Origin of the sequence: Methylobacterium tardum, from assembly GCF_023546765.1 — a bacterium.
Classification (GTDB): domain Bacteria; phylum Pseudomonadota; class Alphaproteobacteria; order Rhizobiales; family Beijerinckiaceae; genus Methylobacterium; species Methylobacterium tardum.
In genome coordinates this window covers 1,939,290-2,052,159 of sequence record NZ_CP097484.1, presented here as the reverse complement: position 1 = coordinate 2,052,159, position 112,870 = coordinate 1,939,290, and the positions used below count along the sequence as shown (strand labels likewise).

At 71.7% G+C, this 112,870-nt stretch carries 89 protein-coding genes, 1 tRNA gene and 13 pseudogenes (1 of these 103 running past the window's edge); 39 read left to right on the top strand and 64 right to left on the bottom strand.

All coding sequences use genetic code 11. From position 1 onward, the window contains the following. Positions 1-657 carry the 3' portion of an invasion associated locus B family protein gene (locus M6G65_RS09630; RefSeq protein ID WP_238195669.1) on the top strand. 126 nt of this gene lie to the left of the window's left edge, so 657 of the gene's 783 nt are visible here — the last part of the coding sequence; its start codon lies beyond the left edge, outside the window; it ends in the stop codon at positions 655-657. Positions 658-790: 133 nt separating this feature from the next. On the opposite strand, the gene M6G65_RS09625 is transcribed toward M6G65_RS09630, so the two are convergent. From M6G65_RS09625 to M6G65_RS09610, 4 genes are all read right to left on the bottom strand, one after another. Next, positions 791-937, bottom strand: a complete 147-nt coding sequence (locus tag M6G65_RS09625) for a hypothetical protein (RefSeq protein WP_238195670.1) — start codon at positions 935-937, stop codon at positions 791-793. An 83-nt stretch (positions 938-1,020) separates the two neighbouring features. Continuing rightward, on the bottom strand, positions 1,021-1,359 hold the full coding sequence (hspQ, locus tag M6G65_RS09620; protein ID WP_238195671.1) for a heat shock protein HspQ: 339 nt from the start codon (positions 1,357-1,359) through the stop codon (positions 1,021-1,023). A gap of 3 nt (positions 1,360-1,362) precedes the next feature. After that, the gene (locus M6G65_RS09615) at positions 1,363-1,806 is read right to left on the bottom strand and encodes a nuclear transport factor 2 family protein (protein ID WP_238195672.1); all 444 of its coding nucleotides are present in this window, start codon (positions 1,804-1,806) and stop codon (positions 1,363-1,365) included. A gap of 10 nt (positions 1,807-1,816) precedes the next feature. Continuing rightward, a complete protein-coding gene (locus tag M6G65_RS09610) occupies positions 1,817-2,539 on the bottom strand; it encodes a DJ-1/PfpI family protein (RefSeq protein WP_238195673.1) in 723 nt (240 codons plus the stop codon). Between the two features lie 53 nt (positions 2,540-2,592). Here M6G65_RS09610 and M6G65_RS09605 point away from each other — a divergent pair. Next, positions 2,593-3,573 (top strand): annotated as a pseudogene (locus M6G65_RS09605) (GlxA family transcriptional regulator); the annotation flags it as partial. Positions 3,574-3,866: 293 nt separating this feature from the next. Here the strand turns inward: M6G65_RS09605 and M6G65_RS09600 are convergent. From M6G65_RS09600 to M6G65_RS09575, 6 genes and pseudogenes are all read right to left on the bottom strand, one after another. After that, positions 3,867-4,916: an HpcH/HpaI aldolase/citrate lyase family protein gene (locus M6G65_RS09600; protein ID WP_238195675.1), complete on the bottom strand. Its 1,050-nt coding sequence runs from the start codon at positions 4,914-4,916 to the stop codon at positions 3,867-3,869. Between the two features lie 109 nt (positions 4,917-5,025). Then, complete coding sequence (locus M6G65_RS09595; RefSeq protein WP_238195676.1) at positions 5,026-6,369, bottom strand: tlde1 domain-containing protein; 1,344 nt, start codon at positions 6,367-6,369, stop codon at positions 5,026-5,028. Positions 6,370-6,558: 189 nt separating this feature from the next. Next, positions 6,559-7,884: pseudogene (locus tag M6G65_RS09590) on the bottom strand (AmpG family muropeptide MFS transporter). A 144-nt stretch (positions 7,885-8,028) separates the two neighbouring features. After that, a complete protein-coding gene (mfd, locus tag M6G65_RS09585; protein ID WP_238195678.1) occupies positions 8,029-11,625 on the bottom strand; it encodes a transcription-repair coupling factor in 3,597 nt (1,198 codons plus the stop codon). Positions 11,626-12,062: 437 nt separating this feature from the next. Next, positions 12,063-12,293, bottom strand: coding sequence for a hypothetical protein (locus M6G65_RS09580; RefSeq protein WP_020093287.1), 231 nt, complete (start codon positions 12,291-12,293; stop codon positions 12,063-12,065). Between the two features lie 25 nt (positions 12,294-12,318). Beyond that, positions 12,319-12,615 carry an FAD assembly factor SdhE gene (locus M6G65_RS09575; RefSeq protein WP_012318628.1) on the bottom strand — a complete coding sequence of 99 codons (297 nt, stop codon included), beginning with the start codon at positions 12,613-12,615 and terminating at the stop codon, positions 12,319-12,321. A 191-nt stretch (positions 12,616-12,806) separates the two neighbouring features. Between M6G65_RS09575 and M6G65_RS09570 the strand changes: the two genes are divergently transcribed. The 3 genes from M6G65_RS09570 (at position 12,807) to M6G65_RS09560 (ending at position 14,722) form a co-directional block, all read left to right on the top strand. Then, the gene (locus M6G65_RS09570) at positions 12,807-13,784 is read left to right on the top strand and encodes a quinone oxidoreductase family protein (protein WP_250103863.1); all 978 of its coding nucleotides are present in this window, start codon (positions 12,807-12,809) and stop codon (positions 13,782-13,784) included. A gap of 11 nt (positions 13,785-13,795) precedes the next feature. Beyond that, on the top strand, positions 13,796-14,422 hold the full coding sequence (gene pncA, locus M6G65_RS09565; RefSeq protein ID WP_250103862.1) for a bifunctional nicotinamidase/pyrazinamidase: 627 nt from the start codon (positions 13,796-13,798) through the stop codon (positions 14,420-14,422). A gap of 99 nt (positions 14,423-14,521) precedes the next feature. After that, a complete protein-coding gene (locus M6G65_RS09560) occupies positions 14,522-14,722 on the top strand; it encodes a hypothetical protein (RefSeq protein ID WP_192709135.1) in 201 nt (66 codons plus the stop codon). A 422-nt stretch (positions 14,723-15,144) separates the two neighbouring features. Here M6G65_RS09560 and dinB read toward each other — a convergent pair whose 3' ends face one another. Then, positions 15,145-16,227: a DNA polymerase IV gene (gene dinB / locus M6G65_RS09555; RefSeq protein ID WP_238195682.1), complete on the bottom strand. Its 1,083-nt coding sequence runs from the start codon at positions 16,225-16,227 to the stop codon at positions 15,145-15,147. A 252-nt stretch (positions 16,228-16,479) separates the two neighbouring features. After that, positions 16,480-17,822: pseudogene (rimO, locus tag M6G65_RS09545) on the bottom strand (30S ribosomal protein S12 methylthiotransferase RimO). Between the two features lie 372 nt (positions 17,823-18,194). Here rimO and pabB point away from each other — a divergent pair. From pabB to M6G65_RS09520, 5 genes are all read left to right on the top strand, one after another. Next, a complete protein-coding gene (gene pabB / locus M6G65_RS09540; protein ID WP_238195684.1) occupies positions 18,195-19,571 on the top strand; it encodes an aminodeoxychorismate synthase component I in 1,377 nt (458 codons plus the stop codon). Next, complete coding sequence (locus M6G65_RS09535; RefSeq protein ID WP_238195685.1) at positions 19,568-20,191, top strand: anthranilate synthase component II; 624 nt, start codon at positions 19,568-19,570, stop codon at positions 20,189-20,191. The genes pabB and M6G65_RS09535 overlap by 4 nt, the downstream gene beginning before the upstream one ends. Beyond that, positions 20,178-21,029: an aminotransferase class IV gene (locus M6G65_RS09530; RefSeq protein ID WP_238195686.1), complete on the top strand. Its 852-nt coding sequence runs from the start codon at positions 20,178-20,180 to the stop codon at positions 21,027-21,029. Before M6G65_RS09535 ends, M6G65_RS09530 begins: the two co-directional genes overlap by 14 nt. After that, on the top strand, positions 21,026-21,532 hold the full coding sequence (locus tag M6G65_RS09525) for a DoxX family protein (RefSeq protein WP_238195687.1): 507 nt from the start codon (positions 21,026-21,028) through the stop codon (positions 21,530-21,532). Before M6G65_RS09530 ends, M6G65_RS09525 begins: the two co-directional genes overlap by 4 nt. 470 nt (positions 21,533-22,002) lie before the next feature. Then, positions 22,003-22,539: a YciE/YciF ferroxidase family protein gene (locus M6G65_RS09520; protein WP_238195688.1), complete on the top strand. Its 537-nt coding sequence runs from the start codon at positions 22,003-22,005 to the stop codon at positions 22,537-22,539. An 81-nt stretch (positions 22,540-22,620) separates the two neighbouring features. Here M6G65_RS09520 and M6G65_RS09515 read toward each other — a convergent pair whose 3' ends face one another. The 5 genes from M6G65_RS09515 to M6G65_RS09495 all read right to left on the bottom strand — a co-directional run bounded on the left by M6G65_RS09515 (position 22,621) and on the right by M6G65_RS09495 (position 26,568). After that, complete coding sequence (locus M6G65_RS09515) at positions 22,621-22,959, bottom strand: hypothetical protein (protein WP_238195689.1); 339 nt, start codon at positions 22,957-22,959, stop codon at positions 22,621-22,623. A gap of 82 nt (positions 22,960-23,041) precedes the next feature. Beyond that, complete coding sequence (gene mazG / locus M6G65_RS09510) at positions 23,042-23,926, bottom strand: nucleoside triphosphate pyrophosphohydrolase (protein ID WP_250103861.1); 885 nt, start codon at positions 23,924-23,926, stop codon at positions 23,042-23,044. Between the two features lie 90 nt (positions 23,927-24,016). Continuing rightward, positions 24,017-24,250, bottom strand: coding sequence for a hypothetical protein (locus tag M6G65_RS09505; protein WP_238195691.1), 234 nt, complete (start codon positions 24,248-24,250; stop codon positions 24,017-24,019). A gap of 56 nt (positions 24,251-24,306) precedes the next feature. Beyond that, positions 24,307-24,552, bottom strand: coding sequence for a hypothetical protein (locus tag M6G65_RS09500; RefSeq protein ID WP_238195692.1), 246 nt, complete (start codon positions 24,550-24,552; stop codon positions 24,307-24,309). A gap of 99 nt (positions 24,553-24,651) precedes the next feature. Next, entirely contained in the window at positions 24,652-26,568 is a 1,917-nt protein-coding gene (locus M6G65_RS09495) for a glycosyltransferase family 2 protein (RefSeq protein WP_238195693.1), read from the bottom strand. 45 nt (positions 26,569-26,613) lie between these two features. On the opposite strand from M6G65_RS09495, the gene M6G65_RS09490 reads away from it, so the two are divergent. The 3 genes from M6G65_RS09490 (at position 26,614) to M6G65_RS09480 (ending at position 30,201) form a co-directional block, all read left to right on the top strand. After that, complete coding sequence (locus M6G65_RS09490) at positions 26,614-27,564, top strand: transporter substrate-binding domain-containing protein (RefSeq protein ID WP_373323703.1); 951 nt, start codon at positions 26,614-26,616, stop codon at positions 27,562-27,564. A gap of 311 nt (positions 27,565-27,875) precedes the next feature. Then, positions 27,876-29,582, top strand: a complete 1,707-nt coding sequence (locus M6G65_RS09485; protein WP_250103860.1) for a lysine--tRNA ligase — start codon at positions 27,876-27,878, stop codon at positions 29,580-29,582. 7 nt (positions 29,583-29,589) lie between these two features. Further along, positions 29,590-30,201: a pyridoxamine 5'-phosphate oxidase family protein gene (locus tag M6G65_RS09480; RefSeq protein WP_250103859.1), complete on the top strand. Its 612-nt coding sequence runs from the start codon at positions 29,590-29,592 to the stop codon at positions 30,199-30,201. Between the two features lie 175 nt (positions 30,202-30,376). Here the strand turns inward: M6G65_RS09480 and M6G65_RS09475 are convergent. The 3 genes and pseudogenes from M6G65_RS09475 to M6G65_RS09465 all read right to left on the bottom strand — a co-directional run bounded on the left by M6G65_RS09475 (position 30,377) and on the right by M6G65_RS09465 (position 37,101). Further along, positions 30,377-31,275: pseudogene (locus M6G65_RS09475) on the bottom strand (transglutaminase family protein). Beyond that, positions 31,272-33,809, bottom strand: a complete 2,538-nt coding sequence (locus M6G65_RS09470; protein ID WP_238195842.1) for a circularly permuted type 2 ATP-grasp protein — start codon at positions 33,807-33,809, stop codon at positions 31,272-31,274. The pseudogene M6G65_RS09475 and the gene M6G65_RS09470 overlap by 4 nt, the downstream one beginning before the upstream one ends. A gap of 13 nt (positions 33,810-33,822) precedes the next feature. Beyond that, positions 33,823-37,101, bottom strand: a complete 3,279-nt coding sequence (locus M6G65_RS09465) for a transglutaminase family protein (protein WP_238195698.1) — start codon at positions 37,099-37,101, stop codon at positions 33,823-33,825. A 341-nt stretch (positions 37,102-37,442) separates the two neighbouring features. Between M6G65_RS09465 and M6G65_RS09460 the strand changes: the two genes are divergently transcribed. Then, the gene (locus M6G65_RS09460) at positions 37,443-38,627 is read left to right on the top strand and encodes a zinc-binding metallopeptidase family protein (protein ID WP_250104228.1); all 1,185 of its coding nucleotides are present in this window, start codon (positions 37,443-37,445) and stop codon (positions 38,625-38,627) included. 74 nt (positions 38,628-38,701) lie between these two features. On the opposite strand, the pseudogene mntR reads toward M6G65_RS09460, so the two are convergent. Next, positions 38,702-39,162 (bottom strand): annotated as a pseudogene (gene mntR, locus M6G65_RS09455) (manganese-binding transcriptional regulator MntR). A gap of 168 nt (positions 39,163-39,330) precedes the next feature. Here mntR and M6G65_RS09450 point away from each other — a divergent pair. Continuing rightward, positions 39,331-40,674 carry an Nramp family divalent metal transporter gene (locus tag M6G65_RS09450; RefSeq protein ID WP_238195700.1) on the top strand — a complete coding sequence of 448 codons (1,344 nt, stop codon included), beginning with the start codon at positions 39,331-39,333 and terminating at the stop codon, positions 40,672-40,674. Between the two features lie 7 nt (positions 40,675-40,681). Here the strand turns inward: M6G65_RS09450 and M6G65_RS09445 are convergent, their stop codons facing one another. The 3 genes from M6G65_RS09445 to M6G65_RS09435 all read right to left on the bottom strand — a co-directional run bounded on the left by M6G65_RS09445 (position 40,682) and on the right by M6G65_RS09435 (position 43,914). After that, positions 40,682-42,370: a thiamine pyrophosphate-binding protein gene (locus M6G65_RS09445; RefSeq protein WP_250103858.1), complete on the bottom strand. Its 1,689-nt coding sequence runs from the start codon at positions 42,368-42,370 to the stop codon at positions 40,682-40,684. Positions 42,371-42,485: 115 nt separating this feature from the next. After that, the gene (locus M6G65_RS09440; protein WP_250103857.1) at positions 42,486-42,803 is read right to left on the bottom strand and encodes an MliC family protein; all 318 of its coding nucleotides are present in this window, start codon (positions 42,801-42,803) and stop codon (positions 42,486-42,488) included. A 226-nt stretch (positions 42,804-43,029) separates the two neighbouring features. Then, the gene (locus M6G65_RS09435; RefSeq protein WP_238195703.1) at positions 43,030-43,914 is read right to left on the bottom strand and encodes a LysR family transcriptional regulator; all 885 of its coding nucleotides are present in this window, start codon (positions 43,912-43,914) and stop codon (positions 43,030-43,032) included. A gap of 562 nt (positions 43,915-44,476) precedes the next feature. Between M6G65_RS09435 and M6G65_RS09430 the strand changes: the two are divergent. From M6G65_RS09430 to M6G65_RS09420, 3 genes and pseudogenes are all read left to right on the top strand, one after another. Beyond that, a pseudogene (locus tag M6G65_RS09430) lies at positions 44,477-45,576 on the top strand (HD domain-containing phosphohydrolase); the annotation flags it as partial. Positions 45,577-45,912: 336 nt separating this feature from the next. Further along, positions 45,913-46,938 (top strand): histone deacetylase family protein, encoded by a 1,026-nt coding sequence (locus tag M6G65_RS09425; RefSeq protein ID WP_238195705.1) that lies wholly within the window; start codon positions 45,913-45,915, stop codon positions 46,936-46,938. 134 nt (positions 46,939-47,072) lie between these two features. Then, positions 47,073-48,422 (top strand): MFS transporter, encoded by a 1,350-nt coding sequence (locus tag M6G65_RS09420; RefSeq protein WP_238195706.1) that lies wholly within the window; start codon positions 47,073-47,075, stop codon positions 48,420-48,422. Positions 48,423-48,567: 145 nt separating this feature from the next. Here the strand turns inward: M6G65_RS09420 and M6G65_RS09415 are convergent, their stop codons facing one another. Continuing rightward, positions 48,568-49,278, bottom strand: a complete 711-nt coding sequence (locus M6G65_RS09415) for a DUF1013 domain-containing protein (RefSeq protein ID WP_250103856.1) — start codon at positions 49,276-49,278, stop codon at positions 48,568-48,570. A 457-nt stretch (positions 49,279-49,735) separates the two neighbouring features. Next, the gene (locus M6G65_RS09410) at positions 49,736-50,410 is read right to left on the bottom strand and encodes a TetR/AcrR family transcriptional regulator (protein ID WP_238195708.1); all 675 of its coding nucleotides are present in this window, start codon (positions 50,408-50,410) and stop codon (positions 49,736-49,738) included. A gap of 77 nt (positions 50,411-50,487) precedes the next feature. Between M6G65_RS09410 and M6G65_RS09405 the strand changes: the two genes are divergently transcribed. Together M6G65_RS09405 and M6G65_RS09400 are read left to right on the top strand one after the other, a co-directional pair. Continuing rightward, on the top strand, positions 50,488-51,696 hold the full coding sequence (locus M6G65_RS09405) for an HlyD family secretion protein (protein WP_238195709.1): 1,209 nt from the start codon (positions 50,488-50,490) through the stop codon (positions 51,694-51,696). Next, the gene (locus tag M6G65_RS09400) at positions 51,693-53,282 is read left to right on the top strand and encodes a DHA2 family efflux MFS transporter permease subunit (protein WP_238195710.1); all 1,590 of its coding nucleotides are present in this window, start codon (positions 51,693-51,695) and stop codon (positions 53,280-53,282) included. Before M6G65_RS09405 ends, M6G65_RS09400 begins: the two co-directional genes overlap by 4 nt. Before the next feature lie 216 nt (positions 53,283-53,498). On the opposite strand, the gene M6G65_RS09395 is transcribed toward M6G65_RS09400, so the two are convergent. Together M6G65_RS09395 and M6G65_RS09390 are read right to left on the bottom strand one after the other, a co-directional pair. Then, on the bottom strand, positions 53,499-54,539 hold the full coding sequence (locus M6G65_RS09395; protein ID WP_250103855.1) for an ABC transporter substrate-binding protein: 1,041 nt from the start codon (positions 54,537-54,539) through the stop codon (positions 53,499-53,501). A 534-nt stretch (positions 54,540-55,073) separates the two neighbouring features. Further along, positions 55,074-55,700, bottom strand: a complete 627-nt coding sequence (locus M6G65_RS09390) for a WHG domain-containing protein (RefSeq protein ID WP_238195712.1) — start codon at positions 55,698-55,700, stop codon at positions 55,074-55,076. Between the two features lie 105 nt (positions 55,701-55,805). Here M6G65_RS09390 and M6G65_RS09385 point away from each other — a divergent pair, with 105 nt between their 5' ends. Then, the gene (locus M6G65_RS09385; RefSeq protein WP_238195713.1) at positions 55,806-56,480 is read left to right on the top strand and encodes a PspA/IM30 family protein; all 675 of its coding nucleotides are present in this window, start codon (positions 55,806-55,808) and stop codon (positions 56,478-56,480) included. Positions 56,481-56,528: 48 nt separating this feature from the next. Beyond that, positions 56,529-56,804, top strand: a complete 276-nt coding sequence (locus M6G65_RS09380; protein ID WP_091788466.1) for a YiaA/YiaB family inner membrane protein — start codon at positions 56,529-56,531, stop codon at positions 56,802-56,804. A 12-nt stretch (positions 56,805-56,816) separates the two neighbouring features. Here the strand turns inward: M6G65_RS09380 and M6G65_RS09375 are convergent, their stop codons facing one another. The 3 genes from M6G65_RS09375 to M6G65_RS09365 all read right to left on the bottom strand — a co-directional run bounded on the left by M6G65_RS09375 (position 56,817) and on the right by M6G65_RS09365 (position 59,153). Then, positions 56,817-57,617 carry a hypothetical protein gene (locus M6G65_RS09375; RefSeq protein WP_430929557.1) on the bottom strand — a complete coding sequence of 267 codons (801 nt, stop codon included), beginning with the start codon at positions 57,615-57,617 and terminating at the stop codon, positions 56,817-56,819. Positions 57,618-57,791: 174 nt separating this feature from the next. Next, positions 57,792-58,736 carry a ribose-phosphate pyrophosphokinase gene (locus M6G65_RS09370; RefSeq protein ID WP_250103854.1) on the bottom strand — a complete coding sequence of 315 codons (945 nt, stop codon included), beginning with the start codon at positions 58,734-58,736 and terminating at the stop codon, positions 57,792-57,794. Positions 58,737-58,916: 180 nt separating this feature from the next. Continuing rightward, positions 58,917-59,153: a DUF4170 domain-containing protein gene (locus M6G65_RS09365; RefSeq protein WP_238195714.1), complete on the bottom strand. Its 237-nt coding sequence runs from the start codon at positions 59,151-59,153 to the stop codon at positions 58,917-58,919. Between the two features lie 221 nt (positions 59,154-59,374). On the opposite strand from M6G65_RS09365, the gene M6G65_RS09360 reads away from it, so the two are divergent. Then, entirely contained in the window at positions 59,375-59,782 is a 408-nt protein-coding gene (locus M6G65_RS09360; RefSeq protein WP_192709174.1) for a hypothetical protein, read from the top strand. Between the two features lie 28 nt (positions 59,783-59,810). On the opposite strand, the gene M6G65_RS09355 is transcribed toward M6G65_RS09360, so the two are convergent. From M6G65_RS09355 to M6G65_RS09345, 3 genes are all read right to left on the bottom strand, one after another. Next, on the bottom strand, positions 59,811-60,047 hold the full coding sequence (locus M6G65_RS09355) for a hypothetical protein (protein ID WP_238195715.1): 237 nt from the start codon (positions 60,045-60,047) through the stop codon (positions 59,811-59,813). Positions 60,048-60,261: 214 nt separating this feature from the next. Further along, positions 60,262-60,354, bottom strand: a tRNA-Sec gene (locus tag M6G65_RS09350). Between the two features lie 116 nt (positions 60,355-60,470). After that, a complete protein-coding gene (locus M6G65_RS09345) occupies positions 60,471-61,526 on the bottom strand; it encodes an oxidoreductase (RefSeq protein WP_238195716.1) in 1,056 nt (351 codons plus the stop codon). Positions 61,527-61,915: 389 nt separating this feature from the next. Between M6G65_RS09345 and M6G65_RS09340 the strand changes: the two genes are divergently transcribed. The 9 genes and pseudogenes from M6G65_RS09340 (at position 61,916) to M6G65_RS09300 (ending at position 72,750) form a co-directional block, all read left to right on the top strand. Continuing rightward, the gene (locus tag M6G65_RS09340; RefSeq protein WP_250103853.1) at positions 61,916-64,279 is read left to right on the top strand and encodes a sensor histidine kinase NtrY-like; all 2,364 of its coding nucleotides are present in this window, start codon (positions 61,916-61,918) and stop codon (positions 64,277-64,279) included. Then, positions 64,276-65,640 (top strand): nitrogen assimilation response regulator NtrX, encoded by a 1,365-nt coding sequence (gene ntrX / locus M6G65_RS09335; protein ID WP_250103852.1) that lies wholly within the window; start codon positions 64,276-64,278, stop codon positions 65,638-65,640. The genes M6G65_RS09340 and ntrX overlap by 4 nt, the downstream gene beginning before the upstream one ends. 186 nt (positions 65,641-65,826) lie before the next feature. Further along, a complete protein-coding gene (hfq, locus tag M6G65_RS09330) occupies positions 65,827-66,078 on the top strand; it encodes an RNA chaperone Hfq (protein WP_007563033.1) in 252 nt (83 codons plus the stop codon). 322 nt (positions 66,079-66,400) lie between these two features. After that, positions 66,401-67,814 (top strand): annotated as a pseudogene (hflX, locus tag M6G65_RS09325) (GTPase HflX). Then, a complete protein-coding gene (locus tag M6G65_RS33695; protein ID WP_347710483.1) occupies positions 67,814-69,127 on the top strand; it encodes an adenylate/guanylate cyclase domain-containing protein in 1,314 nt (437 codons plus the stop codon). The pseudogene hflX and the gene M6G65_RS33695 overlap by 1 nt, the downstream one beginning before the upstream one ends. Before the next feature lie 120 nt (positions 69,128-69,247). Continuing rightward, entirely contained in the window at positions 69,248-69,466 is a 219-nt protein-coding gene (locus tag M6G65_RS09315; protein ID WP_192709181.1) for a hypothetical protein, read from the top strand. Between the two features lie 161 nt (positions 69,467-69,627). Next, positions 69,628-70,518 (top strand): putative selenate ABC transporter substrate-binding protein, encoded by an 891-nt coding sequence (locus tag M6G65_RS09310; protein ID WP_238195720.1) that lies wholly within the window; start codon positions 69,628-69,630, stop codon positions 70,516-70,518. A gap of 4 nt (positions 70,519-70,522) precedes the next feature. Further along, entirely contained in the window at positions 70,523-71,203 is a 681-nt protein-coding gene (locus M6G65_RS09305; protein WP_250103851.1) for an ATP-binding cassette domain-containing protein, read from the top strand. Then, entirely contained in the window at positions 71,203-72,750 is a 1,548-nt protein-coding gene (locus M6G65_RS09300; protein ID WP_238195722.1) for a PhnE/PtxC family ABC transporter permease, read from the top strand. The genes M6G65_RS09305 and M6G65_RS09300 overlap by 1 nt, the downstream gene beginning before the upstream one ends. 146 nt (positions 72,751-72,896) lie before the next feature. On the opposite strand, the gene M6G65_RS09295 is transcribed toward M6G65_RS09300, so the two are convergent. Next, entirely contained in the window at positions 72,897-73,115 is a 219-nt protein-coding gene (locus tag M6G65_RS09295; protein WP_238195723.1) for a hypothetical protein, read from the bottom strand. Positions 73,116-73,332: 217 nt separating this feature from the next. Here M6G65_RS09295 and M6G65_RS09290 point away from each other — a divergent pair, with 217 nt between their 5' ends. From M6G65_RS09290 to M6G65_RS09280, 3 genes are read left to right on the top strand one after another with little or no spacing between them, the layout of a single operon-like run. Continuing rightward, entirely contained in the window at positions 73,333-74,577 is a 1,245-nt protein-coding gene (locus tag M6G65_RS09290; protein ID WP_250103850.1) for an MFS transporter, read from the top strand. After that, positions 74,574-75,320, top strand: a complete 747-nt coding sequence (gene fhuF / locus M6G65_RS09285; protein WP_238195725.1) for a siderophore-iron reductase FhuF — start codon at positions 74,574-74,576, stop codon at positions 75,318-75,320. The genes M6G65_RS09290 and fhuF overlap by 4 nt, the downstream gene beginning before the upstream one ends. 11 nt (positions 75,321-75,331) lie before the next feature. Next, entirely contained in the window at positions 75,332-77,077 is a 1,746-nt protein-coding gene (locus M6G65_RS09280) for an ABC transporter ATP-binding protein (RefSeq protein WP_238195726.1), read from the top strand. Positions 77,078-77,299: 222 nt separating this feature from the next. Here M6G65_RS09280 and M6G65_RS09275 read toward each other — a convergent pair whose 3' ends face one another. Both M6G65_RS09275 and soxR read right to left on the bottom strand, forming a co-directional pair. Beyond that, positions 77,300-78,256, bottom strand: coding sequence for a helix-turn-helix domain-containing protein (locus M6G65_RS09275; RefSeq protein WP_283214837.1), 957 nt, complete (start codon positions 78,254-78,256; stop codon positions 77,300-77,302). A 620-nt stretch (positions 78,257-78,876) separates the two neighbouring features. Beyond that, a complete protein-coding gene (soxR, locus tag M6G65_RS09270) occupies positions 78,877-79,353 on the bottom strand; it encodes a redox-sensitive transcriptional activator SoxR (protein WP_238195728.1) in 477 nt (158 codons plus the stop codon). A gap of 151 nt (positions 79,354-79,504) precedes the next feature. On the opposite strand from soxR, the gene M6G65_RS09265 reads away from it, so the two are divergent. Next, a complete protein-coding gene (locus M6G65_RS09265; RefSeq protein ID WP_238195729.1) occupies positions 79,505-80,230 on the top strand; it encodes an SDR family NAD(P)-dependent oxidoreductase in 726 nt (241 codons plus the stop codon). A gap of 589 nt (positions 80,231-80,819) precedes the next feature. Here M6G65_RS09265 and M6G65_RS09260 read toward each other — a convergent pair. Then, positions 80,820-81,872, bottom strand: coding sequence for a LacI family DNA-binding transcriptional regulator (locus tag M6G65_RS09260; RefSeq protein WP_238195730.1), 1,053 nt, complete (start codon positions 81,870-81,872; stop codon positions 80,820-80,822). Positions 81,873-82,225: 353 nt separating this feature from the next. Between M6G65_RS09260 and M6G65_RS09255 the strand changes: the two genes are divergently transcribed. Continuing rightward, a complete protein-coding gene (locus M6G65_RS09255) occupies positions 82,226-82,921 on the top strand; it encodes a DUF4142 domain-containing protein (RefSeq protein WP_238195845.1) in 696 nt (231 codons plus the stop codon). A gap of 238 nt (positions 82,922-83,159) precedes the next feature. Here the strand turns inward: M6G65_RS09255 and M6G65_RS09250 are convergent, their stop codons facing one another. From M6G65_RS09250 to M6G65_RS09125, 26 genes and pseudogenes are all read right to left on the bottom strand, one after another. Continuing rightward, positions 83,160-83,456: a cytochrome C oxidase subunit IV family protein gene (locus M6G65_RS09250; protein ID WP_238195731.1), complete on the bottom strand. Its 297-nt coding sequence runs from the start codon at positions 83,454-83,456 to the stop codon at positions 83,160-83,162. After that, entirely contained in the window at positions 83,453-84,130 is a 678-nt protein-coding gene (locus M6G65_RS09245) for a cytochrome c oxidase subunit 3 (protein WP_238195732.1), read from the bottom strand. Before M6G65_RS09245 ends, M6G65_RS09250 begins: the two co-directional genes overlap by 4 nt. Beyond that, positions 84,127-85,824: a cytochrome c oxidase subunit I gene (ctaD, locus tag M6G65_RS09240; RefSeq protein WP_238195733.1), complete on the bottom strand. Its 1,698-nt coding sequence runs from the start codon at positions 85,822-85,824 to the stop codon at positions 84,127-84,129. The genes M6G65_RS09245 and ctaD overlap by 4 nt, the downstream gene beginning before the upstream one ends. Before the next feature lie 34 nt (positions 85,825-85,858). Beyond that, positions 85,859-86,941 carry a cytochrome c oxidase subunit II gene (coxB, locus tag M6G65_RS09235; protein ID WP_238195846.1) on the bottom strand — a complete coding sequence of 361 codons (1,083 nt, stop codon included), beginning with the start codon at positions 86,939-86,941 and terminating at the stop codon, positions 85,859-85,861. Next, a complete protein-coding gene (locus tag M6G65_RS09230; RefSeq protein WP_238195734.1) occupies positions 86,938-87,450 on the bottom strand; it encodes a hypothetical protein in 513 nt (170 codons plus the stop codon). The genes coxB and M6G65_RS09230 overlap by 4 nt, the downstream gene beginning before the upstream one ends. Next, positions 87,443-88,407: pseudogene (locus M6G65_RS09225) on the bottom strand (hypothetical protein). The gene M6G65_RS09230 and the pseudogene M6G65_RS09225 overlap by 8 nt, the downstream one beginning before the upstream one ends. After that, entirely contained in the window at positions 88,404-88,904 is a 501-nt protein-coding gene (locus M6G65_RS09220; protein WP_250103848.1) for a c-type cytochrome, read from the bottom strand. Before M6G65_RS09220 ends, M6G65_RS09225 begins: the two are co-directional and overlap by 4 nt. A 131-nt stretch (positions 88,905-89,035) precedes the next feature. Then, on the bottom strand, positions 89,036-89,563 hold the full coding sequence (locus M6G65_RS09215; RefSeq protein WP_238195737.1) for a DUF3341 domain-containing protein: 528 nt from the start codon (positions 89,561-89,563) through the stop codon (positions 89,036-89,038). Beyond that, positions 89,560-90,918, bottom strand: a complete 1,359-nt coding sequence (nrfD, locus tag M6G65_RS09210; protein WP_250103847.1) for an NrfD/PsrC family molybdoenzyme membrane anchor subunit — start codon at positions 90,916-90,918, stop codon at positions 89,560-89,562. Before nrfD ends, M6G65_RS09215 begins: the two co-directional genes overlap by 4 nt. Continuing rightward, positions 90,915-93,719, bottom strand: a complete 2,805-nt coding sequence (locus tag M6G65_RS09205; RefSeq protein WP_238195739.1) for a 4Fe-4S dicluster domain-containing protein — start codon at positions 93,717-93,719, stop codon at positions 90,915-90,917. The genes nrfD and M6G65_RS09205 overlap by 4 nt, the downstream gene beginning before the upstream one ends. After that, entirely contained in the window at positions 93,707-94,366 is a 660-nt protein-coding gene (locus M6G65_RS09200; RefSeq protein ID WP_238195740.1) for a cytochrome c3 family protein, read from the bottom strand. The genes M6G65_RS09205 and M6G65_RS09200 overlap by 13 nt, the downstream gene beginning before the upstream one ends. Before the next feature lie 110 nt (positions 94,367-94,476). Beyond that, the gene (locus tag M6G65_RS09195; protein ID WP_238195741.1) at positions 94,477-95,376 is read right to left on the bottom strand and encodes a glycoside hydrolase 5 family protein; all 900 of its coding nucleotides are present in this window, start codon (positions 95,374-95,376) and stop codon (positions 94,477-94,479) included. After that, the gene (locus M6G65_RS09190) at positions 95,373-96,146 is read right to left on the bottom strand and encodes a TIGR04290 family methyltransferase (protein ID WP_250103846.1); all 774 of its coding nucleotides are present in this window, start codon (positions 96,144-96,146) and stop codon (positions 95,373-95,375) included. The genes M6G65_RS09195 and M6G65_RS09190 overlap by 4 nt, the downstream gene beginning before the upstream one ends. Beyond that, a complete protein-coding gene (locus M6G65_RS09185; RefSeq protein WP_250103845.1) occupies positions 96,143-96,733 on the bottom strand; it encodes a histidine phosphatase family protein in 591 nt (196 codons plus the stop codon). Before M6G65_RS09185 ends, M6G65_RS09190 begins: the two co-directional genes overlap by 4 nt. A gap of 52 nt (positions 96,734-96,785) precedes the next feature. Then, on the bottom strand, positions 96,786-97,868 hold the full coding sequence (locus M6G65_RS09180; RefSeq protein WP_238195744.1) for an inositol-3-phosphate synthase: 1,083 nt from the start codon (positions 97,866-97,868) through the stop codon (positions 96,786-96,788). A 27-nt stretch (positions 97,869-97,895) separates the two neighbouring features. Continuing rightward, positions 97,896-98,902, bottom strand: a pseudogene (locus tag M6G65_RS09175) (UDP-glucuronic acid decarboxylase family protein). Between the two features lie 15 nt (positions 98,903-98,917). Next, entirely contained in the window at positions 98,918-100,051 is a 1,134-nt protein-coding gene (locus M6G65_RS09170; RefSeq protein ID WP_238195745.1) for a CgeB family protein, read from the bottom strand. After that, positions 100,048-101,160 carry a CgeB family protein gene (locus M6G65_RS09165; RefSeq protein WP_238195746.1) on the bottom strand — a complete coding sequence of 371 codons (1,113 nt, stop codon included), beginning with the start codon at positions 101,158-101,160 and terminating at the stop codon, positions 100,048-100,050. Before M6G65_RS09165 ends, M6G65_RS09170 begins: the two co-directional genes overlap by 4 nt. Then, a complete protein-coding gene (locus tag M6G65_RS09160; RefSeq protein WP_238195747.1) occupies positions 101,157-102,281 on the bottom strand; it encodes a CgeB family protein in 1,125 nt (374 codons plus the stop codon). Before M6G65_RS09160 ends, M6G65_RS09165 begins: the two co-directional genes overlap by 4 nt. Next, a complete protein-coding gene (locus tag M6G65_RS09155; protein ID WP_250103844.1) occupies positions 102,278-102,865 on the bottom strand; it encodes a glycosyltransferase in 588 nt (195 codons plus the stop codon). The genes M6G65_RS09160 and M6G65_RS09155 overlap by 4 nt, the downstream gene beginning before the upstream one ends. Positions 102,866-102,978: 113 nt before the next feature. Beyond that, positions 102,979-103,365 (bottom strand): annotated as a pseudogene (locus M6G65_RS09150) (glycosyltransferase); the annotation flags it as partial. 32 nt (positions 103,366-103,397) lie between these two features. Next, positions 103,398-104,705 carry a TIGR04295 family B12-binding domain-containing radical SAM protein gene (locus M6G65_RS09145; RefSeq protein WP_250103843.1) on the bottom strand — a complete coding sequence of 436 codons (1,308 nt, stop codon included), beginning with the start codon at positions 104,703-104,705 and terminating at the stop codon, positions 103,398-103,400. Between the two features lie 10 nt (positions 104,706-104,715). Continuing rightward, positions 104,716-105,780 carry an SDR family NAD(P)-dependent oxidoreductase gene (locus M6G65_RS09140; RefSeq protein ID WP_238195750.1) on the bottom strand — a complete coding sequence of 355 codons (1,065 nt, stop codon included), beginning with the start codon at positions 105,778-105,780 and terminating at the stop codon, positions 104,716-104,718. After that, positions 105,777-106,891, bottom strand: a pseudogene (locus M6G65_RS09135) (NAD-dependent epimerase/dehydratase family protein). Before M6G65_RS09135 ends, M6G65_RS09140 begins: the two are co-directional and overlap by 4 nt. 565 nt (positions 106,892-107,456) lie before the next feature. Beyond that, positions 107,457-108,319: pseudogene (locus M6G65_RS09130) on the bottom strand (SMP-30/gluconolactonase/LRE family protein). A gap of 27 nt (positions 108,320-108,346) precedes the next feature. Beyond that, positions 108,347-109,675, bottom strand: coding sequence for a sugar MFS transporter (locus tag M6G65_RS09125; protein ID WP_238195753.1), 1,329 nt, complete (start codon positions 109,673-109,675; stop codon positions 108,347-108,349). A 155-nt stretch (positions 109,676-109,830) separates the two neighbouring features. Between M6G65_RS09125 and M6G65_RS09120 the strand changes: the two genes are divergently transcribed. Next, on the top strand, positions 109,831-110,982 hold the full coding sequence (locus tag M6G65_RS09120; RefSeq protein WP_238195754.1) for an aldose epimerase family protein: 1,152 nt from the start codon (positions 109,831-109,833) through the stop codon (positions 110,980-110,982). Next, a pseudogene (locus M6G65_RS09115) lies at positions 110,979-112,779 on the top strand (IlvD/Edd family dehydratase). The gene M6G65_RS09120 and the pseudogene M6G65_RS09115 overlap by 4 nt, the downstream one beginning before the upstream one ends. The last annotated feature ends 91 nt before the right edge of the window (positions 112,780-112,870 follow it).

Here is a 112,870-nt window from a genome sequence, read left to right as displayed (position 1 = left end):
GCGCCGGCCGCTCCGGGCGGCACCCCGGCGGCCAACACGCCGGCCGCGCAGACCGGCCCGCAGATCGTGACCGTGAAGTCCGAGCCGAGCCAGGCCGACTGGACGAAGGTCTGCGGCAAGGACCAGGGCTCAGGCACCGACATCTGCTACACCACCCGCGACTTCGTGTCCGACCAGGGCCAGCCCGTCCTGGCGGTGGCCGTCTACGAGATGAAGAACGCCGCCCAGAAGCAGGAGGTGCGCGTGGTGCGCTACCTGCTGCCGCTCGGCCTGCTGCTGCAGCCGGGGATCCGGTTCAACGTCGACAACCAGAGCCCGACGGCCGGCCGCTTCGCGGTCTGCTTCCCGAACGGCTGCTTCGCCGAGGCCGGCGGCGTCGATGCCGGCGTGATCGCCGCGATGAAGAAGGGCACGACCCTCAACGTCTCGGTCCAGAACCAGACCCAGCGCGAGGTCACCTTCGCGGTGCCGCTCGCCGGCTTCGGCAAGGCCTTTGACGGCCCGGCCATCGACCCGAAGGTCCTCGAGGAGCAGCAGAAGAAGCTCCAGGCCGAGCTGGAGAAGCGCTCCGAGGACATGCGCAAGAAGCTCGAGCAGCAGGGTGGCGCTGCCGGCGCGGCTCCGGCCGCCGGCGCCGCGGCCCCGGCCGCCAAGTAAGCGGTCCCGCAACCGTTCGGTATCGGCCCGCCGCCTGCGCGGCGGGCTCGCCGAGGGCCAGGCCGCAAGGTCTGGCCCTTCGTGTTTTCGAGATCCGGCCTGGAAGCCGTGCCCGATCGCGCGGCGCCGGCGTTCACGATTCGGCAAGAGCCAGCGCGATCCCGGGCTCGCGCCGGAGCACCAGCCCGCCAGCATCGAGCCCGGCGGCACTGTCGCTGGCGCGGGCCGGGGCGCAGAAGAGGCCGGCGGTCAGCAGCGCCGCGGCGGCGAGTCGGATCATGGCGGCGGGCTCAAGCGACGGCACCGGCCATCGCGGGAGGCTATCGCGGCAGTCTTGTCAGGATCTTGACGACCCCGTCCCGCTCAGTTCGTGGCGCGGTCGCGCATCCGGTAGGCGCCGGCGGCGTCGCGCTCGAACATCTCGGCGATGCCGGCATGGCGCAGGGCCTCGCCCGAGGTGTCGGGCAGGAGGTTCTGCTCCGACACGTAGGCGACGTACTCGGTCTCGGCGTTCTCGGCGAGGAGATGGTAGAACGGCTGGTCCTTGCGCGGCCGGACCTCCTCGGGGATCGAGAGCCACCATTCCTCGGTGTTGTCGAACACCGGATCGACGTCGAACACGACGCCCCGGAACGGGTAGATCCGGTGGCGCACCACGGCGCCGATCGCGAATTTCGCGGTTCTCAGTGTTACGTCCGTCATGGTTCAACCCGTCCAGATCGGACAGATAGGTCCGAAGACGGATTGTGTCACCCGGCCGCCGGCGGATGCCTGCGTTTCCGCAATGCGGACCAGACGATCGCGGACGGCGATCGCCTCCGGCAGCGGCCGCCACAGGACGGTCATCTCGACGATGCGGCCGGCCGCGTCGAGGCGCCAGTAATCCATGCCGTCGAGCCGGTTCGGACCGGCCGCAGCCCCGAAGAACGCGGCGGCATGCCCGGGTCCCTCCAGGATCTCGCGGATCTCGAAGGCGTCGACCACCTCCAGAAGCGCGTCGACCACCGGCCGGATCGCCGCCTTCCCGCGCACGGGCTCGGCGGCCAGCGGCGTGTTGAGCACCACTGCCTCGGCCATCTGCGCCAGCATGGCGTCCCGGTCCTTGGCCTGCAGGGCGGCCGCGAAGACATGGACGTGGGTGAGATTCATCGGAGATCTCCTAGAGGGTGTGGATGCCGAGTTCGGCGGCGATCGCCCGGGCGGTGGCCTCGCGCCGGGCGGTGATGTCGGCGGCGGCCGAGCGCGCCCGCGCCACGATGGCCGGCGGAGCCGTGCGGGGTGTGCCGCTGTCGAACGGCGGCTCGGGGGCGTACTGCATGCCGAGCTGGATCGCCTGGGCGGCCTCGTCGCCGCGCAGTTCGGCGGCGAGCCGCAGCGCGCCGTCGATCCCGGCCGTGACGCCGGCCGCGAACACCCAGGTGCGGCCGTCCGCGTCGCGGTCGATCACGACCCGTTCGTCCACCGGCTTGGCCCCGAACAAGGGGAGCAGGTGAAAGGCGTTCCAGAAGGTCGTGGCCCGTCGCCCGACCAGGAGGCCGGCCGCGCCGAGGACCAGCGCGCCGGTGCAGACCGAGAGGACGTGGCCGGCGCCCGCCGCCTGGTCGCGGATCCAGCCGAGCACGGCGGCGTCACGCATCAGCGCCTCCTGGCCCTGGCCGCCCGGGACGTGCAGCACGTCGAGCCGCGGCGCCTCCGCCAGGGTGGCGTCCGGCAGGATCCGGAGGCCGCGGACGTCGCGGACGGGTTCGAGGCGCGGTGCGTAGACCCGGTAGGTGCTGTTGGGCACCCGCGACAGGACCTCGAACGGGCCGGTGAGGTCGATCTGGTCAAGCCCGTCGAACAGGAGCGAGCCGATCTGCAGGTGGGTGTCGGGCGGGATCATGCGGAGCCTCCGTGGTGGACAGGGGCACCTTACCGCGCCAGGATCTGGCCGAGATGCCAAAGATCCCTCGTTTCTCGCCAGATGCGCCGCGGCCCGTGGAGGTGCTGGCCTTCCCGGCGGTGCAGCTCCTCGACGTGGCCGGCCCGCTCCAGGTCTTCGCCACCGCCAACGAGCAGGGCGGCGTCGGCCTGCCCTACGCGCCGCGGGTGATCGCGGCCGGCGACGTGGCGCTCACCGCCTCGGCGGGCCTGCGGCTGGTGGCCGACCCGCTGCCGGACCGCGACGCGCCGGTCGACACGCTGGTGATCGCGGGCGGGCCGGGCGTCCTGGCGGCCTGCGCCGATCCGGCGCTTTCGGCCTGGGTGCGGGCGCGGGCGGGCCAAGCCCGCCGGGTCGCCTCGGTCTGCACCGGTGCGTTCCTGCTCGGAGCGGCGGGGCTCCTCGACGGGCGGCGGGCCGTGACCCACTGGAAGCATTGCGGCGCGCTGGCCGCACGCTACCCGCAGGCCCGGATCGAGCCCGACCCGATCTTCGTGCGCGACGGCCCGGTCTGGTCCTCGGCGGGGGTCACGGCGGGCATCGATCTCACCCTCGCCCTGGTCGAGGAGGATCTCGGCCGCGCCGTCGCCCTGGCGGTGGCGCGCCACCTCGTGATGTTCCTGAAGCGTCCCGGCGGGCAGGCGCAGTTCAGCGCGACGCTCGCCCTGCAGGCCGGAGAGGAGCGGTTCGGGCGGCTCCACGCCTTCATCGCCGACAATCTGTCCGGCGACCTGTCGCTGCCGGCGCTGGCCGGGGCGGCCGGGATGAGCGAGCGCAGCCTGAGCCGGCACTATCTGGAGGCGACCGGCCTCACCCCCGCCAAGGCCGTGGAGCGCCTGCGGGTCGAGGCGGCCCGGCGGGCGCTCGCCGAGACGGCGCAGCCGGTGAAGCGCATCGCCCAGACCTGCGGCTTCGGCTCCGAGGAGACGATGCGGCGCAGCTTCCTGCGGCACGTCGCGGCGACGCCGCAGGACTACCGGGCGCGGTTTGGGGGTGAGGGGGCTCAGACCGTCGCGCGGTGTTTCGAGGGCCGCGCACCGGGATTTTTCCCATCCATTCCCTCATCCAGAGGTGCGGCGAAGCCGCCGCTAAGGAGAGCTCCAGGGACCAAAGTGGCTTCTGGAGCCCTCCTTCAGGCCCGCTCGCGCGGGCACCTCAGGATGAGGGGGTGGATGGGAGGAGGCCGGTTCAGACCCGCGACGCGCCACCTCTCCCGCACGGGAGAGGGGACCCGCGCTTCGTCCAGTTACCGCGGCGCCGCACACGACGCCCGAGTCCGGGAGCCCGCTCACCCCAGCTTGTAGACCGCCGCCAGCTCCGGGTCCTTGGCGGCCACGAGCTTCGCCAGATCCACGATGACCTTGGCCTGCTTCCAGGTGGCGTCGTCCTGCATCTTGCCGTCGAGCATCACCGCGCCGGTTCCGTCCGGCATGGCCTCGACGATCCGGGCCGCGAAGGCCACTTCGGCCGGATCCGGCGCGAAGACCCGCTTGGCGATCGCCACCTGGCTCGGATGCAGCGTCCAGGCGCCGGCGCAGCCCATCAGGAAGGCGTTGCGGAACTGCGCCTCGCAGGCGTCGCCGTCGGAGAAATCGCCGAACGGGCCGTAGAACGCCTTGATGCCGTTGGCCATGCAGGCATCGACCATCCTGGCGATCGTGTAGTGCCAGAGATCCTGCTGGGCCGTGGCGCGGGGGGCATCGCCGGAGGGGTCGCTGAGCACCCGGTAATCCGGATGGCCGCCGCCGACCCGGGTGGTCTTCATGCCGCGGGACGCCGCGAGATCCGCCGGCCCGAGGCTCATGCCGTGCATCCGCGGCGAGGCCGACGCGATGGCGTCGACATTGGCCACGCCCTCGGCGGTCTCCAGGATCGCGTGGACCAGGATCGGCTTCGTGACGCCGTGGCGCGCCTCGAGCTGGGCGAGCAGCTGGTCGATGTAGTGGATGTCCCAGGGCCCCTCGACCTTGGGCACCATCACGACGTCGAGCTTGTTGCCGACCTCGGCCACGATCGTGAACAGGTCGTCCAAGATCCAGGGCGAGTTGAGGGCGTTGATCCGGGTCCAGAGGCCGGTGCCGGTGGCGGCGAAGTCGGTGGCCTGCGCCATCGCCACGAAGCCCTTGCGCGCGGCCTCCTTCTGGTCGGCCGGGACCGCGTCCTCCAGGTTGCCCAGCACCACGTCGACCGTGCCGGCGAGCTCCGGCACCCGGGCGCGGACCTTGTCGTTGTGGGGCGGCACGAAGTGGATCATCCGCTCCAGCCGCACCGGTAGCTCGCGGAACGGGGCCGGCGCGCCGGTGGCGAGGGGCTGGAAGAAGCGGCGGGGCAGTTTCATCGGGTGCCTCTTGTCAGGGCTGGCGTCTGGCCCCGTTAAGGCAGGCTTGGGCGGGCGCGTAAAGCCGCGCCGCGCACACGTGATCTCGGACTTTCGGCGCAGACCGGCTTCAGCCCCGCCGGCCGCCGCGCTCGCTCATCCCGATCCGGCCGAAGAAGTCGCCGGTGCTGCCGGCCACCACCACGAGGCGCCGGACCTCGCCCCGCAGGAACGCCTGCAGGAAGCGGTTGTAGTCGCGGAACGAGACGCAGCCGTTCGAGGCACCCGGCTGGCGCAGCATGTAGGTGTGGGCGAGCAGGCCGTCGCGGCCGTGGATCGCGGCGCTGCCGCCGACCGGGTTGAGGCGGATCGCCCGGACCCCGTGGAACAGGCGCTCGCGCTCGGTCAGATCGTAGGTTCCGGGCGGCGTCGAGCCGCGCATGCGCAGGTGGACGAAGCGCGGGTTGTCCATGGCCTCGCCGAGGCCGGAATGCGCCTCCAGCACCTCGCCGGAGGGCAGCGTCACCGTGCGGGCGCTGATGTCGTAGACGGCCGTGCCGGCGACGGATTCGGGGGCGGGGCTGACCCGGGTGCGCGGCGCTTCCCGCGGCAGGGCGTCCGGGCTGGCATAGGCCAGCGCCTGGCGCGGCTCCTGACGGTTGTCCTGAGACGGCGCGGCGCCGCCGACCCCGAACAGCTTCTCGAAGAAGGACGGCTCCTCGGCCATCGCGGCGCGAAACACGTCGCGGGTGCGGGGCAGGGCACGAGCAGCGACGCGGGTGGGCGGAACGGCGGGCTGGCGCCGCAGCTCGGCCGGACGCGCCACCGGCAGCGGGACCAGGACGGAGGCGGGCGCGAGAGCGGCAGGCGTGGGCTCGGCGGCGACCCGGACCGGCGCCTCGGCGGCCTTCTCGGCAGCTTTAGCCTGCGCGACCCGGATCTGGGCCGCCCGGGCCTGATCAACCTTGATCTGCTCGGCCCTGGCGACCTGCCGGGCGATCTCCCGGACCGCCGGGGACGGCTCGGCGACGGCGACCTGGAAGGCGGGGGTGGGCGGAGCCTCGCTGCCGAAGGCGGTCGCGGTGCCGGAGCCCAGGGCCGGGCTCGGGTCGAGCATCCAGGCGATGCTCGGCTTCGACGCGGCGCTGCGGGCGACCGGCCGGACCGGAGCGTCCGGCGAGAGCGCGGGCGCCGCCTCGGTGGCAGCGGCAGTCTGCTCGTCGTACCGTGCCGGCCCCTGCGGGTGGCTGAGCACGGCCCAGCCGGCCAGGGTCATGGCCGTCAGGGAGATGAGCGCGGTCAGCCGGGCGCGGCGGCGGGCACGCCGCATGGCGCTCGGATAGGGCGCCCGGGTCCGGATGACGGGATCGTAGGCGGTCTCGACGTAGGTGATGCGCGGCGGCGCCCGACGCAGGGGCTCCGCGCTCGGATACGCGGTCTGGAACGCGGCTTGGGACAACGCAGCCTGGGCCATTCGGGAAACTCGCGTACGCGCTTCCCCGTGGGCAGCCGCCGCCGTTCGCCCGCGAGAGCCTGTCTCGCGCACGTGGCTTGGGTCGCCCGTCTGGGGAGGACATCAACCGTCCGCCCCATTAAGCCGCAGCGTGGTTAATCCCCGCTAAAGAGACAGTTTCCGCGCGCGTTCCCGAGTTGGGACACAGCCTCAGGTCGCTGATCCGGGCGCGTCCATCGGCCCGTGCCGGCGCGCGACCAGCAGGCAGAGCAGGGCCACCGGCACGCCGATCAGCGACGTGCCGACGAAGAACCACGCGAAGCCCGTCCATTCGATCACGAAGCCCGAGAACCCGGCGAGCAGGCTGCCGTGCAGGGCGCAGAGGGAGGTCAGCAGCGCGTACTGGCTCGCCGCATGCGCGGTGGCCGAGAGCCGGGACATGTAGGTGATCAGCACGATCGACGCGAAGGCGTAGGCGAAGCCGTCGATCCCCACGGTCAGCGCGAAGGTCCAGAACGCCGCCCCGCCGTGGCCGCCGTGCCAGGCGAGGTAGGCGAGGGCGGTGCGAGGCCGAGGCCGTGACGGTGCCGATCAGCAGGCTCGCCATCATGCCGATCCGCGGGATGATGGCGCTCGCCAGGAACGTCCCGCCCAGCGCGATCCAGAAGCCGAACAGCTTAGTCACGGTGGCGATGTCGGTGTTGGAATAGCCCAGCGTCTTGAACAGCGGGATCGCCATGGCGTTCGAGACGTAGCCGGGCATCCGGAAGCCCGCGACCAGTGCCAGCACCGGGATGGCCAGCGGCCCGAGCCGGGCGAGGAGGTCGCGGATCGGCGCCCAGACGGTCTCGACGAAGCCGCCGGCGGCGGGCGTCTCGGGGGCGGGGGGCTCGGGGGCGAGGAGCGCCGCGATGGTGCCGGGGGCCATCAGCGCGGCCATGCACAGGTAGGCGGCGCGCCAGCCATACGCATCGGACAGGTAGAGGGCGCCCGCCCCTGCCGCGAGATTGCCGACCCGGTAGCCGATCTCCGACCAGGACGACATCAGCGCCTGCTGCTCGGGCGGCGCGGCGGTGATGCGCCAGCCGTCGATCACCACGTCCTGGGTGGCGCCCGCGACGCCGAGCGCCAGCGAGAACGCCACCGTCCAGGCGAGCCATTGGGCCGGGTCGCCAAAGGCGACGCCGGCGAGCGCCAGCGCCACCAGGATCTGCGTGGCGACGATCCAGCCGCGCCGGCGCCCGAGCCAGCGGCCCAGCAGCGGCGCATCGTGGCGGTCGAGGAACGGCGCCCAGAGGAACTTGAGCTTGTACGCAATGGTCAGCTCGCTCATCAGCCCGATCGTGGCGAGCGGCACCTTCGCCTGGACGAGCCGGCCGACTGCGTCGCGTAGACGAGCAGGAACGGGATGCCCTGGGCGAAGCCGAGCCCGAGCACCGCGGCGACCCGCCGGTCGGTGAACAGGGGCGTGAGGAAGGCGCCTGTCGCGGCCTTCACCGGCTCGGGCGCGCCGGTGACCTGCGCCGGGTTTGCCATCCACGCGTCTCCTGGGCTTCGGGGAGGAGAGAGCAGAGATGCGTCGCGCGTGCAACGACCGCGCGACTGTCCCACCCGCTAGCTCATCCTGAGGTGCCGGAGCGCAGCGGTGGCCTCAGGATGAGCTAGCGGGTGGGAGGATCGTCACGCCGCCTTCTTCCCCCGCTCGGCGATCTTCACGAGGCTGCGCAGCACCTCGGTGGCGGTCTTGAGCCGCGCCGGGACCGTGGTCAGCTCGCGCACGAACACGACGCTCATGTCGGGCCGCACCTTCGCGAACGAGGCCTGCTCGGCGACGTAGGCCACGAGTCCCTGCGGGTTGGCGTAGGAGCGGTCGCGGAAATGGACCACCACGCCCTTCGGCCCGGCCTCGACCTTCTCGACGTTGGCCTTGAGGCAGAGGATTTTGATCGTGCCGATCTTGAGGAGCTGCTCCACCTCCGGCGGCAGCGGCCCGAACCGGTCGATCAGCTCGGCGCCGAAGCTCTCCATCTCGGAATCGTCCTGGATGGTGGCGAGCCGCCGGTAGAGCGCCAGCCGCACCCCGAGATCCTCGACGTAATCCTCCGGGATCGTCACCGGCGCGCCCAGCGCGATAGTTGGCGACCACGCCTCCTCGGGCACGTCCTCGATGCCGGCCTTCAGCGCCGTCACCGCGTCCTCCAGCATCTGCTGGTAGAGCTCGTAGCCGACCTCCTTGATGTGGCCCGACTGGGCATCACCGAGGAGATTGCCGGCGCCGCGGATGTCGAGGTCGTGGGAGGCGAGCTGGAAACCCGCGCCCAGCGTATCGAGGCTCTGGAGCACCTTGAGGCGCTGCTCGGCCTGGGCGGTGAGCTGGCGGTTCGCCGGCGTCGTGAACAGCGCGTAGGCGCGCGCCTTCGAACGCCCGACGCGGCCGCGCAGCTGGTAGAGCTGCGCCAGCCCGAACATGTCGGCCCGGTGGACGATCAGCGTGTTGGCGGTGGGGATGTCGAGGCCCGATTCCACGATCGTGGTCGAGAGCAGGACGTCGAACTTGCCCTCGTAGAAGGCCGTCATCACGTCCTCCAGCTGGCCCGCCGCCATCTGGCCGTGGGCCACCGCGACCTTGATCTCGGGCATCTCGGCATCGAGGAATTTCTTGACCTCGGCCAGATCCTCGATGCGCGGCACCACGTAGAAGGACTGGCCGCCGCGATAGCGCTCGCGCAGAAGCGCCTCCCGGATGGTCAGCGGGTCGAACGGCGTCACGAAGGTGCGCACCACCAGCCGGTCCACCGGCGGTGTGGCGATGATCGACAGTTCCCGCACCCCCGTCATGGCGAGCTGGAGCGTGCGCGGGATCGGCGTCGCCGACAGCGTCAGCACGTGGACGTCGGCCTGGAGCGCCTTCAGCCGCTCCTTGTGGGCCACGCCGAAATGCTGCTCCTCGTCCACGATGATCAGGCCGAGATCCTTGAAGGCGATGTTCTTGGCGAGCAGCGCGTGGGTGCCGACCACGATGTCGACCGTGCCGGCGATAAGTCCCGCCCGGGTCTGCTTCATCTCCGCCGCGGAGGCGAAGCGGGAGAGCTGCGCCACCTGAACCGGCAGACCCTTGAAGCGCTCGGCGAAGGTCCGGTAGTGCTGGCGGGCCAGCAGCGTCGTGGGGACGATCACCGCCACCTGCTTGCCGGAGATCGCCGCCGCGAAGGCGGCGCGCAACGCCACCTCGGTCTTGCCGAAGCCGACATCGCCGCAGACCAGCCGGTCCATCGGCCGGCCGGCATTGAGGTCGTCCAGCACCGCGTCGATGGCGTTGGCCTGATCCTCGGTCTCCTCGAACGGGAAGCGGGCAGCGAATTCCCCGTAGAGGCCTTCGGGTGCCTTGAGGGAAGGGGCCTTCCGGACGAAGCGCTGGGCCGCAACCTTGATCAGCTCGCCCGCCATCTCGAGGATGCGGCGCTTCATCTTGGCCTTGCGGGCCTGCCAGGCGCCGCCGCCGAGCCGGTCCAGCGCGACCTCGGAATCCTCCGAGCCGTAGCGGGTCAGGAGCTCGATATTCTCCACCGGCAGCAGCAGCAGGCCGCCGGTGTATTGCAGCTCCAGGCAGTCGTGCGGGGCGCCCGCGGCGTGGATCGTCTTGAGGCCGACGAAGCGGCCGATGCCGTGGTCGGCGTGGACCACGAGGTCGCCGGGCTGGAGCGCCTGCACCTCCAGGATCACGTCCTGGGGCCGCTTGGCCTTACGCTTCTGGCGGACCAGCCGGTCGCCCAGAATGTCGCCCTCGGAGACGACGGCGAGCTCCCCCGCGGTGAAGCCCGCCTCCAGGCCCCAGACGGCAACCGCCGCGTCGGTGCCGCGCTTCAGCGCGTAGACGTCGGTGAGCCGCGTGATCGCCACGGGCTTCTTCAGGCCGTGATCGGTGAGCACGCCGCAGAGCCGATCGCGGGACCCATCGGACCACGCGCCCAGGATCACGTGATGACCGGATCCCTGGAGGTCGCGGATATGCGCCACCGCGGCGTCGAACACGCTGGTGTTCTCGTCGGCCCGCTCCGGCGCGAAGCTGCGTCCGGATTTCGCGCCGCAATCGATCACGAGGCGCTCGGACGATTCGGGCTGCGCGAAGGGCGTCAGCCGCGCCACGGTGGCGGTGCCGATCCGCTCCTTGAGCTCGTTCGGCGTCAGGTACAGGGCGCGGGGCGGCAGCGGCTTGTAGGGGGCGACGCCGGCCTGCGGCGTCTTCATCGCGCCCTCGCGGGCCTGGTAATAATCCTGGACGAGGCTGATCCGCTCCGCGGCGGCATCCTCCACCTGCGGGTCGAAGACCAGCGGCACGCCGCCGAGATAGTCGAACAGCGTGTCGAGGTGGTCGTAGAACAGCGGCATCCAGTGCTCGAGGCCGGCATAGCGCCGCCCCTCGCTCACGGTCTCGTAAAGCCGGTCGTCCCGGGTCGTGGCGCCGAAGCTCTGGATGTAGCCCTGGCGGAAGCGCCGGATCGTCTCGGTGGTGAGCTGGACCTCGCTCATCGGCATCAGGTCCAGCGAACGGAGCTGACCGGTGGTGCGCTGCGTCTCCGGGTCGAAGGCGCGGATCGATTCCAGCGTGTCGCCGAAGAAGTCGAGGCGGATCGGCGCCGGCAGGCCGGGGGGCGACAGGTCGAGGATGCCGCCGCGGACCGCGTACTCGCCGGTGTCGCGCACCGTCCCGGTGCGCAGGAAGCCGTTGGCCTCGACCCAGGCCACCACGTCGTCCATGGACACGACGTTGCCGATCGCCGCCGAGAACGCCTCCTTGGCGATGTGGGTGCGGGGCGGGACGCGCTGCACCAGGGCGTTGACGGTGGTGCAGAGGATGCGCGGCCTGTCCTCGGCGGAGCGGGTCCGGGCAAGGCGGGCCAGCGCCGTCATCCGGGCGGCGGCGACCGCGGTGGTCGGCGAGACCCGGTCGTAGGGCTGGCAGTCCCAGGCCGGCAGGCTCATCACGTCCATCTCGGGCGCGACGAAGCCGAGGGCCGCCTGGAACGAGGCCGAGCGCCCGGAATCGCGCGCCACGTGGACCAGCACGGCCGGCGCATCGACGGTGGGGGCCAGGGCGCGGGCGAGGTCGGCGAGCGCCAGCGCGTCGAAACCCTCCGGGGCGTTCGCCAGGACCGGGCTGTCGCCGCGCTTCAGGGCGTCGATCGCCTGGGCTAGGGCCGAGGATTTCGGCAGCGCGAAGCGCGCGACCTGCGGCTTGGGGGCTGGCGCAGAGGGCTTCGGTTGAGGCTTGGCCATCGGGTCTTTCGCGGGGAGGCCCGCCGGGCGCGTCAGGGGCAAAGGTCGGGTGGCGTTAGCCGATCGGGCTGTCGCGATAAAGCGTTCCCGCGGTCACGGCTGGACACACCCTATATGGCGGTTCTGCTGCGGCATGGAACAGCTGTTCGGCCGCGATTCGCGATAGCGCCCCATCATCGGCGGCGCTCCATGCACGGCTCAGAACAGAGCGCGGGTCTCCTCTCGTGAGAGGTGGAGGACTGCGCCGGATCCGGATCGATAGCCAGCCGGAACGGTGAGCCCACCACCGTCTTTGCGAGCGCAGCGAAGCAATCCAGCAGCGCCACATCTTCGGACGTCGCGCTGCCCTGGGTCACTTCGCTTCGCTCGTGATGACGACGCGCGCTGCAACAGCCGAAAGCTGCGATGGGATGCGGTTGAAGCCCCGGCCGGGCCCCTCAGGCGTCCGGCCCGACGATCTCGGCCAGCGCCGCCTCGACCCGGCCGCGGAAGAAGTCCGCGTTGGGCATGTGCTCGGTCATCGCGGCGGCGCGCGCCGTCGCCTGCCGCAGGATCTCGGCGCGGAGTGCCGGATCGGAGCGCTCCATCATCTCCAGCATGATGCGCACCACCAGCTCGGTGGCGATCGACCGGGCCGGGTGGTCGTAGTTGGGCTTCGGTTCGTCCATCGCGGGCTCTCTCGACCGGTCGCTCTCAGGAGTGGATCGGCGCGTCGTGCCGGTGGAACGCCCGCACGCGCTGCCAGACCGACGTGTCGTAGTTCGACGGCGTCTCGACCTCGCCGGTCAGCCACTTGAACAGGTCCCGGTCCGGAACCTCGATCAGCGCCTCGAACTGGTCGAGCTCCGCCTCCGACAGGTCGCCGATCTCGGCATCGGCGAAGCGGCCCATGATCAGGTCCATCTCGCGGATGCCCCGATGCCAGGCGCGGTAGAGGAGGCGGCGGCGGCGCGGATCGAGGTCGGCGCTCGTGCGGGTGGTGCCGGACATGGATGTCGGACCTCGGCTCGAAGAAGGGCAGGGCCTAGATAGGCCCCCCGCGGCGACGGATCCAGAACGGGGCCGCGACCGGGCGAGTTACAACTGGAGGGCGAGACGGCAAAAAGAAATTGCCTCCGCCGGGCGCTCCGTTATCTCGGGCTGCAACGCCCCCGGACGGGGCGGCGAGCGGGAGTCCAACGATGCCGAAGGCGATCCGGGTCTACGAGTATGGCGGCCCCGAGGTGATGCGCTTCGAGGACGTGCCCCTGGCCGAGCCGGGCCCCGGGCAGATCCGGGTCAAGCAGGCGGCCATCGGCGTCAACTTCATCGACATCTACTTCCGCACCGGCGCCTACAAGTCCCCGCACATGCCCTTCACCCCCGGCAAGGAGGGCGCCGGCACCGTCACGGCGGTGGGCGAGGGCGTCAGCCAGTTCAAGCCGGGCGACCGGGTCGCCTACGGTTCGGTGGCGGACGGCTGCTACGCCGAGGAGCCGGTGATCCCGGCCTCCGCGGCCGTGCCGATCCCCGACGGCGTCGACGAGAAGACCGCCGCCGCCATGATGCTCAAGGGCCTGACCGTCGAGTACCTGCTGCACCGGACCTACGCGGTGAAGCCCGGCGACACGATCCTGTGGCAGGCGGCCGCCGGCGGCGTCGGCCTGATCGCCTGCCAGTGGGCCAAGCACCTCGGCGCCACGGTGATCGGCACCGCCGGCAGCCCCGAGAAGGCGGAACTCGCCAAGCAGAACGGCTGCGACCACGTCATCCTCTACCGGGAGGAGGACGTCGCCAAGCGCGTACGCGAGATCACCGGCGGCAAGGGCGTCCCGGTGGTCTATGACGGCGTCGGGCAGGCGACCCTGATGGGCTCGCTGGACAGCCTCGCGCCGCTCGGCCTGCTGGCGAGCTTCGGCTCGGCCTCCGGGGCGATCACCGGGCTCGACCTCGGCCTGCTGGCCCCGCGCGGCTCGCTCTACGTGACCCGCCCGACGCTCGCGACCTTCTCGCCGAACCGCGCCACCCTGGAGGAGGCGGCCGCCCGCCTGTTCAAGGTGGTCCGCGACGGCGCGGTGAAGATCGCCGTCAACGCCACCTACCCGCTGGCCGAGGCGCAGCAGGTCCACCGCGACCTCGCGGGCCGGGAGACCACCGGCTCGACCGTGATGCTGCCCTGAGGCCCGCAACCGTGACGCCCGGCAGCGCCGACCTGCTCCTCGTCGCCGACGTGCAGGTCGATTTCCTGCCGGGCGGGGCGCTCCCCGTCCCGGATGGCGACGCGGTGGTCGGCCCGATCAACGCGCTCCAGCACCGCTTCCGGCACGTGGTGCTGATGCAGGACTGGCATCCGGCGGATCACGTCTCCTTCGCCGAGACCCATCCGGGGCGGGCCCCGTTCGAGACGGTGATGCTGCCCTACGGACCGCAGGTGCTGTGGCCGCGCCACTGCGTCCAGGGCAGCCCGGGCGCCGCCTTCGCGCCGGGTCTCGCCACCGACCGGGCGAGCCTGGTGGTGCGCAAGGGGCTCGATCCCCGGGTCGACAGCTACTCGGCCTTCCTGGAGGCCGACCGGGCGACCCGCACCGGGCTCGCCGGGGCGCTCCGGGAGCGCGGCATCACCCGCGTCGTCATCTGCGGCCTCGCCACCGATTTCTGCGTCGCCTGGAGCGCGCTCGATGCAAGCGACGCGGGCTTCGACGTCCTCGTGGTGGAGGATGCCGTGCGCGGGATCGACGTGGACGGATCCCTCGCGCAGGCCTGGGCGCGGATGGAGACGGCGGGCGTGCGCCGGATCGGGGCGGCCGCGCTCGGCTGAGGATCTGCGGGGACCGGGAGGCGAACCGCCGCACGGGGCGCGGGTGACCGTCTCCGCCCCGGTGCGTTGGCCCGACATCAGCATCCGACAGGAGCCTGCATGTCGTCCAAGCATCTGAAGACCGAGACCCCGACCGACGCCGACCTCAAGGGCAATCCCGGGATCGGCACCTCGAAGGGCATGAGCGGCGCCGATCCTGCCGATCTGCAGGCGGATTCGACCTTCGAGGGTGACGTGGACAACGAGACCAAGGTCGATGGCGGCATCGACCCCGACCACCGGCCGCGCAAGAACGCGTGACCAAGAACGTGTGATGGGATGCCCGGGCCCGCGCGGCCCGGGTCGATCTCAGCGGCCGCGCGCCGGCGCCTTCGGCCGCTGCGGCGCGGGGGCTGCGGGCCGGCGCTCGGGCCGCCTGCCGGAACGTAGATCTGGGCCGGGCTCGCGGTGTAGCCGCGCAGCTGAGCCGCGTTGGCTGCCCCGAAAGCGGATGTGCCGTCCGCGCGGGCGGCGCCCGCCGCGAGGACCGGGAGAAGCGCGGCGGCCAGGGCCAGGAGGGCGTGCTTCGACATCCGCAAGGTCCTTGTGTTCGCACGGGCTCGGACAACCCCGATCCGTGCCGGATCGCTCCGCTCCGGGACCGATCCCGCCTGCCCGACGTGCGGAACCGCACAGGCGCAGTGCCGCGCATGACCGCGCGGGCGCTTGCCCCGGAGGCCGTGTCAGACCGCCAGCCCGAGTTGCTGCGGCCCGTCGGGCTCGTCCTGCGCGAAGCCCGAGAGCGATACCCCGATCAGCCGCGCGCTGCGCCGCAGGGGGAACAGGCCGGCGAGCAGGTCGAGGCCGATCCGCTCCAGATTGGCCCGGTCGGCCACGGGAACGGCGAGCGATTTCGCCCGGGTGACCTGGGCGAAATCGGAGAATTTCAGCTTCAGGGTCACGGTCCGGGCGCGCATGCCCTTGGCGTCGGCCCCGGTCCAGACCTTGTCGAACAGCGGCGCCAACCGGGCGGCCAGGACCTCGAAGGCGGCCGTGTCCTCCGCGAAGGTGGTCTCCGCGCCGATCGACTTGCGCACCCGGTGGGCGCGGACCGGCCGCGCGTCGATCCCGCGGGCGACGGCGTAATAGTAGGCGCCCGCCGACCCGAAGGTCTCGCGCAGGCGCTCGGGCGTCCAGGTGCGGAGATCCGCCCCGGTCTCGATCCCGAGCCGCTTCATCTTCGCCTCGGTGACCGGGCCGACCCCGTGGAACCGGCCGATCGGCAGCTCCGCCACGAAATCCGGTCCCATGGCGGGGGTGATGACGAACAGGGCGTTCGGCTTCCTGTGGTCGGACGCCACCTTGGCGAGGAACTTGTTGTACGAGACCCCGGCCGAGGCGATGAGCCCGGTGCGTTCCAGGATCTCGGCCCGGATCGCCTTCGCCACGGCCGTCGCCGTCGGGAGGCCCAGGAGGTTCTCGGTGACGTCGAGATAGGCCTCGTCCAGGGCCACCGGCTCGATGATCGGCGTGTGCCGGGCGAAGACCGCCCGGATCTCCTCCGAGACCGCCCGGTAGACCTCGAAGCGCGGCTTCACGAACAGCAGGTCCGGGCAGAGCCGGCGGGCGGTGGCCGACGGCATGGCCGAGCGGACGCCGAATTTCCGGGCCTCGTAGCTCGCCGCCGCCACCACGCCGCGCTCCCGCGAGCCGCCCACGGCCAGCGGCAGGCCGCGCAGGGACGGGTCGTCGCGCTGCTCCACGGAGGCGTAGAACGCGTCCATGTCGATGTGGATGATTTTTCGGAGCGCGACCTCCGGATCCATCGCCGCCTCGGAGATCCGCCGTGGGTTCCTGCTCTGTTCCAAAGAACGCGGCGGCCTGGCCGGGTCAAGGCGGGTTGATCACACCTCAACAGGGATATCCCACTCCCTCATCCTGAGCTGCCCGCGTCAGCGGGCCTCGAAGGAGGGCCCCGGGGATCGCCGTGCCTTCTGGAGACCACCTTCGAGGCCCCCGCTGCGCGCCGGCACCTCAGGATGAGGACGCGGTTTGGAAAGTCGCTACAGCGCGCCGCCTCAGGCGACGCTGCCGTAGAGGTCGTAGGCCTCGGCCCGGTCGATCTTCACGGTGACGATATCGCCGACCCGCACCGGGCGCCGGAAGGCGGCGTGGACAGTGCCGTCGATCTCCGGCGCGTCGGCCTTGGACCGGCCCCGCGCGACCCCGCTTTCGACGGAATCGGACGATGATCGGCAGCCGCTTGCCGACCTTCGCCCGCTGCAGCCGCAGCGCGATGCCGTTCTGGGTCTCCATGAACCGGCGCTTGCGCTCAGCCTTGACCTCCGGCGGGACGAGGTCGCCCAGCGCGTTGGCGGTGGCGCCCGCCACCGGCTCGTACTCGAAGCAGCCGACCCGATCGAGCTTGGCCTCCTGCAGCCAGGCCAGCAGCTCCTCGAACTCGGCCTCGGTCTCGCCGGGGAAGCCGACGATGAAGGTCGAGCGGATCGCGAGGTCCGGGCAGATCTGCCGCCAGCTCCGGATCCGGTCGAGCTGGCGTTCCTGGTTGCCGGGGCGGCGCATGCGCTTGAGCACCGACGGGCTCGCGTGCTGGAGCGGCATGTCGAGATAGGGGAGCACCTTGCCCTCGGCCATCAGCGGGATGACCTCGTCCACGTGCGGGTAGGGGTAGACGTAGTGCAGCCGCACCCAGGCCCCGAGCTCGCCGAGTTCCCGGGTCAGGTCGTAGAACTTCGCCCGGACCACGGCGGTCCCGCCACGGGCTCTCGGCGTAGCGAATATCGACGCCGTAGGCGCTGGTGTCCTGGCTGACCACCAGCAGCTCCTTCACGCCGGCCTTGACCAGTTTTTCCGCCTCGCGCAGCACGTCGGCCGCCGGGCGGCTGACGAGGTTCCCGCGCAGGGACGGGATGATGCAGAAGCTGCAGCGGTTGCTGCACCCTTCCGAGATCTTCAGGTAGGCGTAGTGGCGCGGGGTGAGCTTGATCCCCTGCGGCGGCACGAGGTCGAGGAACGGGTCGTGGGCCGGCGGCACCGCCTCGTGGACGGCCGCCACCACCGACTCGTAGGCCTGCGGACCGGTCACCGCCAGGAGGTCGGGATACTTCTCGCGGATCTCCTCCGGCTGCGCGCCCATGCAGCCGGTGACGATGACCCGGCCGTTCTCCGCCATGGCCTCGCCGATCGCCGAGAGCGATTCCGCCTTGGCCGAGTCGAGGAAGCCGCAGGTGTTGACGATCACCACGTCGGCGCCGTCGTGCCGGCGGGCCAGCTCGTAACCCTCGGCGCGCAGATGGGTCAGGATCCGCTCGGAATCGACCAGCGCCTTCGGGCAGCCCAGCGAGACGAAGGAGATCTTGGGGGCCGAGGCCTTGGGGGCAGGTGTGGCGGTGGCGGTCATGGGCGCATTCGACGGGTCGGACGCCGCCCGCGCGCGTGGCCTGTGGGACAGTCACACGGAACGCGAGGACGAGAATTCGGGATGGGGCTCCTATAGCGATTCCCGCCGGCCTGCGCGAGACCGGCCGCCGCAGGGGTGCCCGGCCCCGCGCGCGAGGCTGACTGTCGCCGGCAAACTTGGCTGTTGGGCAAGTCTTTACCGGCTGATCCTGACACCACACATCAAGAAGCGGCGGCGCCGGCCGGCGCCGAGGACCGAGGCCGTGCGCGCCGCGCGGCGGTGCCTGCGTGGAACTGCCGCTTCCCCCGCGGCATCGCCTGTGCGACGGCAGCGTGCGCGCGGCCTCCAAGGACATCAGCCCCGAACCCGGTCATGTGGACCCGAGAGATCCCCTTCATCGATCCCGTCGCGGCGGCGGCCCGGCTGCGGGCCCTGCCGGGGCTAGCCTTCCTCGACAGCGCCATGCGGCACGATCCGCTCGGGCGCCATTCGATCGTGGCCGCCGATCCGTTCGCGCGCTTCCGGTTCCGCGACGGGCGCGCGACCCTGGATGGCCGCCCGGTGCCGGGCGGGCCCTTCGCGGCCCTGCGGGCCTGCCTCGCGCCCTACCGGATCGCGCCCGGTCCGGACGAACCGTTCCCGGGCGGCGCCATCGGATATCTCGCCTACGATCTCGGCGCGCAGCTGGAGCGGGTCACGGTGCCGGCCCGGCGGGCAGGGCTCACCGACGACATCGCCTTCAATCTCTACGACACGTCCTTGGTCATCGACCATGCCACCGGAACCGCCCGGCTGGTCGCCACCGGCTTCCCCGAGCGCGAGCCCGCCGCCCGGCAGAACCGCGCCGAAGCGCAGCTCGCCCGCTTCGCCGACCTGCTCGGCGCCGCGGCAGCCCCGACCCCGCCGCCTTCTAGCCCCGCCGAGAAGCTCACGTGGCGTTCCAATTTCGACCGGCAAAGCTATGAGGACGCTGTCGAAAAGGTGCGCGCCTATATCCGGGCCGGCGACATCTACCAGGCCAATATCGCCCAGCGTTTCTCGGCGGACCTGCCCGCCGGCTTCGACCCGTTCGCGCTCTATCGCCGCCTGCGCGAGACCAATCCCGCGACCTTCGGTGCCTACCTGGAGCTGGAGGGACTGACGGTGGCGTCCTCCTCGCCCGAGCGCTTCATCCGGCTGGATGGCCGGCACGTGGAGACGCGCCCGATCAAGGGCACCGCCCGCCGCCTCGACGATCCCGCGGCCGACCGGGCGGCGGCCGAGGCGCTGCTGGCCTCCGTCAAGGAGCGGGCCGAGAACGTCATGATCGTCGACCTGCTGCGCAACGACCTGTCCCGGGTCTGCGCCCCGGGCAGCGTCGCCGTGCCCACCCTGTGCGGCCTGGAGACCTACGCGGGCGTCCACCATCTGGTCTCGGTGGTGACCGGAGACCTCCGCGACGGGCTCGACGCCCTCGACCTCCTGGAAGGGACCTTCCCCGGGGGCTCGATCACCGGCGCCCCGAAGATCCGCGCCATGGACATCATCACGGAGATCGAGGGCGACGCCCGGGAGCTCTATTGCGGCGCCATCGGCCGGATCGGCTTCGACGGGGCGCTCGACACCTCGATCGCGATCCGGACGGTGTTCATGGACGATCGCCAGGCCGTCCTGCAGGCCGGCGGCGGTGTGACCCTGCTGTCGGAGCCCGGCCCGGAATACGACGAGACCCTGGCCAAGGCCGAGCGCGTGTTCGAGGCCTTCGCATGATCCTCGTCCTCGACAACTACGACTCGTTCGTCTTCAACGTCGTCCGCTACCTGGAGGAGCTGGGGGAAGAGGTCCGGGTCGTGCGCAACGACGCCCTCGACGTCGCCGGCATCCGGGCGCTGGCGCCCGAGGCCCTGGTGGTCTCGCCCGGCCCCTGCACCCCCGCGGAGGCCGGGATCTCGCTCCCGGCGATCCGCGACCTGTCGGGGGCGGTGCCGATCCTCGGGGTCTGCCTCGGCCATCAGGCGATCGGCGCGGCCTTCGGCGGCACGGTCGAGCGGGCGCAGCGCCCGCTTCACGGGCAGATGACGCCGATTGCCCACCAGGGCGAGCGGCTGTTCGCCGGGCTGCCGGCGCCGATGCCGGTGGGGCGCTACCACTCGCTGGTGGTGACGCCCGGCCCCGACATGGCGCAGCATCTCTCTGTCGACGCGGTCTCGCAGGAGGGCGAGGTGATGGCGCTCTCGCACCGGACCCACCCGACCTACGGCATCCAGTTCCATCCGGAATCGGTGCTGACCGAGGGCGGCCACGCCCTGTTCGGCAATTTCCTGGGACTGGCCCGCGCGTGGCGGGCGGGCCGCGACCGGCAGGCGGGGCCGAGCGATGCTGTGGCGTGACGGCGCGATCGTCTCCGGCACGACCGCGCCGCTCGACCTCACCGATCGCGGCCTGACGCTGGGCGACGGCCTGTTCGACACGGCCCTCGCCCTCGGCGGCCGGGTCGCTTTCGAGGCGGCGCATATCGACCGGCTCGTGGCCTCCGCCGGCGGGCTCGGGATCCCCGCCGAGCCGGAGCGGATCCGCGAGGCCCTCCGGGCGCTCGCCGGGCAGGGGGAGCGGCTGGCGATCCGCACCACCCTCACCCGCGGCTCCGGCCCGCGCGGCCTCAAGCCGCCGGACGATCCGCGCCCGACGCTGTTCGCCACCGCGGCGCCGAGCGCCCGGAGCGCGGCCTTCGCGCCCCTGCGCCTGTGGCCGACGCCGGTCGCCCGCAACGAGACCTCGCCCGCCGCCCGGCTGAAGACGCTCGGCTACCTCGACGCGGTTCTGGCCGCCCGGGAGGCCGCCGCGGCGGGCTTCGACGAGGCTTTGTTCTGCAACACACGAGGGCACGTCGCCTGTGCGGGCACCGGCAACCTGTTCGCGCTGTTCGGGCAGAGTCTGGTAACGCCGCCGCTCACCGACGGCGTGCTGGCCGGCATCGTCCGGGCGGAGATCCTCGGCCTCGCCGCCGGATGCGGGCTGCGGGCCGAGGAACGGTCGCTGAGCCTGCCGGAATGGCGCGCGGCCGAGGCCGTGGTCCTGACCAACTCGCTGCGGCTCCTGGCCCCCGTGACGGCGATCGGCGACACCGCCTTCGCTAGCGCCCGGCACCCGGCGGTGGCCCGACTGAGCGCGGCGCTCACGGCCTCGGTGGCCGAGGCCTGCGGCGTGGCGTCGGACGTCGTCGCGTGACCGATCCGGCGCTCGCGACGGGCCGTCGGCGGCTCCGCTACGGGCTCGCGGCCCTCTACGCTTTCATCGGGATCGTGCATCTCGCGGCGACCGACGCGATGCTGCCGCTGATGCCCGGCTGGGTGCTGGCGCCGCGGCTGGTCATCCTGGTCACCGGCCTGTGCGAGATCGCCGGCGCCATCGGGCTTCTGACCCGGCAGTTCCGGCGCGCGGCCGCGATCGGCCTCGCGCTCTACGCGGTCTGCGTCTACCCGGCGAACCTCAAGCACGCCTTCGCGCACGTCCACATCGACGGCATCCCGGATTCCTGGTGGTACCACGGCCCGCGCTTGGCGTTTCAGCCGGTCTTCGTCTGGGCGGCGCTCTGGGCCGGCGGGCTGATCGACTGGCCGTTCCGCCGACGCGGTCGGTTGTTCGGGGCAGGCGCCAAGACATCCGGGGATGCTCCGCCACCCGGCGGGGTCGTCCCGCGCGACCGGCCAGCAACGATCCAGGAACCTTGATCACAGGATCCTGGGATCCCGGGATCACGGCAGGCTTTGATCCTGTGATCCGGGCGATAGACTGCCCGCCAGCTGCCGCGCGCGCCGGAATACCGGGCCGCGTGGTCCCGATACGGGCGGATTCCATGACGAGGCGCCGCGATCCGGGCCGAACGCGCCCGCCGCTTCCAGACACCCTGCCGGATCGCGACGCGGTCGAGCGCGCCCTCGAGATCGCTCTGGACCGCCTGCAGCCCAAACTGTCGGGACCCAAGGCAGCGAAACCTAAGCCACCGGGGATCAAGCCGGCCGGATCCGACCCGGCGGGCGTCGGCCCACGCCGTAAGACGCGCCCGGACGGGGCGGGCACCTGAGCCGCGAAAGGTTCCTCCACAGGTCGAAGATATCGTCCGGATACGACCGGCGGGACCCGCGTTCCCCGTCCGGAAGCCGCGCTACCCGCCAGCGGCCCCCGATGGAGACAGACCGCCATGGCCAAGCAGAAGACGCTGCACGACGCCTTCTACGAGACCCTGAAGGACGTCTATTACGCCGAGAAGCAATCGGTGAAGGCCCTCAAGAAGTCCGCCAAGTCCGCGGAGCACGCGGAGTTGCGCCAAGCCTTCGAGACCCATGCCGAGGAGAGCGCCCAGCAGGTGGAGCGCCTGACGCAGGTCTTCGAGATCATCGGGAAGCCCGCCCGGGCCAAGACCTGCGAGGCGATGCAGGGCATTGTCTCCGAGATGGAGGAGGATCTCGAGGATTTCGAGGGCAGCCCGGCCGCCGACGCGGTGCTGGCCGCCTGCGCCCAGGCGGTGGAGCATTACGAGATCAGCCGCTACGGCACCCTGAAGACCTGGGCCGGCCAGCTCGGCTACGGCGAGGCCGCCAAGCTCTTGGACGAGACCCTGCAGGAGGAGAAGAAGACCGACGCCCTGCTCTCGAAGATCGCCGAGTCGATCAACGCCGCCGGCGATGCCGAGGACGGCGAGGCCCCGAAGGCCAAGGGCTCGAAGAAGGCCGCCTGAGCGCACCTGCATCCGGCACCGCCGCGGCGGTGCCGGACCGCGCGGATCCCGGCACCCGCCGCCCGGCGGAACGCGAAGGGCTCAGCCCGCCTTCTCGATCGCGCTGAGCGGGGTCCAGTAGCAGCGATCCTGGCTGTTCGTCAGGGCGAGGCAGCCGTAGCTCATCGTCCGGGATTCGAGCCGGACCTCCTCGCCGAGCTTCCAGGACCGGCATTCGCCGCTGGCGAGACTGACGTGCAGCAGCCGCCCAAACCCCTCCTCGTCGCCGGCCATGACCAGCTTGAACAGGCGGTCCGTGACCTCCTGGGTGTGGCAGCCGAAGCGTTCCTGGACGACCGTCTCGGCAGCGGCGGGCCGGGACAGCGACGCCAGGGCGGCGAGGGCGGCGAGCGTCGTGAGGATGGGCAGGGTCGGGCGCATGCGCGGAACATATCCGCCGAACGCCGCCTGTCGAGCCCTCGAGAGCAGGCCCCCGCGCGGCGCGGGCGATCGCCGCGCGCGCTCACGCGCCGCCGGCCGCCTCGTCGCGCTTGGCCGCCTGCCAAGCCGCCTCCATGGCGGCGAGGTCCGAGCGGCCGAGTTCGCCGCCCGCCGCCCGCAGGTGCTCCGCCATCGCGGCGAAGCGGCGCTCGAACTTGGCGGTGCCGTCGCGCAGAGCTGTCTCCGGGTCGATCCCGGCATGCCGCGCGAGGTTGGCCACCGAGAACAGGAGATCGCCGATCTCCTCTGCGAGGGCCTGCGGGGCGCCCGCCTCCAGGGCTTCGGCGACCTCGTCGGTCTCCTCGCGGACCTTGTCGATGACCTGCGCGGCGTCGCCCCAGTCGAAGCCGTAGGCCGCCGCCCGCCGGGAGATCTTCTCCGCCCGGGCGAGGGCCGGGAGCGCGCGGGCGACGCCGCCGAGCGGGTCCGGCGCGGTCTCCGCGGCGCCGGAGGCCGCGGACCGGTGCGCTCGCTCCTGCGCCTTGATCACCGCCCATTGCGCCTCGACCTGCGCCGGATCACGCAGCGGCGAGCCCGCGGGCAGAGGCTGCCCGTCCCGGTCGAAGACGTGCGGATGGCGGCGGACCAGCTTGTCGCCGATCGCCCGCGCCACGTCGCCGAACGCGAAGGCGCCGGCCTCCTCGGCCATCTGCGCCTGGAACACCACCTGGAGCAGCAGGTCGCCGAGTTCGTCGCGCAGGTCGTCGCGATCACCGCGCGCCACCGCGTCGGCGACCTCGTAGGCCTCCTCGATCGTGTAGGGCACGATGGTCGCGGGTGTCTGCGCCACGTCCCAGGGGCAGCCGCGGACCGGGTCGCGCAGGGTCGCCATCAGGCGCAGGAGCCTGTGCAGCGGCGCCTCCCCGGGCAGCTCCCGGGACATCGCCCCGGCGGTCGCCTCGCTCATGCCGGATCGTCCCTCGTCGCGCACGTCACTCACGCTCCGGGCGTTAGACCATGGCGGGTAAAAGGGGAATCCGCGCGGGCGGGAGCCCGATCAGACCCGGGCGTCGCGCTCGCGCACCTGCTCATCCTGCAGGCCGTTGAGATAGGCGGTGAGCCGTCCGCTGACCGCCGGGTCGTCGCACTGGACCCAGAGCGGGGCCGGGAGGGTCCGGACCGGCAGGCGTCGCAGGAAGGCCTCGGCCGAGAGGGCCGCCTCCCGCTCCGAGGCGGCGGCCAGCAGCCGGGCGCCGGCCTGCGTGCCGATCAGGATCGCGATCGTTGCCATCAGGGATACGCCATGGACCGACAACGGCGCGAGGGCCCCCTGCGTTGCGTCCGGGCTCAGCTCGTGGCCCGGACGCAGAGCGGCTCCCGGGCCAGCGCCAGGCTGAACGACCACAGGATCCGCCCGACCGGATCCATCAGCACCGCCCCGGTCAGCAGCATGCCGGCGGCCTTGCGGCAGAGCTCCCGGGCCTTGAGGATCGCGGCGTCGGCGTCGGCCGCCTCCAGACTGTCGGAGGCGAAGGCGAGGCCCGAGCGGCCGTCCGCGTGCTCCAGGGTCCGTCGGAGATGATAGGCCGGCATCGCTCGCTCCACCCTGTGGAGAATGACCGGCCACCGCAGCGCAGGCGACGTCCGAGGCTCAAGGCTAGCGGCAGCGTCGATCGATCGGGCTGATCCAGATCAGGAGAAACCGCATTCCCCGGCCCCGCGCCCGCCGCAGGCCGGCTCCAAATGTCGCAGGGTGCCGGGCGTGCCTGCGGGCCGATGCGCCCGGCCCCTGCGCGAGGTCCGCGCTAGGCCGTGCCGGGTCTTGTTCCAGCGCTCCGGGGCGCGGAGCAGCTCGACCAGCGCCAGCCAGGCGGCCAGGCTGATCAGCAGGAAGTAGAGCGGCATCCAGACGGCCGACCGGGCGAGGTCGCCCCAGCCGCGCCGGGCGCAGCCGAGCAGGGCCGGCAGGATCAGCGCCGCCAGCCCCGTCCCGAAGAGCGTGATCGCGAGCCCCGTGGGGAGGTTGTCGAGGAAGGCGGGCGCCGCCGCGATGTCCAGGACCAGGAAGTCCCAGGCCGCCGCGGCGAGGCAGACCGGATAGGCGAGCGCCGACGCGACCGTGCCCGGCACCAGCGCGGCGGCGCAGAGCGTCTCCAGCCCGCCGAGGCTGCGCGCGTTGGCGAGCGGCCGGCGCCCGTGGGTGAGGCTGGTCTGGATCAGGCCCTTCAGCCAGCGGGTGCGCTGGGCGAGCCACGGGGCGAGCCGGGCCGGCGCCTCCTCGAAGGTGGGGCTCGGCAGGTCGCCGACGGTGTAGCCCGCCAGCGCCAGGCGAATCCCGAGATCGGCATCCTCGGTGACGTTGAACGGATCCCACCCGTTCAGCGCCCGCAGCACGTCGGTGCGCAGGTGCATGGAGGTGCCGCCGAGCGGCACCGGCAGGCCGCACCGCGCCAGCGCCGGGTTCAGCACGTCGAACAGGCCCGCATATTCGAGGGCGAAGGCGCGGGCGAGCCGGGAATCGCCGGCATTGTCGATCACCAGCCGCCCCTGGAGACAGGCGACGCGGTCGGGCAGGCGCGCGAACAGGGTGGCCGCCAGCCGCAATTGCCCGGGATCGGGTGCGTCCTCGGCGTCGTAGACGGTCAGCAGGGCGCCGCGGGCGAGCGGCAGCGCCGCGTTGAGGGCCCGCGGCTTGGTACGGGGGCCGCCGGGCGGCACCGTGATCACCTCGAACCGCGCCGGCAGCGGGATCCGGGCGAGGGCCGGTCCGGTCTCCGGGTCGTCCGCCTCCAGCAGCAGCTTGATGTCGAGCTTGGCCGCCGGATAATCGAGGGCGGCCAGCGCCTTGAGCAGGTGCGGCACCACCGCCGCCTCGCGGCGGAGCGGGACCAGCACCGTGTAGACCGGCAGATCCGCATCGGCGAGCGGCACCGTCGCGTCCGCAGACACCGGGGCCCTGATGGCCAGGGCGGCGAGCCGGAAGCTCGCCATGGCCAGGAACAGGCCCTGCGCGGCCAGCATCGCCGTTCGGGCGAGCCACGCCGGGAGCGCCGCGCACAGGCAGAGCGCTGCGGTGAGCCCCAGTCCGAGGACCAGCAGCCACCAGACGGCCGGCTCGCGCGCGGTGGCCCGCTCGGGCGTGCGCCGCCGCAGTTCGTGCGACGCGTAATCCGCCACCTGCTCGGGGATCGCGGCGAACACGGCCTCGCGCAGGCGTGTCGGGCTGGTGATCGCCGGCCTGGACGCCCGGCGCGGGCCGTCGAGGAGGTCCGCGATCATCCGGCCGCGGGGCGCCAGCACGCAGGGCGCCACCGCCCCGGGTGCCAGCGGTGCGAGACCGGCCGCCACGCTGTCGGGGAAGCGCAGGCCCAGGCCGAACGGGATCGGCCCGTCGAGGTAGGGGGCGTCGAGCGCCCGGGCCAGGGCCCGGTAATAGGCGGCCTCCGCCATCAGGCCGGCCTGGAGCAGGGCGGTCGCCGCGTCGGTCCCGGCCTCGGCCGCGGCGGCGGCGGCCCGGATCAGCAGCTGGCCGTCGACGCCCTCGGCTTGCAGGAAGGCGATCTCCGGCGGCAGGGCCGCCTGTCCCGCGGGCGGGCGCTGGAACGACACGCCGTGCGCTCCCCCGGTGGCCTCAGGTCGTGATAGAGGAGGGAGGTGAGCCAGTCCCCGCCCCCACGCTCCGAGAGGAGCACCACCCCCTCCCGATCGTCAAGAGGCGATAGGACAGGCATCCCATTCCGGTTCGCGGCGGCCGCGCTCGCCGCCGCGCTCCTCTGGCCGCCGCCCGCCAGCGCCGCGGCGCCGACGGAGCCCCAGGCCGCGCCCGCCGCCCCTCCCGTCGTCACGGTGCCGGATTTCTGGAACCCGCGCAGCCGGGGCGAGCGGATCGAGGCGCCTCAGACCGGCCGGGCGGTTCGCTTCCTCACGGACGACGAGTTCCCGCCGCTGCACTTCGCCGGCCCCGACGGCAACCCGACGGGCTTCGTGGTCGAACTCGCCCGGGCCGTCTGCGAGAAGCTGACGATCACCTGCACGGTGCAGGCGCGCCGCTTCGACACCCTGCTGGACGCCCTCGACGGCAAGCAGGGCGACGTGGTCGCGGCCGCCATCCCCCTGACGGCGACGCTGCGGGAGAAATTCCTGGCGACGCGGCCGTATTTCCGCTGGCCGGCGCGCTTCGCGGCGCGGACCGACAAGGGCCTGCCCGTCCCCTCGGCGGCGGCGCTCGCCGGGCGCAGCGTCGGCGTGATCGCCGGCAGCGCGCACGCGGCCTACCTCAAGGCGTTCTTCCCGAAGGCCGTCCCGAAGGACTTCACCGACCTCGCGGCGGCCGAGGGCGCGCTCAAGCGCGGCGAGATCGACTACCTGTTCGCCGACGGCCTGAACCTCGCCCTCTATGTCGGCGGCCAGGACGCGGAGACTTGCTGCGCGCTGACCGGCGGCGACTACCTGGAGAACCGCTATTTCGGGGAGGGCATCGGCCTGATCACCCGCCAGGAGGACGCGGCCCTCTCCCGGGCGCTGGACGACGCGCTCCAGCGGGTCTGGGACGACGGCAAGTACACCGAGCTGTACCTGCGGTTCTTCCCGGTCAGCCCGTTCTGAGGCTTTCGTCGCCAGCGGGAATTGGAAATCCTGCCCGCCGGGCTTCGGCTGTCGGACGGCACCATGACGGATCTGCTCGAGAAGGCCGTGGCGAAGACGCGCGACCTGTCCCCGGACCTTCAGGACGAGATCGCCCACCTCATGACTGAGCGTTCGACACAGCGCGCGCCGGTCACGTGTCTGACCCCGCCTACCTGTTCGCACCCACATCGCTGCGGGCAATAGCGACTCCGGTTGCCCATCTGGGCGTTCCGCTCCGGTGCGAACCGCTCTAGGGTGCGCGCTTCCAATTTGCGTTCATCCCAGAAGACATGCCAGCCGCTCCGCCAGCCCTGACCCTCGACGCCGACATCATCGAGGCCGCCGCCAACGCCGCCGCCTGGCCCTTCGAGGAGGCGCGCAAGCTCGTGGCGCGGCTGGAGAAATCCGGCAAGAACGAGGTGCTGTTCGAGACCGGCTACGGCCCCTCGGGCCTGCCGCATATCGGCACGTTCGGCGAGGTCGCCCGCACCTCCATGGTGCGGCACGCCTTCCGGGTGCTCACCCGCGACGCGGTGCCGACCCGGCTGATCGCCTTCTCGGACGACATGGACGGGCTGCGCAAGGTCCCCGACAACGTCCCGAACCGGGAGATGCTGGCCGCCCATCTCAACCAGCCGCTCACCCGCGTGCCGGACCCGTTCGGCACCCATGACAGCTTCGGGGCGCACAACAACGCCGAATTGCGCCGCTTCCTCGACGCCTTCGGGTTCGCCTACGAGTTCCGCTCGGCCACCGAGTGCTACCGCGCGGGCGTGTTCGACACGGTGCTGCTCCGCGTGCTCGAACGCTACGACGCCGTGATGGAGATCATGCTGCCGTCCCTGCGGGCCGAGCGCTCGGCGAGCTACTCGCCGTTCCTGCCGCTCCACCCGGTGACCGGCCACGTGATGCAGGTGCCGATCGACGAGGTGAAGGCCGAGAGCGGCACCATCGTGTGGCGCGATCCCGAGACCGGCGAGCGCTACGAGACGCCGGTGACCGGCGGCCACGCCAAGCTGCAATGGAAGCCCGATTGGGCGATGCGCTGGGTGGCGCTGGGCGTCGACTACGAGATGGCCGGCAAGGACCTGATCGACTCGGTGAAGCTCTCGGGCAAGATCGCCCGGGCGCTCGGCGGCGAGCCGCCGGAGGGCTTCAACTACGAGCTGTTCCTCGATGAGAAGGGCCAAAAGATCTCGAAGTCGAAGGGCAACGGCCTGACGATCGACGACTGGCTCAAGTACGGCACGCCGGACTCGCTGGCTTTGTTCATGTACAACAAGCCGCGGGAGGCCAAGCGCCTGTTCTTCGACGTGATCCCCCGGCACGTGGACGAGTATATCGGCTTCCTCGACCGCTATGCCGGCCAGGACGCGAAGCTGCGTCTGGGCAACCCGGTCTGGCACCTGCACGCCGGCACCCCGCCGGAGCCCGAGAAGGTCGAGGGCGCGAGCCTGACCTTCGCGATGCTGCTCAACCTCGCGGCGGTGGCCAACACCGAGGATCCGGCGGTGCTGTGGGGCTTCATCCGCCGCTACGCGCCGCAGACCGGGCCGGAGACCCATCCGGGCCTCGACCGGCTGGTCAGGCACGCCCTGAAGTACTTCTCGGACTTCGTCCGGCCGGCCAAGACCTACCGAGCGCCGATGCCCGAGGAGCGGGCGGCCCTGGAGGACCTCGCGGAGACGCTCAAGGAGCATGCCGGCTCCACCGATCCGGAGGCCCTGCAGGCGGCGGTCTACGAGGTCGGCCGGCGCCACTTCCCCGACACGTCCGGCAAGGCCAAGAGCCCGGACGGGCGGCCCGGCGTGTCGCAGGCGTGGTTCACGAGCCTCTACAACGTGCTGTTCGGCGAGGCGCGCGGGCCCCGGTTCGGCTCCTTTGTGGCGCTCTACGGGGTCGGCGAGACCCGGGGCCTGATCGCCGCTTCCCTGTCGGGGGCGCTGGTGGCGGAGCACGAAGCCTTCGCGGCCGGCAAGGCGGCCCCGGTCGCGTGAGCGCGCGATGATCGTCGACGATCTCGCCGCGCTGGAGGCGATCTACAGCGCGCCCCTGGCGGCCGCCTCCACGGTAAAGGTGGCGGCCTCGGTCACGCCGGACTACGCGGCGCTGATCGCGGCCTCGCCCTTCGCGGTGCTGGCGACCTCCGGTCCCGAGGGGCTCGATTGCAGCCCCCGCGGGGACCAGCCGGGCTTCGTGCGAGTCGCCGATCCGCGCACGCTGATCCTGCCGGACCGGCGGGGGAACAACCGGATCGATTCGCTGCGCAACATCGTGCGCGATCCCCGGGTCGCGCTGCTGTTCCTGATCCCCGGCTCGGGCACGACGCTCCGGGTGAACGGGCGGGCGGTGATCTCGGCCGACCCGGATCTTCTGGCCACGTTCACGGTCGACGGCCACGCGCCGCGCACCGCGCTCGTGATCACCGTCGCGGAGATCTACTTCCAGTGCGCGCGGGCGATCATCCGGGCCGTGCTGTGGGATCCGGAAGCCCGCGTCGATGCGGCGAGCCTGCCGACCCCCGGCGCGATCCTGGCAGCCCTGACCGCGGGCGAAGTCGGCGGCCAGCGTTACGACGCGGAATGGCCGGAGCGGGCGGCCAAGACGATGTGGTGAGGGTCCCGCCCCGACACGCCGCGCTCGTTGCCGGTGCGCCTCCGCGAGGCCGGGTCGGGGCGGGACCCCGACACCACCGTCTTTGCGAGCGGAGCGAAGCAATCCGGCAGCGCCACGCCGACCGATATCGCGCCCCCGGGTCGCTTCGCTGCGCTCGCGATGACGGAGCGCCACCTCACCCCACCAGCGCCAGATCCTGCAGCTCGGTATCGGGGATCACGTCGACCTCGACCTTGAGGCGCTGCTTGCCCGAACCGCTGACGATGCCGTCGACCGGCGCCACGTCGCCGTAGTCCCGGCCGCGGGCCACCACGATGTGGTCGTCCCGCACCGCCACGGCGTTGGTGGGATCGAGGCCGAGCCAGCCGTCGCCGCACCAGACCGCGACCCAGGCGTGGCTCGCATCCGCCCCGCGCAGGCGCGGGCGGCCCGGCGGCGGCACGGTCCGCAGATAGCCGCTGACATAAACCGCCGGCAGGCCCATGCCGCGTAAGGCCGCGATCATCACGTGGGCGAAGTCCTGGCAGACCCCGCCCGCAGCGCGAAGGACTCGGCGAGCGGCGTGTAGACATGGGTGGCCTTGGCGTCGAAGCGGAAATCCCGGCCGATGCGCAGCATCAGGTCGTGCGCCGCCCCGTAGGCGCTGCGGCCGGGCGAGAAGCTCGGCCGCGCGTAGTCGGTGACCTCGGAGAGCAGCGGGACCCGGCCGCTGGGGAACAGGAAGTGCACCGGCGCGCGGCCGCCGAGGTCCCGCCCGGCCACCACGGCGTCGCGGACCCGCTCCCAGGGCATCCCGGCCTCCGGCGGCGGCGGGGAGGGACGCTCGACCCGCACGGTGGAGAGCGCCTCGACGCTGAAGGTGGTGTGGGGCGTCTCCAGCGTGACCGCCACCGCGTCGATGCCGAAATAGTCGCGCCGCATCACCGCGCGGGCGGGGCTCGGGTCGATCGTGACGGCGCTCGCCAGCACGCTCTGGCCCTCGCAATCCTGCGGCTTGAGCCGCAGGGTGCAGCGGGCGAAGTGCACCGGCTTGCCGTAGCGGTAGGTGGTGCGGTGGCGCAGTGTGTAGATCACGCCAGCCCCGTCAGCTTCTCGGGGCGCAGCGCGTTCGGCCCGGTGGGGAAGTAGCGGGCCGCGATCCCGTCGGCGAGCCGCTCCAGGTCGGTCGCCAGCGCGGTGAGGCGCACGGCGTCGAAATCGGCGGCCTCGCCGCTGCGCAGCTCCGACAGGATCCGGGCGGCGAGGCGGCAATGCGGCTCGGGGAGGCCATCGGCGGCCAGCGCCGGCAGGTCGGCGAGGTGGCGGGTGATCGCCTCCGCCTGGAAGGCGATCGAGCGCGGATTGTAGGGGTCGAGCAGCACCATGTCGCGGACCGGGTCGAGGGCAGCCCCTTGCAGATAGCGGCGTCCGTAGCTGATCTGCGAGTCGCAGAGCGACAGCATCACCCCGAGGCAGCCCGGGGTCGCCTCGTCGTTGGCGAAGGCCAGCGCGAAAGTGCAGGTGTTGATCGCCCGCTCGATCCGCCGGCCGAGCTCGACGAAGTGCCAGCCCTCCGCCCGGCTCATGTTCTCGTGGGTCAGGCCGGACAGAGCCGCGAGATGGCTCAGCGCCCGCTCGGCGCGACCCGCGAGCTGCGACTCGGTGAAGGTGCGCTCATCGTTGAGGGACAGGAACTCGTTCAGATCTGCGAGCACCCGCCAGGCCTCGCCGGACAGGCGCGCGCGCAGGGCTGCGGCGTTGCGGCGGGCCGAGACGATATGGGCGCGGGCCGAGCCCGGCCGGTCGTGCCCGGCCAGCGCCTCTTGGGCGAGGCGGGCGGTGGGCAGGTCGGCCGCGCCGATGCTGCCCCACTCGTGCAGCAGGGCGCGGAGCGCCAGGGCCGCCGGGGTGTCGAGGGCGCCCGAGATGTCGGCCCCGACCGCGTCGCCGACGCTGCGCAGATGGGCGAGGACGAGCCGGATCACCGCCTCGGCGCGTTCGAGATAGCGGCCGAACCAGAACAGGCCATCTGCCGCCCGGGACGGCAGGTGGCCGCCGACCCGCCGCACCCGCGGGGCCGCCTGCGCGCCGATCAGAGGCGAAGCGACCGGCTTCTCCGACAGGACCCAGACATCGGCCGAGCGGATGCCGAGCCGCAGCTCGATCGGATCGACGTCCTCGCGCTCCGAGACCCGGCAGAAGCCGCCCGGCATGACCTGCCAGCCGAGCGGCGTCCGGGTGGCGAAGACCCGGACCACGAACGGGCGGGGCACCAGGGCGAGGCCGTCCGGGCCGCGCTCCCAGCCCGGCATGGTCGAGAGCGGCGCCGCCTCCTGGGCGACGTAATCGAAGGGCCGGTCGCGCAGGGCCGCCACGACCCGCTCCCGCTCGGCCGCCAGGACCGGGCCCGCCAGGATCGCGTCGCGCCCCGCCCCGCGCTGGGGCGTGGCGGCCGGGCGCAGGGTCAGGCTGTCGAGGTTGGCCTGCGCGTGTGCCAAGCCCTCGAGATCGCCGCACCACCACGTGCGCGGATGGCCGAGCCGCAGGGGTTCGCCCAGCACCCGGCGGGCGATGCCGTCGAGATAGGGCGCGAGCGCGGCCGACTCGACGAGCCCCGAGCCCGGCATGTTGGCCATCACCAGGGAGCCGTTGCGCAGGGCGTCGAGGATGCCGGGCACGCCGAGCCGCGAGGCCGGGTTCAGCTCCAGCGGGTCGAGGAAGTCGGCGTCGATCCGCCGCCACAGGGCGTCGGCGCGCTTCAGGCCGGAGACGGTGCGCACGTGCAGGCGCCCGTCCCGCATGACGAGGTCGTCGCCCTCCACCAGCATCAGGCCGAGATAGCGGGCGAGCGCCGCCTGCTCGACATAGGTGCTGCTGTAGGGGCCGGAGGTCAGCAGGCAGATCCGCGGGTCGGACCGCTCGGCGCCCAGGGCCAGCCCGTCGCGGAACGCCTGGAAGAAGGCCGGCAGGCGCTCGACATGGAGGTCCTGGAAGAAGTCCGGGAAGGTCCGGGCCAGGACCATGCGGTTCTCCAGCGCCCAGCCGAGGCCCGAGGGCGCCTGCGTCCGGTCGGCCAGCACCTGCCAGCGCCCGTCCGGACCCCGGCCGAGATCGGCGGCGTAGAGCTTCAGGTAATGGCCGCCGGGGGGCGTGACGCCCTGGAGCGGGTGCAGGAACTCGGGCGTGCCGGCCACGATCGCGGCGGGCAGCAGACCCTCCTGGACCAGCCGGCCCTCGCCGTAAGTGTCGGCGAGGATCGCCTCCATCAGCTCCGCGCGCTGGACGATCCCGGCGCTGAGCGCCGCCCACTCCGTCCCCTCGATCACCAGGGGCAGGCAGCCGAGCGGCCAGGGATGCTCGCGCTGGTCGCCGGCGATGCGGAACGAGATGCCCGCGTCCCGGATATGCCGCTCCGCCGCGACGAAGCGGGCCATGATCTCCGGCTCGGTGAGGCCGCCGAGATGGTCGAGCAGGCGCGGCCACGCCCCGCGGGGTTGGCCGTCGGGACCCAGGAACTCGTCCGGCCGACCGGGGGCGGGGCGATAGCCCGCAACCCAGCGGGCGACGCGCGCCCGCTGGGTCTCGACCGGCTCGGCCCGGGCGGTGCTGTCCGCGAGCGCCGCCTGCATCATGGCACCCCGGTCATTGCGGGGCCGGCGTCCGCAGGTCGAGGGTCAGCGGGAACTCCGCGCTCGATTCCGGACGGGGCATCTCGAGCCGGCCCGGCGTGTGGCCGTGCGGCTGGAACCGGGCGAGCCGGCGCCCCTCCGCCTCGTAGGCATTGACCGGATGGGTCTCGTAGTTGCGGCCGCCCGGATGGGCGACGTGATAGCGGCAGCCGCCGAGGGAGCGCCCGCTCCAGGCGTCGAGGATGTCGAAGGTCAGCGGCGAGTGGGCCGGAATGGTCGGGTGCAGCGAGGAGGCCGGCTGCCACGCCTTGAAGCGCAGGCCCGCCACGGCCTCGCCGCCGCGGCCGGTGGAGGTCATGGGCAGGCGACGGCCGTTGCAGGCGATGACATGCCGCTCGGGAACGAAGCCCTCGACCTTGACCTGCAGCCGCTCGACCGAGCTGTCGACGAAGCGCACAGTGCCCCCGCTGGTCCCTTCCTCGCCCATCACGTGCCAGGGCTCCAGCGCCTGGCGCAGCTCCATCCGGACCCCGCCCTGCTCGACCGTGCCGAAGACGGGGAAGCGGAACAGCGCCTGCGCCTCGAAGGCGACCGGATCGAAATCGTACCCCGCCGCCCGCAGATCCTCCAGCACCGAGAGGAAGTCGGACCAGAGGAAATGCGGCAGCATGAACCGATCGTGGAGGTTCGTGCCCCAGCGGACACAACTTCCGGTCTGCGGCTCGCGCCACAGCCAGGCCACGAGGGCGCGGAGCAGCAATTGCTGGGCGAGGCTCATCCGCGCGTCCGGCGGCATCTCGAAGGCGCGGAATTCCAGGAGGCCGAGGCGCCCGGTCGGCCCGTCCGGCGAGTACAGCTTGTCGATGCAGATCTCGGCCCGGTGGGTGTTGCCGGTGACGTCCACCAGGATGTTGCGGAAGATCCGGTCGACGAGCCAGCGCGGGATGTTGGGCGCGTCGGGGGCCGGCACCTGGGCGAGCGCGATCTCCAGCTCGTAGAGCCCGTCGTGGCGGGCCTCGTCCATGCGCGGCGCTTGGCTGGTCGGGCCGATATAGAGGCCCGAGAACAGGTACGAGAGCGCCGGGTGGCGCTGCCAGTACAGCACGAGGCTCTTCAGGAGGTCGGGCCGGCGCAGGAACGGGGAATCGTCCGGCGTGACGCCGCCCATGACCACGTGGTTGCCGCCGCCGGTGCCGGTGTGGCGCCCGTCGGTCATGAATTTTTCCGCGCCGAGCCGGGTCTGGCGGGCCTCGGCGTAGAGGTCGGTGGTGATGGCGACCGCCTCCCGCCAGGAGGCGGCCGGGTGGACGTTCACCTCGATCACGCCCGGGTCGGGGGTGACCTTGATCACGCCGATCCGCGGGTCGTAGGGCGGCTCGTAGCCCTCAAGGTGGATCGGCAGGTTCAGCTCGGCGGCGGCCGCCTCGAGGTGGCCGGCGAGTTCGAGATACTCGTCGGCGCGCTGCACCGGCGGCATGAACACCCGCACCACCCCGTCGCGGGGCTCGATCGACAGGGCCGTGCGCACCGCGACGCCGGTGATGCCGGAGCCGTTGGCCACCGTCGCGCCGGGATGGCCGTCGGGGAGGGGCGGGCGCGGCTCCAAAGGGTCCTGCGGCTGGTAGTAGGGATAGTGCTCCGGCGGCACGTAGGGCAGGGACGACAGGGGCAGGCGGAAGCCCACGGGCGAATCGCCCGGCACCAGGAAGGCGGCGCCGCGCCGGAAATCCCACTTTTCCGAGATCCAGACCCTTTCGGCGTCGCCGTCCTTGCCGGTGGGCAGGCTCGCGAGCGGCAGGACGTAGCCCGCCGCCTCCCCGAGGCCCCGCGCGTAGACCCGCTTGATCCGGGCATCGAACTCCACCGAGCCCGACTTGGCATCGGCCGGCGTGACGTTGACCGGCAGCGCCGCGGTCTTCTTCTCCCAGAGCTCGCCGTCCTCGAAGGCCGGGAAGACGTAGTCGGCGAGGCCGAGGCGGCGGGCCAGCGCGTCGGCGAACGCCTTGGCCTGCGCGATGGTGGCCGTGCCCGCCTCCCCGGGGGCGGCTTCCGGGGCGATCAGGTCCGGGTTCCGCCAGATCGGCTGGCCGTCCTTGCGCCAGTAGAGCGCGAAGGCCCAACGGGGCAGGCTCTCGCCGGGGTACCACTTGCCCTGGCCGTAATGGAGCAGGCCGCCGGGCCCGAACCGGTCGCGCAGGCGCCGGATCAGCTGGTCGGCGCGGCCGCGCTTGGTCGGGCCGACCGCGGCGATGTTCCATTCGGGCGATTCGAAATCGTCCACCGACACGAAGGTCGGCTCGCCGCCCATGGTCAGGCGCACGTCCTGCGCGGCGAGGTCGGCATCGACCCGCTCGCCCAGCGCGTCCATCGACGCCCAGACCGCCTCCGAGAACGGCTTGGTGATCCGCGGCGTCTCGGCGACGCGGGTGATGCTCATCCCGAAGTCGAACGTGGTCTTGGCCGGCTCCATCGCCCCCGAGATCGGCGCGGCCGAGTGGTAGTGGGGCGTCGCGGCCAGTGAGATGTGGCCCTCGCCGGTGAGCAGGCCCGAAGTCGCGTCCATGCCGACCCAGCCGGCGCCCGGCAGGTAGACCTCTGCCCAGGCGTGCAGGTCGGTGAAGTCCGCCGAGGCGCCGGTCGGCCCGTCGACCGCGGTCGTGTCGGGCACGAGCTGGATCAGGTAGCCGGACACGAATCGGGCGGCGAGCCCGATCCGGCGCAACACCTGCACGAGCAGCCACGCGGAATCCCGGCAGGAACCGCTCTTGAGCCTCAGGGTCTCGGCGGGCGTCTGGACGCCCGGCTCCATGCGGACGCCGTAGGCCGTCTCGCGGGCGATCTGGCCGTTGAGCGCCACGAGGAACTGGACGGTGCTGGGCTCCTCGGGGAGCCGGGCCAGCAACGCCTCCATCTCGGGACAATCCGCGTCGACGGGCGCGAGATACGGGGCCAGCTCCTCGGCGAGGGCGGGATCGTACGCGAAGGGCCGGACCTGCGCGTAATCCTCCACGAAGAAGTCGAACGGGTTGATCACCGCCATGTCGGCGGTGAGGTCGACCTCGATCTTCAACTCGTCGGTCTTCTCCGGGAAGACGATGCGGGCGAGCCAGTTGCCGCTCGGATCCTGCTGCCAGTTCAGGAAGTGGTTGGCGGGCGTCACCTTCAGCGCGTAGGCAGGGACCTTGGTGCGCGCGTGCGGGGCCGGGCGCAGGCGGATCACCTGAGGGCCGAGGCTGATCGGCCGGTCGTAGCGGTAATGCGTGACGTGGTGCAGGGCGGCTTTAATCGACACGATGGCTCCGTCGAAAGGATCGAACGCGGTTCTCGATGCCGGTCCCGGGCGCCGGACCCCACCGCGCGGTTATGCGCTACAGACGGCGTCACAAGCAATTTCCGTGCGGCGGGCGGCGCGGGCACGGATGCGGGCGGGCGGCGGCACGCCCTGACACGCCGTCATCCCGGGACTGCGCGGCAGGGCCTGGGATGACGGCGGCGCTGTTCCAGGCCAGCGCCGTGCCCGGCGACATCGTGGATCCGGAACGCGGGCCCGGCGGCCCGGGCCGCTGGCAGGAACTTTGCCGCCCGGCCCTGCTTGACCGGCAGATGGGCCGGAGTCCGGCCCGGGACCGCACGATGAAGATCTTCCAGTGCCAGGCCTGCGACCAGCCGGTCACCTTCGAGGCGACCGGCTGCGAGAGCCGCGCGCGGCCGCTGGGCTACGTCTGCACGGTCCACGAGGTCTCGGCCCTGGAACCGCAGGGGCTCTCGGCCCATCCGCTGATGGGCGGCGCCCAGGTCTTCCACGCCTACGCGGATCCCGGCCGGCGCTACCGCCTGTGTAACAACGCGGTCTCGGCGGCCTGCAACTGGCTGGTTCCGGAGGACAGCCCCGACATCCACTGCACCGCCTGCCGCCACAACCGCGTGGTGCCGGACCTGTCGCAGAGCTGGAACCTCACCCGCTGGCGCCAGATCGAGGCGGCCAAGCACCGGCTGTTCTACTCGCTGCTGCGCCTGGAACTGCCGCTCGCCACACGCGCCCAGTACACGGACGGGCTGGCCTTCGACTTCCTGGTCGACCCCTCCGAGAACTTCTCCGGCGGGACGCCGGTTCTGACAGGCCATATCAACGGCCTGATCACCATGAACATCGCGGAGGCCGACGACGTCGAGCGGGAGCGCCGCCGGATCCTGTTCGGCGAGCATTACCGCACCCTGCTCGGCCATTTCCGGCACGAGATCGGGCATTACTTCTGGTACCTGCTGGTGCTGAACAGCCCCTCTTGGGAGCCCTTCCGGGCACTGTTCGGCGACGAGCGCCTCAACTACGTCCAGGCCCTGCAGGACCATTACGCGAAGGGCGCGCCGGCCGATTGGGACGAATCCTACGTCTCGGCCTACGCCACCGCCCACCCCTGGGAGGACTTCGCCGAGACCTTCGCGCATTACCTGCACATCGCCGACACGGTGGAGACCGCCTCGACCTTCGAGCTGCACGTCCGTCCGCGCCTGCGCCATGGACAGGCGGCGCCGACGGTGATCGACTTCGATCCCTACAACACGCTGGATCTCGACCGGCTGATCGCCGCGTGGCTGCCGCTGACCTACGCGATCAACTCGCTGTCCCACAGCATGGGCCAGCCGGCGCTCTACCCGTTCAAGCTAACGCCCACGGTGATCGCCAAGCTCGCCTTCGTCCACGAGCGGATCTACGCCTCGCGCACCGGCACCCTGCCGGATGCCGGCGAGGCCGGGGCCGAGATGCTCCGGGCGGTGATCATGGGCCTGCGCCAGAAGGTGGCGGCGCCGACGGTGTGAGGGTAGGACGGCCGTCGACGGCACGCCGTCGTTGCGCGCAGCGCAGCAATCCGGTCGGCGGTCGGAGCGGCGCCTCACGTCCCCCCGCGCCGCTCCGCGAAGGCGCGGAACGCCTCGAGCGTCTCGGCACTGACGTGATGCTCGATCCCTTCGGCGTCCCGCCGGGCCGTCTCGGGGCTCACCCCCAGCGCGCACAGGAAGCGCTCGACGATGCGGTGGCGCTCCCGGGCCTGGGCGGCCAGCCGGCGGCCGGCCTCGGTCAGGAACACGCCGCGATAGGGCCGCTGCTGGACGAACCCCTCCTCGCACAGGCGCTTCAGCATCTTGGCGACGGTCGGCTGCGCCACGCCGAGCCGGGCGGCGATGTCCACGCGCGCGCCTCGCCGCCGTCGCCGATCAGGTCGCCGATCAGCTCGACGTAATCCTCCACGAGTTCCGAGCGCCGTGCCTCGCGGGCCTGGCGGAAACTCTCCACGTGCCGCTCCGGATCGACCAGCACGGTCTCGGGCGAGCCCGGGTCGGACGGTTCCTGCATCGGCTTCCCCCTCTCGGCTCGCATGCGCCGCCCCGGCCCTGTCTAGCAAACACCGGTACCGGCAGGGGAGTCCCGTCAGACTCGCACAGACCCGCACGGAGACCTCTTGCATCCGGCGGCGACAGCCCCGAGTATAGCTCACGCTATATTTTTGAGGAGAGGGTGAGCATGGTGGCGCCGAACGCCGCGACGGCCTCCGGTGGTCCGGCGCCCGAAGGAGCCGCCCGCGGGGCGATGAGCCGGCGCACCGAGGGCGCCATCCGGGATGTCCTCGACGGCCGCCCCGGCGGCCGGGCTCGGTTCCTGCTGTTCGCCGGCCCCGCCGTGACGGCGTCGATCGCCTACATGGACCCCGGCAATTTCGCGACCAACATCCAGGCCGGGGCTCGCTACGGCTACGGCCTGCTCTGGGTGGTGCTGCTCGCCAATCTGACGGCGATGCTGTTCCAGGCGCTCTCGGCCAAGCTCGGCATCGTGACGGGCAAGAACCTCGCTGAGCATTGCCGGGACGCGACGACGCGGCCGGTGCGCCTCGCGCTCTGGGGCATCAGCGAGGTCGCCGCCATGGCCACCGACCTCGCGGAGTTCTTGGGCGGCGCCATCGGCCTGTCGCTGCTCACCGGCATGCCGCTGATGGCCGGCATGGCGATCACCGCGGTGGTCACCTACGCGATCCTGCTCCTGGAGCACGAGGGTTTCAGGCCGCTGGAGATCGCCATCGGCGCGATGGTCGGCACGATCGGCCTCTGCTACGCGGTCGAGCTCCTGGTCGCGCCGGTGGCCTGGGGCGCGGCCGCCAAAGGGCTCGTCACCCCGAGAATTCCCGACGCGCAGGCGCTCACCATCGCGGTCGGGATCATCGGCGCCACCGTGATGCCGCACGCGCTGTTCCTGCATTCGGGCCTGACCCAGGGCCGGGGCACCCCTCGCACCGAGGCCGACCGGCGCCTGCTGGTGCGCTACTCGAACCGCGAGGTCGTGGTGGCTCTGCTGCTCGCGGGTCTCGTCAACATGGCGATGGTGATCATGGCGGCGGCGGCCTTCCATGTCGGCCACAGCGAGGTCGCCGAGATCGGCGAGGCCTACCGCACCCTGACGCCGCTGCTCGGGCCCGCCGCGGGGGCGGCCTTTCTGGTGTCGCTGCTCGCCTCCGGCATCTCCTCCTCGGTGGTCGGCACGCTGGCCGGGCAGCTGGTGATGCAGGGCTTCACCGGCTGGCGGATCCCGCTCCTCGTCCGCCGGCTCGTGACCATGCTGCCGGCCTTCGTGGTGGTGGCGATCGGGGTCGACCCGACGCAGGCCCTGGTCCTGTCGCAGGTGGTGCTGTCGCTGGCGCTGCCGGTGCCGATGGTGGCTCTGGTGGTGTTCACCCGGCGGCGCAGCGTGATGGGCCCCTTCGCCAACGGGCCGCTCACCCAGGCGGCCGCCCTGGCCGGGGCGGCGGTGGTGCTCGCCCTCAACATGGTGCTGCTGGCGGCGGCCTTCGGGGTGCCGGTGCCCGGGCTGGAGTGACGCCCCCTCACGTCGCCCGCACCACCACCTCCACGAGGTTGGCGCCGCCCGACCGGATCCCGGCCTCGATCGCCGGGGCGATGTCGGCGGCCCGGGTCACCCGCCGGGCCGGCACGCCCATGGAGGCGGCGAGCGCCGGGAAATTGATCCGCGGATCGGTGAGGTCCATGGCGATGAAGCGGTTGGCGCGCACCGAGGCGTAGTGCGCCCGGCCCTTCATGAAGGTCTTGAGGATGTTGTACTCGGCGTTGTTGATCACCACGAAGGTGACCGGCAGCTTTTCGTGCGCGGCCGTCCACAGGGCCTGCGGCGAGTATAGCGCGGCGCCGTCGCCCACGACGCAGACCACGGGCGCGCGGTCGAGCCCCAGCGAAAACCCCACCGCGGCCGGCATGCCCCAGCCCAGCACGCCGCCGCGCATCGCCGCGTATTGATGCGCAGAGGGGCTGTCGAGGAAGGTGCGCAGGTGGGTCAGCGTCGCGGGCGCCTCGTCCACGATGGTGGTTTCGGCCCCGACCGCGCGGGCCACCTCCCGGGCGGCGACCAGCGGGGCGATCACCGGATCCTCGAAGGCCGCATCCGCGGCGGCCGCGAGCGTCGCCCGCCGCTCGACCCGGGCGGTCACGGCTCTGGCACGCAGGTCCGAGAAATCCTCGGCCCGGTCGGCGAGGCGGGGACCGAGCAGCGGCAGCAGGGCGTCCAGCGAGGCGCGGATATCGCCCACCGTCGACAGGGATGTGGCGTAGGTGCGCCCGAGATCGCGCACGTCGGCCGAGAGCTGAAAGACCTGCACCCCCGGCGGCACCGCCGAGACCTCCGAGTAGAGCACGGTGATCAGCGACTTGCCACCCAGCGCGAACACCGCGTCGTAGCGCCCGAGGATGTCGGCGATGGCGTCGGCCCGGGTCGGCAGGTTGCCGGCCCAGAGGGGATGCGCGGTGGGGAAGGGGATATGGGCCGGCCAGGACGAGCCGTAGACCGGCGCCGCCAGCAGGTCGGCCAGCGCCACCATCTGCGCGGACGCGTCCGAAGCGTCGATCTCGTCGCCGGCGATCAGGGCGAGGCGCCCCGGCGCGATCGCGGCGAGTTTTTCCGCCAGCCGGTCGAGGGAGCCCGCCACCGCCCGCTGGTCGATGGTCGAGGTTTCGCCCGTCGGGACCGCGCTCATCGCCTCCATCACGTCCATGGGCAGGGACAGGAAGACCGGGCCGGAGGGGGCGGCCCCCGCATCGTGGAAGGCGCGGCGCAGCAGGATCGGGATCTGGTCCGGGCTGGTCACCTCCCGGGCCCACTTCATCACCGGGTCGGCGATGGCGACGAGGTCGCCCATCAGCAGCGGGTCGGTCAGCGCGTGGCGGAGATCCTGCTGCCCGGCGGTGACCACCAGCGGCGTGCCGGAGACCTGGGAATTCACCAGCCCACCCATGGCGTGGCCGAGGCCGCCCGCCGTGTGCAGGTTGAGGAAGGCGGGGCGCCGCGCGCCCTGCGCGTAGCCGTCCGCCATGGCGACCGCGGTCGCCTCCTGCAGGGCGAGGATGTAGGCGATGTCGGGCGCCTCGGTGAGCGCGTCGATGAGCGGCAATTCGGTGGTGCCGGGATTGCCGAAGATGTAGCGCACCCCTTCCGAGCGCAGCACCTCCACCAGGAGGTCGGCGCCCCGGCGGCGGCCGGCGGTCTCCACGGTCTCGATCGGCATCGCCCCAGGTCCCTCCGGCGGAATCAGCCGGGGAGGCTAAACCATGGGCGGACCGGGGCAATGCCGGCGCCCCCGCCGGCTGCGGCCCCGAGGCGATCGGGTCGAGCGATCCGGCTCACCGGCCAAGCTGGGCTTCCGTGCAGGCGACAGGGGGCTTGCCCGCCTCCGACCAGGTCACCGCGCGTCCCCGGCCGCGCAATTCGTGGCCGGCATCCCCGTACCGGATCCCATCCGCGTGCGGCAGGATGGGCAAGGTCAGCGCCGGCCCGCCGGGCGGGTCGGCGACGGCCGGCGCGCTCGGATCGGCGGTGTCGAACGCGACCACAAGGACCTGCCCGCCGGGGCACGCGAAGGCGACCCGGCGAAGGGCAGGGGCTGCGGCACCCGCCTGTGCCGCCGGGACGGCGAGTCCCGCGACAAGAAAGACGACCATGCCACTTCGTGCGAGCAAGGAACCCACCTGTCCTCCTGCGGTGCTGGCCCTGCCGGCTGTCCGGCCGCCGGGACGCGGGGAAGCGCTTCACGCAACGCCCGATACCGGGGAACGCGTCCTCGGATCACCCCGGTGCCGCGCGTCTTGTGAGCCCCTGAGTTTGGGTCTGCCCGTCCGGGAAGGCAATTCACTCCAATACCGGAATTACCCCGTTTCGGCAGCCTGCTCAGCTCCTGAGCTGCGCCACGAAGGCCTGGATGAACGCCGGCAGCCCGTCGAAGTCGCGCAGGCACAGGGTCAGGTCGCGCCGCGCCCAGGGATCGGCGAGGGGCACAACCGCGAGGGCGAGTCCCTGCGCGGCCCGGGCGGCCGCGCTCTCGGGCAGGATCGCCAGGCCGACGCGGGCCTCGACCAGCCGGCACACGGCCTCGAAGTCGCGCAGCTGCACCCGCAGGCGCATCGGCCGTCCCGCCCGCACCGCCTGGGCGACCAGGAACCGGCTGATCGCGCTGCGCCGGTCGAGGCCGACGAGATCGTGGCCGAGCACCTCGGCGAAGGGAATCGCCGCGCGGGCCGTCAGGGGATGGTCCCGGGCCGCCACCAGCACGAACCGGTCCTCCCGGAAGGGGAAGGTCTGGAGCGAGCCGGTATCCACCGTGCCGGACAGGATGCCGAGATCGGCCGCCCCCTCGGCCACCAGCCCGACGATCTCCTCCGAGGTGCGCTCGTCTATCTCGACGCCGATCCCGGGATGGGTGGCCAGGAAGGCCGAGAGCGCTTCCGGCAGGAATTCGGTGAGCGCATTGGTGTTGGCCAGGACCCGAATCTGGCCGAAGGCACCGCCCGAGAAGGCCGACATCTCCTCGCGCAGGCGCTCGACCCCGGCCATGACGTCCCGGGCATGGACGAGGAGCGCGCGCCCGGCCGGGGTCGGGCTGACACCCTGCCGTCCGCGCGTCAGGAGCGCGGCCCCGAGCGATTCCTCCATCAGCCGGATCCGCGTCGAGGCCGCCGCCAGGGCGAGGTTCGCCCGCGCCGCCCCGTGGGTGATGGAGCCGGCCTCGACCACGTGGCGGAACAGGCCGAGATCGGTGAGATCGAACCGCATCATCGCCGTGGCACCTTCCTGGCCTTCGGACCCGTCCCGCAGCCCCCGCGCCGCCGGACGGCCGCGCAGGCCCGTTCACCCATTGCGGATCCCGGAGCACGACGCCAGGGTCAGGCGCCCGCACCGATTCTGTTGATACCGTCCCGACAAAGATCTACCATTTTTGCGCACGATCATCTTCTATTCGATAGTGAAATCACGATAAGTCCGCATATATTTACTGCAAAACACCTATTCAAAATTATTAATATCGGAATATCAGAAAACCCATTTGAGCGCACACAATTTATAGTTTTACGACGTGTTAAGGTCGAGTCCTGCAACACTTACGTCCGGCCCTTGAAACCTGCGATTCGATGACAGAACCGCTGATCCTCTGCATCACCGCGCCAGATCACGCGCATCCGCGGCGGCTCGGCGTCGAACCCGGTCGGCCGACCAATCACCCGGCCGGCCGGCACGGCCGCGGCGGGCGCCTCGCAGGCACGATCTCACCGCGGACCTTCGCCCCGATCCCCCTCATCCCGGCGCCGGGCGCGCCGGAGAAACGGCACGAGACCCCATGATGGACGCGCTCCTCGTCGACGACAGCGCGACCATGCGCCTGCGGATGCGCCGGCTGCTGGAGACCAAGCCCGGCGTCACCGTCACCGACCATGCCGATCCGGAGGCCGCGCTGGTCGAGGCGCAGATGCGGGCCTTCGACCTCGTGCTGGTCGATTGCCACATGCCCGCCATGGACGGGATCACCTTCATCCGGCGCATGCGGACCATCCCGCACTACGCCCAGGTGCCCGTGGTGATGGTCACCAACGACATCTCGGACGCGGTGCGGCTCGCCGCCCTGGAGGCGGGGGCGACCGACTTCCTCGACAAATCCATGCAGGGCGTCGAGCTGACGGTGCGGCTGCGCAACATGATCCGGCTCGCCAAGGCGGTGCGGCGGCTGGCCGAGCAGGCGGCCTGGCTCGACGGCGAGGTCGAGGCGGCGCTCCGCCACATGCGCGAGCGCGAGGAGGAGATCATCTTCCGCCTGGCTCTGGCCGTCGAGTATCGCGACAACGACACCGGGGACCACACCTGGCGGGTGGCCCGCTACAGCCAGATCGTCGCCGAGGGGCTCGGCCGGCCCCGGATTTCTGCCGCAACCTGTATCTCGCGGCTCCGCTGCACGATGTCGGCAAGGTGGGCATTCCGGACGGCGTCCTGCTGAAGCCCGGCCGGCTCGATCCGGACGAGTTCGCCCTGGTCAAGACGCATGCGGCCATCGGCAAGCGCATCCTGGGCGGCAGCGCCTCCGAGCTGATCCGCCTCGCCGCCGAGATCGCCGAATCGCACCACGAGAAATGGGACGGCAGCGGCTACCCGCAGGGGCTCGCCGGTGCCGCCATTCCCCTGGCGGCCCGGATCGTCGCGGTGGCGGACGTGTTCGATGCGCTCACCACGTCGCGACCCTACAAGGAGGCAATGTCCTTCGAGGCGGCCCTGGCCTGCATCCGCGCCGAGAGCGGCCGCCACTTCGACCCGGCCTGCGTCGAGGCCTTCTGCGCGCGCTGGCCGGATATCCGCATCACCGGCGGACAAGATCAGGCCGCGATCCGGCCGAGCGCCCGAGCGATCACCGAGCCCTGGGCGCGAGTCCCCACCCTGCTCCGCGAGATCGCCGCCGAGCCGCCGAGTTCGTGCGGATGGCGCGCCCAAGAATGGCACGCCCAAGAACCGCATGCGCAGGTCGGCTGTGAGACCCGGCCGATGAACCATATCGCGCCTCCGTCGTTGATCCCTGAGCCTCCGGAATCACCCGTGGAGCCCCGGCATGGACGCACGATGGATGACGCTGCCGGAGATCGCGCAGGCGCGCCGCATCTCGCTGGAAGCCGCACAATGCCTGGTGGACGCGACAGACTGCCCGAAAGTCTTCCGCAACGACGGCACCGTCTACCTCATCTGACCGCGTCGCGGACGGATGACGCGCGTCTCCGGGAGGCTTAACCTCCCGGAATGCGCATCTTCCACACGCCGGATTCCGCCCGTCATGACCCGGAGCGCTACTGGCGGCGCGGCACGCCGATCCCGCATCCCGAGCAGGCCTCCCGCTACGCGATCCTGCAGGAGGCGGCGCAGGCGGCCGGGCATGGCCTCGCGGCGCCCGGCGATCACGGCCTCGACCCGATCCGGGCCGTGCACGATGCCGATTACGTGACGTTCCTGGCCGAGGCCTGGACCCGGCGGGCAGAGATCCCGGGACTCGCCGACGAGATCCTCACCGGCGCCTTCGCCCGGCCGCAGATGCACCGGAAGCCCGCGGGCCTGCTCGGGCGCGTCGGCCTCTACATGGCCGATACCTCGACGCCGATCCGGGCCGGCACATGGCCGGCGGTGTACGGCTCGGCGCAATGCGCGGTGACGGCCGCGGACGCGGCGCTGGAGACGGGGCATGCCTACGCCCTGTGCCGCCCGCCGGGCCACCACGCCTACGCGGATTCCGCGGGCGGCTTCTGCTTCCTCAACAACAGCGCGATCGCGGCCGCCCGGATGCTGGCCGCGACCGGCGGCCCGGTGGCGATCCTCGACATCGACGTCCACCACGGCAACGGCACGCAGGGGATCTTCTACGCGCGCCGCGACGTCCTCACGGTCTCAGTGCACGCGGATCCGTCGGACTACTTCCCGTTCTATGCCGGCTACGCCGACGAGACCGGAGCCGATGCGGGTGCGGGCTTCAATCGCAACCTGCCGCTGCCGCCGGGATCGGGGGACGGCCCCTGGCTCGAGGCCGTTGAGGCGGGCCTCGCGGCGGTCGCCGCCCAGGAGCCGCGGGGGCTGGTGGTGGCCCTGGGCCTCGACGCCTCGGAGGACGACCCGATCGGCGCCCTGCGGGTGACCCGGGCGGGTTTCGCGGGGGCCGCGGAGCGGATCGCCCGGGCCGGGCTGCCCACCGCCCTCGTCCAAGAGGGCGGCTACCTGTGCGCGGCACTTCCCGAGAACCTCACGGCCTTCCTGGCGGCCTTCGACGCCGCGCGCTGAGCCCGGTCGAGCGCGACAGCGCGACGGAAATGTGACCCCGGAATCGCCCGAACCCGCGCCGACACGGCGTGGCCGACCTGTATACCAGGCCGGGGCGGGCGCCGGGGAGGCGCCCCGGGAGGAAGGAACGAGCCATGGTCGCGGGTGACGTCCGGCTGCGCGAGACCGCCAGCGCGCCCTGGCACGCGGGTCTCACCCGGCGCCATTGGCGCATCCTCTGGGGCAGCTATCTCGGCTGGATCTTCGACGGCTACGAGGCCGTGGCCCTGATCTACGCCCTGCGCCCCGCGCTGGCCTCGATCCTGACCCCCGAGCAGGCGCAGGCGCCGGCCTTCTACGTGGGGCTCGCCATCGGCATCACGCTGCTCGGCTGGGGGATCGGCGGCCTGATGGGCGGGATCGCCGCCGACTATATCGGCCGCAAGCGCATGATGATGGTGTCCATCCTGGGCTACGCCATCTTCACCGGGCTCACCGCCTTCGCGGAGAGCTTCACGCAGCTCGCTCTCCTGCGCTTCATCACCGGGCTCGCCATCGGCTCGGAATGGTCCACCGGCATCGCCCTCGTGGCCGAGACCTGGCCGAACCGGGCGCGGCCGAAGGGCTGCGGCTTCCTGCAATCGGGCTTCGGCGGCGGCGCGGTGCTGGCCGCTATCGTCTGGGCGGTGCTGGCCGCCACCAACCCGATGGGCGACCAGTCCTGGCGCATCATGTTCGCGCTGGGCGCGCTCCCGGCCTTCGTCTGCCTGTACCTGCGGCGGGCGCTGGAGGAATCCGAGCAGTGGATGCAGGCGCTCAAGGCGCAGCGCTGGGCGGCCACCGCGGAGGATGCGGACCACGCTCCGCGGAGCGCGCAGCGCCCGTTCTCCCTCACGGAGATCTTCCGCGAGCCCGAGAGCCGCCGGCGGGTGCTGCTCGCCACGCTGCTGTCCTTCGCCACGACGGTCGGCTGGTGGGCGGTCTCGTCCTGGCTGCCGGCCTACACGGAGGGGCTCGCCAAGGCCGCGGGCGAGCCGGCCAATCTCTGGGGCCCGCGCATGGGCATCATCTACAATATCGGGGCGATCTCGGCCTACGTGATCTCCGGCTTCGTGGCCGACGCCATCGGCCGCCGCGCCTTCCTGCTGGTCACCTATGTCGGCTGCATCGCCACGTCGCTCGCCTGCTATCTCTGGACCGGCGGGCTGGTGCCGTTCATGGGGCTCGCCTTCCTGAACGGGTTCTTCACCCTGGGCTTCGCCTTCTCGTGGATGGCGATCTACCTTGCGGAGCTGTTCACCCCGGCGGTCCGGGCGACGGCGGCGAGCGTCGTGTTCAACGGCGCGCGGCTGATCGCCTGGATCTTCCCGATCATCGCCGGGCAGATCGTGACCGCCTTCGGAGGCGTGGCCGCGGCGGCGCTGACGCTGTCCAGCGTCTACGTGATCGGCCTGGTCGTGCCGTGGTTCATGCCGGAGACGCGGGGCCAGCCGCTGCCGGAATAGGGCGATCCCGTTTCCGCCCCGCTGGCAGGCGCTCTCAGGTCCGGCCGGACGCGAAGCGGCCCCCGACTCCGATGGAGCGGGGGCCGCATCCTGCATGGGCCGTCCTGGGGGCCGCCCGGCCGAAGGCCGGGGGCGTCCGCGGGTCCTACTCCTCGTCGTCCTCGTCCTGATGCCGGCCCTTGAGCTTGGCGAAGACCGAATCGGCGTCGATCCGCTCCTCGCGGCCGCCATGGGCGTCCTCGTGCTCGTGATCCGGCTCGTCGCGGGCCGTGGAGACCTCGGCCGGTAGCAGCGAGGCGCCGGACTCGGCCGCGATCGCCGCCGGGCGGTCGGCCGCCGCGCGCTGGACCTCGAAGTCGAGGTTGATCTGGGTGGTCAGGCCGAGAGTCACCGGATCCATCGGCTGGAGCGAACCCGAATTCCAGTGGGTGCGCTCGCGGATCTGCTGGATCGCCGACTTGGTGGTGCCGACCAGCCGGATGATCTGCGAATCCTTCAGCTCCGGGTGGTTGCGGAGCAGCCACAGGATGGCGTTCGGCCGGTCCTGACGGCGCGACAGCGGGGTGTAGCGCGGCCCCTTGGTGGTGCGCTTCACCTCCGGCAGCTTCACCTTGGAGACGGCGGGCTTCAGCTTGTAGTGCGGCGCCTTCTGGGCCTTCTCGATCTCGTCCCGGGTGAGCTGGCCGGTGGAGACCGGGTCGAGCCCCTTGATGCCGGCCGCGACCTCGCCGTCGGCGATGCCCTTCACCTCCAGCGGGTGCAGCTTGCAGAAATCGGCGATCTGCTCGAAGGCGAGCGAGGTGTTCTCGACCAGCCAGACGGCGGTCGCCTTGGGCATCAGCGGACCCTGGGACATGTCTTCTCGTGCTCCGGCCTGGCGGGACGGGGGCCGGGCATCGGGCCGCGGGCTCCGGATGACCGATCCGGAAGTCCCGTCTCACGCTGTCGAATGGGGATGACGCACTATAGGCCCGAGCGGGGAGGGGCGCAATCGCGGGTTACGCGGTCCGGGGCGCCAGGCGCGGATTCCGTGAGCAGCGCCAAGCGCGGTTAAAATCCGGCCGTGAGCCTGACCGACTCACCCGCGAAGGCCGCACGCGGCCGGTTGCGTGGAGAGATGGTTTTCTCTCTGGCATGGTCCCGACAAGCAGACGGCGAGTGGAGCTTCCGACTCCGCCTCGCCGTCCACCCGTTTGTCTGGATCTGGCTAGCCCGCATAAACGGGTCATGCCAGGGATCGGCGGCAGCCACCGCCGGTCCCACTCCCAAACATAGCGCGACCCGAACGCTTCAACAATAATCCGGGCCGCCCCTCAGCGCGGGCGCACCCCGTCGAGGAACAGCCGCACCGCCGCCTGCCGCCGCCGCTCCTGCGCCTCCGGGTCGGTGGCGATGCCGTAGAGGGTCGCCTGGGACGACCGGCCAAGGACGAGGCTGAGGAACAGGTCGGCCGCGATCTCGGGCTCGGCCACCGCGATCCGGCCGCGCCGGGCGAAGGCGTCGAGCAATTGCGCCACGGCGCGCACGCCGCGCAGCCAGCCCTCCTCGTGGGCGAGGCGGGCCAGTTCGGGGAATTGCAGCGCCTGGGCCACCAGGTTGCGCTTGAGCATCGCCGCGCCCGGCGACTGCCCATGCGCCAGCAGGGTCCGGCTCAACGCGTGCAGGGCGGCCTCGACATCGTCGGTCCCGGCCTGCGCGGCCTGCGCCTCGGCGGCCGCCGCCAGGGGCGCCAGCCACGCGGCGATCCGCTCGCGCAGGACCGCCTCGAACAGCGCCCGCTTGTCGCGGTAGCGGGCATAGACCGTCGGCTTGCTCATCCCGGCGGCCTCGGCGACCGCGTCGATGGAGGTGGCGTCGAAGCCGCGCTCCATGAACAGGGTGGTCGCCACGGCGATCAGATGCGCCTCACGCCGGGCCGCCTCCGCGCGGGTCGGCCGGCCGCCCCGCCGCGGCGCCGCCTCCGGCGGCTCGATGTCCGTCACCGTCACCCACAATCCTCCTTGCTCACGATCGCCGCGCGCATTATTAAAACGATACCGTACCGTTTTGATTGTGACCAGACCCGATGGACGCACGTCGCAGCGACAGCTTCAAGAGCGCCGGCCCGGTTGTGGGGGGCGTCGCGGCCCCCGCCGCGTCGCCGGCTCCCGCGGCGAAGCCGCGCCGCGGCCGGGCGCGGATCGTCCTGCCGCTGGTCGGGCTCCTCGCGCTGGGCGGGGCCGGGAGCTACGGCTGGCACTGGTGGACCATCGGGCGCTTCCTCGAGACCACCGACGACGCCTATCTGCAATCCGACAAGGTCACGGTGGCGCCGCGCATCGCCGGCATCGTCGCCGAGGTGATGGTCGGCGACAACCAGCCGGTGAAGGCCGGCGACGTGATCGCGCGCCTCGACGACCGGTCCTATCGGGTCCAGCTCAAGCAGGCCGAGGCCGAGGTCGACAAGGACCGGGCGCAGGTGCTCGGCGTCGCCGCGGCGATCGTCCAGCAGCAGGCGCAGGTCGCCTCGTCGCGGGCCGACCTCGCCAATGCCGAGGCCGCGCTCACCTTCTCCCAGCAGGAATACACCCGCTACCAGAACCTGCTGCAGACCGGCTCGGGCACGGTCCAGCGCCAGCAGCAGGCGGATGCCGACCTGCGCCAGCGCCACGCCGCCCGCGACAAGGCCGCCGCCTCCCTGGACGCCGCGCAGAAGCAGATCGACAGCCTGAAGGCCCTCGAGGCCAGCACCCGGGCGAGTCTCGAAGGCGCCGAGGCCAAGGTCGAGGGGGTGAAGCTCGACCTCAGCTACACCACCATCGTGGCGCCGATCGACGGCGTGGCCGGCGACCGGGCGCTGCGCATCGGGCAGGTCGTCTCCCCCGGCACGGGACTCCTGACCCTCGTGCCGATGGGCCGCGACATCTACCTCGTGGCGAATTTCAAGGAGACCCAGACCGGCCACATGGTCGAGGGCGAGCGCGTCACCTTCACGGTGGACGCCTTCGGCGACCACGAATTCCAGGGCCGGATCGAGAGCTTCTCGCCGGGGACCGGCTCGCAATTCGCCCTGCTGCCGCCGGAGAACGCCACCGGCAACTTCACCAAGGTGGTGCAGCGCGTGCCGGTGCGCGTCGCCCTCGACCCGGCCGACCCGCTGGTCGCCCGCCTGCGCCCCGGCCTGTCGGTGGAGGCCACGGTCCACACCGCCGACCCGGTGGAGCCGGTCGACCCGGCCCGGCACCGGCCGAAGCCCGCCCCGGCGGCCCTCGTCAGCGAGGCGCTGCCCCAATGAGCGCCGTGCCGGCCGTGGCCATGCCCATACCAGGGCCCGAGGCGAAGGCGAGCGCCCGGGACTGGCTCGCCGTGTTCGGCGCGATCCTCGGCGCCTTCACGGCGATCCTCGACATCCAGATCACCAACGCGTCCCTCGCCGACATCCAGGGGGCGCTCGGCGCCTCCACCGAGGAGGGGAGTTGGATCTCCACCGCCTACCTGATGGCCGAGATCATCGTGATCCCGCTCACCGGCTGGCTGTCCTCGGTGATCGGCCTGCGCCGCTACCTCGCGGTGAACACGATGCTGTTCACCGCCTTCTCGCTGGCCTGCGCGCTCTCGACGACCTTGAGCCAGATGATCCTGTTCCGGGCGGGCCAGGGCTTCACCGGCGGCGTGCTGATCCCCACCGCCATCGTCATCGTGCGCACCCGGCTCTCGAAGGCGCAGCAGCCCATCGGCATCGCGCTGTTCGGGCTGACCGCGACCTTCGCGCCCGCCATCGGCCCGACGGTCGGCGGCTGGCTCACCGACAACCTGTCCTGGCACTACATCTTCTACCTGAACCTGATCTTCGGACCCGTGGCGGCGGCGATCCAGCTCGGCGCCTTCGACAGCGTGCCGGCGCGCTGGGGCGAGCTGCTCAAGGGCGACTGGATCGGCATCGGCCTGATGGCGGCCGGCCTGCCGGCCCTGACCTACGTGCTGGAGGAGGGCCAGCGCAAGGACTGGTTCGGCTCGCAGATCATCGTCAACATGTCGCTGCTGGCGGCGGCCGGCATCACCGGCTTCATCGTCCGCGAGCTCACGACCGAGCGCCCGTTCATCAACCTGCGGGTCCTGGCCAACCGCTCGGTCGGGGGCGCCTGCGTGCTGATGACCGTGCTGGGCGCGGTCTCGTTCGGGTCGATCTACATCATCCCGGTCTATTGCGCGCAGATCCAGGGCTACAACGCCCAGCAGATCGGCTACGTGGTGATGTGGTCGGGCCTGCCGCAGCTGGTCCTCTTCCCGATGATGCCGCTGCTGATGCGGACCTTCGACGCCCGGGTGCTGGTGGTCACCGGCACGCTGTTCTTCATCGCGAGCTGCTGGATCAACGTCGGCCTGACCCACGATGTCGGCGCCGACCAGCTGATCCTGCCGCAGCTGATGCGGGCCATCGGCCAGCCGCTCTTCACCATCCCGCTGTCGCAGCTCTCCACCGTCGGCCTCGCCCCGCGCGACACCGCGGACGCCTCCGCCCTGTCGAACATGATGCGCAACCTCGGCGGCTCGATCGGCATCGCCATGCTGTCGACCATGATCGACCGGCGGGAGCACTTCCACTTCTCGATGCTGGCGGAGGCGATCACCGTCAACGCGACCCGCACCCAGGACCGGCTCGCGGCGCTGGCGGCCGGGATGCACGCCCGCATCGCCGACCCGCTCGCCGCCAAGGGGGTCGCGCTCGGCCAGCTCGCCGCCCAGGTCCGCCGCGAGGCCTATGTGATGGCCTACGCGGACGGGTTCTGGCTGGTGGGGGTGAGCCTCGTGGCGAGCCTCGTGGTGGTGGCGATCCTCAAGAAGCCCCAGCGCGCCGCCGGGCCCGTGGAGGCGCACTGACCGGCTCGGGACAAGACCGGCCGTCTTCCAGCCCTCCGCACCGTCGGTCCGGGGCGCCGCAGGCGAGCCCGGACCCGGAGGGGCACCCCGCAGGCGGGCAACCCAAAACCGCCATGAGCGCCAGAACTTGGCACCTCGGCGGGTCTGGATCCCGGGCTCCGCTGCGCGGCCCCGGGATGACGGGGAGGGGCGGGCAGCCCGGCCGAGCCTGCCGCCCTACTTGCCCGGCAGGTTGTGGACGATCGGGAAGAACGTGTCCTTCCAGTCCTTGGGCTCGGCCTTGATGGTCTTCATCGCGTAGAAGTGCCGGGCCTGGAGCATGATCCCGTAGGGCGTGGTGGAGAAGTTCGTCCCCGGCTCCTTCATGATCTCGACCAGCGTCTCGGGCGGCGTCTTCTCGTTGGTGGCCGCCACGTAGTCCTTGGCGGCCTTGAGCGGGTCCTTGGCGATCTCGGCATTGGCCTCGCCGATGGCGGCCACGATGGCGGCGGCGAGCTTGGGATTGCGGTTGAACCACGCCGTGCGGGCGTAGAAGATCGCGTTGCTCACCGGCTCGCCGACCAGCTCGAAGGAGTTCAGCACCTTGTGGATCGCCGGGTCCTGCAGCTCGCGCTGCTGGAACGGCGGCAGGGAGAAGTGGCTGTTGACCTCGTTGTGCGGGCTCGCCAGGGCCGCCACAGCGTCGGGATGGCCGAGTTGGACGGTGAGCGGGTCGAGCTTGGTGGCGTTCTCGGGCCCGAACGCCTTCTTGGCGGCGATCTGGAGCAGCACCGCCTGGGACGAGACCTTCACGGAGGGCAGGGCGATCTTGTCCTTGGACGAGAAGTCCTTGAGGTCCTTCACGTCCGGGTTGCGGGTGAGCAGCAGCATCGGCGTCGAGCCGACCCCGCACAGGCCCTTCACGTCGCCCTTGGTGCGGTCGTTGAGCAGCAGCATGTTGGTCGAGCCGCTGTCGACGATGTCGATATTGCCCGACAGGAGCGCGTCGTTGCCGGCGGCGCCGCTCGTCAGGTTGACCCACTCCACCGTGACGTCCCCGAGGCCGGCAGCCTTGGCGTGCTTCTCGATCAGCTTGTGCTGCTCGGCCAGCACCGCGGGCAGGTAGACGAAACCCGGCTGCCGGCTGATCCGGACCTTGGCATCGTCGGCCCGGGCGGGGGTGGCCAGCGCCAGCCCGGCCAGCAGGAGGACCGATCCCGCCCGCAGGAGCCGGCGGCGGCCCAGCAGCGACGAGCCCGTCCGCGACGTACGCACCATGACGCTTCTCCCTGTGGCCCGGCGGCTTCGTGTCCGATCCGGGCTTGTCGTTGCGCGCGAGTGGACAGAATTGGGCGGGCGCGCGCAAGGCCCGATCTTCGCGGGCCGCTGACGCTGGAGCCTCGACGTTCGGCACCGTGAAATCATCGTCGCCGGGACGCGGGCGAAGATCGGGCTCAGGGCGAAGCTCCGCACCGTCACGGCCATCGCGCGGGTCGGCCCCAGCGCGGAAATCTCCGGCCAGACCGGCCGGATCCAGGGGGCGCCCCGGGACGCGGTCGCGGCAGCCGCGGAGGAGCGAGGCGCCGCCATCCGGGAGATCGGCTGCGGCGCGGCGAGTGCCGCCACCGGGGCGCAGAGCGTGACCGAGAACGTCGGGGCCGCCCGCGGCCTCGCACGGCGCTCGGACGAGCTCGACCACGCCGGGAAGGCCTTCCCGGCGAAACCCCGGGCGGCCTGAGGGCGGGGCCGGAGAGGGGGATGAGCCCTCGACAGGGTACGCGGGAGGCACGCGGCAGGCACGCGACAGGGCGCTCAGCCGGCCGAAAAGCCCCGCACCGCCGCCCGCACCAGGGCGTCGATCATCGGCCGCACGTCGTCCACGCCGAGGGGCCCGAGGCTGCCGAGATCGGCGAGGTAGGTCATGCCGTGGACGCTGGACCAGAGCGCCCGCGCCATCACGGGGATTGCCACCTCGGCGAGGCGGCCGCCGTCGCGCAGCACCCCCTCCAGGATCGCGAACAGGGCCGCGATGTCGGCCTGCACCGAGTCCGGCGCCGCCACGGTGCGGCGCTCGAAGATCGCCGCCCAGGCCGCGTGGTTCGCGGCCGCGAAGGCGAGATACGCGTCGGCCAGGCACAGGAGCCGGGCCTCCGTCTCCCGCGACGGGCAGCCCGCCAGCGCCCCCGCCAGGGTGTCCCGGAGGCGGCGCATGGTGACCGCGTTGGCCTCCAGCCGCAGCAGCTCCAGGCTGTCGAACTGCGTGTAGACCGAGCCCACCGCCGTGCCGGCCCGCTCCGCGACGCCGCGGGCGGTCAGCGCTGCGACGCCGCCCTCGTTCAGGATCGCCACCGCGGCCTCGATGAGGGCCCGGCGATCGGCCTCCCTGTCGCCCGGCTCCTTCCGCGGCCGCCCGCGCAGTTTTTTATGAACCTCGTTCATTTTATCCCTTGCAGCCCGGCGCGCCCCATGTTTATCTGTTTCGTGAACGGCGTTCAATCAATTCCGGACCGGGTCCGGATCGTCGTTCCCGCGAGGTGAACCGTGATGAGGACCCTCTCCTTCCTGATGCGCGGCGTGATCGCCGACAACGCCCAGGCGATCCACGACGCCCACGCCGTGACGATCCTGCGCCAGCAGATTCGGGACGCCGCCGGCGCCCTGGCGACCGCCCGGCGGGAACTCGCCGTGGCCATGGCCTACCACGCCGCCGAGGCACGCGCGCTGGCGGCGATCGGGGGACGGATCGAGACCCTGACGGAGGGGGCGCGGCGGGCCCTCGGCGACGGCCGCGAGGATCTCGGGACCGAGGCGGCGATCCACATCGCCGCCCTGGAGGACGAGCGGGCCGACCGCCGGGCCGCCGCCGAGCGCTTCGCCGCCGAGGTCGAGCGGCTGAAGCGCCTCGTCGCGCAGGGCGGCGAGCGGCTGCGGGATCTCGACCGCGGGCTCCAGACCGCCCGCACCACCGAAGCCCTGCGCCGGGCGGGGCTGGAGGGCCGCCGGGCCACGACCCTGTCGGCCGGTGCGCTGGGCGAGGCCGAGCGGACCCTGGAGCGCCTGCGCGCCCGGCAGGCGGCCGAGGCGGATGTGGCCGCCGCGCTGACCGAACTGGAGGCCGAGGCTACGGGCGGGATCGAGGCCGACCTGGAGGCGGCCGGCTACGGCCGTCCGCGTACGGACCCGCGAGCAGTGCTCGATCGCCTCAGGGCCCGGACCTGACCGGATCGCACACCTGACCACCACGCAACACCCACGCAGGAGCACACCATGACACCGCAGATGCCCCATACCGGCGCCTGGAAGACCTTCACGCTGGTCAGCTTCGCCGCCGCCGCCGCCATGCTGACGATCGGGATCTTCTTCCTGCCCGCGGATATCTGGATCAAGGGCTACCTCGCCATGGCATCCCTGTTCCTCACGGGCACGACCTTCACGCTGGCCAAGACCCTGCGCGACGAGCACGAGGCGAACCGGCTGATCAACAAGATCGAGGATGCCGCCGCCGAGCGGGTCCTGCGCGAGGCAGTGCCGGGCCGGCTCTGAGATCGCTCCGGATCAGCCCGCGGCGTCCAGGAACCCGGCGAGGATCTTCGAGAATTCCGGGGTGCGCAGGTAACCGTAGGATTTGTGCCGGTTCTCGGCGCCGTCCGGCCTCCGGTAGGCGTTGATCACCGGCACGTCCCGGACCCGCACGCCGGCGGCGTTCGGCGCGTAGAGGCCGGCGAGGTCGTCGCCCACCGTGGCGATATCCTGCCGGTCCATCAGGTTGGTCCAGGCGGTGAGCGCGGCCGGCACCCGCAGGTCGCCGTGCTCGTCGGCGAGCTTCAGCTTCAGCTCGGCGAGCCCGAGGGGCGAGCCGAGGGTCGCCAAGGCGCAGCGGGGCAGGGGCGTCCCGTCGGCCTCGGCGGCGCGCAGGACGTCGTAGGCGATCAGGCCGCCCATCGAGTGCGCGGCGATCAGCACGTCGTCCTCCGCGGCCTCGGCCAGGGCGACGCGCAGGCGCTCCCGGGCCGCGTCCCGGAACGCCGCGTCCTCGTAATAGCCCCAGAGATCGCCGAGGCGGTATTCCAGGATCAGGTCGTCCAGAGGAGTCAGCCCCGCGGCCTCCTGCAGGTGCGAGAGGCCGCGGTAGATCCGGTCGGTGAGGGTCGGCTCGGCGCTGCCGGCATCCCCGCCGGAGAGGGGAACGGCCCGAGGCCGTGATCGGGCCGGTAGGGCTCCCGGTTGCCGTCGCCGGAGAGCGGCTGCGGGTAGCGGAGATCCGCCCAGTAGACGAAGGTGAAGGCCAAGTCGGCCTCGGCCACCTGCAGCCCGAGGTTCCGGTCGAGCCCTTCGCGGATCGCGGCGCGCCACCACGCGGCCTTCTCGTCGCGCGGCGGCTTGTTGGCGAGCCCGTGGATGCCGATGATGCGCGCCCGACCCAGTGTCCGCTCCCAGACCGACGAGGCTGTCGGTCGGTCAAGATAGGGCCATCCCGCGCGGGCGGAACTGCGGCTTAGTTACCGAGGCGCCGCCGGACGCGTCGCCCCGTCAATCGAACAGGCTGGAGACGCTGGATTCCGTCGCGGTCCGGCCGATCGCCTCCCCGAGCAGCGGCGCGATGGTCGCCACCCGGATGTTGCGGGCGAGCTTGACCGCCTGGGTCGGCTGGATCGAGTCGGTGATCACCAATTCCTTCATCCGCGAGGCGGCGATGCGGGAGACCGCGCCGCCCGAGAGCACCCCGTGGGTGATGTAGGCCGAGACGTCCTTGGCGCCGGCATTCAGCAGCGCCTCGGCGGCGTTGACCAGGGTACCGCCCGAATCGGCGATGTCGCCGACCAGGATGCAGGAGCGGCCCTCGACCTCGCCGATGATGTTCATCACCTCCGATTCGCCGGGGCGCTCCCGGCGCTTGTCGACGATGGCGAGCGGGCAGTCGATCCGCTTGGCGATGGCCCGGGCGCGCACCACGCCGCCGACGTCGGGCGAGACCACCATCCGGTCGGCGCTCGGCAGCCGCTCCTTGATGTCGCGGACCATCACGGGGGCGGCGAACAGGTTGTCGGTCGGAATGTCGAAGAAGCCCTGGATCTGGCCGGCATGGAGGTCGAGGGTCAGGACGCGGTCGGCGCCGGCCTCGGTGATCAGGTTCGCCACCAGCTTGGCCGAGATCGGGGTGCGGCCGGAGGTGCGCCGGTCCTGCCGGGCGTAGCCGAAATACGGGATGACCGCCGTGATGCGCCGCGCCGAGGACCGACGCGCGGCGTCGATCATGATCAGCAGCTCCATCAGGTGGTCGTTGGCCGGGAACGAGGTCGATTGGACGATGAACACGTCCTCGCCACGCACGTTCTCCTGGAGCTCGACGAAGATCTCCATGTCGGCGAAGCGCCGGACCATGCACTTGGCCAGCGGCAGTTCGAGATAGGCCGCGATCGCCTCGGCCAGGGGCCGGCTGGCATTCCCGGCGATGATCTTGATCGAGGATTTCATGGCGAGGACTTCATGGGCGGCCGCTCACGCGCGGCCGGACCCCCCGCCGCGCTCCGAAGCCCGGTCCCTTGACGGGCCGGAACGATGCGATGACGGGCGAGGCTCTTAGCAGCGGGCAGGAAGTGTCACAATGCCTTCACGCGGCCTCCGCGGCAGCACCGCACAGGCGACATGCCCCGCTCAGGGCGTCTGCGGCTCCAGCAGCCGGTGCAGGTGGACCACGAAGTAGCGCGTCTGCGCGCTGTCGACGGTGGCCTGCGCCTTGGCCCGCCAAGCCGCCTGCGCGGACGCATAGTCGGGAAAGATGCCGACGATGTCGAGGTTCTTGATGTCCCGGAACCGGACCCCGTCGAGATCCTGCAGTTCACCGCCGAAGACCAGGTGCAGCTTCTGGTCGTTGTCGATCGCCGTCGCCATGGCCTCTCCTCACATGTTGCCCGCGGCGCTCGCAAATGGCGCGCCTCCGGTCAAGCCGGAACGCGCGCAGCCGAGCAATGCCGCGTTCGCACGCCTCCGCACCGTCGGGGGTGTCGCGGGGGTCTCGGGTGCCTTGAGGATCTTGGGGATCTTGGGCCTGCCGGAGGCGCGGCGATGGCGCGGCTGCGGAAGCGGCGGGGCTCCGTGCTAGGAAGGCGGGCATGACGCGCAGGCTTCTCCGCATCGCCGCCGTGGCACTCGCTCTCTCGGCGATCCCGGCACTGGCCCAGCAGCCGGCCCGGGCGCCGGGCCGGGCGGCCGCCGACAAGGCCGGCCAGGACAAGGGCGGCCCCGACCGGCGCGGCGGGCCGCCGGTGATCGGCTGCCCGTCGCTCGCCAATTACCGGATGCTGCTGCACGACGGGCCGCAGGCCGCCGCCGCGCGCCTGACCGATCCGAAAGCGGACCATCTCGGCTGCTCCGTCCTGACGCGCGCGGAGATGACCGGCATCGTCGACCGGGTGGTACTGGGCGGGCAGAGCTACGATTGCGCGGGCGTGCGGGGCACGACGGTCTGCCACTGGATCGAGGCCGGAGCCTCCGCGCGCGCCGGCGCGGCCGGACGCTGACCTTCGATCGCTGAGGATCCGGACGGCCTCAGCGCAGGTGGCCGCTGGCGCGCAGATCCCGCTCGACGGCCTCCTGGATGGCCCGGAGCGGGTTGTCGTTCGTGGCGCCCGGCGGATGCAGGGGCGCCATCGCGGCCGGCTTCGTGTCCAGCCCCGGCAGGATGGTGGGGCCCGCTTCCACCTGCCGTGCAGGCCGGCGCAGGGCGAGACCCCGCAGCGCCTCGCGGGCGCCGGGCGGGAGGAGCGTGGCGAGCTTGTCGAGCATGTCCGAACCTCAACGCGCGCGGCCGGCGACGGCCGGCGGGGACGGGACCACGGAGGCGGAGCTGTTCGTCACGGAGGCACCAGCACAGGATCGACCGAGCACGGGAAACGGACCGGGGCACGCACCGTTCCGTCGAGCCATGATTGCCGATTTTGCCGCATGTGTCGCCCAGAAACCAGCGAACACTGCTTTTCAGCTTGGATTGTATAGAACCTGGCGGAAGCGGATGGGAATCGAACCCACCGTACGCTGTTGGCGTACCACTGGTTTTGAAGACCAGGAGGGCCACCAGACCCCGTTCGCCTCCGCGCTCGGGGTTACGGGCGGGTGCCGGCAGGGTCAAGATCCGCGGACCCGCCGCGCCGCCCTCCCGGGCCTGCAGCGCGCAATGGTCGCGCCTGCCGCGCCGCGGGAACGCGCTCTTCAGCGCGCCCGCTCGTCCCGTGCGACCGCTGGGGCGACCGAGGTCCCGGTGCGGGCCGAGATCAGGCCCGCCTCAAGGCACGCCATCACCCGGACCGCCTCCAGCGCCGCTGCGTCGTCGTGCGATCCGCGGGCGATGGTCTCGGCCACCGCCCGATAGAAGCACCGCTGATCCCCGGACACGGCCGGCCTGCGCGTCACCGTTCCGGTGCCGTCATGGATCTCCAGTCCGTCCGGATCCTCGCCCCATCCCGGTGCGCCCGGGGCAAGCCCGGCCAGCAGCTGCCCTTCCTGCGGGTCGGGACCGTGCTTGATCAGGCTGCCGGCCTCGCCATGGACCACGAAGCGGGGCGATCCGCCGGCGACGAGCATGCTCGCGTGGAGCACCACCCGCAGCCCCGGATAGTCCAGCACCGCGTGGGCCCAGTCGTCGGAGGACGCTCCGGGACGGAGCCGGCCGAGATTCGCCGTCACCCGGTCGGGCAGGCCGAAGAGCTGGATCGCCTGATCCACGAGATGCGGCCCGAGATCGTACCAGATCCCGCTGCCGGGGCCGGCATTCTCACGCCACCGGTCCCGGACACGGGGCCGGAAGCGGTCGAAGTGGGACTCGAAGTGCCGCACCGCGCCGATCGCGCCGGCCGCGATGGCCTCGCGGACGGTCAGGAAATCGCTGTCCCAGCGGCGGTTGTGAAACACCGCGAGCACGCGGCCCCCGCTCGCCGCCGCCGCGCGCAGGGCGCGCGCCTCGGCGAGGGCGAGGGTGAAGGGCTTGTCGACAACGACGTGCTTGCCCGCGGCCAGGGCGGCGCGCGCCAGCGGTGCGTGACTGTCATTGGGTGAGGCAATCACCACGAGGTCGACGGCCTCCGAAGCGGCGACCGCGAACGGGTCGGCGACCACCGTCAGGCCGGGCAGATCGGCCTCGACCTTGGCGGGATCGCTGGATCCGACCAACCGGAGGTCGAGGTCCGGCACGGCGTTGATCAGCGGCGCGTGAAAGGTCCGGCCGGAATAGCCGTAGCCGATCAAGCCGACCCGGACCGCGGCGCCCATCGCATCACCTCTTCAATCCGGAACAGGCGCGGCATCTCACTGACTATCGGATACAAGGTGCCGCGTCTTGTCCGTTGTTACGAACATCCTTTCCGCTCGGCCAAAGATAAGAATGATGATGTCCGGGCGCTCACGCCCGTCGTTCAACACATCAGATCGGCCATGGCGCTTATCGCCGCTCGCGATTTCTCTTAGCGCCCGTCGCCGAGGCGTCCAAGCCGTGGAGCTATGCTTCGAGGCGGCGTCAGGGATCCTTGCCGATGTCGGAGGTCGACGGGTGCGGCCGGCCGCGTTCGACCGCGATCCGATGGGTTCGCGTCCGCTTTGCGGCGTCCATCTGATCCGGATTCGTATTAATTCCGCCACACTGTTGTGGCCCTGCACCAGTCATGCCGTTCCTGAGACGCTCACGGAAAGAGGAAGGCCCGTCGCCCGACCCTGAAGGGTCCGGGGAGGGGGTGGGCCCGGGCGCGCCCCTGGCGGATTCCCTGAAGCCGGGCCCGCGCGGTCCGGGCTGGATCGGCGCGGCCATGGTGGTCACCGCCCTGGTCTCGGCGCTGGCGACCTTCCTGATCCTGGCCGGGGTGATCCGGGTGACGCCGACGCCGGCCTACGGCGTGACGCTGCTCGCCATCAACGCCGCCCTGGTGCTCGGCCTCGCCGTCGTCATCGCCTGGGAGGCGCGGGTCTTCCTGCACGCCCGCAAGGCCAACGCCGCGGTGGCGCGCCTGCACACCCGCATCGTCGGCCTGTTCTCGCTGATCGCGATCCTGCCGACGATCCTGCTCGCCGTGGTGGCGTCCGTGACCATCGACCGGGGCCTGTCGCTCGGTTTCACCGACCGGGTCCGCGACGTGGTGCTGAAATCCGTGGAGGTGGCCGACGCCTACCAGGAGAACCAGTGCCAGAGCCTCGCCCGCGAGATCCGCATCCTCGCCGACGACCTGACCCGGGCGCGGCCGAACTTCGACGTGAACCGGGACTGGTTCCAGACCTTCCTGACGACCCGGGCGACCAATCTCGGCCTGCCGGTGGCGCAGATCATGCGCGGCCCGACCGAGGTGGTGGCCCGGGCCAAGATCGACGTCCTGAAGACCAACCGGCTGCCCTCGGCGGCGGCCTTCGAGGATGCGGCCAACTCGGCCGACCCGATCTGCCTCCTGCCCACCGAGGGCCGGGTCTTCGCCGCGCTGATGCGGATGCCGGCCTACGACGACGCCGTGCTGATGGTACAGCGGGAGGTCAGCCAGCTCGCCATCGACTTCCCCGGCGTGTCCCGGGCGGCGGCGGCCGAGTACCTCACCTACGATTCGCTGCGGCGCTCGATCCAGATCACCTTCGCGTCGGTGTTCCTGCTGATCGCGCTGATCGCGCTGCTCTCGGCCGTGTGGTTCGGCATGAACTTCGCCAACCGGTTCGTGGCGCCGATCCGCCGGCTGATCAACGCCGCCGACCAGGTGGCGTCGGGCAATTTCTACGCCCAGGTGCCGACCAAGAAGACCAGCGGCGACCTCGCCCATCTCGGCGAGAGCTTCAACAAGATGACCCAGGAGCTGCGCCGCCAGCATGCCGGCCTGATCGCCGCGAGCGACCTGATCGACACCCGCCGCCGCTTCACCGAGGCCGTGCTCTCGGGCGTCTCGCCCGGGGTGATCGGCCTCGACGCGGCGGGCTTCGTCACCATCGCCAACCCGGCCGCCGAGCGGATGCTCGACCTGGAGAGCGACGCCCTGGTGGGCCAGTCCCTCGCCCAGGCGGTGCCGGAACTCGCGCCCGTGCTGGCCGAGAGTGAGGCGCGCCCGCGCAGCCTGCAGCAGCAGCAGGTCCAGCTCACCCGGTCCCGGGGCGAGCGCACCATCACGGTGCGGGTCACGAGCGAGCAGGCGCAGGGGGCCTCCCGCGGCTCGGTGGTGACGCTCGGCGACATCACCGACCTGGTCCAGGCGCAGCGCAGCTCCGCCTGGGGCGACGTGGCGCGCCGCATCGCCCACGAGATCAAGAACCCGCTGACCCCGATCCAGCTCTCCGCCGAGCGGATCCGGCGCAAGTACGGGAAGGTCATCACCGCCGACAAGGAGGTGTTCGACCAGTGCACCGCCACGATCGTGCGCCAGGTGGACGAGATCAAGCGCATGGTCGGCGAGTTCTCGGCCTTCGCGCGGATGCCCAAGCCCGCCATCGCGCCGAACGACCTCACCGAGATCGCCAAGCAGAACCTGTTCATGATGCGCGTGGCGCACCCGGACATCGACTTCGCGTTCTCGGCCCAGGGCGGCGCGGGGAGTGCAGAAAAGATCGTGGCGGCCTTCGACATCAGGCTGCTCAGCCAAGTGATCACCAACATCCTCAAGAACGCCGTCGAGGCGGTGGCCGAGGTGCCGGAGGCCGAGCTCGGCAAGGGCAAGATCTCCTTGAGCCTCGCCGTCGAGGACGGGTTCGCGGTGATCGCCGTCACCGACAACGGCAAGGGATTTCCGGCCGAGGGGCGCCAGCGCCTGCTCGAGCCCTACATGACCACCCGCGAGGGTGGGACCGGACTGGGGCTTGCTATCGTCAGCAAGGTGCTTGAGGAGCACGGCGGCGGGATCGAGCTGAACGACAATCCCGCCGGCCGCGGCGGCCGTGTCCGGATGCGGGTCCCGCGCGAGCACGGGCCCGAACCGGCCGCGGCGCCGTCTGGAACCCTACCCGTCACGACAGAGGAGAAGGGCGCCGCGCCGACGGCCCCCCGGATCGCGGAGATGCACGCATGAGCGCCGATATCCTGATCGTCGACGACGAGGCCGACATCCGCGACCTCGTCGCCGGGATCCTGGACGACGAAGGCCACCGCTGCCGCACGGCCGGCGGCTCGGACGAGGCGCTCGCCGCCATCGAGGCGCGCCGGCCGCACCTCGTCTTCCTCGACATCTGGCTGCAGGGCTCCCGGCTCGACGGCCTGCAGGTGCTCGACCTGATCAAGGCGGCCAATCCCGACCTGCCGGTCGTCATGATCTCGGGCCACGGCAACATCGAGACCGCGGTCTCGGCGATCAAGGCGGGCGCCTACGACTTCATCGAGAAGCCGTTCAAGGCCGACCGGCTGATCCTGGTGGCGGAGCGGGCGCTGGAAGCCTCCCGGCTCCGGCGCGAGGTCCGCGACCTGACGGCGCGGTCAGGATCGGCCAACCGCATCGTCGGCGGCTCGCTGGCGATCAACCAGCTGCGCCAGACGCTCGACCGGGTGGCGCCGACCAACGCCCGGGTGATGATCACGGGCGCGCTGGGCTCGGGCAAGGAGCTGGCCGCGCGCAGCCTGCACAAGGCCTCGGCCCGGGCGAACGGCCCGTTCGTGCTGCTCAACGCCGCCGCGATCCTGCCCGAGACCATGGAGGCGGAGCTGTTCGGGGTCGAGGGCGAGAGCGGCCGCCGGGTCGGCGCCCTGGAGGAGGCCCATGGCGGCACCCTCTACCTCGACGAGGTCGCCGACATGCCGCGCGAGACCCAGAACCGGATCCTGCGCGTCCTCGCCGACCAGAATTTTCAACGGGTCGGCGGCACGACGCGGGTGCATGTCGACGTGCGCATCATCTCCTCATCCTCCCGGGACCTTCAGGAGGAGATCGCCGCCGGCCGATTCCGCGAGGACCTGTTCCACCGCCTCTCGGTGGTGCCGATCCGGGTGCCGGCCCTGTCGGAGCGCCGGGAGGACGTCCCCGAGCTGATCCAGTTCTTCATGGACAACATCTCGTCCCAGACCGGCCTGCCCAAGCGCCGGATCGCCGAGGACGCGATGGCGGTGCTGCAGTCGCACAACTGGCCGGGCAATGTCCGCCAGCTCAAGAACAACGTCGAGCGGCTGATGATCCTCACGCAGGCCGACCCGGAGCAGGAGGTCACCTCGGAGATGCTCCCCTCCGAGATCGGCGCCCTGGTGCCGACCACCCCGGGGGGCGCGGGCGGCGAGAAGCTGATGAGCCTCGCGCTGCGCGAGGCCCGCGAGATCTTCGAGCGCGAGTACCTCGTGGCGCAGATCGCGCGGTTCTCGGGCAACATCTCCCGCACCGCCGAGTTCATCGGCATGGAGCGCTCGGCCCTGCACCGAAAGTTGAAGTCCCTCGGCATCGGCCCCTGAGGGGCGGGGGCGTGAGAGCGGTGCCGATCCGTCACGGATGATTCAGGCGCGGGGGTTGCTTGCGCCCACGCTTTCGCCAAGTCATGGTGCTTGTATACAAAGCCGTGGGCGGGATGACCGGACAATCCGGCCCGCGGCATACCCATCCCGGGCGGCTCGATCCGGGACAACAAGAAGGCCAAGAAGATGGCGGGCGAACGCGCACAGAACCTTCAGGACACCTTTCTCAACCATGTCCGCAAGAACAAGATTCCGCTGACCATCTTCCTCGTCAACGGCGTCAAGCTCCAGGGCGTGGTGACGTGGTTCGACAATTTCTGCGTGCTGCTGCGCCGGGACGGGCACTCGCAGCTGGTCTACAAGCACGCGATCTCCACGATCATGCCGGGCCATCCCGTGCAGCTGTTCGAGCCGGACGAGACCGCCGAGAAGGCGTGATTTTTACGATGGGCGAGGTGGGGCCGCGTCGGGACTGATCGTCTCCCGGGCGTAGCCATGCGCCGCGCGTCGGCGACCCGCGCGGTTATTCCGGGGTGCCGCAGGCGAGCCCCGGATCCACGAACGCGATAGGTGCCGGAATCCGGCACGGCGGCGGGTCTGGATCCCGGGCTCCGCTGCGCGGCCCCGGGGTGACGGCGCGGCAGCGGATATCCGCTGCGTTTCCGGCCCGGCATCTTGGCCCGGCCCGTCCGCATCCCCATTCTGTCGAATCCGAGTTCTCGAACGAAGCCGCCGGCGCCCCGGCGGCGCCAAAGGCCGTATGACCGAAACACTGACGTCCGGCGAAGCCCGCCTCCAGGCGCAGGCCGCCCCCGAGGGCGAGATCGCCGCGGCGACCCACACCCTGGTAATCGGCCCCTACCTCGCGCGCAGCGCGCACGGCGCCGGGCACGGGCCGGCCGAGCCGACCCGCTCCGTCGAGGCGCGGCTTGACGAGGCGACCGGGCTTGCCGCCGCCATCGAGCTCGATGTGGTCGAGAGCCTCGCGATCAGCCTGCCGCGGATCCGCCCGTCGACCTATCTCGGCAAGGGCCGGGTCGAGGAGATCGCCGGCCTGATCCGCGCCCGCGAGATCAGCCTCGTGGTGATGGATTGCGCCCTCTCGCCCGTGCAGCAGCGCAACCTGGAAAAGGCCTGGGGCGCCAAGGTCATCGACCGTACCGGCCTGATCCTGGAGATCTTCGGGCGCCGCGCCTCGACCCGCGAGGGCACGCTCCAGGTCGAGCACGCCCACCTCGCCTACCAGAAGTCCCGGCTCGTCCGCTCCTGGACCCACCTGGAGCGCCAGCGCGGCGGCTTCGGCTTCCTGGGCGGCCCCGGCGAGACCCAGATCGAGGCCGACCGGCGCATGATCCAGGAGCGCATGACCCGGATCGAGCGCGACCTCGACGCCGTCGTCCGCACCCGCGGCCTGCACCGGCAGAGCCGGGCGCGGGTGCCGTACCCGATCGTGGCGCTGGTGGGCTACACGAACGCCGGCAAGTCGAGCCTGTTCAACGCCCTGACCCGCGCCGAGGTCACCGCCAAGGACATGCTGTTCGCGACCCTCGACCCCACTGCCCGGGCGACCAAGCTGCCCCACGGCGAGACCGTGATCCTGTCCGATACGGTGGGCTTCATCTCCGACCTGCCGACGCCGCTGATCGCGGCCTTCCGGGCGACGCTCGAGGACGCCATCGAGGCCGACGTGCTCCTGCACGTGCGCGACGTCTCCCACGTCGATTCCGAGGCCCAGGCCGAGGATGTCGGCGCGGTGCTGCGCGAACTCGGCATCGAGACCAGCGCCGACCGGATCATCGAGGTCTGGAACAAGGCCGACCTCCTGGACGACGACGAGCGCACGCGGCTCCTGAACCTCAGCGGCCGAGGCCAAGACCCGCAACGACCGCGACAGCGCCGCGCCGGTCCTGGTCTCGGCGCTGACCGGGGAGGGGCTCGCCGCGCTGTCGGCTCGGATCGAGGCGCGGATCGGGCGCAACCGGGCGAGCTTCGCCGTGGCGCTGCCGCCGGAGGACGGGGCGGCGCTGAACTGGCTCTACGAGAATGCCGAGATCCTCGACCGCCGCGCCGAGGCCGACGGCACCCTGCACCTCGCGGTGCGGATCGCCCCCGAGAAGGAGCCGCGCTTCCTCAACCGGTTCGCGGCGGCGCGGCGCCTCGGCCGGGGCGGTTGATGGTCTCGGGCAGCGTCGGCAACCCGCCGCTTCCCGTCCTGCAGGACGCGCGGTCGCCGGCCGAGGGCCGGGTGGATCCGGGATCGGACGACAGAGCGGTGCTGCGCGCCATGCAGGCCGGCGGCGGCCTGCGGCTGCTCGGCCTGCGGGTCGTGATCGTGCTGGTGCTGCTGATGGCGGCCCAGGCCTATGACGGCTCGCTGCACGCCCTGAGCCACTGGCTCATCCTCGGCCTCTACGGGCTCGGCACGGTCTGGTTCGGCTTGGGCGAGCGGAGCGGCGGCCCGCGCGCCGAGGCCTATAGCTGGGCCGGGACGCTGCTCAATGCCGGGCTCGCCGTCTACGTCATCATCGAGCACATGCTGGCCGGGGGCGGGGCCGGCCTCGGCGCCGACGCGGTGAGCCGCCTGCCGGCCTTCCTGCTTCTGCTCCAGACCGGCCTGAGCATGCGGGTGGCGCAGACGCTGCTGTTCTGCGGCCTGGTCACCGCCTGCTGGAGCGCGGCCTTCCTGGTCGGCGTTCTGTATCCGGAGCTGTTCCCCGGCCCGGACACGTTCCCGACCGCGCAGATCACGGGCCTCGCCACCTTCGCGGCGGCGGGCCTGCTGGTGGTCGACGGCACGACCCGCCTGCGCGCCGCCGTGACGCGGGCCCTGCGGATGGAGCACGAGCGGACCCAGCTCGCGCGGTTCGTGCCCGACACGGTCGCCCTCGACCTCGCCGCCGAGGACGGGGACTCGGCGCTCGGCGTCCACCGGCGCCACGCCTGCCTGATGATCCTCGACATCCGCGGCTTCTCGCGGCTCTCCCGCGAGCACCCGCCCGAGGCGATGGTGACGGCGCTGCTGGCCGTCCGGGCGGTCGCGCAGGCGGCGGTGTCGGAGCAGGGCGGCGTCGCCGACAAGTATATCGGTGACGCGGTGCTGGCACAGTTCGTGTTCGGCCAGCCCGGCGCGCAGGCGCAGGCGGCCTTGGCCTGCACCCTGTCGATCCGCCGGCGGATGGCCGCCCTCAACGCGGCGCGGGCGCGGGAGGGCCTGTTCACCCTGCGCCTCGTCGTCGCCCTGCACGCGGGCGACCTTCTGGTCGGGGTCTTCGACGACGGCGTCCGGGCCGAATACACGGTGCTGGGTCCGGCGATGAACGCCCTGGCGCGGATCGAGACCCAGGCCAAGGCGGCCGAGATCGAGGTCGCGGCCTCAGGCGATTTCCTGGATCTGCTCGACGGGGCGCTCCCCGCCGGCCTCCGCGCCGTTCCGGTGCCGCAGGCGCGGCTGCCCGAGCCGCTCGCGCTGTTCGCCCTCGCGGCGTGACGGCGGGGCACGGATGTCGCGGCGCGGATGTCGCGGCGCGATCGCGGGCGATGCCGGAACCCGGCCGGTGTTGATCCGTTCGGTCCGCGCGGCGCAGGGTCGCGGGGAGACATTCGTCCCATGAACAAGATCATTCTCGGCGCGACGCTCGCGCTCGGCCTCGTCCTCGGCGCAGCCAGCCCGAGCCTCGCCTCTCCGGGCGACGGCCTCGACCGGAACGCGGCCGCGCAGGGCAATGGCCGCTTCGGCGGCATGCACCGCAACGCCCGGATGGAATCGCGGATGATGCGGCATCGCGCCCACCGGATGCACCGCCACCATCATCGCCACCACCGCTGATCCGTCCAGCCACGCGGGGCTGATCGGACCTCCGACACCTTACGGTTCGGCCGGTTTTCGGCGATCCGTCGTGCCGGACGGTGGCGGGCGAGCGGGCTTCTGCTACGCCCGTCACCGGATCGAGCGCCCCTCCGTGACGGGCGCGGCGCCACGAGGGATTGATGCTGGGATCGGGATGGTTGGGGCGCCTCGCCCTCGGGTGCCTCGCGGCTCTGGCCGCATCGGTCCCGGCGTTGGCGCAGGACAAGGCGGTCCCGCCCCTCGTCTTCACCGGCATCCCCGACCAGGACGAGAGCCGCTTGGTCGAGCGTTTCGGCAAGGTCGCCGCCTATCTCGAAGCCAGGCTCGGCGTGCCGGTGCGCTACATCCCGGTGAAGAGCTACCCGGCGGCGGTCACGGCCTTCACCAACGGGCAGGTGCAGCTCGCGTGGTTCGGCGGCTTCACCGGCGTCCAGGCGCGCAAGGCCGTCCCGGGCTCGCAGGCGATCGCGCAGGGCGCTGAGGACGCGGCGTTCAAGACCTACTTCATCGCCAATGCCGCCACCGGGCTGAAGCCCGGGAAGGACTTCCCGAAAGACATCGCCGGCAAGACCTTCACGTTCGGGGCCCGGGCCTCGACCTCCGGGCGGCTGATGCCCGAATATTTCATCCGGCAGGCCTTCCCGGGGCGGAGCCCCGACCAGGTCTTCCCCCGGGTCGGCTTCTCGGGCGACCACACCCGCACGATCCAGCTGGTCCAGTCCGGCGCCTTCGCGGTTGGCGCCGTCGACTACGCGGTCTGGGACCTCGAGACGAAGGCCGGCAAGGTCGACCGACACGCCGTCACGGTGATCTGGGAGAGCCCGGCCTTCCCCGACTACCAGTGGACCGTGCGGGGTGAGGTGGAGCGGACCTACGGGGCCGGCTTCACCGACAAGCTGCGGAATGCCCTGACCGGCATCACCGATCCGGCGATCCTGGAGCCGTTCGGGCGCTCGAAATTCGTGCCCGTGACCAACGCCGCCTACGCGCCCCTGCTCGAGGTCGGCCGGTCGACCGGCCTGCTGGACTAGAGCCGTGTCGGGCGGGACCGGATCCCGGGCGGCAATCGTTCTCGCCGATGCTGCGGCGTCTTATGGTGGGCGCCCGGTGCTCTCCGGGATCGACCTGACCGTGCGGGCGGGCGAGCGCGTCGCGCTGATGGGCCGCTCGGGCGCCGGCAAGTCGACCCTGATCGGCCTGATCCACGGGCAGGCGCCCGAGCGGGTGGCGCTGGTGCCCCAGGCGGCCGCCCTGGTGCGGCCGCTCTCGGTGTTCCACAACGTCTATATGGGCCGCCTCGACCGGCGCTCGACCCTGCACAACCTGCGCACTCTGGTCCGCCCGGCCCGGGCCGACGTCGCAGCCGTGGAGGCGGTCCTCGACCGGGTCGGGCTGGCGGACAAGCTCTGGGCGAAGGCCGGTGCCCTGTCGGGCGGCCAGCAGCAGCGCGTCTCGGTGGCCCGCGCCCTGTACAACGGCCGGCCGATCCTGGTGGGCGACGAGCCGGTCTCGGCGCTCGACCGCCAGCAGGGCGCGCGGATCCTCACCGCGCTGGCGGCGAGCCACGAGACCCTGATCCTGGCCCTCCACGACGTGGCCCTGGCGCTCGCCCATACCGACCGGGTCGTGGTGCTGGACGCCGGCCGGATCGTCCTCGACGCGCCGGCGCGGGATCTCGACCCGGCGCGGCTCAGCCCGTTCTACGAGGCCGCCTGATGCGGCTCGCCGCGTTCCTGCCGCGGCCCGGCTACGCGGCGGTGAGCCGCTGGTTCCTGGCGGCGGCGCTGGCCGGCCTGCTGGCGGCGGACCTGCAGGTCACGACGCTCCATCCGTTCGCCGACCTCGCCCGCCTGCTCGGTGGCCTGATCCGGCCCGATTTCCTCGCGGTCGAGGGCTGGAGCGTCCTCTACACCGTGGCCTTCGCCATGCTCGGCGTCGGGCTCGGGGCCGGGACGGGGCTGCTGCTGGCGGTCCCCTTCGCCCGCTCCCGAACGGTCCGGCTCGCCTGCGCGGGGATCCGCGCCGTCCACGAGCTGTTCTGGGCGCTGCTGCTAATGCAGGTGTTCGGGCTCTCGGCGACCACCGGCGTGCTGGCCATCGCGCTGCCCTACGCGGGCATCTGCGCCAAGGTCTATGCCGAGCTGATCGAGGAGGCCGACCTCGCCGCCGTCCGGGTTCTGCCCGCCGGCACCGGCGCGGTCTCGGCCTTCCTGTACGCCCGCCTGCCGGAGGTCGCCGGGCGGATGCGCGACTACACTCTCTACCGCCTGGAATGCGGCCTGCGCTCCAGCCTCGTGCTCGGCTTCATCGGCCTGCCGACCATGGGCTTCGCCTTCGAATCCGCCTTCCGCCAGGGCCGCTACGCCGAGGCCGGGGCGCTGCTGCTGATCTTCTACGCGCTGATCGGCACCCGCCGGCTCTGGGTGCGGGCCCGGACCGTGCCCGTCCTGCTGGTCGGCGCCGCCCTGGCCCTGCCGCCGGCCGTCGGCAGCGCGGCCATCGGCCCGAGCCTCGCGCGCTTCCTCGGCCACGACGTCGTGCCGGCGCCGCTGCGCGGGGCGTCGCTCGCGGACGGGGAGACCTGGGCGCGGCTCTGGTCCTGGCTGCGCCCGATCCTGACCGAGCAGGTCCTGCCCGGCACGGCCCAGACCCTGATCCTGGCGCAGATCGCGCTCGCGGCCACGGCGCTCGGGGCGCTGGTCCTGTTCCCGCTCACCGCACGGCGCTTCGCCGGCCGCCTCGGGCTGCCCCTCGGGCGGGCGCTCCTCGTGGTGGTGCGCTCCACCCCGGAATACATGCTGGCCTATGTCGGCCTGCAGCTGCTCGGCCCCTCGATGCTGCCGGCGATCCTCGCGCTGGCGCTGCACAATGCCGGGATCGTCGCCTACCTGATGGGCCGGCACGCCGACGCGATCCCCTACCGAGCCGACGCGCCAAGGGGCCTCGACCTCTACGCCTACGAGACCGTACCGCGCCTCTACGGGCAGTTCCTGGCCTACCTGCTCTACCGCTGGGAGCTGATCCTGCGGGAGAGCGCGATCTTCGGCATCCTGGGGGTCACCACGCTGGGCTTCTACGTCGATGCGGCGGTCTCGGAGCTGCGCCTCGACGTGGCGTTGGTGCTGATCGCCACCACCGCCCTGGTGACGATGGCGGTCGACGCGCTCTCGCGGGCGCTGCGCCGGTCCCTGCGGATCGACGCCCTGCCGACCCGGCTCTCCGGGCCGCAGCCGATCACCGGGGCGGAGGCTGCGGACGGCTGAACGGCGCCGGATCGGTGTTCGGTCCCGTCCGTCGCCGGTCCGGCAGCGCCGGCCTCCGAGGCGCCCTCCGACCCGCGCGGTGCTTCGGGCGGCTCAGGCTGAGGGAGGTGGATCCGGACGCGGCCGGCTTCGACCGCCGCTCCGTCTCAGCGGCCGCGGTGCCGGCCCGCCTCGGGGCGCAGGTGCAGGAAGCTGCGCTCGCCGGTGGCGGCTTCGGCCACGTGCTGGATCGTGTCGAGCAGGTCGGCCACCGCCTGGGGTGCGGTGGGACGGAACTGGGCCTTCGGCTCGACCCAGCGCTTCTGGGTCCGGCCCGCGGCGATCTGCGCCTCACTGAGCGCGTCGAAGTCCCGGCGTCGCGGCATGGCTGATCCCTCCATGGGAAAATCTGCCCGGAACATGGTTGACGAACGGTTAATTTCGGGGCGCGGCCGGTGCGGCGGGATGCTGCGGGCCGCCCCGGCTTGATCGCCGCACCGGCCGGGCCTAAACAGCAAAACCCAAGGTAAATCAATAGATTAGTTTGATTATAAACTGCAGCCCTCGAGCGGCCGCCTGTCCCTGCGCCGGATCCCGGCCGCGGTGACCGGGTCCGCCGGACTCGCCCTCGGGACTCGGGTCGCCGACACCCTGGCGGGCTTGCGCCCGCTGGCGCCGTTCTTCTGCCTGTACGTGTCCTTCGGGGCCACGCTCGGGTTCCTGTCCGGCGGGGCGCCGCTGATCCTGCGGGCGCGGGGCGTGGAGCTGGCCGAGGTCGGGCTGCTGCAGCTCATCAACCTGCCGGTGGGGCTGACCTTCCTCTGGGCGCCGCTCCTCGACCGCCTGCGCCTGCCGGTCCTCGCGCACCGGATCGGCTGGATCGCGGCCGCGCAGGGCGCGGCCGTCCTCCTGCTGGCGACCTTGAGCTTCGGCGAGCACTGGCCGCTCCCGGCGCTCCTCACCCTGGCGATCGCGGCCTGTGCCTGCGTGGCGACCATGGACATCGCCCTCGAAGCCCTGGTGGTCGAGACCGTGCCGGCGGCGCAGCGCGCCCCCATGGCCTCGGCCAAGCTGTGCGGGGCCTCCCTCGGCGGCATCCTGGGCGTCGGCGTGCTGGTCGGCGCCTATGACAGCCTCGGCTGGCGCGGCGCGGTCCTGGCCTGCGCCGCCCTCGACGCCCTCTGCCTCCTGCCGATCCTCGGCTACCCGGAGACCCGGCGTCATGGCGCCGGGGGCCGCCCGGAACGATGGTCGGGGTCGCTCGCGCGGCTGCGCCTGCTGGCGGGCCGGGTGCTCGCGCTCGGGGCCTATTTCGCCGCCTCCTACCTGCTGGCCGGGCCCAACACCCTGGCCCTCCTCGATCTCGGCGTGCCGCTTGCGCAGGTCGGATTTCTGACCGGCACCGTGCTGCCGGCGGTCAACCTGGTCATGGCGCTGGCGGCCGGCGGGCTCGCCGCCCGGTTCGGCACGGTCCGGCTGATCGCCGCGGGGGCGCTCGGCGTCCTCGCCTCCGGGGCCCTGATGGCCGCCGCCTGCGCGGCCGGATCGGCCGATCTCGGGGTCGCTGCCACGATCCTGAACTTCGTCGCCGGCGGGTTCCTGGGCGTACCGGTGTTCAACATGATCTATCGCTGGGCCCAGGGGCCGAAGCCCGCCACCGACTACGCGCTGCTGTTCGGCGCCGCCTTCTTCGCCGCCATGCCGCTGCGGGTGGCCGCCCCGGCACTCGCCGGCTGGATCGGCTGGCCGGGCTACTTCGCCGCCACTCTGCCGCTCTACGCCGCCGCGGTGGCGTGGCTCGCCGTCGCGGTGGGTCGGACCCTGCGGGCCGACGGGGCGGCGCGATGATCGCCGAGGTCGCCGCTCAGGTCCCCGACTCCCTCGCGGCCTACCGGGGCGGCGTCGCCGCCGGGCCCGGCGGGGCGCAGGCCCTGCCGCTCTGCGCGCTGCGCGACCCCGACCTGTTCGACGCGACCCTCTCGGCCTTCGCGGCGGGGCTCGGCCAGGATGGCGACACGGGTTGCGGCAGCGCCTGCGCGGCTCCCGACCGACGCGTCCTGGTCTCGTACTGGAGCCAGTTCTACCTGGCCGCGCTGGCCACCCCCGCCCTGACCGCCCTGATGCGCCTCGGCCGGCCGCTGCCCCTCGCCTTCGACGCCCTGCGCCTCGAACTCGACGCGACCGGCCGCCCAATCCGCTTCCTCATCCCCGAGGCGGAGATCGGCTGCGACCCGGCGCCCGGCCTCGCCGGACTGGTCGAGGCCCATCTGCGTCCGTTCGTGGAGCTGTGTCAGGCCCGCTGCGGAATCGCGCCCCGAATCCTCTGGGGCAATGCCGCGGTGATCCTCGACTACGTCGCCCGCGAACTCGACACTGCGCTCGGGGACGGGACGGGGGCGGCCTGTGACGACGTCGCGTCCTGCCTCGGATGGCGCGCCGGCCCGGCCTGCGCTAGGAGCCCCCTGTCGCAGGCGCTCTGCCCGGGCGCCGCGGGCTGCCGGCGGCGACGCGTCTGCTGCCTGCGCCACCGCCTGCCGGGGGTGCCGTCCTGCGGCGCGCTCTGCCCCGCCGCCTGCGCCGCCCAGAATTGATCCGAACCGCGATGCTGAAGGCCTTCCTCGCCTATTACCGGCCGTACCGGACCCTGTTCCTGGTCGATTTCGGCTGCGCGGTGCTGTCGGGCCTGCTGGAGCTCGGCTTCCCGGTGGCCGTGAAGGGCTTCATCGACAGCCTCCTGCCCCGGCAGGATTGGGGCCTGATCCTGCTCGCCGCCGCGGCTCTGGCGCTGGTCTACGTCGCCAATGCCGGACTGATGGTGGTGGTCACCTACTGGGGCCACGTGCTCGGCATCAACATCGAGACCACGATGCGGGCGCGGGCCTTCGACCACCTGCAGAAGCTGTCGTTCCGCTTCTACGACGGCCAGAAGACCGGCCACCTCGTCGCCCGGGTGACCAAGGACCTGGAGGAGATCGGCGAGGTCGCCCATCACGGGCCCGAGGACCTGTTCATCGCCGTGATGACGCTCGTCGGCGCCTTCGCGCTGATGCTCATGGTCCACGCGCCGCTGGCGCTGATCACCGCGGCGATCCTGCCGGTGATCGCCTTCGTGTCGATCCGCTATGGCGGCCGCATGACCCGGAACTGGCAGGCGCAGTACGGCCGGGTCGGCGCCTTCAACGCCCGGATCGAGGAGAATGTCGGCGGCATGCGGGTCGTCCAGGCGTTTGCCAACGAGCCCCACGAGCGCGCCCTGTTCGCCCGCGACAACGCCCGGTACCGCGACACCAAGCTCGAGGCCTACCGGCTGATGGCCGCGGGCCTGTCGATCAACTACCTGGGCCTGCGCCTCGTCCAGATCGCGGTGCTGCTGGGCGGTGCCGCCTTCGTGGTCCGGGGCGACCTGACGCCGGGCGGCTTCGTGGGCTTCCTGCTCCTCGTCGGGGTGTTCTACCGGCCGCTGGAGAAGATCGGCGCCGTGGTCGAGACCTACCCAAAGGGCGTGGCCGGCTTCCGCCGCTACCAGGAGCTGCTCGCCACCGAACCCGACATCACCGACCGGCCGGACGCCCGCGCGGTCGAATCCCTGCGCGGCGACATCCGCTTCGAGGGGGTGGGGTTCGGCTACGGTCCCGGCCGCCCGGTCTTCACCGGCCTCGACCTCGCGGTGGCGGCCGGCGAGGCGGTGGCGTTCGTCGGCCCGTCGGGCGTCGGCAAGACCACCCTCTGCGCCCTGCTGCCGCGCTTCTACGAGGTCGAGGCGGGCCGCATCACCGTGGACGGCATCGACATCCGCGACATTACCCTGGCGAGCCTGCGCCGCCAGATCGGCATCGTGCAGCAGGATGTGTTCCTGTTCGCCGGCACGATCCGGGAGAACATCGCCTATGGCCGCCTCGACGCCACCGAGGCCGAGATCGACGCGGCGGCCCGGCGCGCCCGGCTCGGCGCGCTCCTCGACAGCCTGCCGGAGGGGCTCGACACGGTGGTGGGCGAGCGCGGCGTGCGCCTCTCGGGCGGGCAGAAGCAGCGCCTCGCCATCGCACGGGTGTTCCTGAAGAACCCGCCGATCCTGATCCTCGACGAGGCGACCTCGGCGCTGGACACGCAGACCGAGCGGGAGATCCAGCGGGCGCTCGCCGAGCTCGCCCGCGGGCGCACGACCCTGGTGATCGCCCACCGCCTCGCCACGATCCGGGACGCCGACCGGATCGTCGTGCTGGGGGAGGGCGGCGTGGTCGAGCAGGGCCGGCACGCGGCGCTTCTCGCCGCGGCAGGTCCCTACAGCCGCCTGCACGCGGCCCAGTTCGGGAGCGGAGAGGGCAACCCGGTCCTCGCCGCGGAGTAGGGCGGCACGCGGCACCGACCGGGTAGAGGCCGGACAGGCAGCAGCATCCCCGTCTTTGCGGCAGCCTGCGCGTGGTCGAAATCCGACGCTCGGTCCTTACTCGCGGCGTCCGAGAGGGGTGGCTTTCTGCCAATCCGCTTTCGGACAGCAATGACGAAAAGCGGACCGTGGAGCCCGGCTCCAAGGTGGGAGGCACCGCCGCTCTTCCGAGCCGGAGAGCGATCAGGATCTCAGCCGGGACGCCTGCCGGAACTCAGTGGGCGTCAGTCCATGCTGCGCCTTGAAGCGGCGGGAAAAGTGAGCCTGACTGGAGAAGCCACAGCTATACGCCACTGTGCCAATCGGCAGATGGTCGTGCTCAACGCTGCCCAGCTGGTGGCCTGCTCTCAGAAGGCGACGCTCCCAGATGTAGTCGGAGACGTGCCTGCCACGCTCATGAAACATCTCCTGCAGCCTGCGCAACGAGACGCCGACAGCCGCGGCGAGTTCCGGGGGCCCAAAGTTCGGGTCGCCTAGGTGAGCCTCGACATAGGTCTTGGCACGCTGGACCGTGACCGCTTCATGCAAGGGGCGAGACAGCTCCTGTGCCAAGCGCTCGGCGATGCTGGCCGCGATCAGATCGACGCCGATCGCCGACATGCGGTCCGCGACGTCCGGCGCGAGCCGGTGACCGACACGCATCAATTCGGTCAGAAAGCCTGTCGCCAAGGCTGTGCTGCCGAGGTCCGCACCGATGGTCAGCCCGCTGTAGAGACGGGCTGGGCCGAGAAAAGTCTCCAGCCGCTCACGGGGGATGTGGAGGGTGAGCATCTGGCTGCCCGAGGCGTACTCCTGCGCAGCCGGATTGCTGTCGAGCACCACGAGGTCGCCGGGACGTTGCACGGAGGTCCTGTCGGATTGGCTGGTCTTTGCAACTCCCGCGAGTCGGAGGAAGACTCCAACGGCGTTCTCCTGACCATGACGCCGGACCAGATTGGGCGTCGCCTCAGCGCGTAAAGAGCTATGCGAAGAGCGGATCGCTTCGATGGAGCCTATCCTGGCAAATTCGAGCTTACCGCCGAATGGATCATCGCTCAGGCGCTTCAGCTCGGTCGGCACGCGCATATCGGATATCGCATCGCACCAACGTCCAAATCTGTCGCGAGGATGAAAGCTCTCCGTTGTAAACAGTGTGTGCATTTGTTCGATTGTGTGAAATATCGTTTTGCCGCTTCAAGGATTTGTTATCTGCAACGGCACATAGTTGAAAAGACACATATTATCGAATGTCTGAAATGTCAAAAAGCCTAATTTTGGCAACTTAAAGTAGCCTTCTGATAAAGGCGATGGGTCACGGGTCTGTTGTATCGTTGGGATGATCACGTATATATCGGCGATTATAATAGTAGTTGGATATCATACTCATTTGATAAAATTGCATCGCCGGCTGAGATCCTGCCAATTGCTGCTGGATTGACCGGCCGACCTTGGCTGCACCGCAGAGGCTCACTCACCGTTCCGAGCTAAAATCGACGTGCGGCCGACGAACGGCTGCTTTCGAGCGGCGCGGATAGCCGCTGGCGCGGCCGGCATGGACCGGATCCGGAATGGCCCCACAGGGTGATGTTTTGCCCGTGAGCGTGCGAGCGCCAGACTTAAAGAGCGGACGTTCGACGTTCGGCTGGAGCCGGAATGGCAGCTTCGGGGGAGATCTGCTGGAAAAGCCTACGAGTGTTCAGCAGGCCAAAACAGATGGGATGACAATCGTTGGCGTTCGCCCAAAGCGAACCCCGCCAAGCTTGAACGTCTGAGGCTGCTCCTCAAAGACGGCTGGTGCGCTGCAGAAGCACGGGCCCGCGCCCCTCGCTCCCGAGCCGATCCAGCGGGTTGCGCAGCGGGCATTCCGTCTGGGAGAGGCAGCCGCAGCCGATGCACCCGTCCAGGCGGTCCCGCAGCAGGGCCAGCCCATCGATGCGTGCCTGAAGCATCGCCCGCCAGCCGCCGACCATCGCGCGGATCTGCGCCGCCGTGGGACGCTTGCCCGGCGGGATCGGCTTGAGGAGGTCCGCGATTTCCGCGAGCGACACTCCGAAACCCTGTGCCACCCGGATGATGGCCACCCGGCGCAGCACATCGCGCGAGAAGCGCCGCTGGTTGCCACCACTGCGGGTCGCCGCGATCAGCCCCTTCGCTTCGTAGAAATGCACCGTCGAGACCGCCACGCCGCTGCGCCGTGCGACCTCGCCGACTGTGAGGAACTCGGGCAGCGCGGTGCGCCGGACCGCGGATGCGGACATCGCTTGACCTCAAGTGAGCTTGAGGTTTCATACGGGCTGTCGACTTGCCGGTGCAAGTCCCCGGGCCGGGAGGCCGGGGTGCCTCCGGGGTCGACGCTTCTGCTGGTTCATGGGTGGGCGCGCCTCCGGTTCTGACGGAGCGGACGACGACATGAGCACGAAACCCATCCTCGCCCTGGTCAGCGGCGCCAACCGCGGCATCGGGCTCGCCATCGCCACGGGCCTTGCCCGGCAGGGCGCGCAGGTGCTGCTTGGATGCCGCGACATCGGCAAGGGCGAGGCCGCCTGCAACGCCCTGCGGGCGGAGGGGCTGCCGGTCCGCCCGGTCGAGCTGGACACCACCTCGGCGGCAAGCGTGACGCGTCTCGCCGAGATGATCCAGCAGGGCTACGGCTCTCTCGACGCCCTGGTGAACAATGCCGGCATCGGCGTGGATCACGACCCGATGCTCACCGCCGCGGACCGCCTGCGGCGGACCATGTCGGTCAACGTCCTCGGGCCGCTCCTGCTGACCGACGCGATGGTGCCCCTGCTCGAAGCGTCGGGGCGCGGCTGCATCGTCAACGTCTCGTCAGAGCTGGCCTCGTTCGGCCTGCGGTCGGACCCGAACTGGGCGTTCGCCGGTTTCGCGATGCCGATCTATCAGGCGTCGAAGGCCGCCCTGAACGCCCTGACTTTGAGCTACGCGGGACAGCTTCGGGACAGGAAGATCAAGGTCAACGCAATCTGCCCCGGCTACACGGCCACGGAAGCGACGAACTACGCCGGCACCCGCACGCCCGATCAGGCGGCAGTGGTCGCGATCCGGTATGCGCTCCTCGGCGAGGATGGCCCGACCGGCAGCTTCGCGAACGAACAGGGCGCATTGCCCTGGTGAGCATCGCAGCTTTCCAGAGACCGCGCTTCCACAAGGCAACGCGCAGGCCCGAGTGGGATCGTCGGTGACCTGTCCAAGCTCCCGGGCGCGTACGCCGCCATCGCCGACGCGCAGGGCCGCCAGCAGTCCTCAGCTTTGCGTTGACGAAGGCCACCCAGAGCGGCGGCAAAGGTCTCTCGGGCGGCCTGCCTGACGGGACGGTGCCGTGACCGTGCCGGCGTAGAGATCAGGTCAGACCCAGAAGGGAACGAGCACGCCAAGTGCGACTGTCCCGACGACGCCCGGGACGTCATCTTGCGATCGCGCGTTCGCTCCACGAACGTGCGGTGCATCGACCGGCCTGTGTTCCGCCGCCGCCCGCGCAGACCGGTCGACAGCGCCTTCCGGCGGCATGGTGCGGTGAGGTCATGCTGTCGGTTCGCGGCGACCCGGCCCGACACTGGCCGTTCGCTCGACCGTCGAGGGCGCATCACGGCATACGAGCGGCGGAGCATATGTCCGCTTCCAGGATGCTCACGACAGCCTATAAATCGCTGAGTTGGGTCGGAAGCAGACCGGACGGCGGGTACCAAGCGTCGGATTTCGACCACTAAAGCTGCGGCCGTGTCCCCGCCTCCGTGGACTCGCGCACGACGAGGCGGGTGGGGAACAGCTTCTGCGCGAGGTCGTCCGGCGTGCGCGTGCCCTCGATGACCTCCACGAGCGTCGCGAAGGCGAACCGGACCATCTCCAGGGTCGGCCCCTCGATCGAGGTGAGGCTCGGGATCGTGAAGGCGCTCTGGACGCAATTGTCGAAGCCGACGACCCGGATCGCCCCGGGGACGTGGACGCCGCGATCGTGCAGCGCCTTGAGCACCCCGAAGGCCACCCGGTCGTCCGCCGCCACGATCGCGTCCGGTCGATCCGGACGGTCGAGCAGGCTGAGCGTCGCGCGATAGCCGTCCTCGGATGTCCAGCCGCACGGGACGACGAGATCGTCGCGCAGGGGCAGCCCCGCTTCCGCCAGCGCGTCCCGGTAGCCCCGGAACCGCTCGGCGACGGTCGGCGACCGCCGCCCGTCCTGCGCGCCCTTGAGGAAGCAGATCGACCGGCTGCCCGTCCGGGCGAGGTAGCGCACCGCCTCGTAGACCGCGTCGCGCTCGGCCCGCGCCGCGAAATGCGCGCCGGGCGCGTCGAGGCCGAACACCACGAACGGGAAGCGCTTGGCCTGCAGCATCGCGATCAGCGGGTCGTCCCGACACTCCGCGAAGACCACCATGCCGTCGACCCGGGCCTCGCTGACCAGGCCGGTGATCCGGCTCAAGCCGTCGGGAGCGTCGCGGCACCAGCGCCGGTGGATCAGCGTGTAGCCGTGCTGGTCGGTCACGGTCGCGAAGGCCTGCAGGAGGAGGCCCTCGTCGGTCTCCTGCATCAGGCCGGCCGCGTCATCGGGCCGGGCGCCCACGGCGAACACGCAGGCGATGCTGCGGCTCGGCTTCTTGCGCAGCGAGCGGGCCGCGAGGCTCGGTACGAATTCCAGGTCGCGCATGGCGGCCTCGATGGTCTCGCGCGTGGTCCGAGCGACCTTCTCGGGATGGTTCAGGACCAGGGAGACCGTCTGGAAGCTCACGCCGGCCCGCCGCGCGACATCCTTGATCGTCATCTGGCCCATCGTCACCTCAGCCCCGGTTCATCCGGCAGGGCCGGCGCGCCCCGGACGCGCGGTGCCGCGCGAAGCCCGAACGCGGCCTCGTCCGATCGGCCAGTCTAGAGCCGGCCGGATCGGAGATAAAGCTGCACACCGAGCGTGGAGACACCGGCGAATAGGATGAATACCGGCAGATCTGACACGAGAACGGTCTCGCCAAGCCGGTATCGCCAAGATCGACCCGCTGATCCGGGCGCGCGTTGCGGGAGCTTGAGCAGGAACCTTGTCCGCGTCGTGAGGTTCGCCAAGCAGCACCTCAGCGATGATCGGGGCGTCGGGTGCCTCATCCCATTGGAACCTGTCCTATGATGCACCGTCGCGACATCCTCACCACCATGCTGGGCGCCACCGCGGCCCTGGCGCTCACCCGCACCGCCATCGCGCAGGTCACGCCGGCCGGCGCGATCCCCACCGGCGCCTATCTCCAGATGGCGACCGCCGGCGGCCTGTTCCTGGAGAACACGGCCCGCGACGCCCACGAGAAGACCACGAACCCGATGGTCAGGAAGTTCTCCCGCGCCGAGGTGATCGAGCAGGTGAACCTGTCCCGGAAGATCAGCGCCTATACGGGCGGCGCGCCGATCCCGGCTCCGGGCCCCGCGGCCGCCGGCCCCGGCGGCCTGATCGGCGGCCTTGTCGCGGCACCGGTGGCGGTGGCCGGCGCCGCCGTGAACACGGCGGCCGGCGTCGCGGGCGGCGTTGCGGGCGGGGTCGCCGGGGGTCTCGGCGTCGCGTCGCCCCAGGGCATGACCACCGACGCGCAGAAGGCGCAGATCCTCTCGCAGCTCACCGGCATGCCGCCGGGACCGCAATACGACGCGACCTTCGTGAACGCCTCGCTCCAGGGCCACCAGGAGGCGCTCGGCATCCACGGCAGCTACGCCCAGTCGGGCGAGGATCCGGGCCTGCGCCGGATCGCCCGGGGCGCGCTGCCGCTGATCAACCTGCACATCGCCCAGCTCACCCGCATGCAGGCGCGGATGGGCGGCCAGCAGCCCGGCTGACGCGGGGCCGGGACCCGGTTCGGCGCGGGCACCGCGCCGAACCCGAGAAGAAGCCCGCCGCGGCAGAAGCCGGGCGGGCTTGAAGGTGGTCTCGTCTCGGAGATGGCGTGACCCTAGCGGCCGTCCCGGGGCGGCACATCCCCCATCCGGGTGATGGCCGCCACACGATCCTGCGACCGATTCAGGAGCGCGGCGCGTTCGGTCGGTCTCCGGTCGAGGCGACCCCCAGGACCGGAGATCAGGACCGCGTCAGGCGGCTCAGCACGTCGGCGAGGCTCAGGGAGAACAGGATCGCCGACCAGAACAGCCCGCAGGCCGCCGTGAGGCGGATGAGGGCGTTCGCCCGGTCGAGGCGCATGAACAGCAGCGCGACGAGGCCGGCCTGCGTGGCGGCGATGCCGAAGCTGACCGCCACGGTCCAGGCGCCCAGCGGCGCGTAGGCGGCGGCGCAGCTCAGCGCCAGCAGCGCCATCAGGCCGAGCCAGACCGGCAGGACGTGGCGCCAGACCGTGCCCGCGGAGACGCCGTCGCTCATCCCGCGCGCCCCGCGAGGTAGAGGGCCGGGTAGAGGAACAGCCAGACCATGTCGACGAACCCCCAGTAGAGCAGCGCGACCTCGACCTGCGGATTGCCGGGGAGGCGGTCCCGGTCGCGCCAGCCGATCACGATCAGCCGCGCCACGAGGCCGATGCCGATGGCGAGATGGACCCCGTGGATGCCGGTCGACAGCCAGTAGAAGCCGAAGAACAGCTGCGCGGGCGCCTCCGGCAGCTTGAAGCCCGGTCCCGGCACGAGGTGCCCGGCGATGTCCTCGCGATATTCCAGCCCTTTCACCGCCAGGAAGGCGAGGCCGAGGAGGGCGGTTGCCGCGAGGCACCAGAGGGTCATCCGGCTCAAGGAGGCGTGCTCGGAGGCGCGCGAGGCCGCCGCCGCGGTCAGGCCGCTGGTCAGCAGGAGCGCGGTGTTGAGGGTGCCGTAGACGATGTTGGTCTCGCGGGCGGCGGCCGCGAAGGCCTCCGCGTGCTCGGCCCGCACGGCGGCGTAGAACAGGAACAGCGCCCCGAAGAACAGCACCTCGCTGGCGATGAAGATCCAGATGCCGAAGGTCGCGCCGAAGCGCTGCCGGGACAGCGCTTCATCCTCGGACAGCCTGAGCCCGTCCCAGGGTTCTCGGAGCAGCGCCTCGGGGACGATGGCGGGGTCGCTCATGTCAGCGAGCCCTGCGAGGGCATGCGCGGCTGGTCGTGCACCGGCTCCGCGCCCTCGGGATGGTAGTTGTAGGGTTTGCCGAGGACCGCCGGGTGGCCGAAGAAATTGTCCCGCGGCGGCGGCGAGGTGGTCCGCCACTCGAGGCCCGAGGCGTTCCACGGATCGTTCACCGCCCGCGCCCCGAAGAACAGCGACCAGGTCAGGTAGCCGAGCGGCATCAGGTAGGCCGCCGCCAGCACCGCCGCCCCGGAGGAGGAGAGCACGTTCCAGACCTGAAACTCCGGCGGATAGACGTGGTAGCGCCGCGGCATGCCGAGATAGCCCGCGATGAATTGCGGGAAGAAGGTCAGGTTGAAGCCGAAGAACATCAGCACCGCGGCGAACTTGGCCCAGACCTCGGGATACATCCGCCCGGTGAATTTCGGCCACCAGAAATGCAGGCCGGCGAAGTAGGCCGACACGGTCGCGCCGACCATGATGTAGTGGAAATGCGCGACGACGAAGTAGGTGTCCTGCACGTGGACGTCGATCGGGATCGAGGCCAGGAACAGCCCGGTCAGGCCGCCGACCGTGAACAGGCCGATGTAGCCCAGCACGTAGAGCATCGGCGATTCGAACCCGACCTGCCCGCGGTAGAGCGTGGCGGTCCAGTTGAACACCTTGATGGCCGAGGGCACCGCGACCACGAAGGACAGGAACGAGAAGATCAGGGCCGCGTAGGGCGACATCCCCGAGGTGAACATGTGGTGGCCCCAGGTGAAGAAGCCGATCACCGCGATCGCCACCAGGGCGTAGACCATGAAGTCGTAGCCGAAGATCCGCCGCCTCGCAAAGCAGGTGATCACCTCCGAGACGATGCCCATGCCGGGCAGGAGCATGATGTAGACGGCCGGGTGCGAGTAGAACCAGAACAGGTGCTGGAACAGGATCGGGTCGCCGCCCCGGGCGGGATCGAAGATCGGCAGGCCTAAGGATCGCTCGGCCACCACGAGGAGGATCGTGAGCGCCAGCACGGGCGTCGCCAGCACGAAGATGATGCTCGTCGTGTACATGGCCCAGACGAACAGCGGCAGGCGGAACCACGTCATCCCGGGCGCCCGCAGCAGGTGCGTGGTCGCGATGAAGTTCACCCCCGTGGCGATGGTCGAGAAGCCTGAGACGAACACCCCGAGCACGCCGATCGTGACGGCCGTGTTGGAGAAGGTGGTGGAGTAGGGGACGTAGAAGGTCCAGCCGGTGTCGATGCCCCCCGCCAGCACCGCGGTGGCGGTGATCAGGCCGCCGATGACGTTGAGATACCAGCTCGCGAGGTTGAGCTTGGGGAAGGCCAGATCCCGCGCCCCGATCATCAGGGGCAGCAGGAAGTTGCCGAAGGTGGTGGGGATCGACGGGATCAGGAAGAACCACACCATGATCACGCCGTGGAGCGTGAACAGCTTGTTGTAGGTGTCGGCGCCGACGAGGTCGGCCTGCGGGGTGAACAGCTCCAGCCGCACCAGCGTGGCGGCTGCGCCGCCGATGAAGAAGAACAGCGTCACCGACAGGGCGTAGAGGATCGCGATGCGCTTGTGGTCGGTGGTGGTGAGCCACGATCCCAACGTGCCGCCGGCCGACAGGTAGCTCTCGGGCAGGCCGAGGGCGAGCTCGTCCGGGTCGGCGAGGCTCGCCGGGCTCTCGGCGACGCGCGTGCTCATGCGGGCACTCCGGATCGGGATGTCTGCGCGGGGATCACGGCCGCACCGCCGGTCCGGCGGGGGCCGGCGTGTCGGCGACGGGGGCGCCGGGCACCATCGCGGGGCTGCGCTCGGGCGCCGTGCCGGGCACCCGCGAGGACAGCGGAGGCAGGCCGGGCGTGCGGATCTCTCGCGGCCCCGCGCCCAGCGAGCGGATATAGGCGGTCAGCGCCTGGATCTCGCCGTCCGAGAGCAGGCCCTGGTAGCTCGGCATGACCGGCGCGTAGCCCGCCACGATGTCCCGCTTCGGCTGGAGGATCGAGTCGCGCACATAGGCGGCATCGACGGTCGCGAGCTTGCCGCCGTCGAGCTGCACCGCCTGCCCCCAGATGCCGGCGAGGCTGGGCGCATGCACGGCGGAGCCGGGCGCGTGACAGCCCGAGCAGCCTCGCTCCGAGAAAAGCCGCGCGCCCTGATGGGCGAGGTCGTCGCCCTCGGGCTGGGCCGAGAGCCAGGCCGCGTAATCCTGCGGCTCCATGACGATCACACGGCCGAGCATGCGGGCGTGGTCGGTGCCGCAATACTCGGTGCACATGAGCTGAAACGTGCCGGTCTTGGTCGCCTGGAACCACGCCTCGGTGGTCTGATCGGGCACCGCGTCGCGCTTCAGACGGAAGGCCGGGATGTAGAAGGAATGGATCACGTCCTGCGAGGTCAGGACCAGGCGCACCGGCACGCCCACCGGCACGTGCAGCTCGTTGATCTCGCGGGCGCCGTTGGAACTTTGCGTCTTCCACATCCACTGCTTGCCGACGACGTGGACTTCGAGCGCGTCCTTGGGCGGCGAGAAGGCCCCGATCTCGGCCGAGGCCGCCCACCAGAAGATGAACACGAAGATGAACAGGGTGGCGGCGGTCCAGCCGATCTCGAACTCGCGGGAGACGACCTCGGGGAGCGGCCCCCGGTCGGCCTTCGAGCCGCGGCGGAAGCGGATCGCGAAGGTGACCAGGAGGCCGACCACGAGGAGCACGATGAAGGCCGAGATCAGGGTCAGGCCGAGGAAGATCCGGTCGACCTTGGCGGCCTGCGTGGAGGCGGCGATGGGCATCAGCCAGGCCGGCATCAGCGATTCCATCAGCGGGCCCCCTCGGAGGCGGCGCGCTGGTGGCTGCCGGGCTGCCCGTCCGGCGCGGGGAGGGCACTCGATGCGCCGCCGCGGCTCCCGAGCGGCGGCACCTGCTCGGGCTGGGCGGGCGCGGCGAAGCCGGCATCGCCCTCCGCGGCGAGGCGGGCCATCGCCGCATCGATCGGCATGCGGGCGATGCCCCTGTCGCGGTCGATCCAGGCATAGCCGGCGAGCCGCGCCTTCTGGTCTCGGAGGAAGGCATCGAGATCGCCCGCCGGTGCCCGCTGCAGGCGCGGTTCCGGGAAGGTGCGGGGCGGCCGCATGAGCGGCAGGCTCACGGTGAGCGTGTAGTAGAGGCGCAGGCCCGCCAGCGTCGCGCCCACGAACAGCACGATGAACAGGCCGGTGAGCAGCACCGGGCGCAGGGCGAGGGTCGCCGCCTCCGTGCCGGGGCGGGCGTGGCCCACGGCGTCGTCGTGCACGCCGGTATGCAGCTGGCCGTCGGCCGCCTGTTCAGGCATGGTGCGGTCTCCGCGACGGTCCGATCCGGGCGAGGCGGCGGCCGACCGGCACCGATACCAGGGCCAGCAGCGCGAGACCCGGGACCGCGAACGCGGCGGCGGCGCCCGCACCGGACTCGTAGGCCGGCAGGACGTACCACGCGAGGTGCAGGGCGACCCCGATCAGCACGAGGAGGCCGACGACCCGCAAGGCGGCGGCGCTCCGCCGGATCCGGGCGAACAGAAGGGCCGCGAAGGGCAGGAGCCCCCCGGTCGCCAGCGACGCGAGGAGGACGGCGATCCAGGGGCCGGTGCCGCGCTTCAGGTACCAGGCCGCCTTCTCGGGCAGGTCGCCGTACCACGCGACGATGTAGGACATCAGGCCCAGGTAGAGGACCCCGAGAAGGGTCGCGAGGATCAGCCCGGCGAGGTCGGAGGCGCGGTCCTCGTCGAGCCCCGGCGGGCTCGCCATCGCGGCCCAGGCCAGGGCCGCCAGGATCTGGTGGAGGGCGATGTTGGCCGCGAAGGCGGAGGACGTGAAGTGCGGCTCCACCGAGAGGATCCAGTCGACCGCCACGAGGCTGATCGTGAGGCCGTAGAAGCTGAGGCCCAGGGCCGCCGCGAGGGGGAGCAGCGGCCGGCGAGGCACAACAGGGCGAGGACCGACCAGCCGACCAGCGCAACGGCCGCCCGCAGGCCGAACAGGGCCGGGTCGAGGTAGAGCTGGACGATGTCCGGCTTCACCGTCCCAGGATCGGCCGCCCAGGGGTAGAGGGCGGGCAGGCTGACGCCCACGCCGAGGAACGCCAGGGCGGCCAGCGGCATCAAGGCGGCGGCCGGGCGCAGGGCGGGGGCCAGGGCCTCGCCCCAGCGGCCGCCGGTGACCCGGTGGATCAGCATCAGGACGAGGCTGCCCACGGGAACCGCGCTCCAGACGAGCCAGGCCAGAAGCCAGCCCCGGGCCAGGGATTCGATCATGGCAGCCGCTCCGCGAGGCCCGGCACGTCGGCGACCCGCGCGCCCTGCGAGAGCTGCAGGGCGCGGATATAGGCGGCGATCGCCCAGCGGTCCCGGGGCGCGACCCGATTGGCGTAGGGGTACATCACCCCGTAGCCCTTGGTGATCACGTCGGCGACGTAGCGGGCCGGCGCCACCCGCAGGCGGTCCTCGTGGAAGGAGGGCGGGGGCGGGAAGCCGCGCTGCACGATCATGCCGTCGCCGTGGCCGGAATGGCCGTGGCAGGGGGTGCAGATCGCCTCGTAGCGTTCCTTGCCGCGGGCGAGGAGCGCCGCGTCGAGATGGGGCGGCGTGTCGAGGTCGGCATCGTAAGCCGCGTCGCCCTGCGCGACGGTCCCCGGCGCGGGCGTCTGCGTCTCGGCCCCGCCCGGGAAGAGCGGTGCCTTGCCGTAGACCTCGTAGCGGTTCTGCACCCGCATCGACGGGTCGTCGCAGGCGGTGAGGCACGCCGCCGTCATCGCGAGCGCAGCGAAGCGACCCAGGGCAGCGGGTCGTCTTCGAACGGGGCGCAACCCAGAGCCGCGGGACGCCTCCGAACGCGGCGCCGCCCTGGGTTGCTTCGCTGCGCTCGCAAAGACGGAGGATCGCCTCATCCGTGCATCTCCGAGACGAGGAGTGCCCCGGCCTCCTCCAGCCGGCGGCGCAGGGGCGCAGGCCCGTCCTTCGGGGCGACGAGCAGCAGGAACCGGTCCTGGCTCGCCCGCTCGAATTGCGGCATGTCGTGGACCGGATGGTTGAGCCGCGGCAGGCCGCAGGCCCAGAGCATCGTGGCAAAGCCCGCCACAGCCGCCGCCAGCACGCCGAACTCGAACGGCACCAGGGAGAAGACCGGCCAGGAATGGAGCGGCCGCCCGCCGGAATTCAGCGGGTAGGCGACCACCGCGCTGTACCATTGCAGGCCGTACATCGCGGCCGCGGCCCCGAAGCCCGCCAGAGCCATGACCAGCCGCACGGGGTTGCGCGGCGGCGCGAGGGCGCCCGACAGCTCCTCCAGCGGGAAGGGCGTGAAGGCGTCGAGCAGGCGGTGGCCGTCGGCGCGGGCGAGCCGCAGCGCCCGGACCAGGGCCTCGGGGGTCTCGAACTCGGCGAGCAGGGGCGCGCTGGTGCTGGCACTCATGCGGCCGCCCCCTCGTCGTGGCTGATCTGCCGGACCTCGTGCATCGAGACGATGGGGAAGATCCGCACCAGCACGAGGAAGCCGAGCACGAACAGGCCGAGCGGGCCGAACAGGATCGCGAGATCGTAGAGGCTCGTGTGATAGGTCCGCCACAGGCTCATCGCGTGGCCGTGCGAGAGCGTGTTCCACACGATCAGGATGCGCTCGAACCACATCCCGACATTGATCACCACCGAGATCGCCGCGAGCGCCCAGAGGTTCCGGCGCGCGAACGGGAACCACAGGGCCTGCGGCACGACGCAGTTGCAGGCGATCAGGGCGTAGTACAGCCAGCGGTAATCGCCCGCGAAGAAGTACCGGACGACGTCGCGGTCGGCATGCTCGCCGCCGTACCAGGCCATGAACCATTCGGTGGCGTAGGACAGGGTCATGACCACGCTGGCGAACAGCATGACCTTGCCCATGACGTCGAAATGGGCCGGCGTGATCACCGCCTGGAGGCTCAGGCCCCAGCGGATGAAGATCGCGATCACCACCACCATGGCGAAGCCGGAATACATTGCGCCGACGACGAAGTAGGGCGGGAAGATGCTCTCCTGCCAGCCCGGCATCAGGCTCGCCGCGAAGTCGAGGCCGACGATCGAGTGCACCGAGCAGACCAGCGGCACGGCGAGCGCCGCCATGGTCTTGTGGTAGGTCTCGTAGACCTGCCAGTGCCGGGCGGAGTTGCGCCAGCCGAGCGCCAGGGCGCCGTAGAGGATCTGGCCGGCCCGGGTCGTGGCCCGGTCGCGCATCGTGGCGAGGTCGGGCAGGAGCCCGGTGAACCAGAACAGGGCCGAGAACAGGATGTAGCTGAGGATCGCCCAGAAATCCCACACCAGGGCCGAGCGCCATTGCGGCCAGAGGTCCATGGTGTTGGGGTAGGGCGCCAGCCAGTAGGCGTAGAGCGGCCGCCCGAGATGGATGATCGGGAAGATCCCGGCGATGCCGGCGGCGAACAGGGTCATCGCCTCGGCGAAGCGGTTGATCGAGGCGCGCCAGCGCTGGCGCGTGAGCAGCAGCATCGGCGAGATCAGCGTGCCGGCATTGCCGATGCCGATCCACCAGACGTAGTTGGCGATCGAGAAGCCCCAGACCACGGTGGTGTTCACCCCCGACAGGCCGATCCCCACGGTGAGCACCGCGCCGATCGCCCCGAGCGTCACCAGCACGAAGGGCAGGGTGGCGAGCAGCGCAATGAACCAGACCTTGCCCGGCCTCCGCTTCTGGATCGGGTCTGCGATCGCCGCCGAGATCGCGCCGTGGCTGAGCTGGGCCGGGGCGATCCAGCGATGGGCCTGCGTGCCGCCGCTCATGTCCGCCCCCCGAGATCCGGGTTCGGGGCATGCAGGTCGGCGAGGTAGGTGGTGCGCGGCCGCGTGTTCAGCTCCTCCATCAGGGCGTAGTGCCTCGGATCCTGGCGCAGGGCGCGGATCGGATCATCCGGCTTGGCAAGGTCGCCGAAGGTGATCGCCCGGGTCGGGCAGGCGGATTGGCAGGCGGTCGAGACCGGCCCCATCGGCCGGCCGTCGCGCTCGGCCTCCTGCCGTGCGTTGGCGATCCGCTGGACGCAGTAGGTGCACTTCTCCATCACGCCGCGGGCGCGGACCGTGACGTTCGGGTTGTGCTGCGCCTTGATGCTCTCGGCGCCCATGGTCGCGTAGGGCTGCCCGTCGGCATAGCCGAAGAAGTTGAAGCGCCGGACCTTGTAGGGGCAGTTCGCCTCGCAGAAGCGCGTGCCGACGCAGCGATTGTAGACTTGGAGGTTCAGCCCCTCGCCGTCATGGACCGAGGCCGCCACTGGGCAGACCGGCTCGCAGGGCGCGTGCTCGCAATGCATGCACGGAACCGGCTGAAACCCGGCGTTGACCGCTTCGGGCGTGCCGGAATCGTAGAGATCAACCCGCAGCCAGTGCATGATCCGGCCCCGGGCGATCTCCTCCGGGCCGACCACCGGCACGTTGTTCTCGGACTGGCAGGCGACCACGCAGGCATTGCAGCCGATGCAGGCGTGCGTGTCGATCACCATCGCCCAGGCATGGCCGTCCGCGTCGCCCTGCCACGGATCGAGGAGCGTCGGCTGGTCGGTGCCGATGCCCTTAGACTCTGCGCGAGGAAGCTCGGCCAAGGCGATCTGCCGAAACAGTTTTTTCGTCTCGCCCTCGATCTGCGTATAGTTCTGGGTGCGCAGCACCTCGCCGCTCTGTCCGGTCTTTCCCAGGCTCACGCCGGCCAGGAGGCGCGGGGCCGCCTTCGTGGCGAGGCGATAGCTGTCCGCGCCGACGCCGTTGCCGATCGCCCCGGCCCGGGGGCGGCCGTAGCCAAAGGTGAGCGCACCGGCCCCGTCGGCAACGCCCGATTCCACCGCGACCAGCGCCTCGATCTGGCGGCCGTTCAGCCCGACAGCGACGAGGTCCCCCGCCTCCAGGCCGCGCCGCGTCGCCTCGGCTTGCGACAGCGCCAGCGCGTTGCCCCAGACCTGCTTGGAGACCGGCTTCGGGCATTCCTGCAGCCAGGCATTGTTGGCGTAGCGGCCGTCGTACAGGCAGGGATCGGCGCGCAGCTCCACGGCGAAACCCTCGGCCGGGGGCGCCGGCAGGGTCGGCAGCCGCGCCGCGCCCGGATCGACCGGGGCGGCGGCACTGCCGGGGATGAGTCCGTCGTGCAGCGCCTTCCGCCACCAGCCCTCGAAATCGGCGCCGGCGCGGTCGCGCCACGTCGCCCGGACGATGTCGTAGCCAGAGGTGGCGGGCGCGCCGGCGAGCAGGGACAGGATCTCGTGCGCCGAGCGGCCGCCGTAGAGGGGCCGGACCAGGGGCTGGACGAGGCTCGCGGTGCCGTCGCGGGCGCGCAGGTCCGACCAGCTCTCCAGCTCGTGGGCCAGCGGCAGGTGCCAGTGCGTGACGCCGGCGGTCTCGTCGCCGTGCAGCCCGGCCTGGACCGAGAAGCCGGCCCGCCCGAGCCTGTCCGCGAAGCCGAGGTCGGCGGGCGCCGTCTGGACCGGGTTGCAGCCGAGGATGGCCAGGCAGGTGACCGCGCCGCCCTCGAGATCCGCCGCCAGGGACGCGAGATCGGCCGGTGCGCGGTCGCCCGCCCCGTCGAGCGGCGCCGTGTAGGTGACCGGCGCCTTGAGCCGGCCGTTGATCCAGTGGCCGAGGGCGTGCAGCTCGGGCGGCAGGGCGTCGCCGACCAGGACCAGGGCCCGGCCCTCGGCCCCGCGCAGATCCGCCGCCGCAGCGGCGGCGAAGCGGGCGGCCTCTTGCGGCAGGTCGGGCGCGGGGAGGGCCGCGCCGAGCGCATTGGCCAGGGCGGCCAGGAGGGCGCCCGCGTCGCGGGGATGGAGGGCGCAGCGGGCATCGGCCTTGATGCCGGTCTGGGTCAGCGCGGTCTCGGCGACGTAGAGCCGGCCGAACCGGGCCGAATCGCGGCGGCGGTCGATGAAGGCGCGGCCGAACCGGATCTGGTCCGGCCCCGGCCCGAGCGGGTCGGCGCCGACGCACAGGATCGTCTCGGCCCGGCCGGGATCCGGCAGGGCGCGCAAGGGGCGGCCGAAGGCGAGCTCCGCCCCACGGAGCGATGCCGCGTCGTCCAGGGGCTCGTGGACGTGCCAGGCGGCGTCCGGCATCGCCTGGAGCAGGGCCGCGATCTGGCGCAGGAGCGTCGGCGACGTGACGTGCCCGGTCAGCAGGCGGAAGCCCTTGCCCTTCTGCCGGCGCGCCTCGGCCAGGGGCGCGGCCAGCGCCCGCTCGACCATGTCCCAGGAGGCGATGCCGTTCACCCGCTCGGTGACCGTGCGAGAGCGGTCGGGATCGTAGAGGTCGAGGATCGCGGCCTCGGCGAAGACGTCGGTGGCCCCGAGGCTCGCGGGGTGCAGCGGGTTGCCCTCGATCTTGATCGGCCGCCCATCCACCGCGATGGCGTGGACGCCCCGCGCCCAGCCGCCGAGCGACAGCGCGGTGGCGTAGCGCTCCGGCACGCCGGGCAGCAGCCGCTCCGGCTGCACCACGTAGGGCACCAGCTCCTCGGAGGGTTTCGAGCAGGCGCCGAGGCCCGCCGCGAGGCCCGCGGAGAGCAGGCCCAGGGCCTCGCGGCGGGAGGGGGCGGTCAGCGGTGGCATATGGAGCACTCGCTGAGCCGCTCGGGGGATTTGATGTGGTAGGCCTTCGCGAGCTCGGCCCCGACGGTCTTCTGGTCGGCCGGCGGCGTCCAGTGCGTGTCGAACACAGCCTCGCGGGGGCGCAGGTTCGGGGCCGGGTCGCGGTGGCAGTCGAGGCACCAGCCCATGGTGAGCGGTGCCACCTGCCGGATCAGCTTCATAGTCTGGACTTCGCCGTGGCAGGTGGTGCAGCCGACGCCCTTGGCCACGTGCACGGCATGGTTGAAGTAGACGTAGTGCGGCAGGGTATGGACCTTGCGCCACAGGAGCGGGCGCCCCTCGGCCAGGCTGGTCCGCACCGGCGCCAGCATCGGCGCGTTGGTCCAGATCTGCGAGTGGCAGCTCATGCAGGTCTCGGTCGGCGGGATCCCCGGGAAGGCGGCCTTCTCCACGGAGGTGTGGCAGTAGCGGCAATCGATCCCGAGGCCGCCGACATGGTGCTCGTGGCTGAACGGGACCGGCTGCTCGCGGGTCACGTCCTGCTGGGTGGCGTAGGGCGACCGCCAGACCGCGTAGGCGAGGCCCATCGACAGGACCGGGACCACAGCTACCGAGGCCAGGACGACCCGGGCGACCGTGTCGGCACCCGGACGGAAGATCTGCACCATTCCGGGCGTTCACCTCCCCGCGGCGTGAAAACCGTCAGACGCGTCGGTCGGCTTTCCGGGCCGCAGCTCCGCATCGAGGGATAGCCGCGGTCCCGGGATCGAGCGTCAATCTATGTTGGCGTGCCCGGCGCGTAGCGCCGGACCATGGCGGCGCAGAACTCCGCGTATTCCGCGCGGACCAGCGGCGCACTGGTGTGATGGGGCGTGATGCCCCGGTGCTCCGGCGTGAAGCAGAAGGTGACGGTGACGTCGAAATCCTTCAGCGCCTCCATCTGCCGGTCGAACCAGTCGAGCGCCCCCGGGCGGAAGCTGTCGGCCCAGGACAGGCCGGTGCGCAGGTAGCGCACGCCCAGCCGCTTCATCCACGCCACGGCCTCGTCGAGCCGGTGGTCCTCGAAATGGAACCACTGGCACAGGCCGATCTCCGGCGTGTGGCGGGCGAAGCTCTCCAGGGCGATCTTCGGGGTGCCGTCCTGGCGCAGCAGGCCCATGTGGAAGTGCCGGTAATAGGAGGAGCCCTCGGCCTCCCTGTGGCGGGTGGTGGCCTCCCATTCCCGCGGCAGGTCGTAGAGGCTGTACCAGTGGATCCGCGGCGCCCGGCCGGAGAGCAGCTCGAGGGTCCGGCGCAGGCCCCAATCCTGCACCTCCTCGGCGCCGAAGGTCGAGACGCCGACCTCCGAGACCCAGACCGGCAGGTTCGTGACCGCGCGGATCTCGTCGACCTTGGCCGGCCAGTCGTGGATCGACCACAGGTTCCAGTCGAGGGGGAAGCCGTGCACCGCCACCGCGTCGACGGCGTCGAGCACGCCGCGTCCCTCCATGTTGCGGATGAAGATCGGATCGATCGGCGAGATGCCGCCGAGCACGCGGGTCAGGGCCGGGTTCACCGCCCGGATCGCGTGGCCCGCCTCCTTGACCATCTCGGCGAAGAGCAGCCAGTCGGGGTCGATCTCCGGGTCCCAGTGCGATTTGTTGTTGGGCTCGTTCCAGAGCATCACCGAGTCGATCATCGCGTGCTTCCGCGTTCGTGAGTCTCCGCCCGCGCGGGGTATTCGGCTCCCAGCCCGTAGGGGACCGGCGCGGTGCGGCAGAGATAGACCTCGGCCTCGGGCTGGGCCGCGATGGAGAAGCCGCTCGCCCGCAGCATCGCCTCGATGCCGGCACGGTTCGGGATCCACCAGTTGGTCCAGTCGTGGGCGTAGGCATGCTCGGCGAAGTGCATCTTCGGGTAACCGGGCCGCTCGAACTGGTCCATGTCCCAGAAATCGTAATCCTCGGCGACCGGCTCGACCGCCCGGCTGCCGCGCAGCATCGACTGGAACACGAGCAGATCGCCGGCCACGTGCTCGCGGATCAGGTCGAGGGCGAGCAGCGGGTGGCGCAGGTGGTAGAGCACCCCCATGAACAGCACGATGTCGAACCGCTCGCCCAGCGCGCCGACGTCATAGACCGAAAGGTTGCGGAACTCGATCTCCTGCCCGAGGCTGGCGGCGGCGAAGCGGGCCTGGGCGAGGTAGCGGTCGTCGGCATCGAGGCCGAGCACCCGGGCCGCGCCGCGCCGCTTCATCTCGATGGCGTAGAAGCCGCCGTTGCAGCCGATATCGAGGACGCTCTTGCCGGTGAGATCGGCGGGCAGCGCGTCGGCGAAGCGCCGCCACTTCACCCCCGGATAATCGCCGAGGAAATGGTCCGGGGCGGTCCAGATCCCGCCGCCGAGATCGATGTTGTGGAACCAGGGTCCGAGGGCGTCGGCCTGCCGGCGCAGATCGGAGGCCGTCATGGTGCGATCCGTTCGTTGAGGGAGACGACGCGCCCGCCCCCGGGCCAGAGGGCGAGCTCGCTGCAGGAGGCCGGATCGACCACGATCCGGTCATAGGCGTCGAGGCCGAGGCCCAGGACCTTGAGGAGCGCGGCCCGGATCACGTCGGCATGGCTCACCAGGATGGCGGGCACGCCGTCCTCGGCGAGGCTCTCGAGGACCCGGCCGATCCGGTCTTGCGCCTCCGCCATGCTCTCGCCGCCCGGCGGCCGGGCCGTGGTCCGGGCCGTGTTCCAGAGGGTCCAGGCGGGCTCGGCCGCGAGGTCGTCGACGGCGCGGCCCGTCCAGTCGCCGAACGCGATCTCGTCGAGGCCCGGCTCGGTCACGACCGCCAGGCCGAGAGACGCGGCGATCGGGGAAGCGGTCTCGGCCGTGCGTTCGCGCGGGCTCGCCAGCACGAGACCGGCGCCGCTCCCGGCGAGACGGCGGGCGAGGGCCTGCGCCTCGGCGCGTCCGGTCTCGCTCAGCGAGACGCCCGGCATGCGCCCGCACAGGATCCGCCCGAGCCGGTCATGGCTGCCGTGGCGGACGAGGAAGACCTGCCTCATGAGGCGGTCGGGCTCGCCATGGACGCGGCTCCCCCCGGCGCGAGCCCCGCCATCACGCCTCCTCGCCCGCCACGAAGCGCAGGGTCCGCTCCCGCGCCTCCGTGTCGGTGAACTGCCGGGGCGGCGACTTCATGAAGTAGCTCGACGGGCCCTCGAGGGCGCCGCCGAGGCCCCGGTCGAGGGCGAGGCGGGCGCAGCGCACCGCGTCGATCACGATGCCGGCGGAGTTCGGCGAATCCCACACTTCGAGCTTCAGCTCGATGTTGAGCGGCACGCCGCCGAAGGCGGTGCCCTCCAGCCGGATATGCGCCCATTTCCGGTCTGTCAGCCACGGCACGTGGTCGCTCGGGCCGACATGGACGTCGCCCGGTGCCAGCGGCGCGTCGAGCTGGCTCGTCACCGCCCGGGTCTTCGAGAGCTTCTTCGATTCCAGCCGCTCGCGCTCGAGCATGTTCAGGAAGTCGGCGTTGCCGCCGAAATTGAGCTGGTAGGTCCGGTCGAGCCGCACGCCGCGCTCGCGCATCAGGTTCGCCAGCACCCGGTGCACGATGGTGGCGCCGACCTGGCTCTTGATGTCGTCACCGACGATCGGCAGCCCTTTGGCGGCGAAGCGCTCCGCCCATTCCGGGTTCGACGCGATGAAGACCGGGATGCAGTTCACGAAGGCGCAGCCGGCCTGGAGCGCGCATTCGGCGTAGAACTCGGTGGCCGCCTGGGAGCCCACCGGCAGGTAGGAGACGAGCACCTGCGTGCCGGTGCGGGTGAGTTCCGCCGCCACATCGGCCACCGGCTCGGGCGATTCCGCGATCACCCCCTCCAGGTAGCGTCCGATCCCGTCATGGGTCGGCCCGCGCCGCACCGTGACGCCGGTCGCCGGCACCGCGGCGAAGACCTGCGTGTTGTTGGGCTCGGCCAGGATCGCCTCGGACAGATCCCGTCCGACCTTGGCGGCGGTCACGTCGAAGGCCGAGACGACCGCGATGTCGCGCACCCGGTAGCCGCCGAGATCGGGCGACATCAGGCCGGGCACGGCCTCGCCGGAAGCCGCATCGCGGTAATGATGCAGCCCCTGCACGAAGGACGAGGCGCAGTTGCCGATCCCGACGAGGCCGACACGGATGGGAGAGACGGCCATCAGCGCCTCGGCCGCAGGAAGCGGGGTTCAGCCGGCGACAAAGGCGCGCTCCTCGATCGATGGCAGCGGCCGGCGCGGGGCGATCTCGCGGGAGAACCACGCGATCGTCGCCTCCAGACCTTCCTCGAGCGACACCTTGGGCGACCAGTCGAGCAGGGTCTCGGCGCGGGTGATGTCGGGCCGGCGGCGCTGGGGATCGTCCACCGGCAGCGGCCGGCGCACGATCCGGGACGGGGTTTCGGTCATCCGCACGACGAGGTCGACCAGCTCGCCCACGGTCATCTCCCGGGGATTGCCGAGGTTGACCGGGCCGTCGAGGGGCGTCTCGGCGCGCATCAGGCGCAGCAGACCGCCGACCAGATCGCTGACGTAGCAGAAGGAGCGGGTCTGCTCGCCGTTGCCGTAGACCGTGATGTCGTCGCCCGCGAGCGCCGGCAGATCACGTTGGAGACCACGCGGCCGTCATCGGCCCGCATCCGCGGCCCGTAGGTGTTGAAGATGCGGGCGACCCGGATGTCGAGGCCGTGGCGGCGCTCGAAATCGAAGGTCAGGGTCTCGGCGGAGCGCTTGCCCTCGTCGTAGCAGGCGCGCGGCCCCGTGGGATTCACGTTGCCCCAGTAGGATTCCTGCTGCGGGTGCCGCTCCGGATCGCCGTAGACCTCGCTGGTCGAGGCCTGGAGGAAGCGCGCGCCGGCGTCCCGGGCGAGTTCCAGGAGCCGGCCGGTGCCGAGCACGCTGGTCATCATCGTGTGGACCGGATCCGCCTGATAATGCGGCGGCGAGGCCGCGCAGGCGAGGTTGAACACGCGGTCGAAGCGCGGCAGCGGCGGCAGCGGCTCGGTGACGTCCGCCTCGGCGAAGTCGAGGCGCGGCTCGTTGGCGAGATGCGCGAGATTCGCGTGCCGCCCGGTCAGCAGGCTGTCGATGCAGGTGACGCGGGCCCCGTCACCGATGAGCGCGTCGATCAGATGCGAGCCGATGAACCCTGCGCCGCCGGCGACGAGGACTCGGAGACCCCTCCCGTTTGCCACCATCATTCTCCCGCGTACCTAATGACCGATGACCGCGAGGTCGGACGCGGCCGGACGGCCGGCGCCCCGCCGGGTTCGCGCTTCCGCGAGGACATGTTCGAGATCCGCCGCGCGCGCGGCCGCCGTGTGCCGCGCGAGGATCGCCGTGCGGGCCGCCTGACCCAGGCGGCGCCGCTCCGCCTCGGACCGCGTGCGCAAGGTGGACAGGACCTCCTCCGGCCCCTCCGGCAGCAGGATCTCGCGCTCCGGGACGAGCAGCGTCTCGAGCCCGTCCCACCGATCGGAGATCACCGGCGTGCCGCAGGCCCCCGCCTCGAACAGGCGCACGCTCGGGCTCCAGCCGGCCCGGACCATGTCGGCGCGGGTGACGTTCAGGGTGTAGCGGCTCGCCGCGTAGAAGTCGGGGTGCCGGTCCGGCGGCAGGTGCTCGATCCGCTCGACGTTGGCGGGCCAGTCGATGCCGGCCGGGTATTGGGGACCCGCCACCGCGAAGCGCAGCTCCGGGGCGCGGCGGGCCGGCTCGATCAGCAGGCGCTCCAGGGCGGGCTGCCGGTCCGGGCTGTAGGTCCCGAGATAGCTGAGATCGTAGCGCGCCGGCCGGTCGAGAGCCGGGTAGGCCTCCGGATCGACCGAGCAATAGAGGGCCCGGGCGGCCGGTGCCCCGTAGGTCCGCTCCAGGCGCCGCAGGGTCGGGCCGCCCGTGAACGACAGGTAGAGGTCGTAGTCGCGGATCTGGTCGGCCGCGAGATACGCGCAGGTGCCGGTCTCCAGCGCCGCCAGGGTCACCGGCGTGTCGATGTCGTAGAAGGCGGTGACGCCCCACGCCCAATCGAGCACGCGCGCGCCGGCCGCGATGCCATCGGGCACGTAGGAGCCGACGATCACGGCATCCGCCGCGGCGATCGCGCCGCGGTGCTCCGCGAGTCCGTCGAGGTCGGCGTAGAGGGCGAGGTCGCAGAAGCCGGGCTCGGCCAGGTCGCGGTGGGCGGCGTACCAGGGCACGTCGCGCTCCAGGAACAGCACGTCGTGGCCGCGGCCGGCGAAGGCCTTGAGCAGCGCCCGGTACGTGGTGGCGTGCCCGTTCCCCCAGGACGAGGACAGGCTCAAGCCCAGGACGACGAGGCGCAGCGGGGCCTGCGGGGCCGCGCTCACGCGACGCTCCGCCGGGCCGCGCCCACGGCCTCCGCCTTGCGGGCCGCCTCGGCTCGCAGGATCGCGTCGACCTCGACGGCCCGGCGCGCATAGGTGTGCTCGGCCGTGATACGGCGACGCGCGGCCTCGCCGATGGCGCGGGCGCGCTCCGGGGTCAGGGCGGCGATGTGGTCGGCGACGTCCCGCCCGTCCCGGGCGACCAGCACCTCGCTCCCGTCGTCGAGGAACAGGCCGAGGCCCTCCCAGGCATCGGTGATCAGGCAGGCGCCGGCGCCCGCCGCCTCGAAGACGCGGGTGGCGGGGGAGAAGCCCACCGCCGCCATGCTGTCGCGGGCGATGTTCAGGACGGCCAAGGGCGTCGTGTTGAAGGCGTTGTGCTCGCGCGTGTAGACGTGCCCGAGATGCCGGACGTTCAGCGGCAGGCCGCGGCTCTCCCAGCCGTTGCCGCCGATCAGGAAGGACCGCTCAGGCAGGCGCGCCGCGGCGGCGAGGAAGAACTTCTCGACGCGGGCCTCGCGGTCGGGCAGGCGGTTGCCCAGGAAGGCGAGATCGGCCGCGAAGCGCGGCTCCGGCGGAACCGGGAAATGGGTGTCCGGGTCCAGGGCGTTGTAGATCGGGATGCAGGCCCGGGCGCCGAAGCCCTCGTAGGCCGTGACAACCGGCGGGCCGCCTCCGTAGGTGAGCACGAGGTCGAGGTCGGGCAGGGCGCGGCGGAGCGCATGGTCGGGGTCGGCGCGCATCTCGGCGAGCGTCGCCGGGGCGTCGACGTCCCAGAAGATCCGCACCGCCTCGGGACGGGATGCGGCGATCACGCCGTGGAGCAGTTCATCGTCGAACACCCCGACGCCGCTCGCCTTCACCACCACGTCGGCCTGCGCCGCCTCGGCGATGACCGCGCGCGCCGCCTCGATCGTCGCCGGATAGACTGTCACCGCCGCGTAGGGCGGCGGCTCGATGTCCCGGTGCTGCTGCCGGTCGAAGGCGTCCGGCTCGTAGAAGGTGATCGTGTGGCCGTGCTGCGCCAGGGCGCTGAGCATGCCCCGGTAATAAGTCGCGGCGCCGTTCCAGTAGGACGACAGCAGGGAGGAGCCGTAGAAGGCGATCTTCATGCGGTGGCCTCCAGGGTGACGGGCGCTCGCAGGCCTCCGGCAAGACTCTCGGCGATGCCGAGCAGTTCCTCGGCCCGGTGCGCGCAGGTGTGGCGCGCCCGGATCGTGGCGAGGCCGGAAGCCGCGAGCGCCGCCCGCAGGCCGGCATCCGCCTGCAGGGCGCGCAGGTGGCTTTCCATCTCGGCGCCGGTGCGGGCCACGAGGTAGTCCCGGCCCGGCCGGAACAGGTCTTCCGCGTCGTCCCAGGGGGCGCAGACCAGGGGGATGCCGCAGGCGAGCGCCTCGAACACGCGGATCGTCGGAATGCCGGGCAGGCGCTCCACGTAGAAGCGCCGCGGCACGTGGATTGTGGCGAGATGCCGGGCGAACAAACCCGGCGCCGCGGCGTTCGCCGCCCAGCCGTGATAGCGGGCGCCGGTGCGCCTCAGGGTCGCGAGCGCCGCCTCGGGGTAGCGCACGCCGTAGATGTCGAGGGGCAGCCCGACCTGGGCGGCCGGGCGGAACAGGTAGGTCTCGAGTTCCGCGCTGCGCTCGTCGTCGCCCCAATTGCCGATCCAGACGAGCCCGGCGCGCGCGCCTTCCTCGGCGGGCGGATGGAACAGGCGGGTGTCGGCGGCCTCGTGCCAGACGAAGACGCGGCGCCCCCAGCCTTTCGCCCGGTAGACGGCGGCCAGGGTCTCCCCGAAGGCCAGCACGCCGTCGTAGCCGGAAAGATCGAAGCGCTCCATCTCCGCCGGGGCGCTCACCGCCCGGTGGTGCGTGTCGTGGAACAGGAGCGTGTAGCGCGCGCCGCGGCGCCGGGCGGCGCCCAGGGCCGCGACCAGGGCCGGATCGCTCCATTCGTGGACCAAGACGAGGTCACAATCCGCCACGCGTTCGACCACGGCATCGACCGCCGCGTAGCGCGCGGAGGCGAGCTCCGGATAGGCCGCCCGGTAGGCGTCGAGGCCGGCATCGCCGTGATCGCGCACGAGGTTCTCGAGGCTCCAGGCGCCCTCCGGCTCGTAGGCGGCGACATCGTGGCCGCGCGCCATCAGCGCGCGCAGGACGCCGCGCAGGAAATGGGCGTTGCCGTGATTCCAGCACGAAGCCAGCGAGTGGGTGAAGTAGGCGATCCTCATGCGGCGGCTCCGCCGAGCCGCGCCGGCGCCCCGGCGAGGAGGCCGTGCAGCACGCCGAGCACGCCCTCGGTCATGGCGTCGGCTCCGTAGCGGCCGGCGCGCTGTGCAGCGGCCGCGCCGGCGGCTTCGCGCCGGACGGGATCGTCCAGGAAGCCCTGCACGGCCTCGGCCGCGGCGGCATCGTCGTCCGCGCCCACGAAGGCCGCCACCCCGTCCCACAGCTCGCGGAAGCTCGGGATATCCGACAGGACCAGGGCGCAGCCCGAAGCGGCGGCCTCCAGCACGGCGAGGCCGAACGGCTCGTAGCGGGCGAGCGAGATGAAGACCGGTCGGCCGGCGAGTTCCGCGGCGATCCCCGCGTCGCCGAGCCGCCCGAGACGATGCAGGTGGCGCGTCTCGCCCCGCGCACCGTTCGGCCCGTCCAGGGCGCCGGCGGCGCGCAGCGGCACCGACAGGCGTGCGGCGACGCGGTCCAGGGCGGCGGCGTTCTTCGCCCGGTCCCAGAGGCGGCCGGCCGTGAAGGCGACGGGCGCGGCCGCCCGGGGCGGCACGCCGCTCGGCGCGCGCCCGTTGCGGACCACCACGGGTAGCCGCGCGAGGTCGCAGACCCGGGCGGTCGCGAGCGCGTGCGCCCGGTGGTGGGGGCGAGGAGGGCGTCGGCGGCGCGGCAGCCCCGGACGGTGAGGTCGTGGCGCCAGGCGAGGTCGGCCGGCAGCGGCCCGGTCTCGACGGCATCCCACCACGTCGCCACGCAGGAATGGCACACGGCCGCCACCGGCACAGGGAAATCCGCGAGCGCCAGGGCGGGGCTGTGCAGGTGCACGAGATCGGCGCCCAGCGTCCGGGCGAGCCCGGCGAGCGCCCGCGCGGCGTCCAGCACGGCCTCGGGCGTGTCGGCGGTCCAGTCGAGGGCCAGGTCGGTGGCGACGATCCGCGCGCCCGTCGCGCGCTCGGCCGCGGCGATCCGCGCCTCGGACGGCGCGGGGCCCAGGACCGCGACGGTCACGGCCAAGCCCCGCCGGACCAGGCCGGACGCGAGGTCGAGGCTGTACTGCCAGACGCCGCCCACCGCATCCGCGCTCATCAGGACGTGCGGCGCCGTCTCCCGGACCTGGTTCAGCAGCACCCGCATGCGGCCTCCAGCTCGGGCAGGGGCAGGGGGCGCTCGTCCTGGATGTCGCTGAACTGCGTGAACTGGCCGAGATAATGGGCGTGCGCCCGCTCCCAGGCCCGGTCGTCGGGCTCGCCCCAGAGCCGCCGGTAATCGGGGGAACTGGGATAGGGGTAGAGCGGCACGGGATCGTTCGCCCAGACGCCCTGGCCGCGCAGGCGGTCGCGCCACGTCGCCACGAGGTCGGGGTCGTCCCCCGCCACGGCGATGAGGTTCGCCTGCACGAACGGCACCGAGCGGCGGGCGTGGATCAGGCGCTCGGCGAGATCGTCGGTCGAGGCGCGGCAGCGCTTGTCGAGGGCGGCGCGGCCTTCCTCCGTCAGGCTCTCGATCCCGGCCTCGATCGACACGCAGCCCGCCGCCCCGAGGAGGTCGAGCATATCGGGCTTCCACAGGTCGATCCGGGTCTGGATCCCGAAGCGGATGTCCCGGGCGACGAGGGCCTCCAGAAGCGGCTTCTGCGGCAGGAAGATCTCGTCGACGAAGTAGACGTAGGTGACGCCCTGCGCGATCAGCCCGTCGATCTCGCCGAGGACGAGGCCGAGATCCCGGCGCCGGTAGGCGTCGCGGAAGTCGATCTTGGCGCAGAACGAGCAGGTGTAGGGGCAGCCGCGGGAGGCCTCGACCTCCGCGCCCGGGCCGTCCGGCGCGGCCTCGAACCGGTGGTGGTGGTGGCGGTGCCGGGCGATCCAGTGATCCGGCCAGCGCAGGGCCGACAGATCGGTGAAGCGGCCGGCATGGGGCGGGCCGGTCACGACGGCAGCCTCGCCGTCGCGGAAGGCGAGGGCGGGCACGGCCCGCAGGGTCTCCGGACGCAGGTCGGGCAGGCCGGCGAGCCGCGCGACGACCTCCTCGCACTCGCCGCGCACGACGATGTCGCAGCCGAGCTTGTCGAGGGCCGGCCGCGGGGTGGCGGAACCGTGGGGGCCGACCGCCACGGTGACCCCGCCCCGGCCCGCCAGGGTGTCGAGGAAGGCCCGCGGCACCCGCAGCTCCGGCGGGGCGCAGCGCCAGAACAGGTAGGTCGGCGCCGTCGTCACCACGGTCATGGCCGGCGCGAAGGCCGCCACCCGGTCGGCGGCGGTCCCGGCGTCGAGGCCTTCCAGATGCGCGTCGACCAGCAGCGTCTCGTGCCCGTTGGCGGCGAGCAGCGCGGCCGCGTAGGCGAGTTCCAGGGGCAGGTGCGGCTCGCGGCACCCGAAATAGATGCTGTTGCGGTAGTCCCAGGGCGGGTTGACGAGGGCGACTTTCATGGAGCGACCTTCATGCGGCGGCTCCCGCGATCGGCGCGGCGGCGCCCGGCTGCGCGCGCGCGGCGGTCAGCCAGCCGGCGAGGTCGGCGACCCCGTCGCGCCAGCCCGTGAAGGGTTCGAGCCCGAGCCGCGCGACGGCCCGGCGCGTGTCGGAGACGTAGTAGCGCTGGTCGCCCGGGCGCCAGGCCTGGAAGCTCCGCTCCACCGGGCGCCCCAGCAGGGCGCCGACATGATCGAGGAGCTGCAGCAGGCTCACGGCGTTGCCGGGCCCGCCGCCGATGTTGAAGGCGTGGCCGGCCGCGTCGCCGATGCGGGCGAGCGCCGCCCGGTAGGCCGCCACCACGTCGCGCACGTGCAGGATGTCGCGCACCTGCCGCCCGTCGCCGTAGAGCGTGACCGCCTCGCCCGCGAGCGCGCGGATCAGGAAGTGGGCGACCCAGCCCTGGTCCTCGTTGCCCATCTGGCGCGGGCCGTAGATGCAGCTCATCCGCATCACCGCCGCCGGGAGGCCGAAGCTCCGCGCGTAGTCGAGGACGTACTGGTCGGCCGCGCCCTTGGAGCAGCCGTAGGGGGTGTGGAAGTCGAGGGGCCGGTCCTCGCCGATGCCGCGGGCGCGCAGGCCGGCATCGGCCGGCAGGTAGGCGTCGCCGATCGCCTCGAGGGCGATGTCCGGCAGGTCGCCGTAGACCTTGTTGGTCGAGGCGTAGAGCACCGGCACCGGCCGCGTCAGGCTGCGCACGGCCTCCAGCAGGTTCACGGTGCCGAGGAGGTTGATCTCCATGTCGGCCCGGGGGGCGACGAGGCTCGTGGTCACGGCGACCTGGGCGGCGAAGTGGAACACCGCCCCGGCCTCGGCCACGGCGCGAGCGAGCTCCTGATCGTCCCGGATGTCGGCGACGACCGGGGTGATCCGGCTGCCGTGGCGCTGCCGCAGCCAGTCGAGGTTGGCCGCGACGCCGGGCCGCGAGAGGGCGTCGTAGACGATCACGGCGTGGCCGTCGGCCGCGAGGCTGTCGGACAGGTTGGCGCCGATGAACCCGGCGCCGCCGGTGACGAGGATCGGCCGCCCGCTCACGCGACGAGACCGCGTGCTTCGAGTTCGCGCCGCGCCTCCGCGACGCGGTCGATGGCCTGCTGCTCGGCCACCCAGGCGGCGAGTTCGGCGAGCCCCTCCTCGAAGTCGCGGCGCGGCGCGTAGCCGAGTTCGCGCTGGATCTTGCCGATATCGGCGATGCAGTGGCGGATGTCGCCGAGCCGCGCCTGGCCGGCCAGTTCCGGCTCGGTGCCCTCCCGGCCCATGGCGCGGGCGAGCAGCCGGGCGACCTCGCGGACCGTCCGGTCCTGGCCGCTCCCGACGTTGTAGACCTGTCCGGCGGCGGCGGGATGCTCCAGGGCCAGCGCGAAGGCCTGGGCGACGTCCTCCACGTGGACGAAGTCGCGCCGCTGCTCGCCGTCCTCGAAGATCATCGGCGGCTGGCCGTTGTGCAGGCGGGCCGCGAAGATCGCCAGCACGCCGGTATAGGGGTTCGACAGCGCCTGCCCCGGCCCGTAGGCGTTCCACAGCCGCAGCGCCACGCCCTCCATCCCGTAGGCGGGGGCGAGCGTCAGCGTCAGGCGCTCCTGCGTGTACTTGGTCAGGGCGTACACGGAGGCCAGGGCCGGCCGCTTCGATTCCGGCGTCGGGATCGGACGCATGGGCTGCCCGTGCGCGTCGAGGGGGTCCCAGGGCTCGCCGGGCCGGCGCGGGCGGCGCACCACCTCCTCGGCGGTTCCGCCGTCGGAGGTGCGGTAGAGCCCCTCGCCGTAGATGCTCATGGACGAGGCCACGACCACGCGCTTCACCGGCGCTTCGATGAGTTGCTGGAACAGCACCGCCGTCCCGCAATCGTTGACCGAGACGTAGCGCTCGACCGCGTACATGCTCTGGCCGACGCCGACCTCGGCGGCGAGGTGCACGACCCGGTCGATCCCGCGCAGGGCGCGGCGCACCGCCTCGCCGTCGCGGACGTCGCCGCGCTGGAACTCGACCTCCCGAGGCAGCCCCCGGCGCCGCCCGTGTCGGCGCCATGGACCTGCTCAATCAGGCTGTCGAGTACGCGCACACGGTAGCCGCGACGCAGCAGTTCGGCGGAGAGGTGACGGCCGATGAAGCCGGCACCCCCGGTAATGAGCACACATTCCGGCACGAGGCGTGGAAACTCCCCTGCAAGGACTTAAAGCTATGTAGATCGGGAATCCGATCCCGAAGAAACAACTCAGGTTAAATTCTGCGTCCAAGCGCCGAAAATCCGGTTTTTAATGCTAAGCTCACGGAAAATATGGGCTATTCCTCATTGAAATGGAAAAATCTTCAGGAGACAATCGGTCCCATCTGGTCGCCGGCTTGAACCTTCCTAGACCGACAACAAGCCGAGAACTTCGAAGCAGCACTGGCAGATACGTCCTCGTTGGTTCAAATGAACCGGCCAGTGAGATTTGACAGGAATATATTCATGTCGCACGTCTATTTCGTGTGCGGCGGAATCGAGATCTCGCGGAGCAATCCGGACGTAGAGGCGCCCTCAACGACGCCACCGCACGGCGCAAGACGGTGCCGCCGCACGCGCAGGATCAGGCCGGGATCCCCTCGCAGGCGGAGCATGGGACTCACATACCAGTCTTGGCTGCCGGCCGAAGGGCACGGGCACGCTGCCGCCTCCGCGCGCTGCGGGCTCATGACGACCGGGCCGCGCGTTCCGGGCGGGAACCGCCTCAGCCGCCGAAGGCGCGGGGCGGCAGGCCTCTGACGCCGACATCGAGCTCGAACAGGGCCCCGGCCTCCGGCACGTGCTCGGCACCCCGCGACGCCGAGGTGACGAACAGGCGGTTCAGGTCCGCGCCCGCGAAGGCGCAGCTCGTGATGTTGGGGGCGGGGAGGGCGATCGCGCGCATCAGGCGCCCCTCCGGATCCAGGCGGCTGATCCGGGCGCCGCCCCAATGGGCGATCCAGAGGCAGCCCTCCGCATCCGTGGTCATTCCGTCGGGCCAGCCCCACGCGTCCGGAAAGCGCAGGAAGGCCCGCTTGCCGGACAGCGTGCCGTCCCCGGCGAGGTCCAGGGCGTAGACCGTCCGGGCGGCGCTGTCGCTGTGATAGAGGATCCGGCCGTCGAGGCTGAAGGTCGGGCCGTTGGCCACGCCGTACGCGCCGTCCATCCGCCGCAGGTCAAGTCGGGGTCGAGCCGGTGCAGGGCGCCCGAGACCGCGGTCTCGGCCTCATGCATGCTCCCCGCCCAGATCCGGCCGGCGACATCGACCTTGGCGTCGTTCAGGCGGTTGTCCGGATATTCGGGCTCGGGATCGCCGATCGGGGTCAGCCGGTCGGCCTCGAGGTCGAAGACCGCAAATCCGCTCTTCAGGCCGACGATGAAATCCCGCCGGCCGGCCCGGGGGATGATCCAGCCCAGCGGCTCCGGAAAGGGGCGGGTGCCCACCGCGCCGCTCGCGAGGTCGAGCCAGCGCAGGGCCGGCGCCGCGATGTCGACCCAGAAGAGGCGCTCCCGCTCCGGCACCCAGACGGGTCCCTCCCCGAGCCGGTCGCGCTCGGCCCGGGCGACGATGCGGATCTGCGGGTCCATGGTCCCCCTCTCTGGTCCGATCGCCGATCAGGCGCCCTCGGACCGGCAGCCGGAGACGCCCGGCCGGCAGCCCCAGAGCGCGTAGAACAGGACGTAGAGCTCGCAGGCCGCCGTGATCAGGAAGGCGTGCTGCAATCCGAACCGGTCCGCGGCCCAGCCCTGCACCACCACCAGCGAGCCGCCGGCGATCGCCATGATCAGCAGACCCGATCCCGCCTCGGTCAGCGGCCCGAGCCCGCGGATTCCGAGGGTGAAGATCGTCGGGAACATGATCGCGTGGAACAGCCCGACCGAGATCAGCGCCCACATCGCCACAGGGCCCGCGGCGAAGGCCGCGACCAGCATCACCGCGCAGGCGCCGATGGCCGCGCCGGCCAGCACGGCCTCGGCCGTCCGGCGCTGCATCAGATAGCTGCCGACGAAACGGCCGACCATCATCCCACCCCAGAGCAGGAACAGGTAGCGCGCGGCCTGGGCGTGCGTCAGGTCGCCGATCTCGGGCTGCGCCACGAAGTTGATGAACAGGTTCGAGACCCCGATCTCGGCGATCAGGTAGATGAAGATCGCCGGCACGCCGAGGACGAGGTTGCGGTGGCGCCAGAGCGACAGGCCGGCGCGCTCGGCCTTGGCGGCCGGCACGGCGGCACTGTCCGCTCCGCCCATCGCGGGCAGCGGGAACCGGGCGATCACCACGGCAAGCATCACCAGGATCGCCGCCACGATCAGGTAGGGGAGCTGCACCGACTGCGCGTCGGCCAGGCGCTCGGCGGGGGTGAGCACGGTCCCGGCAGCGGCGTTGCCGGAGGCGGAGCGGCCCAGGATCAGGTAGCCGCCGAACAGCGGCGCCAGGGTGGTCCCGAGGGAGTTGAACGCCTGCACGAGGTTGAGCCGCGCCGGGGCGCTCTCGCTCGGGCCGACCACCGCCACGTAGGGGTTGGCGGCGACCTGCAGCAGGGTGATGCCGCTGGCGATCACGAACAGGGCGGTGAGCGTGATCGCGTAGGAGACCTGGTGGGACGCCAGGACCATCCCGAGCGTGCCGAGCGCCATGATGCCGAGGCCCGTCACCAGGGCGCGCTTGTAGCCGACGCGGGCGATCAGCTTCGCCGCCGGGATCGAGGCCACGAAATAGGCGATGAACCAGACCGACTCGATCAGCGTGGTCTGCGTGTAGTCGAGGTCGAACACGCTGCGCAGGTGCGGCAGCAGCGTGTTGTTGATGACCGTGATGAAGCCCCACATGAAGAACAGGCTCGCCAGCAGCGACAGGGCCGCGCCGTAGCCGCCCCGGTCGCGCGCGACCGCCGCAGCCGTCCGGGCGGCGGACAGATCGACGCGCGCGATTGGTCCTGCCATCGGGCCTTTCCTCTCCGATCGGGCCGCCTTGCCGGGGCACCGTGTTGTAGATTTCATTTGTCTGAGTATATATCGGGGCCGCGGACGTCAACCGCGGCCGCCCGTCACGCGTCGGTGCAGGACCGGCAGGACGGAGCACGACACAGGGGGGATCCATGCGTGGCTTGGGAACGGTGGCGCTCTGCGCCTGCGCGGGACTTCCGGCTCTGGCCCAGGCGGCCGAGCCGGCCCGGACGGTGTTCGGCACCCTGCCGGACGGCCGCACCGTCGAGGAGGTGACCCTGACCAACGGCAAGGGCGTCACCGCGCGCATCCTGTCCTGGGGGGCGCTGCTGCGGACCCTTGAGGTGCCGGACCGGACCGGCAAGGCGGCCGACGTCGTGCTCGGCTACAGCGACCTCGCCAGCTACCTGAACAAGGGCAGCTATTTCGGCGTGAGCGTCGGGCGCTACGCCAACCGGATCCGCGCCGGGCGCTTCACCCTCGACGGCCAGACCTACGCGCTGGCCACCAACGACGGACCCAACGCCCTGCACGGCGGCAGCGCGGGCTTCGACAAGCGGCTCTGGACGATCACCGCGGTCAAGGGCGGCGCGGCCCCGTCGGTGACCCTGCGCTACGTCAGCCCGGACGGCGAGGAGGGCTATCCGGGCACGCTGACGGCGACCGCCACCTACACGCTGGAGGCGAGCGATACCCTCTCGGTGACCTACGAGGCCACGACCGACAAGCCGACGATCGTCAACCTGACCAACCACAGCTTCTTCAACCTCGCGGGCGAGGGGTCGGGCCGCTCGATTCTGAACAATGTCCTGACCATCCCGGCCGCGCGCTTCACGCCGGTCGACGCCACCCTGATCCCGACCGGCGAGCACCTGCCGGTGGCGGGCACGCCCTTCGATTTCCGCACGCCCACGGTGATCGGCGCGCGCATCCGCGACGGGCGGGACGTCCAGATCGTGCGCGGGCGCGGCTACGACCACAACTGGGTCGTGACGGACGCGCCCACGGCCGAGCCGCACCTCGTGGCACGGGTCGAGGATCCGGATTCGGGCCGCGTTCTCGACGTCTCGAGCAACCAGCCGGGCGTGCAGTTCTACGCCGGCAACTTCCTCAACGCGACCGTGGTGGGTAAATCCGGCCTCGCCTACCGGCAGTCGGACGCCCTGGCGCTGGAGCCGGAGCTGTTCCCCGACACGCCGAACCAGCCGGCCTTCGGCTCGGCCCGGCTGGATCCCGGCAAGACCTACCGGAACGTCATCACCTACCGCTTCTCGACCAGCCCCGCCCACCGGACCCACAAATGACCGACCGACCGATTGCACGGCCCCTGCGCTCGCGCGCCTGGTTCGATAACCCCGACAATATCGACATGACGGCGCTCTACCTCGAGCGCTACCTGAACTTCGGCCTCAGCCTGGAGGAGCTGCGCTCGGGCAAGCCGATCATCGGCATCGCCCAGACCGGCTCGGACCTGTCCCCGTGCAATCGCCACCATCTCGTCCTCGCGGAGCGGATCCGCGAGGGGATCCGCGAGGCGGGCGGGATCGCCCTCGAATTCCCCGTCCACCCGATCCAGGAGACCGGCAAGCGGCCGACCGCCGGGCTCGACCGCAACCTCGCCTATCTCGGTCTCGTGGAGCTGCTCTACGGCTACCCGCTCGACGGGGTCGTGCTGACCACGGGCTGCGACAAGACCACCCCGGCCTGCCTGATGGCGGCCGCCACCGTGAACATCCCGGCCATCGCCCTGTCGGTGGGGCCGATGCTCAACGGCTGGTTCAAGGGCCAGCGCACGGGCTCCGGCACGATCGTCTGGAAGGCCCGCGAGATGCTGGCGGCGGGCGAGATCGACCAGGACGGCTTCATCAAGCTCGTGACCTCGTCGGCGCCCTCGACCGGCTTCTGCAACACGATGGGGACCGCCACCACGATGAACACCCTGGCCGAGGCGCTCGGCATGATGCTGCCCGGCTCGGCGGCGATCCCGGCGCCTTACCGCGACCGGCAGGAGGTCGCCTACGAGACCGGCAAGCGCATCGTCGCCATGGTGGCGGAGGATCTGAAACCCTCCGACATCCTGACCCGTGACGCCTTCCTCAACGCCATCGTGGTCAACTCGGCGATCGGCGGCTCGACCAACGCGCCGATCCATCTCGCGGCACTCGCCCGGCACATGGGGGTCGAGCTCGATATCGCCGACTGGCAGACCTACGGGCTCGACGTGCCGCTCCTGGTGAACCTGCAGCCGGCCGGCGCCTATCTCGGCGAGGATTACTACCGCGCCGGCAGCCTCCCGGCCGTCGTGGCGCAGCTGATGAGCCGCGGGCTGATCTGCGAGAACGCGCGCACGGTGAACGGGCGCTCCATCGGCGAGAATTGCCGCGGCGCCGTGATCGAGGACGAGGACGTGATCCGGCCGATCGACCGGCCCCTCAAGGAGGCGGCCGGGTTCCTGGTCCTGCGCGGCAACCTGTTCGAGGCCGCGGTGATGAAGACCAGCGTGATCGGCCCGGAATTCCGCGCCCGCTACCTCTCGAACCCTGAGGATCCCGACGCGTTCGAGGGTCCCGTCGTGGTGTTCGACGGGCCGGAGGATTACCACGCCCGGATCGGACGATCCGGGCCTCGGGATCACCGAGGAGACCCTCTTGGTGATGCGCGGGGCTGGGCCGGTGGGCTATCCCGGAGCGGCCGAGGTGGTGAACATGCGCCCGCCCGCGCAGCTGATCCGGGCCGGCGTGCATGCGCTGCCGTGCCTCGGCGACGGGCGCCAGTCCGGCACCTCGGCCTCGCCGTCGATCCTCAACGCCTCACCGGAGGCGGCGGCGGGCGGCGGCCTCGCCCTGCTGCGCACCGGCGACCGCGTGCGGGTCGATCTGCGCCGCGGCACCGCCGACATGCTGGTCGATGCCGACGAGATTGCCCGCCGCCGCCGCGCCCTGGAGGAGGCCGGCGGCTACGCTTATCCGGCCTCGCAGACCCCCTGGCAGGCGATGCAGCGCGCCGCCGTCGGGCAGATGCATACCGGCGCGATCCTGGAGGGCGCCGAGCACTTTCAGCGGATCGCCCAGACCAGCGGCCTGCCGCGCGACAACCACTGAGACGCGGCGATCCCGGACCCGGCTGGGTTCAGGATCGCCCTGCGGGTTCGACTTCCGCCTCAGCGTTCCGGGGCGCCGCAGGCGAGCCCGG

What these genes read in the sequence shown, in the direction of transcription:
- M6G65_RS09500 (WP_238195692.1), bottom strand. Translation starts at nt 24,552, where the DNA reads ATGCCGGCCTATCATCTCCGACGGACCCTGGAGCACGCGGACGGCCGC.
- M6G65_RS09400 (WP_238195710.1), top strand. Translation starts at nt 51,693, where the DNA reads ATGAGCGCCGTGCCGGCCGTGGCCATGCCCATACCAGGGCCCGAGGCG.
- M6G65_RS09280 (WP_238195726.1), top strand. Translation starts at nt 75,332, where the DNA reads ATGCTGAAGGCCTTCCTCGCCTATTACCGGCCGTACCGGACCCTGTTC.
- nrfD (WP_250103847.1), bottom strand. Translation starts at nt 90,918, where the DNA reads ATGAGCGGCGGCACGCAGGCCCATCGCTGGATCGCCCCGGCCCAGCTC.
- M6G65_RS09440 (WP_250103857.1), bottom strand. Translation starts at nt 42,803, where the DNA reads ATGGTCGTCTTTCTTGTCGCGGGACTCGCCGTCCCGGCGGCACAGGCG.
- M6G65_RS09425 (WP_238195705.1), top strand. Translation starts at nt 45,913, where the DNA reads ATGCGCATCTTCCACACGCCGGATTCCGCCCGTCATGACCCGGAGCGC.
- M6G65_RS09575 (WP_012318628.1), bottom strand. Translation starts at nt 12,615, where the DNA reads ATGTCCGGCACCACCCGCACGAGCGCCGACCTCGATCCGCGCCGCCGC.
- M6G65_RS09370 (WP_250103854.1), bottom strand. Translation starts at nt 58,736, where the DNA reads ATGAAATCCTCGATCAAGATCATCGCCGGGAATGCCAGCCGGCCCCTG.
- M6G65_RS09260 (WP_238195730.1), bottom strand. Translation starts at nt 81,872, where the DNA reads ATGACGATCAAGGATGTCGCGCGGCGGGCCGGCGTGAGCTTCCAGACG.
- M6G65_RS09560 (WP_192709135.1), top strand. Translation starts at nt 14,522, where the DNA reads ATGTCGTCCAAGCATCTGAAGACCGAGACCCCGACCGACGCCGACCTC.
- M6G65_RS09625 (WP_238195670.1), bottom strand. Translation starts at nt 937, where the DNA reads ATGATCCGACTCGCCGCCGCGGCGCTGCTGACCGCCGGCCTCTTCTGC.
- M6G65_RS09295 (WP_238195723.1), bottom strand. Translation starts at nt 73,115, where the DNA reads ATGCCGCGACGCCGGGACTTCGACGCGCTCAGTGAGGCGCAGATCGCC.
- M6G65_RS09420 (WP_238195706.1), top strand. Translation starts at nt 47,073, where the DNA reads ATGGTCGCGGGTGACGTCCGGCTGCGCGAGACCGCCAGCGCGCCCTGG.
- M6G65_RS09120 (WP_238195754.1), top strand. Translation starts at nt 109,831, where the DNA reads ATGCGTGGCTTGGGAACGGTGGCGCTCTGCGCCTGCGCGGGACTTCCG.
- M6G65_RS09200 (WP_238195740.1), bottom strand. Translation starts at nt 94,366, where the DNA reads ATGGTGCAGATCTTCCGTCCGGGTGCCGACACGGTCGCCCGGGTCGTC.
- soxR (WP_238195728.1), bottom strand. Translation starts at nt 79,353, where the DNA reads ATGTCCGCATCCGCGGTCCGGCGCACCGCGCTGCCCGAGTTCCTCACA.
- M6G65_RS09180 (WP_238195744.1), bottom strand. Translation starts at nt 97,868, where the DNA reads ATGGCCGTCTCTCCCATCCGTGTCGGCCTCGTCGGGATCGGCAACTGC.
- mfd (WP_238195678.1), bottom strand. Translation starts at nt 11,625, where the DNA reads ATGGCCAAGCCTCAACCGAAGCCCTCTGCGCCAGCCCCCAAGCCGCAG.
- M6G65_RS09355 (WP_238195715.1), bottom strand. Translation starts at nt 60,047, where the DNA reads ATGCTCGACAAGCTCGCCACGCTCCTCCCGCCCGGCGCCCGCGAGGCG.
- pabB (WP_238195684.1), top strand. Translation starts at nt 18,195, where the DNA reads ATGTGGACCCGAGAGATCCCCTTCATCGATCCCGTCGCGGCGGCGGCC.
- M6G65_RS09205 (WP_238195739.1), bottom strand. Translation starts at nt 93,719, where the DNA reads ATGCCACCGCTGACCGCCCCCTCCCGCCGCGAGGCCCTGGGCCTGCTC.
- M6G65_RS09220 (WP_250103848.1), bottom strand. Translation starts at nt 88,904, where the DNA reads ATGACGGCGGCGTGCCTCACCGCCTGCGACGACCCGTCGATGCGGGTG.
- M6G65_RS09445 (WP_250103858.1), bottom strand. Translation starts at nt 42,370, where the DNA reads ATGCCGATCGAGACCGTGGAGACCGCCGGCCGCCGCCGGGGCGCCGAC.
- M6G65_RS09340 (WP_250103853.1), top strand. Translation starts at nt 61,916, where the DNA reads ATGCCGTTCCTGAGACGCTCACGGAAAGAGGAAGGCCCGTCGCCCGAC.
- hspQ (WP_238195671.1), bottom strand. Translation starts at nt 1,359, where the DNA reads ATGACGGACGTAACACTGAGAACCGCGAAATTCGCGATCGGCGCCGTG.
- M6G65_RS09255 (WP_238195845.1), top strand. Translation starts at nt 82,226, where the DNA reads ATGCACCGTCGCGACATCCTCACCACCATGCTGGGCGCCACCGCGGCC.
- M6G65_RS33695 (WP_347710483.1), top strand. Translation starts at nt 67,814, where the DNA reads ATGGTCTCGGGCAGCGTCGGCAACCCGCCGCTTCCCGTCCTGCAGGAC.
- M6G65_RS09405 (WP_238195709.1), top strand. Translation starts at nt 50,488, where the DNA reads ATGGACGCACGTCGCAGCGACAGCTTCAAGAGCGCCGGCCCGGTTGTG.
- M6G65_RS09520 (WP_238195688.1), top strand. Translation starts at nt 22,003, where the DNA reads ATGGCCAAGCAGAAGACGCTGCACGACGCCTTCTACGAGACCCTGAAG.
- dinB (WP_238195682.1), bottom strand. Translation starts at nt 16,227, where the DNA reads ATGGATCCGGAGGTCGCGCTCCGAAAAATCATCCACATCGACATGGAC.
- M6G65_RS09190 (WP_250103846.1), bottom strand. Translation starts at nt 96,146, where the DNA reads ATGACGGCCTCCGATCTGCGCCGGCAGGCCGACGCCCTCGGACCCTGG.
- M6G65_RS09600 (WP_238195675.1), bottom strand. Translation starts at nt 4,916, where the DNA reads ATGAAACTGCCCCGCCGCTTCTTCCAGCCCCTCGCCACCGGCGCGCCG.
- M6G65_RS09390 (WP_238195712.1), bottom strand. Translation starts at nt 55,700, where the DNA reads ATGAACGAGGTTCATAAAAAACTGCGCGGGCGGCCGCGGAAGGAGCCG.
- M6G65_RS09460 (WP_250104228.1), top strand. Translation starts at nt 37,443, where the DNA reads ATGAAGATCTTCCAGTGCCAGGCCTGCGACCAGCCGGTCACCTTCGAG.
- M6G65_RS09610 (WP_238195673.1), bottom strand. Translation starts at nt 2,539, where the DNA reads ATGATCCCGCCCGACACCCACCTGCAGATCGGCTCGCTCCTGTTCGAC.
- M6G65_RS09165 (WP_238195746.1), bottom strand. Translation starts at nt 101,160, where the DNA reads ATGAAGATCGCCTTCTACGGCTCCTCCCTGCTGTCGTCCTACTGGAAC.
- M6G65_RS09385 (WP_238195713.1), top strand. Translation starts at nt 55,806, where the DNA reads ATGAGGACCCTCTCCTTCCTGATGCGCGGCGTGATCGCCGACAACGCC.
- M6G65_RS09160 (WP_238195747.1), bottom strand. Translation starts at nt 102,281, where the DNA reads ATGAGGATCGCCTACTTCACCCACTCGCTGGCTTCGTGCTGGAATCAC.
- M6G65_RS09615 (WP_238195672.1), bottom strand. Translation starts at nt 1,806, where the DNA reads ATGAATCTCACCCACGTCCATGTCTTCGCGGCCGCCCTGCAGGCCAAG.
- M6G65_RS09470 (WP_238195842.1), bottom strand. Translation starts at nt 33,809, where the DNA reads ATGCAGGCGGCGCTCGCGGACAGCACCGCCCGGGCCGAGCCGGTCGAG.
- M6G65_RS09580 (WP_020093287.1), bottom strand. Translation starts at nt 12,293, where the DNA reads ATGGACGAACCGAAGCCCAACTACGACCACCCGGCCCGGTCGATCGCC.
- M6G65_RS09505 (WP_238195691.1), bottom strand. Translation starts at nt 24,250, where the DNA reads ATGGCAACGATCGCGATCCTGATCGGCACGCAGGCCGGCGCCCGGCTG.
- M6G65_RS09515 (WP_238195689.1), bottom strand. Translation starts at nt 22,959, where the DNA reads ATGCGCCCGACCCTGCCCATCCTCACGACGCTCGCCGCCCTCGCCGCC.
- M6G65_RS09310 (WP_238195720.1), top strand. Translation starts at nt 69,628, where the DNA reads ATGCTGGGATCGGGATGGTTGGGGCGCCTCGCCCTCGGGTGCCTCGCG.
- M6G65_RS09315 (WP_192709181.1), top strand. Translation starts at nt 69,248, where the DNA reads ATGAACAAGATCATTCTCGGCGCGACGCTCGCGCTCGGCCTCGTCCTC.
- M6G65_RS09275 (WP_283214837.1), bottom strand. Translation starts at nt 78,256, where the DNA reads ATGCACACACTGTTTACAACGGAGAGCTTTCATCCTCGCGACAGATTT.
- M6G65_RS09125 (WP_238195753.1), bottom strand. Translation starts at nt 109,675, where the DNA reads ATGGCAGGACCAATCGCGCGCGTCGATCTGTCCGCCGCCCGGACGGCT.
- M6G65_RS09360 (WP_192709174.1), top strand. Translation starts at nt 59,375, where the DNA reads ATGACGCGCAGGCTTCTCCGCATCGCCGCCGTGGCACTCGCTCTCTCG.
- M6G65_RS09265 (WP_238195729.1), top strand. Translation starts at nt 79,505, where the DNA reads ATGAGCACGAAACCCATCCTCGCCCTGGTCAGCGGCGCCAACCGCGGC.
- M6G65_RS09250 (WP_238195731.1), bottom strand. Translation starts at nt 83,456, where the DNA reads ATGAGCGACGGCGTCTCCGCGGGCACGGTCTGGCGCCACGTCCTGCCG.
- M6G65_RS09435 (WP_238195703.1), bottom strand. Translation starts at nt 43,914, where the DNA reads ATGATGCGGTTCGATCTCACCGATCTCGGCCTGTTCCGCCACGTGGTC.
- M6G65_RS09345 (WP_238195716.1), bottom strand. Translation starts at nt 61,526, where the DNA reads ATGGGCGCCGCGGTCCGGGTCGGCTTGATCGGCTACGGCTATTCCGGC.
- M6G65_RS09415 (WP_250103856.1), bottom strand. Translation starts at nt 49,278, where the DNA reads ATGTCCCAGGGTCCGCTGATGCCCAAGGCGACCGCCGTCTGGCTGGTC.
- M6G65_RS09365 (WP_238195714.1), bottom strand. Translation starts at nt 59,153, where the DNA reads ATGGCGACGGCGATCGACAACGACCAGAAGCTGCACCTGGTCTTCGGC.
- fhuF (WP_238195725.1), top strand. Translation starts at nt 74,574, where the DNA reads ATGATCGCCGAGGTCGCCGCTCAGGTCCCCGACTCCCTCGCGGCCTAC.
- M6G65_RS09530 (WP_238195686.1), top strand. Translation starts at nt 20,178, where the DNA reads ATGCTGTGGCGTGACGGCGCGATCGTCTCCGGCACGACCGCGCCGCTC.
- M6G65_RS09535 (WP_238195685.1), top strand. Translation starts at nt 19,568, where the DNA reads ATGATCCTCGTCCTCGACAACTACGACTCGTTCGTCTTCAACGTCGTC.
- M6G65_RS09300 (WP_238195722.1), top strand. Translation starts at nt 71,203, where the DNA reads ATGCGGCTCGCCGCGTTCCTGCCGCGGCCCGGCTACGCGGCGGTGAGC.
- M6G65_RS09380 (WP_091788466.1), top strand. Translation starts at nt 56,529, where the DNA reads ATGACACCGCAGATGCCCCATACCGGCGCCTGGAAGACCTTCACGCTG.
- M6G65_RS09450 (WP_238195700.1), top strand. Translation starts at nt 39,331, where the DNA reads ATGGTGGCGCCGAACGCCGCGACGGCCTCCGGTGGTCCGGCGCCCGAA.
- M6G65_RS09485 (WP_250103860.1), top strand. Translation starts at nt 27,876, where the DNA reads ATGCCAGCCGCTCCGCCAGCCCTGACCCTCGACGCCGACATCATCGAG.
- M6G65_RS09395 (WP_250103855.1), bottom strand. Translation starts at nt 54,539, where the DNA reads ATGGTGCGTACGTCGCGGACGGGCTCGTCGCTGCTGGGCCGCCGCCGG.
- ntrX (WP_250103852.1), top strand. Translation starts at nt 64,276, where the DNA reads ATGAGCGCCGATATCCTGATCGTCGACGACGAGGCCGACATCCGCGAC.
- M6G65_RS09595 (WP_238195676.1), bottom strand. Translation starts at nt 6,369, where the DNA reads ATGGCCCAGGCTGCGTTGTCCCAAGCCGCGTTCCAGACCGCGTATCCG.
- M6G65_RS09480 (WP_250103859.1), top strand. Translation starts at nt 29,590, where the DNA reads ATGATCGTCGACGATCTCGCCGCGCTGGAGGCGATCTACAGCGCGCCC.
- ctaD (WP_238195733.1), bottom strand. Translation starts at nt 85,824, where the DNA reads ATGAGCACGCGCGTCGCCGAGAGCCCGGCGAGCCTCGCCGACCCGGAC.
- M6G65_RS09215 (WP_238195737.1), bottom strand. Translation starts at nt 89,563, where the DNA reads ATGAGTGCCAGCACCAGCGCGCCCCTGCTCGCCGAGTTCGAGACCCCC.
- mazG (WP_250103861.1), bottom strand. Translation starts at nt 23,926, where the DNA reads ATGAGCGAGGCGACCGCCGGGGCGATGTCCCGGGAGCTGCCCGGGGAG.
- M6G65_RS09195 (WP_238195741.1), bottom strand. Translation starts at nt 95,376, where the DNA reads ATGATCGACTCGGTGATGCTCTGGAACGAGCCCAACAACAAATCGCAC.
- hfq (WP_007563033.1), top strand. Translation starts at nt 65,827, where the DNA reads ATGGCGGGCGAACGCGCACAGAACCTTCAGGACACCTTTCTCAACCAT.
- M6G65_RS09570 (WP_250103863.1), top strand. Translation starts at nt 12,807, where the DNA reads ATGCCGAAGGCGATCCGGGTCTACGAGTATGGCGGCCCCGAGGTGATG.
- M6G65_RS09145 (WP_250103843.1), bottom strand. Translation starts at nt 104,705, where the DNA reads ATGAAAGTCGCCCTCGTCAACCCGCCCTGGGACTACCGCAACAGCATC.
- M6G65_RS09185 (WP_250103845.1), bottom strand. Translation starts at nt 96,733, where the DNA reads ATGAGGCAGGTCTTCCTCGTCCGCCACGGCAGCCATGACCGGCTCGGG.
- M6G65_RS09230 (WP_238195734.1), bottom strand. Translation starts at nt 87,450, where the DNA reads ATGCCTGAACAGGCGGCCGACGGCCAGCTGCATACCGGCGTGCACGAC.
- M6G65_RS09245 (WP_238195732.1), bottom strand. Translation starts at nt 84,130, where the DNA reads ATGAGCGACCCCGCCATCGTCCCCGAGGCGCTGCTCCGAGAACCCTGG.